Consider the following 109853-nt stretch of genomic DNA (forward strand, 5'->3'; position numbering starts at 1 on the left):
GACGGGCCGTGAGCCCGACAGCCCGGACGGAGTGCCGACGATCGCCTTCGGCCCCCCGCCGGACGTGCCCGGGACGTCGCCGTTGCGTTCGTCGCACGAGAACCCGGCCATCGTGCCCCGCTCGTTCGAGCAGGATCCGGTGCTGGCCGCGGTGCTGACCCGCGACCACGGTGCGGCCGCCGAGGTGCGTGCCGGGCTGGTGCTGCAACGAGTCCTGCTGACCGCGACCGCGGAAGGCCTCGCCTCGTCGTTCGTGTCGCAGCCCTTCGAGGCGCCGGGCACCCGCGCACCGTTGCTCGACCTCTTCCGCGGCACCGGCCGGCCGCACACGCTGCTGCGGCTCGGCCACGGCCTGCCTTCGCGGATGACGGCGCGCCGTCCGGTGGCGGACGTGACGACCGTGCGCGCCCCCGACGTGCCCGCTCGCTGACCACCTGCCGCGATGTCCTATGAGGACGGTTCTCCGGCGGGCAGGACGCGCAGCAGGTCCTGGAACGTCACCATGCCCACCAGCAACCCGCTGTCGTCGACCACGGGCAGCGCGCGCACCCCGGCTTCGGTCATGCGGTGCGCCAGCGCGGTGGCGTCGAGGTCGGGGGTCGCGGTCGTGACACACGGGCGCATGACCGCGGACACGGTGCGATGGCCGGCGAGCAGGACACCCGTGTCGGGGTCCCCGGTGGCCGAGTCGCCGGGGAAGCCGGCCTGGACGAGGTCCGTTTCGCTGATCAGACCCACGAGCTTGGCCGAACGGGTGACTACAGGCAGGGTCGTGAAGCCCCATCGGGTCATCACGCGAGCGGCTTCGGAGAGCGAAGCGTCGAAAGTCACGCTGATCACCGGGGTCGTCATGACGTCACGCGTTCGCATCGCGGTTCTCCGTTCGGGCGCGTGGGTGTCTCGTCCGACCTTGACGCCCGCGGCCAGGACGGGCCAAGGGTCTTTGGTCCTCGGCCGGACACCGGCAGGGGTGCACGCCGGGGACCGGCGACCCGGCGATGCGGGCAGAAGGCCTCTTCGGGCCGGCCGGTGCGCGGCCCATGCTGAGCGGAAACCGGCCCGTCGAACGGAAAGGCGCGAGACATGATCCCCTCGGCGAACCGCTTGCCGCGGTGGTGGCACGTGCTCGTTCCCGCACGCGGTTCCGTCGCGCGGACTTCGGACCGGCTGCAGGCCGGACTGGTGCTCATGGTGCTTCTCGCGGCCCTGGCCGCGGTCCCGTTCTCGGCCGCCGCCGGCTCGTCGGTCTACGCTTCGCAGCAGGCGGTCTCGGCGCGGGAACTCGCCGACTACGCGCCGGTGACGGCGACTCTGCTCGCGGACGGTCCGCCGGTTTCCGTGAGTGGCCGCAGCGGCGCCGCCGGCAGCCCGGTGCCGACCGACGCGACCTGGCACTCCGCCGACGGCGTCCGGCACGTCGGGAAGGTGGATGCGATCGAAGGCTCCCACCGCGGCGATACCGTGCCGATCTGGGTGGATCGCGCCGGCGTCGTGGTCGACCCGCCGCTGAGCGCCGCCGCCGCCGTCGTGAACGCGGTCGCGGCCGCGGCCGGGCTGTTGTTCGCGGGGTGGCTCGGGCTGGCGCTGCTCTACGGGATCGCCGTCTTCGCACTGAACCGCCACCGCATGGGGAAGTGGCAGCAGGAGTGGTTCGCCATCGCGAGCAGGAAAACGCGCTCGTGAACCGTCGGCGGAACAGGAGGAAGTCATGCACACCAGGCAATGGCACGTCGAAGTGCTGCTCAGCGAAGACGAAGGGCGGACGAACGCCACGGCCCGGCTGCACACTGGGTCGGGTACGCCGCTCGACGCCGCGGGCACCGCGCGGCTCAACCCGGTCGACCGCGACGTCCCGGAGATCGGCGACGAGCTCGCCGCCGCCCGGGCGCTGAGCGCGCTCGCGCACCGGCTGCTGGACGTCGCCGCGGAGGACATCGAAGGCAGCACGCACGAGCCGGCTCGGCTCGACAGGTGAGGAGGTGGACGGGATGCACGCGATCATCGTGTACGAGTCCATGTTCGGTGACACCGAAGAGGTGGCCCGCGCGGTGGCGGACGGGCTGGGTTCCGCCGAGGTCGTCCCCGTCGACCTCGCGCCGCGCGATCTGATGGGGCGCGACCTGCTCGTGGTGGGCGCGCCGACGCACGTCCACGGGATGAGCCGGCCGTCGACGCGCAAGGCGGCGGCGGAGCAGGCCCCGGAAGGGACTCTCACGCACGAGTCGGGGATGCGCGAGTGGCTGGGCGGGTTTCACGTCCTGCCACCGGGAACGACCACGGCCGCGTTCGATACCAGGCTCCACAAACCTCGGTGGCTGACCGGCTCCGCCGCGAGGGTGGCCGACAAGATCCTGCGCCGCCTCGGTCATCCGCCGATCGTCCCGGCGACGAGCTTCTTCGTCGAGGTGGTGGACGGCGAAACGCGGCTGGTGGAGGGAGAACGAGCCCGCGCCCGGGAGTGGGGCGAGTCCCTCGCCCGGGCCCAGCGGACCGGGTCCGGCCGCGGCTGAGGATCCGGTGCGGCGGTGACGACTCGGTGGGGGCGGCTCGGCGGGAAGGTCGGTCGCGCCACCGGATGATGCCGTGACCCGCCGGTCGGGGGACGGCGCGCGATCGGGAAAGCCGTGGTGTCCGATACGCCTGCGGGGAACCCGAGCCGGTTCCCGAAGCCGCGGCCGCCGGGTCGAGCAGCGTGTTCAATCCGGCCGGCCGGGGGCGGCGAGAGCCCGGGCCCGTGCCTCCTCGGAGATCGTCCGCACCAGCGTGGCGTGCGCCGCCTGGGCGAAGGGCCGGGCGATTCGCCAGTACCGGCGGAACTTGAGCCAGCTCTGCGGGTCCGTCATCTGCACTCGGCTGTCGACGGTCAGCAGGCTGTGGTGGACTCCGTAGGACCGCACGCCGAACGTGATCACCAGTTTCCCGTACCCGGGTTCGGAAAACGCCGCGAAGTCGTCCGGGTCGACCCGGCGCCAGGTGACGACCGGGCGCCAGAACTTCCCGGCGACGCCGACCGCGAACTCGGTGCCCGGGTGCTCGCCGAGGAGCGCCCAGTCGGAACCGCTGTCGAGGTCGTCGACGGTCAGGCGGGTGGGCTGCCGGGGCGGGCCGTGGCGCCGGTCGCGCCAGCGCGCGGGCAGCTCGCGGACCCGCTCCGTGACGGTCAGAAGTCCACTGTGGACGTCCGTCAGGTCGAGGTCGCGTGCCGCCGCGTACGTCTCCTTGGCCGGCGCGTCGACGATCTCATGGCGCACCAGGGAGAACTGGGGGTGCGGGACGAACCGGTCGCCGAGCAGATCGGGTGCCTGCGGGTGGGAATCCGTCATGGTTCCTCCTCTTCGGGCGGGGGTGGAGTGTCCAGGCTCGGCGCGCCCCCGTGCGCGCGCCAGGATCGGACGGTGTGTGCGTGGCCGATTTCGTCATCGCCGGAAGTGACTTCCTGCTCTGCCGCGGGCCGCGGCGGGACGCCACGGTGAGGGGGTCGATCGGAAGGCGGCTGGCCATGAGGATTCTCGTCGTGGTGGCGACCAGGCACGGCGCCACGAGGGAAATCGCCGAGCAGATCGCCGCGACGGCCAGGGCTTCGCTCGAGGAAACCGGTGTCGTGGTGGAGGCCGAGGTGCGCGATGCCGAGCACGTCACGTCGTTCGCGGGGTACGACGCGGCGGTGCTCGGCAGCGCGGTCTACTTCGGGCATTGGCTCGACAGCGCCCGTCGTGTCGTGCACGAGCACCAGGAGGAGCTGCGCCGCGTCCCCGTGTGGCTGTTCTCCAGCGGGCCGGCGGGGGAGCAGGCGCACCCGGGGGAGGATCCGGTGGACGTCTCGGACGTGCTGGTCGCTTCGGGCGCCCGCGAGCACCGGCTTTTCGGCGGCCGCATCGAGCGCGCGAAGCTGCGCTTCCCCGAACGGGCCGTGGTCGCCGCGCTGCGAGTACCGGACGGCGACAACCGCGACTGGCCGATGATCCGGGCCTGGGCGCGGACCATCGCCGGCGAGCTGGCCGCGGAGCCCGCGCAGCGGCAGGGCCGGCGATGAGCGGGAGAGCCGCGGTCGTGCCCGTCCTGGCTCGTGCGCCGGGGGCGCCGCGCGGACGACGGCACGGGACCCGGCTGCCTTCGCCGGTGATACGGGCCCCGTCGATCGGGTGCCAACCTCGGCGAATCCCGGTCTCACCGAGCTACTGGTGCGGACCGGCATCACGTCGATCTCGGTGGACCCCGACGTGATCGGTCGCGCCCGGCACGCGATCGCCGCGGCCGAGCGCGGCGCCCTGCCGGGCCCCGTCCCCGTCGGGAGAGGAGAAGGCCGTGACCACGGCAGACGAGAACGACATCGTCGTCGGTGTCGACGGTTCGGCGGGCAGCGCCGCGGCGCTGCGCTGGGCCCTGGCCGAGGCGAAGGCGAGCGGCCGGCGGGTCGTGGCGGTCCGGGCGTGGACCTACGACCCCACCGCCGATCTGGAGTCGGCGGCGGCGCGGTCGCCGCGGGACCTGGAAAACCGCTACCGGCAGCGGCTGGCGCAGTCCGTCGCCGAGGCGCTCGCCGGCGCCGACCCGGTGCCGGTCCGGGCGGAGCCCGTCGACGGCGCGCCCGGTCCGGTCCTCGTGCGGGTCTCGCAGAACGCGGCGATGCTCGTCGTCGGGAGCCACGGCCACGGCCGCCTGCTGCGGCTGCTCGTCGGGTCCGTGTCCGCCCACTGCCTCAAGGAGTCCCGCTGCCCGGTTGTCGTCGTGCCGGTTCGCACGGCGGAGGAACGGGGGCCGGTCCCGGACCCGGCCGTGACCTACGAGCCCGGCCCGCTGTTGTGAGCACGCCGCAGTCGCTCTTCTCGCTCGGCGGCCCGGCCGAGGCGGCCGGGCCGGGGAACGCCGCGGTGGCTGTTCCTCGCCACCGTCCGTGACTCGCGGCTATCCTCCGGCAGATGCAGACCGAGGCGGGTGTGGTGCTTGCCGGTGGGCGATCGTCGCGGATGGGCCGGCCCAAGGCGGGCTTGGAGTGGCACGGCTCGACGCTGCTGTACCGGACGTGTGCCGTGCTGGGACGGGTGATCGACGGCCCGGTGGTGGTCGTCGCGGCGGCCGGGCAGGAGCTGCCCGAGCTGCCGGCGGCCGTCGAGGTCGTCGAGGATCCGGTCGAGGGCCTCGGGCCGATGCAGGGGGTCGCGGCGGGACTGGCGGCGGTGGCGGAGCGGGCCGAGGCGGCGTTCGTGTGCTCGACGGACATGCCGTTGCTGCATCCCGCGTGGGTGCGGCGAGTGCTGCGCGGGCTGGCGGAGACGGGTGCGGACATGGTGATGCCGGTGGCCCGGGGGTTCCGGCAGCCGCTGGCGGCCGCGTACCGGACGTCGCTGGCCGGGCTGATCACCGGGCTGATCGGGGAGGGCGACCTGCGGCCGGGGATGTTGTTCAAGCACTGCACCGTCGCCCAGCTCGAGGACGCCCAGCTGCTCTCCGACCGGGCGCTGGCGAAGCTCGACCCGGAGCTGGAGTCGGTGATCAACGTGAACACGCCGGAGGACTACGCCGAGGTGCGGCACCGCCCGGCGCCGGAGGTGACGGTCGAACGGTTCGGGGCACTGGCGGGCAAGGACGGGCACCGGCCGCGGACCGGCCGTGCGGCCACGTTGGGTGCGGCCGCCGAGCTGGCCGGGCTGGCGCTGGACCGGCACGTGGTCGCCGCGGTGAACGGTGAGCAGGTGACGCGGGATCCGTTGCTGCCGCTCGTGACGGGGGATTCGGTGGCGTTCCTGTCGGCAGATGCCGGCGGCTGAGCGCGCCACAACCGCTCGAACGGGCCTACAGTCGGAGGCATGGCGCCGGGAGGCTTTTTCGGGCGGGCACTGGTCGTCGACGTCGGGGACGACACGGCGACCGGTGAAACGTGCGAGCTGGACGAGCGCGTGCTGCGCGCGTACCTCGGCGGCGTCGGGCTGGGCACGTGGCTGCTGCACCGGTTCGCGCCGCCGCGGGTGGATCCGCTCGCGCCGGAAGCACCGTTGGCGTTCGTGTTCTCGTCGCTCGTGGGCACGCCGCTGACCACGAGCGCGAAGTTCGCCGTCGTCGCCAAGTCCCCGTTGACCGGCCTGCTGACCGACGCGTTGGCGTCGAGCCAGTTCGCCATCGCCGGGAAGCTGACCGGGCACGACGCCCTCGTCATCCGCGGTCGCGCCGCCCGCTTGTCGGTGCTGCTCGTCGACGGCGACGGAGTGCGCCTCGAACCGGCGCCGGAGCTGGCCGGGTTGCCCGCGGCCGACGCCGAAGCACGGGCCCGGCAGCGGTTCGGGCGGGGCTGGCGCACGGCGGCGATCGGGCCGGCCGGGGAACGTCAGGTCCGCTACGCCACGATCAGCCACGACGGCCGCCACGCCGGGCGCGGCGGGCTCGGCGCGGTGCTGGGCGCGAAGAACATCAAGGCGGTCCTCGTGCGGTCGGCGACCAAGGTGGCCGTCGCGGACCAGGCCGGGGTGCTGGCCGCGGCGAAAGACCTGCGGCGACGCAGTTTCGGCCCGGCCACCGCGAAGTACCGGGAGCTGGGCACGCTGGCGAACCTGCTGGCGTTCAACGCGGTCAGCACGTTGCCGACCCGCAACTTCACCGCCGCCACCTTCGACGGCGCGCCGAAGCTCGCCGCCGAGGAGCTGCACGAGCTGCGCGGGGTGGCCCGCAACAGCTGCGCGTCCTGCTCGATCGGCTGCGAGCACATCTACTCCCGCAAGGGCGGCGGCAGTCAGCGGATGGAGTACGAGAACGTGTTCGCGCTCGGCCCGCTGTGCGGGGTCTCCGATCCCGACGACGTGTTCGCCGCCAGCGCGAAGTGCGACGAGCTGGGTCTGGACACGATCTCGGCCGGCGGCACGATCGCGTGGGCCATGGAATGCGTCGAGCGGGGCCTGATCGACGAGCCGTGGCTGAAGTTCGGCGACGGCGCCGCGTTGCTGCGGGCGCTCGAGTCGATCGGCGCCCGCGAGGCCGGGCTGGGCGAGCTGCTGGCCCAGGGGTCCCGGCGCGCGGCCGCGATCGTCGGGCACGGCTCGATCGGCTTCGCCCCGCAGGTCAAGGGCCTGGAGCTGCCGGGTTACGAGCCGCGCAGCCTGCAGTCGATGGCGCTGGGCCTGGCGGTGAACGCGCGCGGCGCCGACCACAACCGGTCCGGCGCCTACGAAGCCGACCTCTCGGGCGAGGTGAACCGGTTCCGCGGCGGCGCGGCCCACGTCGGCGCGGCGATCGGCACCGAGGACCGGGCCGCGGTGATGGACTCGATGATCCTGTGCAAGTTCCTGCGCGGGGTGTTCGAGGACCCGTTCACCGAGTGGGCCACGCTGCTGTCCCTGGTCACCGGCTGGCCGGTCGACGCGGACGAGCTGCGGGCCACGGCCGAGCGGATCGTGCGGGCCAAGCGGGCCTTCAACCAGCGCGAAGGTGCCACCGCGAAGGACGACACCCTGCCGCCCCGCATGCTGGAAACGCCGCTGGAGCTGGCGTCCGGTCGTGCCGCGACGTTGACCGCGCAGCAATTGCAGGCCATGGTCGACAGTTATTACGTTGCCCGTGGGCTCGATGAGGAAGGACGGGTGCGCGCCAGCGACCTTCCCGGACTCCTCCTCGAAGCCTGACTGTACGAGGTATGTTGTATACGACATACGCTCGCTTGTGACGGAGGTCAGTGATGACGACAGTCGATGAGCCGGCCACAGCGGTGCGTACGGTGACCACGACGATCGACGGCCACTCCGTGACGGTGCCCGAGGGAACGAGCATCTACAACGCGGCTCAGCAGGCCGGCATCGACATTCCCGTGCTGTGCCACAACGAGCGCTACGACCCCGTCGGCGTCTGCCGGATGTGCGTGGTCGACACCGGCGGCCGCGTGTTCGCCGCCGCGTGCGTGCGCCCGTGCGAGGACGGCATGGAAGTCAAGACCAGCACGCCCGAGCTGGAACGCAACCGCGCGACGCTCACCGAGCTGCTGCTGTCGGACCAGCCGGACCGCGCCGAGGACCCCAAGCAGACCACGACCGGCGACAACCTGCTGCTGGAGCTGGCCGACCGCTTCGACGTCGCCAAGGAGACCACCGACCTGCCCTGCGGCTCCGGGCGCGGCACGGACCTGTCCAACCCGGTCATCGCGGTCAACCACGACGCCTGCATCCTCTGCGACCGCTGCGTGCGGGCCTGCGACGACATCCAGGGCAACGACGTGATCGGCCGCTCCGGCAAGGGCTACTCGACGAAGATCGCGTTCGACCTCGACGACCCCATGGGCTCCAGCTCCTGCGTCACCTGCGGCGAGTGCGTGCAGGCCTGCCCGACGGGCGCGCTGACCAACAAGGCGATCAACCTCATCCCGATCCAGCCCCGCGAGCAGCTCGACGCCGTCGACAGCGTCTGCCCCTACTGCGGGGTCGGCTGCGCGCTGACGTACTACGTCGACCGCGACCGCGGCGCGATCTCCTTCGCCGAAGGCCGCGACCAGCCCGGGTCGAAGAGCCGGCTGTGCGTCAAGGGCCGCTACGGCTGGGACTACGCCGCTTCACCGCAACGGCTCACCACGCCGCTCATCCGCATCGACTCGTCGTACCCGAAGGGCCCGCTGTCCGCGGACGTCCGCGGCGACGCCGAGAACGACCGTGGACGCGGCGGTGGCGGCGGGAACCGCAGCGGGGGCGGCCGGAGCCAGAAGCGCGGCCGCGACGGCCGGCGCAAGCCGGGTGGGCTCGTCGACTACGACGAGGTCATGCCGCACTTCCGCGAGGCGACCTGGGACGAGGCGCTCGACCTCGTCGCGCGGCGGCTCAAGGAGATCCACGCGACCGGTGGGCCGGGCGCCATCGCCGGGTTCGGCTCGGCGAAGTGCTCCAACGAGGAGGCCTACCTCTTCCAGAAGCTCATCCGGGCCGGGTTCGGCACCAACAACGTCGACCACTGCACCCGGCTGTGCCACGCGTCCTCGGTCGCGGCGCTGTTCGAGGGCGTCGGCTCGGGCGCGGTGTCCACGACCTACGGCGACGTGACCAACGCGGACATCGTGATCATCACCGGGTCCAACCCGACGGCGAACCACCCGGTCGCCAGCTCGTTCTTCAAGCAGGCCCGCCGGCGCGGCACCAAGATCGTCTACGTGGACCCGCGCGCCAGCACGGTGTCCGAGCACGCCGACTACTACTGCCAGGTCAAGCCCGGCACCGATGTCGCGTTCTACAACTCGATCATGCACGAGGTGATCCGGCTCGGGATGATCGATCGCGAGTTCATCGCCGAGCGCGTGTCGGGCTACGAGGAGCTCGCGCGCACGGTCGCGGAGTACCCGCCGGAGCGGGCCGCGCAGATCACCGGCGTGGACGCGGACCTGATCCGCGAGGTCGCCCGAGAGTGGGGCGAGGCCGGCGCGGGCGTCATCTACTGGGGCATGGGCATTTCCCAGCACACCACCGGCACCGACAACGCCCGCTGCCTGATCGCGCTGTGCTCGATCACCGGCAACGTCGGCCGGCCCGGTACCGGGCTGCACCCGTTGCGCGGCCAGAACAACGTGCAGGGCGCCTCCGACGCGGGCCTGATCCCGATGTTCTACCCGGACTACCAGGGCGTCGACCGCGACCGCACCCGGCAGCGGTTCGAGCAGGCCTGGGGCACGACCCTGGACCCGAAGCGCGGGCTGACCGTCACCGAGATCATCGGCTCGGTGCTCAAACCCGGTGGCGTGCGCGGGATGTACATGCTCGGGGAGAACCCGTTCCTGTCCGACCCGAACATCAACAAGGTCCGCAAGGCCCTCGGCGCGCTGGACTTCCTCGTGGTGCAGGACATCTTCCTCACCGAGACGGCCGAGTTCGCCGACGTGATCCTGCCCGCGTCGTCCTACCTGGAGAAGGACGGCAGCTACACCAACACCGACCGGCGGGTGCAACTGGGCCGCAAGGTCATGGACCCGCCCGGGCAGGCGCGGGTCGACTGGGAGATCGTGCAGGACATCGCCCGGCGGATCGGCCTGGACTGGAACTACTCGGGCCCCAGCGAGATCTTCGACGAGATGGTCGCGCTGATGCCCTCGTACAAGAACCTGCGCCACGACAACCTCGGCCTGTCCGGGAAGCTCTACCCCAACGCCGACCCGGAGCACTCCGACGGCACCGTGGTGCTGTTCGACGAGCGATTCAACACCGACGACGGCCTGGCCCACCTCGTCGCCGCGCAGTGGCTGCCGGCCAAGGAACTCCCGGACGCGGAGTACCCACTGGTGCTCAACACCGGCCGGCTGCTGGAGCACTGGCACACCGGGTCGATGACGCGGCGCTCGTTCGCGCTGGACTCGATCGCCCCGATCCCGGAGGTGTACATGCACCCGAAGGACGCCGCCGACCGCGGCCTGGCCCACGGTGAACGGGCGCGCGTGCGGTCCCGGCGCGGGGTGATCGAGCTGCAGGTGAAGATCTCGCACCGCGAACAGCTCGGGAACTGCTTCATCCCGTTCCACTTCCGGGAAGCGGCGGCGAACCTGCTGACCATCGACGAGATCGACCCGTACGGCAAGATCCCCGAGTTCAAGTTCTGCGCGATCCAGGTCGAGGCCCTGGGCGCGGCGCACACCGAATCCGTCACGGCGGCAGGAGTCGCGGAATGACCTTGAGTCCCGAGCGGGTGCCCGGCGTCGAGGCGCGGGCGGGCAAGTTCCCCGGCCCGTCGCTGATCCCGGCGCTGAACGCGATCCAGGCCCGGCTCGGCTGGCTGCCGCGCGAGGAGCTGGAGGAGCTGGCGCGCGACGTGAGCCGGCCGCGGTACGAGATCGAGGGCCTGATCTCGTTCTACCCGCACTTCCGCACCACCCCGCCGAAAAAGGTGCAGATCAGCGTCTGCCACGACCTGTCGTGCTGGCTGCGCTCGGGCGAGGACCGCATCGCGGAGATCAAGCAGCAGTACGGCGAAGACACCGACGTCGAGCTGGTCGAGGTCTCGTGCCTGGGCCGCTGCGACGCCGCACCCGCGGCCGCGGTGAACGAGCACCCGGCGCCGGTGTCCGAAGTGGACACGTTGGTCACCGCCGCGCGCGGCGGGGGAGTCGGGCCCGCGTCGGCGGTGCGGCGCGAGGAGCCGTGGCCGAACGATCCGTACCCCGGCGGTTCCGGGGTGGGCGAGCGCTATCGCTCGTTGCGCGCGTTGCTGGCCGGCGAGATCAGTGCCGAGTCCGTGGTGGCGACGCTGAAGGACTCCGGGCTGCGCGGCATGGGCGGTGCCGGGTTCCCGACCGGGCAGAAGTGGAACCTGGTCGCCGGCACCCAGCCGGGCACGGTGAAGTACGCCATCTGCAACGCCGACGAGTCCGAGCCGGGCACGTTCAAGGACCGGCAGATCCTCGCCGAGCAGCCGCACCTGGTGCTGGAAGGGCTGCTGCTGGGCATGGCCGTGGTCGGTGCCGAGCAGGGCTGGGTGTTCATCCGGCACGAGTACGGCCCCGAGGAACACGTGCTGAGCGAGGAGATCGCCGCGTTGCGCGAGGCCGGGGTGATCGGGCCGGACGCGTGCGGCAGCGGGCGGCGGCTGGAGCTGGACCTCTTCGTCTCCCCGGGCGGCTACATCCTCGGCGAGGAGACGGCGCTGCTCGAGTGCATGGAGGGCCACCGCGGCGAGCCCCGCAACAAACCGCCGTTCCCGGGCAACTACGGCCTGCACGGGCGGCCCACCCTGATCAACTCGGTGGAGACCTTCGCCGACGTGCCGGTGATCCTGCAGCGCGGCGCGGACTGGTGGCATTCGCAGGGCATCGGCGACTCGACCGGCTGGAAGTTCTTCGCCGTCTCCGGGCATGTGGCCGACCCCGGCGTGTACTGCGTGCCGATGGGTACCACCGTGCGGGAGCTGATCGACACTGCCGGTGGGGTGCTCGACGGTGCGCCCGTGGGCGCGGTTCAGCCGGGCGGGGCGTCGTCCAATTTCATCGGACCCGACCAGCTCGACCTGCGGCTGGACTTCGCGTCGCTGGCCGAGGCCGGGACGATGCTGGGCTCCGGCGCCCTGGTGGTGCTGGCCGAAGGCACCGACCTGCTGGCCGCGTCGACGAACGTGCTGCGGTTCTTCCGCAACGAGTCGTGCGGCAAATGCGTGCCCTGCCGGGTCGGGTCCACGAAGGCGCACACGCTGCTGCGCGGTGTGCTCGACACGGAGTCCGAATTGGACGACGCCGGGCGCGGGAAGATCCTGCAGCTGGAAGAGGCGATGCGCAAGACGTCGATCTGCGGGCTCGGCCAGGTCGCGCTCGGGCCGGTGGTGTCGGTGCTGGGCTTGGCCAAGGGCGGCGCCGCGGCGCGTCCCCACCCGAAGCCCGAGGGAGCGAAGGACCAGCCGGGTCGGTGAGCGGACGCGAGTTCTTCACCACCCGCACCGTCGCCGAGGCCCTCGCCGGGTTCCGTCCGGCGCACCGCACCGCCGTCGAGACCGTCGCGTTGCCGGCGGCCCTGCACCGGGTACCGGCGGGCGACATCCCGTCGCCACACGCGTTGCCGGGCTTCGTCAAGTCCACAGTGGACGGGTTCGCGGTCCGGGCGGCGGACACCTACGGCGCCTCCGACGGCCTGCCGTCCTATTTGGACCTGCTCGGCGCGGTCCGGATGGGCACCGCGCCCACGGTGTCCGTGCGGCCGGGCGGCTGCGTGGCGATGCCGACCGGCGGGGTGCTGCCCGACGGGGCGGACGCGGTGGTGATGGTCGAGTTCACCGCCGAGACCATGCCGGGCACGATCGAGGTCACCCGGCCGGTCGCGCCGGGCGGCGGGCTGGTGCGCGCCGACGACGACGTGGCCGCCGGCGCGCCGCTCGTCCCGGGTGGACGGCCGTTGCGGGCGCCGGAGCTGGGTCTGCTGGCCGCCGCGGGCGTGGTGTCCGTGCCGGTGCACGCGCGGCCGCGGGTCGTGATCATCTCGACCGGCGACGAGGTCGTCCCGCCCGGGACCGCCACGCTCGCCGCGGGCCAGGTGCGCGACGCCACGGCGTCCGCGTTGGCCGGCTTGGTGCTCGAAGCCGGCGGCGACCCGGTGCTCGCCGGCATCGTCTCGGACGAACCCGGGGCGCTGAAGGACAAGCTGACGGCGGTGCTGCCCGGGGCGGACCTGGTGGTCGTGTCGGCCGGGTCGTCGGTCGGCGCTCGGGACGAGACCGCGGGCGCCGTCGCCGCGGTCGGCGAGGTCTGGTGCCACGGGCTGGCGATCAAACCGGGGAAGCCGACGCTGCTGGCCGAGTGCGGCGGGATCCCGGTGATCGGCCTGCCGGGCAACCCCTTGTCCGCGCTGGTGGTGTTCGGGCAGATCGGGATTCCCGTGCTGTGGCGGCTCAGCGGGTGTGAGATCCCGCCCGCGCGGCCTTCGACGCGTGCCCGGCTGTCGCGCGATCTGGCCTCGGCCGCCGGCCGGCTCGACGTGGTCCAGGTCCGCGTGCGCGACGGTGTCGCCGAGCCGCTGTTCGGGCCGTCCGCGCTGCTGTCGGTGCTCACCCGCGCGGACGGGTACGTGGTCGTCCCGGAACCGGCGACCGGGCTCGACGGCGGCCTGGACGTGGATGTCACGCTGTACGCATGAACAGCCCGTTCATCTCCGATGTCCCCGCCGCCCAGGCCCACGCCGCCTGGCGGGAAGCGCGGGCGGCCGCCGGGTGCCCGGCGCGGGTCGGGGCGATCCGGGTCCCCGTCGGCGAGGCGGTGGGGCGGGTCACCGCGGAACCGGTGTGGGCGTTGCGGTCCTCACCGGCGTTCGACTCGTCCGGAATGGACGGCATCGCCGTGCGCGCGGCCGACACGGTGGGGGCCTCGGAGACGGCGCCCGTGGTGGTGACGGATTTCGAAGTCGTCGACACCGGCGACCCGCTGCCGCCCGGGTACGACGCGGTGGTCATGCGTGAACACGTCCACCACACGCCCGGCGGTGCCGAGCTGCACACGGCGGTGCCGCCGTACCAGCACGTGCGCTCCATCGGGGAAGACATCAGCGCGGCCGAGCTGCTGCTGCCCGAGGGCCATCGGCTGCGTCCGGTCGACGTCGCCGCGAGTGCCGCCGCCGGCGTGACCGAGCTGGCCGTGCGGCGGGCACCGGTCGTGGTGATCATCCCGACCGGCGACGAGATCCGGCCACTCGGGACCGAGCTGCGGCCGGGCGAGATCGCCGACACCAACTCGGTGATGCTCGCCGCGCAGGCCCGCGAGGTCGGCTGCGACGCCCGGGTCACCGCCATCGTCGCCGACGACCCGGCCGCCATCACCGCCGCCGCGCGCACGGCCGCCCGCGAAGCCGACCTGGTCATGCTCATCGCGGGGTCCAGCGCGGGCCGCGACGACTACACCGCCCGCGTCGTCGCCGAAGCCGGAACCGTTGCCGTGCACGGGGTCGCGGTGCGGCCCGGGCATCCCGTGGTGCTGGGGACCGTCACCGGCGATCCGGCGACGCCGATCCTCGGGGTGCCCGGTTATCCCGTGTCGGCGGCGCTGACGTTCGACATCTTCGCCGCGCCCCTGCTGGCCGAGCTCGAAGGCGCCGCGCCCCGCGAACGGCCCTCGACCACGGCCCGCCTCGCCCGGAAACTGCCGTCGGTGGTCGGCATGGACGACTGGGTGCGCGTGCGGCTGGGCCGCGTGCAGGACCACGTCGTCGCGACCCCGCTCCCGCGCGGCGCCGGGGTGCTCACCTCCCTCGTGCGGGCCGACGGCCTGCTCGTGGTCCCGGCCGGCGTCGAAGGGCACCACGCCGGGACCGAGGTCCGCGTGGAGCTGCTGCGCGGACTCGCCGAGATCGACCGGACCATCGTCGCGATCGGTTCGCACGACCTCGTGCTCGACCTCGCCGCTTCGGCCCTGCGCGCCGCCGACCCGCTCGTGACACTGGCCTCCTCCAACGTCGGCTCGCTCGGCGGCCTGGTCGCCCTGCGCGACGGGTTGTGCCACCTCGCCGGCTCGCACCTGCTCGACCCCGCCACCGGCGAGTACACCCTGCCGTACGTGGAACGCCTGCTCGGCGACGAGGCCGCCGTGATCCGGCTCGTGCACCGGGACCAGGGGCTCCTCGTCGCGCCGGGAAACCCGTTGGGCCTCAAGGACATCGACGACCTCGTCCGGCCGGGGGTGCGCTACGTCAACCGCCAGCGCGGCGCCGGCACCCGCGCCCTGCTCGACCACGAACTGGGCCGCCGCGGCCTCGATCCCGCCGCCATCCCCGGTTACGCCCGCGAGGAACACACCCACCTCGCCGTCGCCGCCGCGGTCGCCGCCGGCCGCGCCGACACCGGCCTGGGCATCCTCGCCGCGGCCCGCGCCTTCGGCCTCGACTTCGTTCCGGTGGCGCAGGAACCCTACGATCTCGTGCTGCGGGCCGCGGACGTGTCGCACGAGCTCCTGGCTCCACTGTGGACACTGATCGCGGACCCCGGCTTCCGCACGCGCGTCGAGGAGCTCGGCGGCTACTCCTGCGCCGAGACGGGCAACCGGATCCGCTGAGTCGATCTCGGCAGAAGCCGATCTTCGGCTCGTTCTGACACGATCGGAAACGGTCACGGAGAAGGCCGAGTCGCACCAGGATCCGATCGAGGAGACAGACGTGCTGATCAGCTTGCCGCTCGATGCCGCCCGGCCCCTCGCGCCCGCGGGAACCGCCGGCTGCTCGCCGAGGGCCAGGAGGAGTGACCACCCCATCCGGTGCGTGCCGGAGGGCCTATGCCGCGCCCGGCTCGAAGCACTCGAACAGGTTGCCGTCCCGGTCCTTCAGGTGCACGCGGCGGCCGCCGGCGGCTGGGGCGACCGGGGACACCAGCTCGCCGCCACGGCTGGTGAAGGCGGCGATGGCGGCGTCGAGGTCGTGGACCCGGAGTGTCGCATTGCGACGGTGCGCCGCCAGGACTTCCGGGTCGCCCTCGAACAGCATGAAGGGGCCGACGACCGCGAGCCGGAATTCGGGGAACGACAATTCCCGCACGGGGCTGTCACCGGCGAGGCACTGGTAGGTCGGCAGGGCTTCGCCGATGTTCTTCACTTCGATCCGGGTGCTCACGGAATCGATGATCTCGCTCATGGAATCGAGCGTAGGCGGATCCGTGCACCGATGGTGGTTTCATCACCACCAGCCTCACCGCTGGTGAAATCGCCGCGGCCCTGCTTAGGGTCGGGAATCAAGCGGGGGAGAGAGGTCGCGAAGATGACAAAACACGCCGGTGGCGAGAATCGTCAGGCACTCGAAACGGTCGCGGACGCGTTCGCCCGCGCGTGGACGGACGGCGAGTGGGACGGCTACCTCGCGCTCTACGCGGACGATTTCGTGTTCGAGTACCCGGCTGAGCCGTCCGCGGGGCGGTGGACGGGTGCGGACGCGGTGGCCCACCGGGACCGGTGGCACCAGCGCTTCAAGGACGTCCGGGTGGTCACGACGGGGGAGGACCTGCGGATGTTCGCCGGGCCGTGGGTCGCGGTGTGCAACCACAGCGAAAGCGTGATCGCGGGGACCCGCCGGAAGAACGTGCTGACAACCGTCCTGCACCGCATCGACGGCAGCGGCCGGATCGTGGAGTACCGCGAGTTCCTCGGTGCCCGGCCGGAATGAGCGCAGCGGCCGCGGAACCGAAGGTCCACCGGGTGGCCGCACCCGCGCCGTCGTGACCCCGGGCCGCGGGCGTGGCCGGTATGGCTGACCACGATGGTCTTCACTGACGCGTCGCTCACCCCCCTTCGGGTGTTGCGGGAGGTGGCCGAGCGAGGCACGTTCACCGCTGCCGCCCACGCGCTGGGCTACACCCCGTCCGCGGTGTCCCGGCAGATCGCGTCGCTGGAGCGCGCGGCGGGACTGCCGTTGCTCGAACGACGCCACGACGGGGTTCGCCTCACGCCCGCCGGCCGGTTCGTGGTGCGTCGTGCGGCCGCGGCGATCGACCAGGTCGACGCCGCCGCGCGGGAACTGGCGGGCCTGCCCGAGGAGCACGGCACGGTGCGGCTGGGCTGGTTCGCGAGCGCCGGCGCGTGGCTCGTTCCGCGCGCGCTGGCCGCGCTGCGCCGGACGGATCCCGCCATCACGGTGATCACCCGCGAGGGTGGCACCCCGGCGTTGGCGCGGGCGTTGCGCGCCGGCACGCTGGACCTGGCCGTGCCGGCCGCGGTGCCGCCGTTTCGCCCGCCGGACAGCGAAACGCCCGCCCTCGACCTTCAGCCGCTCGTCGAACGCAGCCTGAGCGTTGCCGTGCCCAGCACGCATTCCCTGGCCCGCGCCGAGTTCATCGACGTGGCCGACCTGCGCGGCCAGCGCTGGATCGCGAACCCGGGTGACGAGCGGGCGATCGGGGTCTGGCTGGGACTGGACGAACGCCCCGCGATCGCGCACACGGCACGGGACTGGCCGGCCAAGCTCCACCTCGTCGCCGCGGGCCTGGGTATCACCACCATGCCCGCCACCTTCGCGCAGCTGGCGCCACCTGGGGTGCGCGTGCTTCCGGTCCGCGGCGGTCCGGCCGAACGGCGGCGCATCCTGCTGGCCCGGCTGCCCCAGCGTCCCCCTGAGCCCGTCGCCCGGCTCGCCGCGGCCTTGCGCGCCGCCGCGATCGACGAAGGCTTTCCCGCCTGACGCCGGCCCGTTCCCGGTTCCTCCGCGAGCCATGACGAGACCGCATACCGGGTGTGCCGAACTCTCGTTGGCCTCATGGCTCAACGGCTCCTACGCTCGACCCGTGGAGTGCTGCGGGCCCCTCCGCAGCCCACACGGTGATGTCCTCGCGAGCGCAGGAAGGGAGGTTTCGCATGCCCGAACTGGTCCAGCGCACCGAACTCGGCGCCTTCCTGCGCGCCCGCCGCGAAGCCACCGATCCGGCGTCGGCCGGCTTCGCACCGGGCCCGCGCCGGCGCACACCCGGTCTGCGCCGGGAAGCACTCGCGCAGCTGGCGAGCCTGAGCGTCACTTGGTACACCTGGATCGAGCAGGGCCGGGACATCAGCATCAGTCACCAGGTGGTCGAGAGCCTGGCCCGCGCCCTCCGGCTGTCCCCGTCGGAGCGGGCGCATCTGTTCACCCTGGCCGGGCTGGCCCTTCCGCCCGCTCCGCCGAAACCGCGGTGCGTCGACCCGCTCCTGAGCCGGCTGGTGCGCGAGCTGCACCCGAAGCCCGCCTACGTGGTGAACCCGCTGCGGGTGGCGCTGGCGCGGCATCCGGACGATCCGCGGGGCCGCGAACTGCTCCGCGGCCTGGAAGAAGCGTCCGAAATGTTTCGTGAGCTGTGGGCCGAGCAGAGCGTGAGCGGGTTCTCCCCGGCCCGAAAGGAACTGCGTCACCCGCGTCACGGCCGCGTCGACCTGGACTGCCTCAAACTGATGGACGCGCAGAACGAGCAGCAGTCACTGATCGTTTTCCTGCCTGCCGAAGAAACGGCAGAGATCGCGCCCACAGGGCATTTGGCCGCGTTACCCAGGTAGCGGCGGCACTAGCACAACAGACACCCAAACAACGGGGTGCGGCACGCATTTCTCCCCGGCATTCTGGTGTTCACGGCAAGAGATGACCGGAGGAAGAACATGACGGACCGACCGCGCGTTGCACTCGTCACCGGGGCGACCCAGGGCTTGGGCCTGGCTCTGGTGAAGGGCCTTGCCCAGCGCCTCGGCCCCGACGACGTGGTCTACGCGACCGGACGTGACCGCGGGCGGCTCGACAAGGTCGCCGCCGAGCTCGGCGGTCTCGGCGCGCAGGTGAGGACCGAACTGTTCGACGTGGCGGACCCGCACCGCGCCGAGGAGCTGGCGGCTGCCCTGACCGAGCGGCACGGCGGGGTCGACATCGTCTTCAACAACGCGGTCATGGCCGTCACGCCCGACGACGACGCGCGCGCGATCGTCGGCGACTACACGCAGGTCAACAACTTCGGCACCACGCGCGTGCTGCGGGCGTTCACGCCGCGGTTGCCCGACGGCGGGCGGATGATCGTCGTCGCCAGCTCACTCGGCACCCTGCGGTACCTCGCTCCCGTCCTGCACCGGCAGTTCGACGACCTCGCGACGCTCGACGACGTGGACGCGGCGGTGGCCGCGTGGCGTGACGCGGTGCGGGACGGCAGCGCGTTCGGAGGAGCGTGGCCGGCGTTCGTCAACATCCCCTCCAAGATCGGCCAGGTCGCCGCGGTCCGCACCCTCGCCGCACAGCGCCGGGACGGCGACCTGGCGCGCGGGGTGCTCGTCTGCGCCGTGTGCCCGGGGATGATCAACACCCGGATCTCGTCGGTGTGGTGGGACGTCAGCGGCGCGCCGACCCCGGACGAGGCGGCCGTCGCTCTGCTGGAGCTGGCGCAGGGCCCGGTGAATCCCGACCACTACGGCGCTCTGGTGCGCGAGCACCAGGTGCTCCCCTGGCGGTAGGCGAGCTCCCCGCCCCTGCCGCCCGCACGAACTCACGAAGGATCCACCATGGCGAACACCCTCCGGCACGCGATCGCGGCGGCGAAACCGCTTGCGGTGCCGAGTGTCCACGACGGAATTTCCGCGCTGCTCGTCCGCGAACTCGGCTTCCAAGCCGCGTACGTGGGCAGCTACGCGACCGGAGCCACCAAGTACGGAGTGCCCGACATCGGCTACCTCGGCCTGGAGGACATGGCCGACCAGGTGCGCCGGCTGGCTCCGCTCGTGGAAGTGCCGATCATCGTCGACGGCGAGGGCGGCTGGGGCAATCCGCTGCACGTGGCCCATGCCGTGCGAGTGCTGGAACGCGCTGGCGCGGCCGCGACCCGGCGGACCGGAGCCGCCGGCTGGCCGAAGCCGCCTACCTCCGTGCCGACGCGCTCGGCGAACTGACCACCGCCGGCCGGTTGCTCGACGACGCCCGGCGGCACAGTTCCCCGGTGACCCGCTCCCTGACCGGGGCGGCTGCGGCGGCGCACCTGCTGATCAACACCGAAGGCGACCTCACGACCGCGCACCGGCTCCTGGCCGGGGCGATCGAGGCGGGTGACCACGGGTTCGACGCCGACGACCCGGCGCTGCTCGAGGCGCTGCTGAACCTCATGGTGATCAGCTGGTACGTCGGAACGGAAGAGGCATGGCAGACGTTCCACGCCTTCGTCCGCCAGGTGAAGCCCGAGCCGCCGCCGCTGCTGCGCGTGAACGCATCGGTCTTCGCCGACCCCGCCCGCGCGTCGGACGCGGACCTCACCGCGCTCGACACGCTGCTCGGCGCCCCGGACGCCGACCAGGACCCGGGCCGGCTCATCCGGATCGGCACGGCCGCGGTGTTCACGGACCGGCTGTCGCACCTGCGGTCGTCGTCCGAACGATCCACGCGATCCCGCGGGACCGGCCGCGCACCGGTCCGGCGCCGGTTGAGCGAGCTCGTGCTCTCGGGGGTCGACGGGTACCTCACGGGCCGTTGGGACGAGGCGTGTTCAGCGGCGGACGAGGGCATCGCGCTCTGCGCTCGGCATGGGCTCAGGGTGCACACCTGGACCTTCCACTGGGTGCGCGCGCTTATGGCCGCGGGGCGGGGTGAGGTGGCGGCGGCCCGGCAGCTGACCGACGACATGTCGCGGTGGGCCGTGGCGCACCAGGCCGGCGGGATCACGCACCTCGCGGCGCAGGCGCGGGCCTTGGCCGACCTCGCGGCGGGCGACCACGACGCCGCCTACCGGCACGCGGCGCGCGTCAGCCCTGCGGGCGAGCTGGCGCCGTATCGGGGCATCGCCTTGTGGTCGGCGTTCGACCTCGTGGAGGCGAGCCTGGCCCTGGGGCTGACCGCCGAGGCGTCCGCGCACGCCGAGGCCCTGCGCGGGGCCCGGCCGGACCGGCTGTCGCCGCGGCTGGGCCTGGTGGCCGATGGGGTACTGGCCATGACCGCGGCGAACGACGTCGTGCGCCAACGGTTCGAGACCGCGTTGTCCGGCGAGGAGCTCGACCGGTGGCCGTTCGATCTGGCCCGCGTGCGCCTCGCCTACGGGGAACGGCTGAGACGGATGTTCGTCACGAACGCGGCTCGCGAGCAGCTGGCGTTGGCGCGCAACGCGTTCTCCCAGCTGGGCGCGGTCCCGTGGCGTGCGCGGGCGGACGTCGAGCTCCGGGCCACGGACCTGCTGCGGCATTCCTCGCCGGACGTCTCGGCGACGCTGACCCCGCGGGACCGCGAGATCGCCGAGCTGGCGGGTGCCGGGTTGACCAACCGGCAGATCGGCCAGAGGTTGTTCATTTCGCACCGAACGGTGGCCGATCACCTGTACAAGATCTTCCCCAAGCTGGGCATCAATTCTCGGGCCGCGTTGCGGGACGCCCTGACCGCATACGATGCGCGGCAGGGGCGGGACAAGCCAGTCCTGTGACAGTTGTCGCGCGAATCCGGCCGGCCGGCCGTCGGCGGCCGGTTCGTCGTCGTCGGGGCGGCGCGCAGGTCGACGGGTTCATCGGGGAGTTCATCGCGCCGCACCGGTGAAGGCGGGTCGGCGTGAGCGAGGGGCTGAGCTTCTACCAGGCGTGGGTGCTGCAGGCCGAAAAGGTACTGCCGGCCGTGCTCGGCCGGTCCCGGCGCCGTTGACCGCCGCGGTGTCCATTAAGGCCGGATATCGGCGGTTCGAGACCGTCGACGGACCAGTCATTTGACGGTCCCTCGCCCGCCGGGGCGCCGCAAGAGTTGTCGAGAGTCGACGGGCCTGCCCGTCTCGCGTCGAAGGATAGGGAGCACACCATGCCGACGATCACCACCGCCGACGGTGTCGAGATCTTCTACAAGGACTGGGGGACCGGGCAGCCCATCGTGTTCAGCCACGGCTGGCCGCTGTCGTCGGACGACTGGGACACCCAGATGCTGTTCTTCCTGCAGCACGGCTATCGCGTCATCGCCCACGACCGGCGCGGTCACGGCCACTCGTCGCAGGTCGGCGACGGGCACGACCTGGACCACTACGCGGACGACCTGGCGGCGTTGACCGCCCACCTCGACCTGCGCAACGCGATCCACGTCGGACACTCGACCGGCGGTGGCGAGGTCGTGCGCTACCTCGGCCGGCACGGTGAGTCCCGGGTCGAGAAGGCCGCGATTCTCAACGCCATTCCGCCGCTGATGCTGAAGACGGAAGCCAACCCGGGTGGTCTGCCGAAGAGCGTGTTCGACGATTTGCAGGCGCAGCTGTTCGCGAATCGCTCGGAATTCTACCGCGCGGTCGCTTCGGGCCCGTTCTACGGCTACAACCGGCCCGGTGCCGAACCGTCCGAAGCGATCATCCAGAACTGGTGGCGCCAGGGCATGAACGGTGCCGCGAACGCCCATTACGACGGCATCGTCGCGTTCTCCCAGACCGACCAGACCGAGGACCTGAAGAAGATCACCGTGCCCATCTTCATCGGGCACGGAGACGACGACCAGGTCGTCCCCTACGAGGACGCGGCCCTGCTTTCGGTGAAGCTGGTCAAGAACGGGACGCTGAAGATCTACCCGGGTTACCCGCACGGCATGCCGACCGTCCACGCCGACGTCATCAACGCCGACCTGCTGGAGTTCTTCCAGGCCTGACCGAGGTTCCGGCTCCATCGGTGATTTCCCGGCTCCCGTGGCCGAGGTGAGGGTGTTCCGCCTCGGCCACGGGAGTGGTTCACGACCGTGCGGGCCGTCACTCGTGGTGAACCGCGTTCTTCCGGTACTGGGCGGGCGACAGGCCCACGGTGGCGCGAAACGCTTGCGAGAACGCGGATTCCGAACTGTATCCGACGTCGCCGGCGATGCGGGACATCGAGCGGTCGGAGTTCGTCAGCAGGTCGGCGGCGACCATCATGCGGATCGTGGTGAGCAGGGTGGCGGCGGTGGTGCCGGTGCGAGCGGTGAACCGGCGCAGGAAAGTGGAGCGTGACATGGACGCCGTCTCCGCCATCCGATCGTCCAGGAGTCCCCGGGCCGCTCGACGATTCCCGAGACCACCTTCCCCAGCGCCTCGTCGCCGAGGGCGGTCCACAACGCGGGCGTGTCCAGGCGCTGTTCGGGGCGGCTGCGCAGACCCATGGCCAGCATCGCATCGCACAGCGCGGACACCACGGCGGCGCTCCCCGGGCCCGCGAAACGGGCTTCGTCGCGCAGAAGATCGGCAAGTGTCGTCGCTGCGGTGTCCGGCGTGACGTGCACCAGCGCCGGGAGCAGACGGAACAGCAACTCGGCCGCCGCGGTGTCGAAATGGTAATGCCCGCAGAACAGGTCCAGATCCGGCTTCACGCCGACCGTCCGCCGGGTCGTGAACATCGGCCCCGACTCGTCGCTGAACCGGAACTTGCGTCCCGACGGTGCCGTGACCTGGTGGGCCTCGCCGCGCGAGACCAGGAGCAGGTCGCCGGTCGACAGGGTGACGGTGGCCGAATCCGTGGTCACCGCGCAGCGTCCGTCCAGCACGAGGTAGAACGGCACTTGCCCCGGCTCGGCGGCCTCGTGGTCCACCATGAACTGCCCCGCCATCAGGCAGCGGAGGTCGACGCTGCCGTGCAGGTGCGCGAGCCGGATGAGCCGGCTCAGGGCGTCCGTCATCCGGCTGTGGTGGAACGTGAGCCCGTCATCCATTGTCCGCTCCGGTGCTTCGGGTGGCCGCGAAGCCAACCTACAACGCGATCCACGGCCCGCAACGGTGCCGCGCGCCGAGATCGTGTAGCAGTGACGATCGCAAATCGACGGTATGGTCAGCGCGCCCACCACGGCGACGGTGCTCCGCAGATCGTGAGGTGCGCGGCTTGAACCGCGCTGGAATCGGACTGCGCCGGGCCGGACGGGTTGACCCGCAGCGGCACGCGATGGAAGCCGCCCACGAAGCGTCCCCTTTGGACGAACGCCGCTGGAGCTACGAGCATGCCTTCGGCCTGTTGCGACGCGACCACCTCGACAGCTTCAAGCGGCTCGGCGTGATCATCGCGGCCAACTCGCTGCTGTCCTGGTCCGCGGTCCTCTTGCGAGGCTCGCTCCCCGCTCCCCGCTCCCCGCTCCCCGCTCCCCGCCGACGGGCGCGGGCGCACTCGAGCGCATCCGCGGCAGCGAGCACTAACCTGGGCCGAAGCCGACGAAAGGGCCAGGCTCGGTGAGCAACGAAGCGCACTTCGCAACAGACCTCTACCAGGGCACCGCCGAGTACTACGACCGCTACCGGCTGCCGTATCCGGCTTCCCTGCTCGCCCATCTGGTGGCCGGCACCCACCTCTCCGGGCACGGACGCCTGCTGGATCTGGCCTGCGGGACCGGCCAGCTCGCCTTCCCGCTCAGCCCGCACTTCGCGGAAGTATGGGCCGTGGACCAGGAACGGGACATGATCGAGACCGTTCGCGTCAAGGCGGCTGACCGGGGCGTGCGGGATCTTCGGCCCATCGTCGCCGGCGCCGAGACGCTCACCGCACAGCCGGACTCCTTCGAGCTGGCCGTCGTCGGCAACGCCTTCCACCGGCTGGAGCGCGAAATCGTCGCCCGCCGGATACTCCACTGGCTCGTTCCCGGCGGGTACCTCGCGTTGTGCTGGTCTTCCGCGCCCTGGGCGGGCGGGGAAGACTGGCAGCGATCACTCGCGGCCACCCTGGCACGATGGCAGCGGGAGCTCGGTGCCGAGCACCGGATTCCCGAAGGCGCGGACCGAGCGCACCGACCCGATCCGGAAGTGCTGTCCGCAGCCGGGTTCGAGGTCTGCGGCCGCGCGGAATTCACGGCCGAGCACCACTGGAGCCTGGCCGAACTCTCCGGCCACATCCGCTCCACCTCGTTCCTCCCGCCCGCGGTCATCGGCGACCGGGCCGCCGCGTTCGATGCCGACCTCGCGGCCAGCCTCAGCCCACACGACGACGGCGGTGTGTTCACCGAGACCGTGAGCTTCGCCTGCGACCTCGCCCGCAAGCCCGGCTGAGTCCGGCATCGTTCACAGCCAGCCGGGCAGTGCGGGCCACTCGGGATGGGGCGCGCGCCCACTGAGCCAGCCGACGAGGTCGGCCGCCGGTGCGTCGACTCGGCGCGCCCGGGGTGGTGCGCCGAGGGACCACGTCGTGGGCCGATCGGTGGGGGCGAGCGTGACGGAAGGGCAACCGTCCTTTCGGGACAGTGCGGCGGTGACGTCGTCGAGCAGGAGGTCGACGACGCCGGCGGGCAGGTCGGTGACGGCCGCTCCGGTCCCGAGGTCGACGGGGTGCAGCCAGACTTCCCGGATGCGGATCCACGGGATCTCGGCGGCAGGGATGTCACGGCCGAGGGCGCTGCGCACCCGCGCTTGCCACCCTTCGGGGGTGAGCGCCCCGAGTGCCGAAGCAAGAGTGTCCGAAGTGGACTCCAGCTCCGCGCGCAGGGTGGCGGGTGCCCGGCGAGCCGATTCCTCGATTTCGGCGGCTCGCCGGGCGGGGTCGGGGTACATCGGGGTTTCGACGCCGGTGCGGGCCCAGGTCGCCAGGCGGGTGAGGGCTTCGGCGTTGCGGGCGACGTGGCCGAGGACGTGGGCGCGGGTCCAGCCGGGGAGCCGGCTGGCGCCGCGGAGGGCGTCGTCGTCGAGGCCTGCGGCGGTGCGCAGCAGGTGGGCGGTGCCTTCGTGCAGCCAGGGCAGTGTCGCCGCCAGGTCGTGCCGGCCGGTCACGCCGGGGTTCCCTGGCTGAGGCGCTGGGCGATGTCCGCGCGCAGCGCTTTCTTGTCGATCTTGCCGACCTTGGTGGCGGTGAGCTCGTCGACGAGGACGAGGTGCTCGGGCAGCTTGAACCGGGCGACGCCGATGTCCTCCATCGCCGCGCGGATCTGCTCGAGGGTCACGCTCGTGCCGGGTTTGGCCACGACGTAGAGGCACACGCGTTCGCCGAGCACCTCGTCGGGCATGGCGACGGCGGCGACCTGGCGCACGGCGGGCAGCTGGTAGACGAGGTTCTCGACTTCCTCGGCGGAGATCTTCTCCCCGCCGCGGTTGATCATGTCCTTGTCCCGGCCCTCGACGATCAGGGAACCGTCGGCGGTCATGCGGCAGATGTCGCCGGAGCGGTACCAGCCGTCGGCGGTGAACGCGCGGGCGTTCTGCTCGGCGGCCCGGTAGTAGCCGCGCGGGGTGTAGGGGCCGCGGGTGAGCAGCGAGCCGGGTTCGCCGGGTGCCACGTCGGCGTCGAGCTCGTCGACCAGGCGGACGTCATCGGCGGGGGACAGGGGCCGGCCCTGGGTGGTGCAGATGACCTCGGCGCTGTCGTCGACGCGGGTGTAGTTGAGCAGGCCCTCGGCCATGCCGAACACCTGCTGCAGGGTCGCGCCGAGGGCGGGCGTGATCCGGCGGGCCAGGTTGTCGGCCAGCCGCGCCCCGCCGACCTGCAGCACGCGCAGGCTCGCCAGCTCGCGGGCGCCGTGCTCCGTGGCGTGTTCGAGCCAGCGGGCGGCCACGGCGGGCACGACCGCGGTGTGCGTGACGCCTTCGGCGGCGATGGTGGCGAAGGCCCGCACCGGTTCGGGCGAGGGCAGCATGACCACGCGCCCGCCGGCGAGGAGCGCGCCGAGGATCCCGGGACAGGCCAACGGGAAGTTGTGCCCCGCGGGCAGGCTGACGAGGTAGCCGGTGTCCGGGCCGAACCCGGTGAGCTCGGCCGAGGCGCGCGCGTTGTAGGCGTAGTCGTCGTGCGTCCGGGCGATCAGCTTCGGCAGCCCCGTGGTTCCGCCGGAGAGCAGGAACACGGCGACGTCCCGGCTGTCCGGGCGCAGCGGGTCGAGCCGCGCCCGGTCGGCGGCGGGATCGACGGCAGGGCCGCAAAGCGCGCGCAAGTCGACGCTCCCGGGCGTGATCTCGTCGCCCGCGACCAGGACGTGCCAGGCTTCGCCGGTCACGTCCTGCACGGCCGGGGCGAGTTCGTGCGCGAGCGCCTGGTGGTCGAACTCGCGCAGCCGGTCGGGCACGGCGATGGCGGTGGCTTCGGCGTGGCGGGCGAGGTAGGCGAGCTCGGTGCGCCGGTGCGCGGTCAGCGCCATCACCGGCACGATCCCGGCGCGCAGGCAGGCGAGCGTGAGCACCACGAACTCCCAGCCGTTGCCCAGCTGCACGATCATCCGGTGGCCGGGCGCCAGGCCGAGGTCGAGCAGCCGGACGGCGGCCGCGGCGGCGCGCTCGTCGAGCTGCGCGTGGGTGAGCCGGGTGCCGTCGGCCGCGTCGATCAGCGCGGGAGCGTCCGGGGCTCGCCCGGCGGCCTCGCGCAGGAGCTCGCCGAGCGGGACCCCGGCCCAGTACCCGGCCGCGACGTACCGGTCGGCGTCGGCGGCGGGCCAGGGCACGGTGTGGTCACTGATCGGGCTGGGCATCGCCGGCCTCCTTGCCGATGAGCACGGCGTCCAGCGCGACGAGGCCGTCGCGGGTCAGCCGCAAGGGGTTGATCTCGAGTTCGTCGATCCCGGGGTTGGCGACGAGGACCGCGCCCACGGCCGCGACCACCTGTCCCAGATCGGCCGGGTCGACGGCGGGACCACCGCGCCAGCTGTGCAGCAGAGCGCGCCCGGCCAGCTCGTCGGCCATGCCGGCGGCCTCGTCGGGGGACAGCGGCGCGAGCCGCACGGCGACGTCGGCCAGAGCCTCGGCGGTCGTCCCGCCGAGCCCGAGCACGGCGACCGGGCCGAACACCGGATCGCGCCGCACTCCGAGCACGAGGTCCACCCCGGACGGTGCCATCGCTTCGACGAGGTAGCGACGGGCGCCGGCGGCGTCGAGCGCGTCGAGCGCGACCTCCAGCTCCTCGGGCGTTTTCACGCCGAGGTGGACCCCGCCGATCTCGGTCTTGTGCAGGACCGCGGCGTCGAGGATCTTCACCGCGACCGCGCCGCCGAGCTCGTCGAGCGCCGCGCGCGCTTCCGTCCGGCTCGCGCAGGCGCGCCGGGGCATCGTGGTGATGCCCAGCGCGTCGAGCAGGTTCTTGGCCTGGTGCTCGTCGTGGGCACCGGCGACACCGGTGGGCACCTCGCGGTCGAGGACGCCGGTGGCCGGCCGCGCCTGGGCGCGGGCGTCGGCCAGCAGCGCGCTGGTGGCGGCCGCGACGCCGCGGGCGTCGGTCGCCACCGCGACCCCGGCGTCGAGCAGGGCCCGCCGGTCCGCGGTCACCTGGTCTCCTGCACCTCCGACCCCGAGGACCATCGGTACACCAGGAGTACGGCCCCCCTTGACCGCGGCGACGAGGTCGACCGCGTCGGGTTCGTGCAGCGCGTAGCCCGCGATCACGTCGACGCCGGGGTCGCCGCTCACGGTCGCGAGGATGTCGCCCAGCTCCGGGCCGGGGCGGCCGGTGTCGACGGGATTGCGCTGGAACGTCAACGGGGGCAGCAGTTCGCTCAGCCGCTGCTGGGTCGCGGGCGCCAGTTCGGGGATGCGGGCGCCGCGTCCGCGCAGGTCGTCGAGCAGCAGCAGGCCCGGGCCGGCCTGGGCGGTGACCACGCCGACGCTGGGGTCCGCGGCGGGGCGGGCCCGAACGACCGACAGCGCGCCGACGGCGTCGACGAGCTCCCGTTCGTCGTCGACGAGCACGGCACCGGCCTGCGCGAGCGCGGCGCGGGTGGTCCGCCAGGACGTGGCGAGCGCGCCGGTGTGCGAGGCGGCGAAGGCGCCGATGTCGTTGCGCCCCACCACCAGCGCCACCACCGGACGCCGCGGCGTCACCCGCCGGACGGCGTCGACCAGCCGGGGCCCGTCGGCGACCGACTCGACGTGCAGGGCGATCGCGCCGGTGTGCTCGTCGTCGGCGAGGTGCTCCAGCACGTCGGGGGCGCTCACGTCCACGCCATTGCCGAGGCCGACGGCGAGGCTGACGCCGTGGCCGGCCTCGGTCAGCAGGAACGACACGGCGTGGTTGACCCCGCCGCTGGCGGCGACCACGGCCACCCGGCCGGGCCGCACGCCCGCGACGCCCGGCACGAAGCTCGCCGTCACGCCCGCGTGCGGCGCGAGGAAACCACTGGTGTTGGGACCCAGCACCCGGATGCCGGTTTCGGCCACGATCTTCGCGATCCGCTGCTGGTACTCGATTCCCGGCCCGCCGGCCTCGGCGAACCCGCCACCGCACACGACCGCCGCGCGGACACCCGCCTCCGCGGCGTCGGCGACCACGCCGGCGCAGGCCGCCGCGGGAACGCAGATCATCACGAGGTCGACCGGGCCGGCGTCGGCCGCGGCGCGGACCGTCGGGTGCATCGTCTCGTCGCGGCTGTTGACCAGCGCGAGGTGCCCGCCGCGGGCCGCGAACGGAGCCAGCGACCGCGCCAGCGTCGCGCCGAGCTTGCCGGGCGACCGCGACGCCCCCACGACGGCGATGCCGCGCGGCGCGAACAGCGGGCTCAGCCCGGGTCCGGGGCCGCTCACGCGACACCACCGACCAGGTCGGCGCGGCCGGACAGCACTGTGGTGAGCGCCTGATCGCGGTCGAGCCCGGGATCGACCAGCAGCGCCGGGATCCCTTCGACCATGCGGGCCCGCTCGCACACCAGCAGCCGCGTCAGCGCCGTCCCGCCGTGGACCGCGACCAGCGCCGCACCCGCCAGGCGGGTCAGGGAGTCGTACGCCGCAGGCAGGCCGGTTTCGCGGTCGGGCGCGGCGAGGACCGCGCCCCACGGGCCGGACCGCGGCGTGGCCGACAGCGGCAGGCCGGCGGCGCGAACCGGTGTGCCGTCCGCCGCGAGCTCGACCTCGACCAGCCGGCCCGGCACCGACCAGTCGCCGGCCGAGAACGGTGTGTCGAGGGGTTCGGCGCCGTGCTCGCGTTCCCAGCCGCGGTGCGTGGCGGCGACGAAGTCCGGGGCGCGCCGCGCGAGGCGCGCGTCGGTGATGCTGCGGGAGAGGAAGTGGTACGCGAACTGCCACGGCTCGAACACGTCGTAGTACTGGCCGAAGTGCTCCCACCAGGACAGGCTCGGGCGCGCGGAGTCCTGGATCCGGCGCACCGACGGCTGCGCGGCTTCCTCGTAGCCGGCGAGCGCGGCGGCCAGGTCGTCCGGGTGCTCGGCCAGCGCGCCCGCGAGCGCCATCGCGTCCTCCATGGCCATCTTCGTGCCGGAGCCCACGGAGAAGTGCGCGGTGTGCACGGCGTCGCCCAGCAGGACCGCGGGGCGCGGGGTGAGCGTGTGCCACCGGCGGGTGCGGCGGGTGCGGAAGCTGCCCCAGCGGGAGTTGTTGGTGAGCAGCCGGTGCCCGTCGATCTGGTCGGCGAACAGCTTTTCGAGGTAGTTCTTCGACACCAGGTCGCTCACGCCCGGCGGCTGTGCCGGGTCGAACTCGTCGAGGCCGGCGCGCCGCCAGGACGGTTCGTCGGTTTCGACGATGAACGTCGACACCTCGTCGGAGATCGGGTAGCCGTGCACCGCGAAAACGCCGTCTTCGCTGCGTTCGTGGACGAAGGTCAGCCCGTCGAACAGGTAGTCGGTGCCGAACCAGATGAACTTCGCCGTCGCGGTCTCCACGGCGGTGTCCAGGTCGCCGTAGCCCTGGCGGTCGAGCTGCTCGCGGATGCGCGAGCCGGTGCCGTCGGCCGCGACGACCAGGTCGTAGCCGGTGAGATCCTCCAGCGCGACCTCGGTGGAGAAGCGCAGGTCCGCACCCGCGTCCCGGGCTCGGGCCTGCATCAGCGCCAGCAGCGTCTTGCGGACGATCGAGGCCATTCCGTTGCCGCCGCAGCGGATCCGTTCGCCCTTGAGCCGCACTTCGATCTCGTCCCAGTGCCGGCCGTGTTCGGCCAGCGCCTCACGCAGCACCGGGTCGGCCTCGTGGATCCCGGCCAGCGTCCGGTCGGAGAACACCACGCCGAACCCGAACGTGTCGTCGGCCCGGTTGCGCTCGAACACGGTGACCTCGACCGACGGGTCGGCCCGCCGGACCAGCGTGGCGAAGAACAGCCCACCGGGGCCGCCTCCCGCGACGGCGACGCGCATCAGGACTCCTTGACCGTGGTGTTGCGCAGCTCGCCGACGCCCTCGACGCGCGTCACCAGCTCGGCGCCTTCGCCGAGGTAGCGCGGTGGTTTGCGGGCGTGGCCGACACCGCCGGGCGTGCCGGTGGCGATGAGGTCGCCGGGCACGAGGGTGATGAGCTGCGAGAGGTAGGCGACGAGGTCGGCGGGGCTGAACACCAGATCGCCGGTGTCGGCTTTCTGCATGACGTCTCCGTCGACGACGCAGGTGATCTCACCGGGCTGGGCGTCGGTCACCAGCCACGGCCCGACGGGCGTGCTGCGTTCGAAGGTCTTGCCCTGCAACCATTCCACCGACCGGTACTGGAAGTCGCGGGCGGTCACGTCGTTGACGACGGTGTAGCCGGCGATCGCGGCCGCCGCCTGCTCGGGCGTGGCGTGGCGGACCTCGGCGCCGATGACGACGCCGAGCTCGGCTTCCCAGTCGACCTCGGTGGAGCCGGCGGGCAGGACCACCGGGTCGTGGGCGCCCACGAGCGCGCGGGAGAACTTCGCGAACAGCGTCGGGTACTCGGGCAGCTCGCGGCCCATCTCGAGGATGTGGGTGCGGTAGTTCAGCCCGACGCAGAAGATCTTCTCCGGCCGCGGGATCAGCGGTGCGTAGTCGAGCGTCGCCAGGTCGTGCCGCGGCCCGTTCGCCTGCTCGGCGGCCGTTTTCCACTCGGGCAGGGAGAGGAACTCACCGAGGTCGGGGGCGCCGAGTTCGACCGCGGCGTCGTCGTCGACCCGGACGGCCGTGGTGCCGCTCGGGGTGCGGATGGTCGCGAGCTTCACGCGGAAGCCTCCTCACGGGCGGTGCGGGAGAGGCCGAGGGCCTCGAACACGGGGTCGTCGGAGAACCGGAACGCGTCGAGTCCCGATTCGGTGCGGAAGGACAGCGGCACCCACGACGGGACGGCGAACAGGTCACCCTTGCCGACGGGGTAGGTCTCGGCGCCGACGCGGACCTCACCCGACCCGTCGAACACCTGCCACACGGCCGATCCCGCCGTGCGGACCGCCGCGGTCGAAGCGCCCGGGCGCAGGCGGTGCATTTCGCAGCGCATGGTCGACAGGCAGTCGCCGGCGGTGGCGGGGTTGGTGAAGCGGACCACCGCGTGACCGGGCTCGACGACACCGGGGTGGCCCTCGTCCTCGAGTTCCAGCTGGGCGCGCAGGGCCGCGTCGGTGTGCTCCCAGCGGTAGGCCATCAGGGGAGACGCCTTGGGGGTGGGTGCGCCGACGGGCGTGAGGCCGGGGTGGGCCCAGAGGCGCTCGTTGCGGGAGACGGCCGGGGTTTCCTTGGTGGACAGCACATCGGGGCCGAACTCGAAGAAGCCGGCGTCGAGGTAGCGGACCAGCGGGATGTCGAGCCCGTCGATCCACGCCATGGGCTCGCCGGTGGTGTTGTGGTGCTCGTGGAAGTGCATGCCTGGGGTCAGCAGCAGATCGCCGCGGCGCATCGCGACCGCGTCACCCTCCACATTGGTCCACACGCCCTCGCCCTCGACCACGAACCGGAACGCGGTCTGGGTGTGCCGGTGGGCGGGCGCCTCTTCGCGCGGGCCGAGGTACTGGATCGCGGCCCACAACGTCGGTGTCGCGTACGGCGTGCCGGGCAGGCCCGGGTTGCGCAGCGCGATAGCCCGGCGCTCACCGCCGCGGCCGACGGGGACCAGTTCGCCCGCGCGCTCGGCCAGGGGCAGCAGCGTCGACCACTGCCACAGCGCCGGCACGGCGTCCGGGCGCGGGCTGGTCGGCATCAAGCCGCCGATCTGTGTCCACAGTGGAGTCATGTGCGCCGCGTCGAAGGCCGCGTACAGCTCGTCGAGCTGGGCCTTCTCCTCCGCGGTGAGCTCGGGCGTCGAGGTCATGCCGGCGTCTCCTCCTTCGTGACGGGGTCGTCGCGGTGGCGTCGCCGTGGTCGCCGAGGGACCGGCCGATGCCGCGACGAGTGCTCCACGTCGATCACGCACGCCTCCGCGTCGGCGCGCTGTGCCTCAAACGTACAACACTCTGAAGACGTCCGTCTACAAAGTGGCATAGGTTGCCGAGTCAGCCCGCCTTCTCCGACGCCGGCGCGTCCTGCTCGATGAGCTCGTCGACGTATGCCTCGGCCGCCCGCCGCAGCAGGCCGTGGGCCTCGAGGAAGGCGTCGTGGGCCTGGCGTCCGTGCCAGCCCGCCGGCAGCAGCTCCGGCGGCAGGTCCGGGTCGCGGAACGGGAAGTGGCGGTACTCGTAGACCAGGCGCATGCGCTCGGCCAGCGCTTCGGCGCCCGGCAGCGTTCCGGAGCGGTACCGCGGCAGGCGCGGACGCAGGTCGGCCAGCCACGCGGCGTAGTCGCGGTCGAGGTCGGCGAGGTCCCAGGCCCGCGCGGCGATGTCGCGGTCCTCCTCGGGGCCGCCGGACTGCGACCGGAACACGTCCAGGCGCGCCGACGGCTCGCCGGCGAACGCCTCGCGCACCTGGTCCGCGCGGTCGTGCGGGCTCAGCCACACCGACGAGGACAGGGGGCCGAAGCCGAACCACGCCAGCTTCTTGCGCAGCTGCTCGCGCAGGGCGCGCTCGGACTCGGGCACGGAGTAGATGACCATGTGCCACTGCCCGTCCCACGGGCCGCGCACGCGGTCGAAGATGCGGTCGCGCCCTTCGTCGAGCATGTGCCAGGCCGTCTCGCTCAGCGCGTAGACCGTCTCCCGGCCTTCGCGGCGGCTGGTGAGCCAGCCTTCCTTGCGCAGGCGGGTGGCGACCACCCGCACCGTGGGTTCGGGGATGTCGAAACACGCCATCAGGGCCACCAGGTGGCGCAGCCGGGCCTCCCCGCCCCGGTAGCGCAGGTAGTCGCCGAACAGGTCGAACATCAAAGAGCGGGCTTTCACCGACCACCTCCGTCAACGAGCTCGTCTTCAGTATGGCATGTGCCACGTTTTGAAGACGATCGTCGAATAAGTGTCCTATTTGGGGAGCAGTCGGCTGTCAGTGGTCCTGGCTGGCGCCGAGCACCCCGAGCAGCGCGAGAACTCCGGGCTGTTCTGCAGCAGCGTGTCGACCAGTGCGCGGGCTCGCGCGTCGCCTCGCCGCACCAGGGCCGCGCGCAGGTCGGCAGCCAGCATCCGGGATTCCTGGGCCTGGTCCTCGGGCGGGTAGGCCGCCCGGAGCTCCGGCGAGGTGAACCACCGGTAGACGGCGCTGCGGTCGGGTCCGTCGAGCCGGGTGTGGTCGCCGAAGACGGCGGTGGCGAGGGTGTTTTGTGCGAGGACTTCGCCGAGGTCGGTCATGATTTGGGCGGGCATGTCGTGGAGGCGGTCGAGGAGGCTGAGGAGGACGGGGGAGACGTGGTCGTCGGCGAGGAGGTGGTCGGGTGGGGTGTGTCCGGCGAGGCGGAAGAGGTGGTCGCGTTCGTCGAGTGTCAGGCGTAGTGCGCGGGTCAGGCCGCGTAGGACCGACGGGGTTGGTTGTGGGGCGCGGGCTTGTTCGAGGCGGGTGTAGTAGTCGGTGGAGATGCCGGCGCGGGTGGCGACCTCTTCGCGGCGTAGGCCGGGGGTGCGGCGCCGCGTCGCGGACACGATCCCCACCGCGGCTGGGGTGAGTGCCTCGCGGCTCACCCGCAGGAAGTGGGAGAGCGGTCCGGAATCCATGGGCCCAGTGTCCCCCGGGGCACCGTCGGTCAGCCAGGGATCGACGGTCCCCGGGAACAGCTCGCTCTGCTTGGGTGTCCGTCCGCATCGGACAGTGGTGAGTGAGGGGCCGGAAGCGCCCACCCACCACGACGGAGGAGTACGTCATGACCGAACACGACACGAGGACCTGGTTCCTGACCGGGGCGTCGCGCGGACTGGGCGCTGCGTGGGCGCAGGCCGTTCTGGAGCGCGGCGACCGCCTCGCGGCGACGGCCCGGGATGCCGCGTCGTTGAAGCCGCTCGTCGACAAGTACGGCGACCAGGTGCTGCCGCTGGGCTTCGACGTGAAGGACGCGACGGCCGTCCGGGAAGCCGTGGCCACGGCCGAGGCGCACTTCGGTGGCGTCGACGTGCTGGTGAACAACGCCGGCCACATGCTCATCGGCGCCGTGGAAGAAGTCACCGACGAGCAGGCCCGCGCCCAGATGGACACGAACTACTTCGGTCCACTGTGGACCACCCGGGCCGTCCTGCCGGGCATGCGTGCCCGAGGGGGTGGACGCATTCTCCAGGTTTCCTCGCTCGGCGGGGTTGTCGCGTACCCGGCGCTCGGGCTGTACCACGCGTCGAAGTGGGCGCTGGAGGCGATCAGCCAGTCGCTCGCCGCCGAGGTCGCGCCCTACAACATCAAGGTGACGCTCATCGAGCCGATCGTCTTCCCCTCGGGACTGATGAGCTCCTCACCCCAAGCCCGCGAGGACGCCGCCTATGCGCATGCCCGCCAGGCCCTCTTCTCCGGCGCCGCGCACATCGTCCCCGGCGACGTCACGGCCACCGGCCGGGCCGTGCTGGAACTCGTCGACGCCGAAGAGCCGCCCCTGCGGGTCCTGTTCGGCGTCGGAGGCTTGGACGAGGTGCGCGCTGAGTACGCGCACCGCCTCGAAGGCTGGGAGAAGTGGGACGACGTTTCGCGAATGGCCCACGGTTCCTGACCGGCACTGCCACGGGTACGCCGGATCGTTCACGCGGGCAGGGCGTCTCCAGGGAATCCGTGGCACGGGTGGACCTCGCAGTGCATCATCCCGGCTCGCACGCAGGGGTCTTCGGCCATGATCTGCGCGGCTTCTTCGGCCGGCACGGTCATGATCGCGACGCCGGCCACGGTGTCGGAGGCGACCGGGCACAGGATCGCGATCACTCCGTCGGCGCGCAGCGACACCATCCGGCGCTGGTGTTCGAGTTCGATGGTGTCCGCGCCGGCGGTGGTCCGCTCCGGTCCCCACCGGAGGAGCGCCACGCTGTAGGGCTTCGCGGTCGCTGCCAGGGCCTGGATTTGTTCGTCGGTCACGGTCGTGCTCATGAGGTCTCCCTATTCTCGATGTGCTCGGCCAGCGAGACGATGATTCCTTCGGGCCCGCGGACGTAGGCCATCCGCCACACGCCTTCGTATTCGGCGATGCCGCCCACGAGGCCGTAGCCGGCGGCCGCGGCATGGTCAACTGCGGCGTTGAGGTCCTGCACTTCGAAGGCGACGTTGCGCAGGCCGAGCTCGTTGGCCGGCGCGGCGGGCGAACCCGGCAGGTGGTCCGGCCGCGTGAAGCTCGAGAGCTCCAAGGTCGTCCCTCCGCCCGGCGCTCGCAGCATGACGATCTCGGTGCGGGCTCCCGTCATGCCGATCACCGTGTCCAGGAACTCGCCTTCGACGGCCATCTTCGGGTCGGCCTCCAGCCCGAGGCCGACGAAGAACGCGGTCACTGCGTCGAGGTCGGCGACGGTGATGCCGACGTGGTCGAAGCGCCTTACGAAGGTGGCCGGAGCCGGTCGTGACGTCATGACGGCCACCCTAACGAGGGTCGACGACCGGTGAAGGCGCTTTCCGTCAGGGGCGCGGGCGCAGTCCCTCGACGACGATGTCGAGCAGGCGGCGCCAATCACCCGCTTCGCTGCGGATGGTCGCCGAGATCGACCCGACGATCATGTACACGTCCGCGACGGTGCAGTCGTCGCGGAGCGCGCCGGCTCCGCGGTCGCGCTCGATGAGCTCTCCGACGACGGCCTCGAGCCGGGCCCGGCTCTCGCCCCGCGGGTCGCTGCCCGCCGACCGCCGCGCGGCTTCGAGCGACGCCGACAGCCCGCGGTCGGCGGCCAGCACCTCGCCGACGTGCTGGAGGTAGCCGGCCAGCGCGTGCCCGGGCTCGGCGCGGAGCAGGCGGGTGCGGGCGAAGTCCTCGATCTCGGCGAAGCGCAGTTCGGCCGCGGCCTCGATGAGGTCGCCCTGGGTGGGGAAGTGCCGGTACACGGTGCCGACGCCCACCCCGGCCACGCGGGCGATCTCGGGCAGCTGCACCTCGTCACCGCGCTCGGCGAGCAGCGTACGGGCCGCCGCCAGGATGCGGGCTCGATTGCGGCTGGCGTCGACCCTCGGCTTGCGCGCCGGCGAGCTTGACATCGGCGATCCTCCCGTGCGTACACTCGATGAAGAAACGGATTAGGACTCCGGTTCCGATTATGACACGATGGGGGCTGACCAGCCATGCCCGGTGATCGTTTCCTGCTGCTCGAACCCGGCGAGGCCCGGCCCGGGCGCGTGCCGCTGCCGCCCGCGTTCGCGGCCAAGGCGCTGACCGGGGACACCGAAGGCCGCTTCTCGCTGCTGGAGGTCGTCCTCGCCCGCGACATCCCCCGGCACACCCACCACGTCGCCGACGAGTGCATCTACGTGCTCGACGGCGAACTCGGCGTCGACTTCGACGACCGCCACCTCACCGCGACCAAGGGCACGTTCGTCCTGCTGCCGCACGGAATCCCGCACGCCCTGCGCGCCGTCTCGGCACCACCACCGCGCGTCCTGCAGATCTCCTCCCCGGGCGGCTGGGAGTGCTACCTGGAGGACCTGTTCGAAGCCGGCCCCTCGGTACTGACCGACGGGGCGCTGGATCCACGGAAGGTCAACCCGATCGCGGCGAGGTACGAGATCCGGTATGAGGAACCGGCGTAGTGGGGCGGATTTGTTGACGGCCGGCAAAGGCGGGAAGCAGTACGAGGCGCCGCTCTTCGCCGCCCGCCGACAGCGGGCCACCGAGATCGCTCTCAGACACGCCGAGCTCGGCTTGCGGCAGCAGGACCGTGACCAGGAGCAGCAGAAGCGGGTCACCGACGCGACCGAGGCCGACGCGGACGCGCGCCGGATCACCGAGCTGTACACCACGGCGGCTGCGCAACTCGGCTCGGACAAAGCTCCGGTGCGTCTTGCCGGTCTTTCTGCGTTGGAACGCCTCAACCAGAACAACCCGAGCCAACGGCAAACGATCGTCAACGTGCTGAGTGCCTACCTGCGCATGCCCTTCAGCATCCCCGGTGCGCCGGGTGATCGGCGACCTCATGCACCGGCTCGGCGCGCGGCAGATTTGCGGCGGGGCTCAAGGCAGCACACCGTGGCCGGATTCTCCAGCAGACGCCGCTCGGCGTACCCGCCGGCCGCGATGTGTGACGAGTCGACTGTCAGGGCGGTGAAAGTGCCCTCGCGGGCGCGCGCTGCGTGCTTACCGTGGGAGCGTGAACTTCTTCGCGCGGGCCCTGCTCGGATCCGGCCGGCTGCCCGGGGCGGTGCGGGCCGAGGTGCAGGGCGAGGGAGTCGTGTACCTGGCCGAAGGGCTCACCGGATCCGTGCGCTACCACGGTTATCGGGCGCCGGGGGTGTGGCGGTTCGGGGCGGTCGACGCGACGGCGGGCGCGCTCGTGGTGACGCGGCGGCGGTTGCTGGTGTGGCTCACCGGCGGTGAGCAGAAGGGCAGGCACCTCGACGTGCCGCTGCGCGAGGGGCGGCCCTTCGGCGTGACCGTCCGGGTGGGGGAGCGGCGGCTGGTGCTGGGGTACGAGCCGGCCACTTTCCACGCCGATCGCGGCGGCCGCGTGGAGGTGCGGTTCAAGACCGCCGAGGCGCCGAGGATCGCGGCGCTGCTCGGGGTGCGCTGAACCGCGGATGCGTCCGCGCGCCGGGCCTGTGCGAACGCATCCGGCAAGGGCGTCAGCCCAGTTCCTCGACCAGCCCGATGATCACACCCGCCGGACCGCGGACGTAGCAGTAGCGGCAGTAGTCCTCGTACCGCGCGATCTCGCCGACGAGCTCGGCGCCGTGGGCGCGCAGGCGGTCGAGGGTGTCGTCGACGGAGTCGATGACGAAGGTGAGGCGGGGGATGCCCGGGACGTTGACCGGAGCGCGCGGCGCGGGCGCGGTGGGCAGCGGCGAGCGGAACGCCGACAGCTCGATGCGGCCGCCGCCGTCCGGGACGCGCAGGAAGGCGAGGTCGGCCCGGACGTCGTCGAGGCCGACGAGCTGGTTCACCCATTCGCCCTCGACCTTGGTCTCGCCCTCCAGCTCCATCCCCAGTTCGACGAAGAACGCGACGGCGGCCGCGAGGTCCTCGACCACGAAGCCGGTGTGGTCGAATCGGCGGATCGTCATGGTTGCCTCCCGTGTCGCGCGGCCCTCGTGGCCGCTCGTGCCCCTGGGACGGAGCCCGCGGCGCGGCTCCGACATCGGCCGGCTGTGACCGCCGTCACGATCCTCTCATCTGACGCGAAGGCCCGGCTGCGCAGGCAGCCGGGCCTGGCGAGCGTCAGCGGACGAAGACCCCGATTCCGTTCGCGACCGAACGCTCGCCCGCGGCGTCGGTCGGGTGGTTGCGGACCGTGACGGTGTTCGCGCCGGGGTCGCGGGCCACGAGTGAGGTCGAGCCGCCGCCGTCGAGGTTGACGGCGTTGGCGGCGCCGGCCTGCTGCAGGAGCTGGGCGACCTCGGGGGTGGTCATGCCGCCGCTGGTGCCGGGTTTCGCCTGCACCGCGACGAGGTACAACGTGTGGCCGTCGGCGCTGAAGCCGGCGCCGGTGCGGACCGCGGCGGTCTTGGCGTCCTGGCCGGCGACCACGGTGCCGTCGCGCAGGATCGGGAAGCCGCCGATCGCGAAGCGGAACGGGACGCCGTGCCCGGTCGAGAGGGCGTACTGCGTCGTGACGTGCTGGCCGACCTGGAGCGTCCGCAGCGCTTCCGCGCCGCCTTCACGCCCGACCAGCACGGTCTCGTCGCGCGCGATCGCGCCGGCGCCGACGGTACCGCCGACCGCGACGACCCGGTCGTGCTTGAGCGTCACCTCGGTCGTGTCCGTGCTGCACGCGGCGCCGCGGCTGGTGTCGGTGCCGCAGACCGAGCGGGCGCGGGACGTCGCGCCCCACGCGCTGGTGTAGGCGCCGATGCCGCCGACCGGGATCGCGTACTGGTTCAGGCCGCCGAGCGAGTACGTGGCCGACTTGATGCGGACGCTGCCCTCCAGGTGCGCCGTGCCCAGCCGCGCCACCCGGTCGACGCCGACGCCGAGCACGGCCTCCGTCGTGACCCCGGGCGGCATCCCGGGCCCGAACCGCTGCCCGTTCGGGACGGCGGCCTTGAGCACGCGCCGGTCGGCGATCTCGGGGCCGTCGGAGGAGTCGGTGAAGGCGACGCCGGGGTGCTGGGCCTCGGTGTTGTTGAAGAAGTCGCCGTTCACGCCGGCCACCGCACCCTGCGCGTTCGCCATCTGCGACACCGTCTGGGCCTGCGCCACCGCCGGCGGGTGCAGCAGGTCCACGGAGACGCGCGGGTTGCGCAGGTCGACGGTCAGCAGCTCACCCTGGATGGTCGCGGCACTCGCCGAAGCGGTCGTGAAAGACGAAAGCCGGACACCGGGCGCGACCTGCTGGCTGCCGGTCACGTCGAGCGCCGGGTCCGCGATCGCCGGCGCGGTCAGCGTCGTCGCGGCCGCGGCGGTCAGCGTCAGCGCCACCAACGTTCTGCGCAGTCTCATGGGCGGGTCCTTTCTTGCCGGAACGGGAGCCCGCCCACTCTTGCCGCCGGTGGTGACTCCGTCCGTCCGTGGCCGTGAACCCGGCATGAACACCAGGGGGGCTCCTGGTTCGAGTCCGGCGGGCAAGCGAGAAGCCCAGGCCGAGGGGCCCGGGCTTCTTCACTGGCACTGACCGCGGAACTCAGCCGGCCGCCGCCGTGGCGTGATGGCCGAGCGCCGCCGGCGTGTGCGGGCGGTCCGCCGGGACGACGCGACGCCCGGATACAGCGCCGTCCAGCACGACGGGCAGCAGTACTGGCGGAACACCACACGGGCGTCGACGTAGTCGGCGTAGCTGCCGCCGTGCCACGTCATCGCGAACACCGCGCCCGGCGCGAGACAGGTCGACGCGTACTTCTGCCCGGGCTCCGGCACGGGCCCGAGTTCGTCCATTGTGGAAAGCGCCCTGGATCTCCTCGACGTCGGTGGTTCACTTTCCGGAAGTCTCCAACCCGGCGAGGCGCTCTCAGGTGAAGTACAGCCTCGACGGCGCCGGATCCTGGTACACCCGCGGACTCCCGCCCGGCGCCGGATCGGCGCCGAAGGTGACGCCCTGGCCGGTGCGGACGCTGGTGAGGGTGAAGAAGCCGCTGAAGCTGGTCGGGTTGCCGACGGGGTCGAGGGCGGTGAGGGTGAACTCGTCGGCGTGGTCGGAGTTGTCGGTGGCGCACGTGCAGAGCAGCTGGTGGCCCAGCGGTGTGGTCGTGGCGCTCGCGTGGAGGGGGCGGCCGGTGGCCTTGGCGGTCAGGGAGGTGCCGGCGCCGAGGAGGCCGAAGGACCACAGGTCGGCGTCCTCGACGCCGGCCGGGCGCGGGCGGTGGACGACCTCGAAGTTCGAGGGCGCGCCGGGGACGGGTTCGGTGCTCGCGTGGAGGCAGTCGTTGGTGGCGTCTTCGCGGACGTAGGCGCCGTCGGGGCCGGGCAGGCCCGCGCAGAGGTAGCCGGCGGAGGTGGCGAGGCGCAGTTGCTTGCGGACGGCGATGAGCTGGGCCGCCACGTCGGGCACGCCGAGGTTCGTCAGGACGGCGCCCATGCGTTCCAGCAGCGGGGTCAGCACTTCCTGCTGGGTTTTGCGGCCGAAGACCGTGTCGCGGTAGGTGCGGATCTGGTCCAGCAGCTGGGCGCGGCGGCCGGCGTCGTCGTGGACGAGGCGGGCCAGCAGGCCGCTGGTGCGGACCGTGAAGTGGCGTGAGGGCTGGAAAGTCTGGTCGACGCCCCACGGGATGAGCTTGAACTTCACGTTGCCCACGCCGGGCGCGGCGACGGCCTCGACGTCGTTGTAGGCATAGGTGTTGTTCGTGTTGCCGGTGTAGCCGTCCCAGTGCTTGAGGAAGAACTCCATCGCGAACAGCTTCACGAACTGGTCGAGGTCGAACACTTCGGCGGCCCCGCTCAGGCCGTGGGCGGCGACGCGGTCGATGGCCAGGCGCAGGTCGGCCTTGTTCTCGAACTCCGAAAGGTCCTCCACGCCGATGAAGTCGAACCGGGCGTCGGTGAAGTCGTCCTTGTGCTCCAGCTCGTACAGATTTCCTTTCATGTTCCCGAAATTGCGCTCGATGTAGCGCGGCATGATCGGTTCGGCGCTCACGAAGACGCCGGGCGCGACCTGGCCGACGAGGGTGCCGTTCACGCGGACGCGCGCGAAATTGCAGCGGGAATGCGGCAGTCCGGCGAGCTCGAACAGCTTGTAGCCGAGCGGCTGGCGCAGGAAAGAGGAATCCTGCACGGAGTTGTTGAGCGTCAGGTACCGGGAGCCGATGAGGTTCGCGATCAGCGGTTTGTTGGCTTCGCGGAACTTCCCGAAATCGATGTGCAGGCACGGTTTGTCATTGTCGAACGAACCGCAGAACGACTTCTTCTTGATCCCCACCTCGGCGAACGACGTCCGCGCCGGAAACCGCGTCCCGGAGATCTCGACGGAAGTCGCCTCCCGCCAGGTGAAGCGGCTGCCGCCGGTCCAGTCGAAGTTGCACCGCCCGCCGGCCGGCTCCTCGGTGCGCACCGCGTCCCAGTCGGACTGGGGCATGGTGATGTCGACCGTGAGCACGTTGTCGATTTCGTACAGGGAATCGAGTGCCTGCTGCTCCTGAACGCTCATCGTCCCACCTCCGCGACCCCTGGAGTGTACGGCTGGAAAAGCGCCTCTGTACTGGTCTGTCCACCGCTCCTACGATTGGGGTATGGCAGCGGTCGACGATCTCGTGGAGCTGGTCCAGCGCGCGGCGGCGGCCGAGAAGAACGCGATGGCGGCGAAGTGGAAGGACGAGGACGACGTGCGCCGCATGATCGGCAAAGCACGCGCGGCCTCGGAGGAACAGCGGCAGGAGATGCGCCGCGACGTCGATCCCGCGCGGCTGTCGCCGGAATGGGCGCGGCTGAGGCAGTACCACGTCGACGCCGACCCGCAGGAAGACCAAGCGGGGGTCCCGACACCCGGAACGGTGACACACCAGGACGCCGCGCAGGCCGAACGCGACGGGGTGGCCGCCGTCGCGATCGCGCGGATGGCGTTGACCGACGCCGCGCGGGCCGTGCTGGAGGCGCGGCTGGCGCGCATCCGGGCGGGGGAGGACGAGCCGGACGCGGTGGCCGTCGACGGGCACGTGCCGCTACACGGCAGCAACCCCGTGAGCCGCCACGGACCGGCGCTCGCGCACGGGCTCGTCGGCGAGATCCGGTACGTGCTCACGCGCAAGCCGCGCAAATCCGTCCGGGCGCTGGGGGTCGCGTTCGGCCTGGGCCTGCTGTACCTGGGGTACCTGCGGCTGTTCCGGTGGGACCAGGACCAGAAATGGCTGCCGTACCTGGGGTTGTGGACGATCTCGTACGTGATGGGCGGCGCCGTCTGCGTCAACGCGATGAGCTTCGACGCCATGCGCGTGCGGGCGGCGCTGGACACCGGGGCGCGCCTGTGGCACGTGCTGGTGATCAAGAACCTGGCGCTGGTGTGCATCGTCGCGCCGATCGGGTTCGCGCTCAGCGCCCTGCTGGCCTGGCGCGCCGGGGAGTTCGGGGCGTTCGCGCGCGCGTGCACGCTGGTGGTGTGTTTCATCCTGCTGTGGCTCGGTGTGGGCAACGTGCTCTCGATCGCGCTGCCGAACCGCGACGAACCCCTGTTGAAGCGCCGCAAAACGGGCACGCTCAAGCAGTTCCTGATCGCGCTCGGCGTGGCGTCCGCCGTCGGCTACCTGGTCAACTTCATGCTCGTCTGGCGCGTGCTCGCCGCGCGGGCGCTGACGGAACGGCTGGACGCGGTCGTGCTGCCGGCGATCGCGATCGTGCTGAGCTGCGTCGTGATGTGGGTGCTGCTGACGGTGTTCGCGATCGCGCTGGCGCAGCAGCCCGCGGTGCGCCGGCGGCTGCAGCGCGAGACCGCCGACTACCGCGCGAACGCCGAAGCCGAGGCCTACGCCGCCGAAGAACGCGCGGCGGCGAAACCGGTTTCGCCGGCGCCTTCGTGATCCCACCCGGTGCGGGTGAGGTGCCGGGCGGCCGGATGACGGCATGCTCGCGGCCGAGCAACTCGGGAGGAGACCGGCCATGGCCTCGCACAACGACGCGCCTGTCGACCTGTACATCGCCGCCTACTCGGACCCGGACGCGGCCCGCGGTGACTGGGCCGCGCTCAAGCAGCTGGCCCACGAGGACGTGATCAAGGTCAAGGGCCTGATCCTCGTCAGCCGCCACGGCGACGGCAAGATCCACGTCGACGACGACTTCCACACCACCCGCAAGGGCGCCACTTGGGGCGCCGTCGGCGGCGCGGTCGTCGGCTTGATCTTCCCGCCGTCGCTGCTCGCCGGCGCGCTGGTGGGTGCCGGCCTCGGCGGCGGGCTCGGCGGGCTGCTGTCGCACGCGGAGAAGAAGGCGATCAAAGCCGAGGTGGAGGACACGCTGCCACCGGACAGCTCGGGGATCGTCGCGCTCTTCGAGGAACGCTGGGTCGTCGAGGTCGACAAGGCCCTCCTGCACGCGGCGAAAGTCACGAAGGAGAAGGTCGACGGCGACAGCGCCGAGCAGGTGACGGCAGCGGCCTCCGCGGTCAAGGGCAAGGAGTAACGACCGTCCACACGGGCCGGCCGCCCGGACGGGATCCGGGTCGCCGGCCGGTTGCCGCTGCCGTGGGAGCTTCCGCCTCGCTGGTGGGTGTTTTTGTCTTCTGGCCGGGCCCGCGGGCGCGGCGTAGTCCTGGTCGTAGACAACCGGTCTACTACCTGAGGACGGAAATGATGGGCAGCAACAGCGGGCAGAAGGTGGCCGTGGTCACCGGCGCGTCGCAGGGGTTCGGTGCGGGGATCGTGGAGGGGTACCGCAAGCTGGGCTACGCGGTGGTCGCCACGGCGCGCTCGGTCGAGGAGTCCGGTGACGCCGGCGTGGTGGCGGTGGCGGGTGACCTCACCGACCCGGCGACGTCGGAGCGGGTCGTGGCCGCGGCGATCGAGCGGTTCGGCCGGATCGACACGCTGATCAACAACGCCGGGGTGTTCGCGGCGAAGCCGTTCACCGAGTTCACGGCCGAGGACTTCCAGTGGCTGGTGTCGGTGAACCTGGGCGGCTGGTTCGCCGTCACCAGCAAGGTGCTGCCGCACATGCTCGAACAGGGCGGCGGGCACATCGTGCAGATCACGACCAGCTTCGTGGACCACCCGGTGGCGGTGGTGCCGGCGTCGGTGTCCATGCTGACCAAGGGCGGCCTGCAGGCGGTGACGAAGTCCCTGGCCGTGGAATACGCGGGGCGCGGGATCCGCGTCAACGCCGTCGCCCCGGGGATCCACAAGACGGCGCTGAACCCGCCCGAGACCTACGCCGAGCGCGCCGGCCTGCACCCGCTGGGCCGCATGGGCGAGGTCAGCGACATCGTCGAAGGCGTGCTGTACCTGGAAAACGCGTCGTTCGTCACCGGTGAGATCCTCAACGTCAACGGCGGCCAGAGCGCGGGTCACTGACCGACGCCGCAACCGGGGCCGCGGACATTCGTTCGTCCGCGGCCCCGGGGCGTTCTCTTCGAATCCACAAGGGACAGATGTCCCCGACCGTCATTCCACGATCCTGGACACGTGGTAGTGGCTGATCAACCAGTCGCCCCCGGCCTGCTGGAGCAGGATCACGGTCAGGTGAAACCGGAGCTCGGTGCCGTCGGGGCGGGTGAACACCGGATCGACGTAGGCGGAAAGCACGCCCTGGGCGAGGGGGCGGATTTCCCGGATCTCGTAAACGACCGTCAATCCGACGGGCTGTTCTTCGTAGTATTCCTCGACGCCTTTCCGCCCGACGGAATAGCCGGGGTGCGCGCCCTGGAAGAGGGCGTCTTCGGTGAAGTAGTTCGCGACCTCGTCAGGTCGGTGCGCGTCGACGCCGTCCTTCCAGCCGTCGAGAACCCGGGTGATGACCGTTCGGTAGTCCATCTTGACCTCGGCAGATTCGCTCAAGTAGCAGACCGGTTGTCCCTCTCCACGAATACCGGGCCGGCGGCCCTTTCTCCAGGAGGGAGAGCCACTCACCATCGAGGCGCAGACTCCCAGCGGCCGAGGGGCCGCTGAACACCGTGGGCGGCCACGCATCAGGTGCCCGTTCACTTGGCGGAAAGGACCGTCAAGGAAGCGTCAACGACGAGCACCGGCCGGACGGGTGAATCCCAATCTGTGCGGTGTGACTACGACGCTTCCCGCCAGCGACAGCAGCGAGACCGGCGACGCCGCCGAAAGTGGTGGTGAGCGGCACCGGCTTTCCGTCGTCGGCGGGCTGGCCGCCCTGTCCCTGGACGCGATGGCGTCGGTGGCGTACGGCCCCGAAGCGATCGTGATCGTGCTGGCCGTCGCGGGCGGGAGCGGGCTGGGGTTCACGCTGCCGGTCACGCTCGCGATCGCGCTGCTGCTCGGGGTCCTGACGCTGTCGTACCGGCAGGTGATCGCCGCGTTCCCGGACGGCGGCGGCGCGTACGGCGTGAGCCGGGTCCACCTCGGCCGCCGCGCGTCGCTGGTCGCGGCCGCGTCGCTGATCGTCGACTACGTGCTCAACGTCGCGGTGTCCGTGGCCGCCGGCGTGGCGGCCCTGACGTCCGCCGTGCCCGCGCTGCTGCCCTACACGCTGTGGCTGTGCCTCGGGGTGCTGGCGCTGGTGACGGGCGTGAACCTGCGCGGAATCGCGGAGAGCGCGCGAGCGTTCATCGTGCCCACGGCGGTGTTCGTCGGGTCGATCCTCACGGTCGTCGTGGTCGGCCTGGTCCGCACGGGGCCCGCCGCGGCCGTCGCCGCGCCGGCGCCCGGGGTCAGCCTGCAGACCGTCGGGATCCTGTTGCTGCTCAAGGCGTTCGCCAACGGCTGCGCCGCGCTCACCGGCGTGGAGGCGATCGCCAACGCCGTGCCGTCGTTCCGCCGGCCGCGGGTGCGCCGGGCCCAGCGGGCCGAGATCGCGCTCGGCGTGCTGCTGGCCGTCATGCTCATCGGGATCGCGGTGCTGATCGGGAAGTTCGCCATCCACCCCGTCGACGGCGTCACCGTGCTCTCGCAGGTCACCACCGCGTCGCTCGGCAACGGGTTCGGGTTCTACCTGGTGCAGTTCTCCACCGTGGTGTTGCTCGCGTTGGCCGCCAACACGTCGTTCGGCGGGCTGCCGGTGCTGGCCCAGCTGCTCGCGAAGCACAACAACCTGCCCCACGTCTTCGCGCTGCGCGCCGAACGCCAGGTCTACCGCTACGGCGTCGGCTTCCTGGCGATCACCTCGGCGCTGCTGCTCGTCGTCGCGAACGGCGACACGAACACCCTCGTCCCGCTGTTCGCGATCGGCGTCTTCGTCGGCTTCACCCTCTCGCAGATCGGCATGGTGCGGCACTGGTTGCGCATTCGCCCGCCACGCTGGCGCGGCAAAGCCGTCCTCAACGGGTTCGGCGCGCTGCTCACCGGCATCGCCGCGATCGTGGTCACCGCGACGAAGTTCGGCGAAGGCGGCTGGCTCATCGTCGTCGCGCTGCCGCTGCTCGTCGCGGGCATGGAGTGGGTGCACCGCAGTTACCGTCGCATCGGCGACCGGCTCGGGCTCGGGCGCACCCCGCCCCCGCCGCGGCCGAACCGGTCACTGGTCGTCGTGCCCGTGCACACGTTGTCCCGCCTGACGCGCGACGCGCTCGCCGCCGCCCTTTCGCTGGGCGAGCGCGTCGAAGCCGTCCACGTGACCCACCCGGGCGAGGAGGCCGCGGCGCGGGAGTTCGTGGCGTCCTGGGACCTCTGGCACCCCGGCGTGCCGCTCGTGCAGCTGTACGACGAACGCCGGCGGCTGGGCGAGCCCCTCGTCGAGCACCTGCGCGGCCACTCCGGCTGCCACGTCTTCGTCCTCATCGCGGAAGTCGAGCCGGACCACCCGTGGCAGCGCATCCTGCAGAACCGCCGCGGCGCCGTGCTCGCCCGCGCCCTGCGCCGCCGCTCCGACGCGGTGGTCTGCCGGATGCGTTTCCGTCTCGGGCAGCGGCCCGAACCGGGCAACGAGGGACGAACCGAAGTCCGCCGCGGTGCCAGGTGATTGACGGGCCCGCCGACGCCGCCGTACCGTTCTGGCCGCGCCACGGCTTCGAGAAGCCGGTGAGAGTCCGGCACGGTCGCGCCACTGTGAGCCCATCGTGTACCCGGTGGGCGAGTCAGGTCGAGGAGCCGTCACCTGTTCCACCGGCAAGGGACGCGTCATCCCGAAGGAGAACCGGACATGGCCAGGCTGAACACCTCCTGCCCGTCGGCCTCCATCTGCCTGCCGGTCGCCGTCGCGGTGTGAACCCGTTCTTCGCTTTCGACACGCACGCCGCGGGCGACGAGCCCGCCGCGCCGTGGCGTCCGCTCTCCGAAGTCCTCGACGACGGACCCGTGCTGCGCGAGCGCGTGACGCAGGTCCGCGCCGTGCTCGCCGCCGGGGGTGGCGACGTGGAGCTCCGGGTCGCCGCTTCCGTGACCCACCTGGGCCTCGCGGCGCGCCTCCTGTCGCCCGCCCTCGCACTCGCCGTGGGCGCCGGCGTCGTCCCCGACTTCTCCACCGCTTGGTGGCAGCCGACGACCGGCGGCGCGGTTCCGCTTTCGCTGCCCGAAACCGATGCTGTGGACGACGACCTGGTCGCGCTCTTCGACGACCGGGTCCTGAGTGGACCGTTGCGCCGGCTGGACCAGGCTCTCGCCGGGTTTTCGCTCTCGGCGACCATCCGCCGCGGCAACGTCGCCTCCGCCCTCAACGGCGCCGTCACGATGCTCCGCCGAGAGCGTCCCGAGTGGACGGACGACATCCACCGCTTCCGCGACCGCCTGGAAGCCCTGCCGGTCCTCGCCGACACCGCCACCCACGAGGACGGCCGCTTCCGCCGCCGCAGCTGCTGCCTCATCTACCGCGCCGCGCCGAACCACGACGGCCCGAAATGCGGCGACTGTGTCCTGGCCTGACCCGTGCGGGTGATCGCGCTGTGGTGCGGCCTCGCGGCGGTCGCCACTGTCGTCGGTGTCGTCGATTCGCTGACGCCCGGAGCGCCGCACCTGCCGCAGCAGGTGTTGTTCGCGGCCGTTGCCGGGATCTTCGTGGTGGTCGGGATCGCCGCCGCGAAACTCGCGCTCAACCGTCCGGAGGTGCCCGCCTCGACGATGGCCCGCCACCTCTGGCGGAAGCTCCCCGCCCTGCTGCGGTGGGGAGCTCTGGCCGCGATCGCCGGTGGTGCCGTCGTCGCCGTGCTCGCCGCGCCGCGAGTGCCCCACGGCGTACCCGAGGTCACTCCTCACGGCTACCTCATGGTCACCCGTCACGGCGATTTCTTGGTCAGCACCGCCGATTACCTCTACCTGCGCGCCGAGAACGAGCGGCTGTTCGCCGCCATCGCACTCGTGGTCAACAGCGCGGCGGGACCCACCGCGTTCGCGTTGTCAGTGTGGTTCGCCGATCCGCACCCGTGACCAGTCGAGCTCGGCCAGGTTGACCACGATGGCCTCCTGTGTCGTGCGGGCGATCACCACGACGGCTTCGTTCTCCGGGTCCGGGTTCTCCTCCCGGTGCGGCACGAACGGGGTGCTCGACGCACAGCCGGCGGTCCAGCGCGGCGCCTTGGCCACTCCGGTGCCCGACGCGCTGCTTCGCGCGGCTTACCGGGCGGCCCCTCCGTTGCCCCAGCTTGTCCTCATCGGCGACGAAGACCCGCTCGCCGACCGCGAAACGCTGGCCCGCACGGTGAAGTCCGCGCCGCGCGCCCGCCTGTCCGTGGTCCGCGGCGCCCACCACGACGTGCTCAACGACCGGCAGCACCGCTCCGTCGCCGCCGAGGTCGTCAGCTTCCTCGAAACCCTCGGCAACGAACTGGTGCCGGTGATCTCGGTCGAGTCCAGTGCCTGGTGAGCCCGGGCTCGACCCCACCCTGCTGCGCGCCGCGTTCGGCGCCTTCCCGACCGGCGTGGTGGCGATCGCCGCGTCGGTCGGCGGCCGCGCTGTCGGTCTCGCGGCGAGCTCGTTCACGTCGGTCTCGCTCGCGCCGCCGCTGGTCTCCTTCTCGGTCGCGACCGCGTCGCGCACGTGGCCCGCGCTGCGCCGCGCGCCCCGCCTGGGCGTCACCGTCCTCGCCGGCCACCACGGCGCCGTCGCCCGGCAGCTCGCCGGCCCCGCCGAAGGCCGCTTCACCGGCCTCCCCCTCACCACCACGGCCGACGGCGCCATCACCCTCGACGACGGCGTCGCGTGGTTCGACACCACCATCGAACGCGCGGTGGCCGCCGGCGACCACACGCTCGTCCTGCTCCGCCTGCACTCGGCGGCCCACGCCGCTGATGCCGCGCCGCTGGTGTTCCACCGCAGCGGTTTCCGGCCGGCGGTGTGATCGGTGCGTCAGCGATCCAGCGTCACGTGCGTGCCGAACGAACGACGGTGGTACGTGAGAGGCTCCCCGGCCCACCCCGACACCGCGAGGACGGACCCCAACACGACGATGTGGTCGCCGCCCTCCACCTCCTGCTCCACGGAACACGCGAGCCAGCCGAGCGCACCCGCAAACCGCGGCACGCCGTGGTCGACTCCCCACTCGACGCCTGCGAACTTCTCCTCGGGCGTGCGGCTGGTCGCGAACGTCCGGGCCAGCGCGGAATGCGACGAACCGAGGACGTTCAGCCCGAACCGGCCCGTCTCCCGGATCACCGCCAGCAGCCGCGACGCCTTGATCAGCGACACCAGCACCATCGGCGGCCGCAGCGACAGCGACGAGAACGCGCTGACGGTGCTGCCGTAGGGACTTCCGCCGTCACTCAACCCGGTCACGACGGACACCGGCGTGGCCACGTGCGCCATGACCTCGCGAAACCGCTCCTGCACGTCTTCGGGCATCGGAGTTCTCCTTTCGTTGGTCGCGGATCGACCCATGCGTGCTTCCTGGCCGCAGCCGCGGAAGCACAAGCCGGGCTCGCGCGTTCATCCACAGCCGGTGCGCCCGGTTCCCGCCGGCTACGCGCCGATGCCGAGCGAGGCCGCGGTGTCGTTCAGGACGGCGCGCAGCTGGTGGTCGTCGAGGCCGGGGACGGCCTTGATGCGGTCGGCCCAGTCGCCGGCTCGGACGCGGGGTGCGTCGGTGCCGAGGACGAGCCGGTCGGCGCCGAAGGAGTCGGCGAAGAGCTTGATCGCGGCGGGGTCGTCGGTCAGGGTCGTGTCGTAGTAGAGCTTCTTGAGCTCCTGACGGGGATTCGTCGCCAGCCATTCGTCCTGGTGGAGGGTTTCGGTGATTTCCTCGAACCGCCGCCAGAGGTAGCCGATCGAGCCGCCCATGGTCGCGATGATCCACCGGATGTTCGGGTACCGGCGGGTCACGCCCGACACGACCAGCCGGGTCGTCGCGAGCGTGGCCTCCATGGGGCCGCCGTACTTCGGTCCCATCATGAACGCGTCGAGCCCGGTGGAGAACGTGTCCGGGGTGCCGACGGGGTGCACGAAAACGACCGCGCGGCGGCGGTCCAGTTCGGCCCACAGCTCCGCGAAGGCCGGGTCGTCCAGCGAACGGCCGAGCGCGGTGGTGCCGATGCCGATGCCGGCGAAGCGGTGCTCGTCCAGGCAGCGCACGGCTTCCGCGACCGCGTGCTCCGGGTGCGGCAACGGGACCGCGCCGAACGCGGAGAACCGGCCCGGGAAATCGGCCGCCATGGTCGCGTAGAGGTCGTTGGCGAAGCGTGCGCAGTGCACGGAGACAGCGGAGTCGGTGTGGTACGGCTGGTTGTGGCCGAGCCCCACCACTTGCAGGCGCACCCCGTCGGCCGCGAGCTCCTCGGCGCGGCCGGCCAGCTCGGGCCGGTGTTCGGGCCAGACCTTCAGGTTGCCGACGCGGGTGAACTCCTTCGTGAGCGCCGGGGGAAACCAGTGCGCGTGGATGTCGATCACAGTCGGGTGTCCTTTCAGACGAGGAAGCTGATCGCGGACGGGTTCTTCTCGAGCAGGGCTTTGCCGTGCAGCTCCTGGGTGACCCGGCGGAAGAAGGCGGCGTGCCGGGAGGCGATGCCGGCGTCGCGCCAGATCCGCTGCAGCGGGTTCACCTCGGCGAACGCCGAGGATCCGTGCGCAGACATGAGCAGGTCGACGGCCAGGAACGCCTGCCGGGCCGCCCAGGCCAGGTTCACGCGCAGCTGCGTCCGGACCGTCTCCGGGGGAAGCTCGGCCTTGGCCGCGTAGTCGTCGAGGATGTCCGCGGCCTGCCGGGTGATCTCGCGCGCGGCGATGATCATGCTCGAAGCCTCGGCGACGTCGATCTGGAAACCGACGGATTCGGACTGGGAGCCGTAGACCGTGGTCGTGATCGAGCGTTTGGGTGCCTTCTCCAGGACATAGTCGAGTGCGGCTTCGGCCTGTCCGAGCTGAGCCCCGGCGAGCGAAAGCGACAACAGGCCGGCCAGGCTCGCGCGCCCGCTCAGGCCGGCACCACCGGTCGCGTTGGCGCCGGTGAACAACGGCGTCAACGGGCGCAACCGGTGCGCGGGAACGAAGACCTCGTGGGCGACGACCGTGTTGCTGCCCGTCGCGCGCATCCCCGAGACGAACCAGGTGTCCTCCAGCGTGACGTCCTGGACGGGCACGAGCGCGAGCTGCATACCCGGGTCGTCGGGAGAGGTGCCGGGGTAGCAGACGCTGACCCAGTCGCAGTGGTTCGACCCGGAGGCGTACCCCCATTTGCCGGTGAGCACGATCCCGCCGTCGACGACCTTCGCTTCGGCGGTCGGCGCCAGCACGCCGGCCGTCGTCGCGGCGGAGTTCTCGCCCCACACGTCGGCCTGCGCCTGGTCGGAGTAGCTCGCGGCCAGCCAGTTGCCCGTGTTGAGCACCCCGGTGACCCACGCCGAAGAGCCACAGCCGCGGCCCAGCGCGATCGTCACCTCGAGGAAGGTGCGCATGCCCGAGTCGTACCCGTCGAACCGGCGGGGCACGAGCAAGCGCGTGAGCCCGGCGTCGCGGATGGCCTGGAACGTCTTGTCCGCCACCCTCCGGGTGCGGTCGGCCTCGGGTGCGGCTTCCCACAGCAGCGACCGGAGGTCGTCCGCGCGGGTGATCAATTCTTCCCGGCTCGGTGTGTCCTGCTTCGCCGAGACGGTGGGGCCTGACGTCGTCATTGATGTCTCCCTGCTCGAACTGTTCGATGGCGCCGCTGGTCCAGTGGAGGGGTGCCGACCGCCCCGGAGGGCGGGTTGGTTCAGTGCGTGCCGCCGGCCGCCGGCAGCTCGACGCCGGTCCAGTAACGGGTGCCCGCGACGTAGAGCTGGTCGGCGGGGAAGCGGGTCAGCAGCCGGCAGCCGTCGGCCGTGACCACGAGCTCCTCTTCGATCCGCGCGGCCGCGGAGCCGTCCAGGGTCGGCCAGTACGTCTCGATCGCGAAGGTCATGCCCTCCACGAGCTCGATCGGGTGCTCGAAGGAGTGGTAGCGGCTCATCAGCGGCCGTTCCCACAGCCCGAGCCCGATCCCGTGGCAGTACTGCAGGCCGAACGCTTCTTCCTCCGTGGCGAAGCCGAATTCCTGGGCGGCGGGGAAGTGCCGGACGATGTCGGTGGAGCTGGCGCCCGGCCGCACCTCGGCGATCGCGTTGTCCATGTACTCGCGGGCACGGGCGTAGGCGGCTCGCTGCGCCGCGGTCGCGCTGCCCACGTTCATCGTGCGGTAGTAGCAGGTGCGGTAGCCGTTGAAGCTGTGGATGATGTCGAAGTACGCGGTGTCGCCGGGCCGGATCAGGCGGTCGGAGAACACGTGCGGGTGCGGGCTGCAGCGCTCACCGGAGATCGAGTTGACGGCCTCGACCTCCTCGGAGCCGTTCTCGTAGAGGTACCGGCTGACCAGCGCGACGCAGTCGTTCTCGCGGATCCCGGCCCGCAGGGTGCGGTAGAGCTCCTCGTAGGCGCCGTCGACCAGAGCGGCCGCGTGGTCGAGCAGGGCGATCTCGTCGGCCGACTTGATCGCGCGGGCGTCGAGCAACAATGCCTGGCCGTCCTCGACGTGCAGGCCTTCGCGTTCCAGCGCGCGCAGCACCGGCAGCTCGACGACGTCGACGCCGACCGGCTCGTCCGCGAGACCGTGCTCGCGCAGGAGGTCGGCCAGCCGCTTGGCGTTGCCGGCTTCGATGCCCACGTCGGTCGGCACCGCGCCGCGCCACGTCGAGACGCCCGCCCGCCAGTTCCCCGTGGGCAGCCAGGGCGCGAACATCTGGTGGGTTTTCGCGGCCGAGCCGATGTCCCACAGGATCGGGTCCTGCCCGCGCATCAGCAGCACGCAGCGGAAGTACTTGTCCCGCGCCCAGTTGCCGATGTGGGTCCCGGTGACGTAGCGGATGTTGTTCATGTCGAACAGGATCAGCGCGCCGAGCGACGATTTCTCCAGCTCGGCAAGGGCGCGCGCCAGGCGGGCGTGGCGCAGGCGGTCGGGATCCACGCGGCGTTCCCAGTCGACGGTGCCGGTCGCACCGGGCGAGCCGATCGGCGTCGGGCCTTCGCTCGCGTGGTAGAACGCGGGCGATCCCGTGGCCGGCGACGGCGAAGAATCGTTGGTGGGCATGGGAAAGGTACCTCCGTGCGGTGTGCTGCGGTGGTTCGGGCCGGGCGGTGGGTCAGACGGGCGAGTACTCGCCGGTCTCGGCCTCGGTGACGGGCGCCCGCGGAGCCGGGCCGGGCCGGGCGAGCGCCGACCAGGCGGCGTCGATGACGTGCTGGGTCGACAGGCCGTACTTGTCGAACAGGTAGGGGGCCGTGAGCGATCCCTCCGCGAAGGTGTCGAGGATGCCGACCCGGCGCAGCGGCCGGCCGAGGCCGGCTTCGGCGATCGCCTCGGCGACGGCGGAGCCGAGCCCGCCGATGACCGAATGGTTCTCGGCGGTGACGACCCCCTTCGCGCCGGCGACGGCACCCAGGATCGTGGCGGTGTCGAGCGGCTTGATCACCGGGACGTTCACCACCGAGACGGAGACGCCGGCGTCGCCGAGGGCTTGTGCGGCACCGAGAACGGCCGCGAGCATCATGCCGCCGGCGATCAGGGCGAGGTCGCTGCCTTCGGCGAGGACGGCGGCCCGCGTGGTGTCGAGGACGTGGTCGTCGTCGAAGACGACCGGGACCTCACCGCGTTTGAGCCGGACGTAGACCGGGCCGGGAAGGTCCACAATGGCCTCGGCGACCTGAGCGACCTCGACGGCGTCGGCCACGTCGAGGACGGTCATGTTCGGCAGCGCCCGCATGAGGGCGACGTCGTCGATGGCCTGGTGGCTCGGGCCACCGGGAGTGGACACCCCGGGCATGAACCCGATGATCCGCACCGGGAGGTTCGGGTAGGCGATCGCGTTGGCGATCTGGTCGTAGGGCCGGCGCGTGGCGAACACGCCGAAGGTGTGCACGAACGGGAGGTGTCCTTCGCGGGCGAGGGCGCCGGCGAGTCCCATCATGTTCGCCTCCGCCATGCCGGCGTGGATGAACCGCCCGGGCAGCTCGGCCCGGAACAGGTCGATCTCGGTCTGCCGCGTGAGATCTCCGCTGAGGCAAAGGATTTCCTCGCGGCGGCGGGCGAGGGCCAGCAGCGCGCGGCCGTAGGGCTTGAGCTCGATCGGGTAGGGCGGCTTACGCACTGTGGGCCTCCAGCTTCGCGGTGAGCTCCGCCTCGGCGGCCTCGGCCAGCTCGGGCGGGAGCTTGATGAAATGGCCGTCCGCGTCGTCGGGAAGGCAGTCGAGGCCGTGCCCGGTGGAGGTGCGGCAGACCAGCACGCTCGGGCGGTCGTCGGCCTCGGCCGCGCGCAGGGCGGCCAGCACGGCCTCGACGTCGTGGCCGTCGAGATCCACGGCGTGCCAGCCGAAAGCCGTCCACTTGCCGGCGATCGGCTCGAGCGTCGTGATGGTGTCGACGGGGCCGTCGACTTGCGAGTTGTTCGCGTCGAGCAGGACGGTGAGCGACGCGAGCCGGTGGTGTGCGGCGAAGATCGCGGCTTCCCAGAGCTGTCCCTCTTCCAGCTCGCCGTCGCTGACCAGTGCGTAGGTCCGCCGGTCGGCGCCGCGGAGCCGGTCGGACAACGCGAACCCGGCCGCCGCCGACAGGCCCTGTCCCAGTGAGCCGCAGGTGTAGTCCACCACCGGTGAGCGCTCGGTGCCGATGGCCTCGATCGCCGAGCCGTTGCGCCCGTACGTCGCCGCCGCCTCTTCGGTCAGCAGCCCCAGCGCGGTCGCCGCCGCGAAGGGCGCGATGACGTAGTGGCCCGGGGAACAGACGAGCCGGTCGCGGCCGGGGCGGGCGGCGGCGAACACCGCGGCGACCTGTTCCGCGGCGGACAAGGCCTGCCCCAGATAGCCGAACCCCTGCGGAGCCACCATCCGGACGGCCTGGAGGCGGATCCGCAGCGCGAGTTCGGCCGGGTCGCGCACCGACCACGCCGCCCCGGGGCTTGAGAAGTGCAGCGGTGCTGGCATCACGGCTCCCGTGCGAAGTGGAAAAGTGGCCAATTGGCTATGCCACATACTGAGGGTCATTGAGCGGTACTGTCAACAGCCGCAGGACTCGTGGGTCCCGGCCCGCAGGGAGGAGAAAAGTGAGCGAGCCTTCGCCGAAGCGCCCGTACCGGCGGCGCGCGTCGCCGGTGCCGCTGGAGGGCATCACGCCGCTGCCGACCACCCGCCTCGCCGACGAAGTCGCCGCTCGGATTCGCGCGTTGATCATCAGCGAGGACGTGGAGGAGGGGGCCCGGCTGCCCTCGGAACGCGAGCTCGCCGAGCGCTTCGCCGCGAGCCGGCCGACGGTGAGCCAGGCCCTGCGGAGCCTGTCGCTGATGGGGCTGGTCGAGATCCGGCGAGGCTCCGGGGCCTACGTCGTGCGCCGTCCGGAGTCGATGGTGACCGCCTCGGTCAACCTGATGCTCGACCTGGACCGCCGCTCGGTCGGCGACCTGATGCAGCTGCGCCTCTGGCTGGAGACGCTCGGTGTCGAGGAGGCGGCGCGGCGGACGACCGCGCCCGATCCCGAGGAACGCGCCGAGGTGCTCTCGGCCCTGACACGGCTGACGTCGTCTGCGGGCACCATGTCGGAGTGGATCGCGGCCGACACGGTCTTCCACGCGACGGTGGTCCGCAGCTCCGGCAACCCCTACCTCGCGGCGATGTACGAGAGCGTGCACACGGCCGTTCTTTCCTTCGAGTTCCAGCAGTGGGTGGACACCGAGTCCGCGCCGTCGTGGCTCGAGACCACCGGCGCCGAGGAGCAGCGGGCGCTGCACGAGCCGATCGCGCGCGCGGTGCTCGACCGTGATCCGGAAGCGGCGCGAAAGGCAGTTGCCGCCCACCACCAGCGGATGGCCGAGCACCTCAACGAGGCGATCGAGTCGAGCCTGAAGCGCTGATCCCGGTCACGTGCGGCGACGGGCGAGACTGGCGGCTTCGCGCTGACCTTGCGTGCAGGCGGCGCGCACTTTGGCTTCACCGCTGACTTTCGGCCGGCCCCGGATCGCCGATCGGCGCGCGCTCGCCGGGAGCGGCCGGGGTGTCCGGGTGGGGCGGACAGGCTCCTTGACTGGGTTGTGGGCGCACTCTTAAAGTCAATGTGGCTATGCCACTTAGCCACATCTGTCGAGCGGTTCCCCGCCTGTTTTCCCGAGAGGGCATCGACCCATGAGCGAGTCCCGGCTTTCCCCTGAGATCGACACCGTTGTCCGCAACATCGAGGCGCTGCAACCGATCCTTCGGGAGGACGGCGCCAAGGCGGAAGCGGGCAGGCAGCTCACGCAGCGCGTCGTCGACGGCCTGCGCGAAGCCGGGGCGTTTCGCGTTTCCGTGCCGACCCGCTTCGGCGGATACGCCGCCAACTCGGTCGAGTCGACCGCGGTGTCGCGGCAGATCGGGTACGGCGACGGCGCCGCCGCGTGGATCTACGGGGTCGTGAACTCGGGATCCTGGGTGGTCGGCCTGCTGCCGCTGCAGGCGCAGCAAGACGTGTGGGCGGACAACCCGGACGCCGTCATCTCACTGGTGCTGCCGCCCACCTCGACCGCGGAAAAGGTCGACGGGGGATACCGGGTGACCGGGCGCTGGAGCTACGGAACCGGTTCGCACCACGCGGACTGGTCGCTGCTGGGCATGCCGCTCGTCGACGACCGGGGTGAGACGGTCGGCGCGGCCATGGGCCTCATCCCGGCCGCCGATCTGCGGATCGAAGACACGTGGTTCGTCGCCGGGATGAAGGGGACGGGCAGCGACACCCAGGTCGCGACCGACGTCTTCGTCCCCGACCACCGGGTGTTCCCGCTCGCCGAGGCGGTCGAAGGAAAGTACCCGGGATCCGGGGTGAACCCCGAGGCGTCCTACAAACCCGCGTTCGTGCCGGCCCTGGCGTTGCAGCTGGTCGGCCCGCACCTGGGAATGGGGCGAGCTGTCCTGGACACGGTGGTCGGGAAAGCGTCGACGCGGGGAATCGCTTATTCCGGGTACACGCGTCAGGCGGACTCGGTGGGTTTCCAGCTGACGACGGCTCGCGCGGCTCTGCTGCTGGACACCGCCGAGCTCTTGGCGAGGGAAATCGGGCAGCAGCTCTATTCCTGGGCCGAGGCCGGCGAATATCCGGGATTCCCCGAGCGCGTCGGGGTCCGGGGAAAGATCGGCTACGCGGTGGAATGCGTCACCGAGGCGGTCGGGGCACTCGTTCTCGCGCACGGATCGAGCGGGTTCGCCGAGTCGAGCCTGGTGCAGCGATTCTGGCGCGACCAGACCACGGCGGCGAGCCACGCGCACACTTTGCCGGCGACCGGGCTCGACGCTTACGGAAAAATCCTGCTCGGCCTCGAAAAGGAAGCCAGGGTCGTGCTTCCGGTCATTTGAGACCGGCACGGGAAGACGCAAAGATCGATCACGGAAAGGCGGACCGATGTCCGAAGAACGCATCACCAGGGTCAAAGCGCCGAAGATCCCGGGAATCTCCGACAGCGTCCGGGTGGCGGCCGGTGATCTGGTCTTCATCTCGGGGGCGGTCGGGTTCCCCGAAGGCGGCGGGGCTCCCGAGAGCTTCGAGGAAGGCGTCGAGCTGGTCCTGAAGGAGCTGGACCGCGCTTTGACGGCCGCCGGTGTCACGTTCGACGATCTCGTGCGGATCAACGTGTACGTGACCGATCTCGACGCGGACAAGCTGCGCACGTTCCGGGAAGTCCGGGACCGGTGGGTCGATCCCGGCCACGTCCCCGCGAGCACGTTCATCGGTGTCGCCCGGCTTTTCGACGACCGGATCAGCATCGAGATCGACGCCATCGCCGCCGGCTGAGCAGCGTTCGGGCGGATGGCGAATCCGCCCGCGTCGCCGGTCCACGACACCGTGGTCCGAGATTCGTGATGGGAAAGGGGAAAACGTGCGCTCGGTGCGCGTCGCGCTGCTCGTGCTGGCACTGGGGGCGTTTTCCCTCGGTACGGGCGAGTTCAGCATTCTGGGTCTGCTTCCGCAGGTCGCCGACGATCTGCGGGTGTCGATCCCCGAAGCCGGCCACCTCGTCTCGGCGTACGCGATCGGCGTCGTCGTCGGGGCGCCGCTGCTCATCGCCGCCGCGACCCGGCTGCCCCGGCGGCGGGCCCTCATCGTCATGATCGCGCTCTACGGCGCCGCGTACCTGTTCACCGCGATCGTGCCGGGTTACCCGCTCGTGCTGCTGGGGAGATTCCTGTCCGGGCTGCCGCACGGGGCCTACTTCGGCATCGCGGCCATCGTCGCCGGCTCGCTCGCGCAGCCGGACCGGAGGGCCCGGGCGATGGCCACGATGTTCGCCGGCCTGACGGTGGCCAACATCTTCGGCGTCCCGCTCTCCACCCTGCTCGGGCAGCTGCTCGGCTGGCGGTGGACGCTCGCGGTGGTCGGCGTGATCAGCCTGGCCTCGGCGTTCGCGATCCGGTTCGTGGTCCCGGATCTTCGTCCCGAGGGCGGCCGGCCCCGGCTGGCCGACGAATTCCGTGCTCTCGCACGGCGCCCGGTCTGGCTGACCCTGCTCATCGTCGTCCTCGGCGGGGCGACGCTCTTCGCCAGCTACAGCTACATCGCCCCGATGCTCACCGACGTCGCGGGTTATCCCGCCGCCGCGGTCACGCTTTTGCTCGCGATGTTCGGCGTCGGGATGACGGCCGGCAACGCGATCGGCGCGCGCCTGGCCGACCTCAACCCGATGCGGACGATCCGGGGCGCCTTGGTCGCCGACATCGTGATCGCGCTGGCTCTGGTGCCGGCGATGCATCACCCGGTCAGCGCCGCGATCGTGCTCTTTCTCTTCGCCGTCACCACGTTCTCCCTGGTTCCCTCGGCCCAGTTGCGCATCATCGACGGCGCGGCCGGCGCTCCGCACCTGGCCGCCGGCTCCATGCACGCCGGGTTCAACCTGGCCAACGCCCTGGGCGCCTGGCTCGGCGGCCTGGCGATCAGCCTGGGCTTCGGACTGACCGCTCCCAACGTCGTCGCCGCCGGCCTCGCGCTCCTCGGGCTCGGCGTCGCCACGATCTCGGTGCTGGTCGAGAAACGCAGCCCGGTTCCCGCCTAGGCCCACCCGGTCCCGATGCCGGGACCGGCACCCGCAACGGGCGTCAAGGCCGACGCCCGCCCCCGAAGAGAGGAAATGCGATGACTGACGTCGTCACGCCCACCGCCGCCGACTCCGGTTCGTCGGCGACGGAACAGTTCCAGCAGCGAGACCGCGCCCGCGGTTCGGCCACGCCCGCCGACACGGCCCGGGTGGACGCCATGGCGACCGAAGCGCTGGAGGCCCTGCGCGCGGTGATCCGGAAGTACCAGCTCACCTACGCCGAGTACCACGCGGTCAAGGCGTGGCTGATCAAGCTCGGCGAGGACGGCGAATGGCCGCTGTTCCTCGACGTGTTCATCGAACACGAGGTGGAGAAGATCGCGACCGAGGACCGGGAGGGCTCCGTCGGCAGCATCGAGGGCCCGTACTACGTCGAAAACGCGCCCGAACTCGGTTCGGCCGGCACCCCGCCGATGCGCGAGGGCGAGCCCGGCACGCCGCTGCACTTCTTCGGTCAGGTCCGCACCGTGGCCGGGGAACCGGTCCAGGGCGCCGTGGTGGACTTCTGGCAGGCCGACGCCGACGGCCTGTACTCGCACTTCGCGCCCGGTATCCCCGAATGGAACCTGCGGGCCCGCTTCACCACCGACGCCGAGGGCAACTTCGCCATCGACACGGTTCACCCGTCGCCCTACGAGATCCCGATCGACGGCGCCACGGGCATCCTGCTCGCCGCGGCGGGATGGCACGCCTGGCGTCCCGAGCACCTGCACATCCGGGTGTCGGCCGAGGGCTACCACACGATCACCACCCAGCTGTACTTCGAGGGCAGTGACCACGTCGAAGACGACATCGCCATGGCGGTCAAGGACGAGCTGATCCTCGCACCGACCGCGACCGACGACGGCCGCGGCGAGCAGGTCCGGTACGACTTCGTGCTCGACCCGGCCTGAGCCCCCTCACCTTGCTCGGCCGAAGGCGGCTGCGCGCTCGGCTCACTGGTCCAGATACGTCCTGATCACAGAGAACCGCAGGTAATCGTCATTCACGTGCACCACCGTCACGGCCACCGGGAGCTCGTCGGCACGGATGTGGGTGTGGCGCAGGCGCAGCACGGGACGCGTGCGGGGGAGGCCCAGCGCCGTGGCGATCGCGGCGGGTGGCAGGACGGGGCGGATCTCGGCGACGGAGTAGCAGACCGGTGTGCCGGTGTCGGTTTCGACGAACTCGAAGGTGGAGCGGCGCGGGTCGCTGTCCTCCGGGTGTTCGCCGAGCAAGGTGGCGGGGACGTGGTCGACGCTGTGGACCGCGGGCTTCCCGTCGGCGTCGAAGACGCGTTCGATCCGGAGCGCGCGCTCGCCGGCGGGGAGCTCGAGGGACGTGGCGAGCTCCTCGTCGAGGGCGATGAGGTGCTGGTCGAGCGTGCGGACGGCGGGGCGGTAGCCGGCCTGGGTGAGCAGGTCGACGAACGGGCTGGCCTCGGCGAGGTTGGCGGCGAGGCCGATCGTGTGGCGGTTGATGAAGGTGCCGCTGCCGTGCAGGCGCCGGATGCGGCCTTCCTTCTGCAGCGACTGCAGCACCGAGCGCAGCGTCGCGCGGCTGACGCCGAGCGCGGTGCTCAGCTCCTCCTCCGACGGCAGGCGGTAGCGGCCCTCGGCGGCGTAGCGCGTGATCGCCTCGCGCATCCGCTCCTTGGCCTGCCGGTAGGAGTCCGCGGCGACCGTCTGGATGGAGACGGGTGTCAGCTCCGGCTCACGCATGACCATCGGTTGTCCTCCCCGGGGCGGCCTCACGGCCCGTCGTACGGCAACGCTGCCGACACGCACAGTCGATCGGCACCCTCCGAGCGTAATGACCTCACGCCGCGTCCTGAACCCACCCTGGGCCAGGCAGACGGGTGATCACGAGCTGTCACGACGCGCGCCACCGAGGTTCCCACTCCTCCAGCTGCTCCAGCGTCTCCTGCTCGCTCCAGTCGGTCAGCCCGGCGAAGCGCGCCCAGTTCCCGCCCACCATGTTCGCCACGTCCAGGCGCGAGATCGGCGCGCCGGGGTCGGCGACGTCGTTGACGAGCGTGAGCTTCGGCAGCAGGACGGCCGGTTTGCCGCCGCCGGGGTAGTCGGTGCCCCAGCAGATCCGCGACAGCGGGCAGCCCAGCTGCTGCGCGCGCAGGAGGAATTCGTAGAGCTGGCGCTGCGTGGACTTCGTGGCGAACATGCTGATGTCGAGGTAGGTGTTGTCGTGGCGGGCCACCATGGCCAGGCACTCGTCGACCCACGGGAACCCGGCGTGGCACACCAGCAGCGGCAGGTCGGGGTAGTGGCGGGCGACCTCGTCGAGCGCGCCGGGCCGGCCGTAGTCCAGCACGGTGTCCTTGGCCGAAGACGTTCCCATGTGGACCATCACGCCGATGCCGAGCTCGACCGCGCGCTCGTAGATCGGGAAGGCGAGGTCGCGGTCGGCGGGCGCGTAGTGGTCGTACATGGGGTAGAGCTTCAGCCCTTGCAGGCCCAGCTCGCCGACGGCGCGGGTCAGCTCGTCGCGGGCCCACTCGACCCCGCGGAACTTCGGGTTCACGGCGCTCATGCCGATCAGCTCGGGGTGGCGCCGGGTGAGCGAGGCGATGTAGTCGTTGCTCTTGGCCACTTCCAGCGGACCGTCCACATCGGTCACGCGGCCGAGGTCGATGGTGCCGCGTTCCCCGTAGGCGGTGTAGGTCGAGGGCGCGACGGCCAGCACGGTCGCGCGGTCCACGCCCGCGCTCACGTGGTCGTCGACGAGCGTGCCCGGGTCGATGGGGTCCAGGTCGCCCTCCAGCCCGACCCAGTCCTCGTCCGTGGCCGGCCGGTACGCGGGCAGCCGGCCCGCCCGCCGGTGCCCGGGCGCGCGCATCTCGCGCACGAACCGGTCGTGGCCGGGCGGCAGGGCGGTGGCCAGTACGTGGTTGTGGCAGTCGATGATCACTCGTCGAACTCCTCGGCCAGGCTTCGCCAGATCGCCCGCTGCAGGCGCTGGAACTCGGGTTCGAACCGGACTTCCTGGAAGTGCCGCGGCCGGTCGAGGGAGATGCGGAACTCCTCCTTGATCGTGCCGGGACCGCGGCTCATCACGAGCACGCGGTCGGCCATCGCCACGGCCTCCTCGACGTCGTGGGTCACGAAGACCACGCTCTTGCCGAGGTTCTCCCAGATGGAGAGGAACTCGCCGCCGAGGCGGATCCGCATCTGCGCGTCCAGCGGCCCGAACGGTTCGTCCATCAGGTAGACGTCCGGGTCGTACGCCAGCGCGCGGGCGATGCCGACGCGCTTGCGCATGCCGCCGGAGAGCTGGTTGGGGTAGCTCTGCTCGAACGACGTGAGCCCGACCAGCTCGACCAGCCGGCGCACCTCGGCGCGTTGCTCTTCGGCCGGGACTCCCTTGATCGCCAAGGGAAAGCGGATGTTGTCCGCGACCGTGCGCCACGGGAACAGCGCGTCGGACTGGAAAACCAGCCCCACGCCTTCCGGCACGCCTTCGGGCACCGGCGCGCCGTCGAGCCGGATCTCGCCGGTGGTCGTGGGCAGCAGGCCCGCGATCAGCTTGAGCAGCGTGGACTTCCCGCAGCCGCTGGGCCCGACGAGCGCCACGAACTCGCCGGGCGCGAGGTCGAGGGTCACGTCCTCGAGCGCGACGAACCGGCCCTTGGGGGTGCGGTAGCCGAGCCCGACCCCGCGCAGGCTGAGCTTCGGCGTGGCCGCGGTGGACTCGACTGAGGACGTCAGCGTTTCGGTCATCGTGGTCCTCCCGGCTACTTCGCGGGCAACAGGCTGTAGTCGAAGATGTCCTGAGTGGACGGAACCGGGTCGGTGAGGAAGCCGGTGCGCACCAACAAGTCCGTCGAGGACTTCACGACCGCGTCCTGGGCCTTGAGGCCGTCGGGCACGCTCTTGATGGCCTCGGTGACGATGGTCTTGAGGTCGGCGTCGCTGATCTTGTAGCCCTGCTTCTTCATCCACGTCGTGGCCTGGTCCGGGTTGGCCTTGGCCTGGGTGGACGCCTCGTCCATCGCGGCGAGGAAGGTCTTCATGAGGTCCTGGTGCCCGGAAACCCAGTCCTGGTCGGCCATCGCGACGATGTCGACGTAGTGGTAGTCCGGTTCCTGCCACAGAACCTTGAACTTCCCGGTCCGCAGCAGCTGCAGCGTGTCGGGCTGGCTCGTCATCCCGGCCACGACCTGGCCGCCGTTGAGCTCGGCCTGCATCGTCGCGCCCGCCCCGCCGCTGACGACGGTCAGGTCCTTCTTCGGGTTCAGCCCCGCGTCCAGTGCCGCCTTCTGCATCTCGGTGTCCGACAACGTGCCCGGCGCGGTCACGGCCACCTTCTTGCCGGCGAGGTCCTTGACCGAGGCGATGTCGTTGCGGGCGACCATGAGGTAGGAGAAGCGGTCGTTGGCCACGCCGTAGGCGCGCATCTTCACGCCCTTCTTCTGCGCCAGCACCACGTGGCCGATGTCGCCCATGAACACGTCGGCGCTGCCGCCGATGAGGGCGTTGGTGGCGGTGGAACCGCTGGTGACGCACATGGGCTTGATCGTGATGCCCTTCTGCGCCGCGATCCCGCTGTTCTGCGCGAGCTCGGCGGCGATGGGCGCCAGGCCGCTGCAGAACAGCTCGACCCGGATCGTCTTGGTGTCGCCGCCACTGCCGGCCGACGAGCTGCCGCACGCGGTGGCGGTCGCGGCCAGGGCGAGCGCGGCCACGGTGGCCGTGATGCGGGAGAGCTTGGTCATCGGTGGTGTCCTCATCTGTGACGTTTTCGGAGGGGACCTCAGCGGGTGGCGCGGTGACGCAGGACCCGTCGCTCGACGAGCGCGACGAGCTGTTCGGCGAGCATGGCGATCACCGTGATGATCACCAGGCCCGCGAAGACTCCGGTGGTGTCGAGCACGTTGGCGGCGTAACCCATGTAGTAGCCCAGGCCCTGGCTCGCGCCGACGAGCTCGGCGATCACCGCGCCGATCAGCGCCAGCGCGATCGACAGCCGCAGGCTGGTCAGGATCCAGGGCGCGATCGAGGGCAGGATGGCCCAGCGCAGCCGGGCCGTCCACGGCGCGCGGAAGCTGCGCGTCATCTCGATCAGGTCGGGCTCGATGCCGCGCATGCCCTGGTAGGTGTTGTAGAAGGCGACGAACACGACCATGGTCACGACCATGAAGATCTTGGATTCCAGGCCGATCCCGAACCACACGATGAACAGTGGCGCGAGCGCCACACGCGGCAGGCTGTAGAGCGCCATGATGTACGGGTAGAACCAGCGTCCGACGGTTTTCGACGGCGCGATCAGCACGCCCAGCGCCACGCCGATCACCATGCCGATCGCCAGCCCGGCGAACGTCTCCGCCAGCGTGGTCCCCAGGTCCGGCCAGAGCGTGCCCCCGGTGACCAGCTCGACGATGCGCTGGACGATCAGCCACGGACTGCTCACCGTGAACGCCCCGAACACCTGCCCGGCCAGCTGCCACAGCACGACGATCAGCACGCCGACGCCCCACTGCCCGCCGCGGACCACCCACCGGTGGCGCCGGTCGGCCCGCCGGTCGCGGTCGTCCTGGGAGTCCGCTGGTCCGTCACGCTCGGTTCGGCCGGCCGAGCCGCCGACACGGTTCGCCACCATCCGCTGCCTCCTCAGACGTCAGACGTCTGACGGACCATAGGAGCCGGTCCGGGCGGGCACAAGGGTTCTCAGGGGGTGGGACCAGGGCTTGCTTTTGTTCGGTCGTGTGCCGGCGGAGACGATTATCCACTGTAGACATTCGGTGGCCTGACGGGGCCTCCCTTGCCGAACCCGGACTTGCCCTCTTCGAATTTCTCTGACTATGGTCAGAGAATGGAGGAGCAGATCGGGGCCGTCCGGCGGTTCAACCGCGTCGTCACGCAGCGGGTGGGTGCGCTGGAGGACGCGTACTTGTCGCGGGAGCGCTCGCTCGGGCTGTCGCGGCTGTTGTCGGAGATCGGGCCGGACGGGTCGGAAATCCGGGTGCTGCGCGCCCGGCTGGGGCTGGACTCCGGGTATGTCAGCCGTCAGCTGCGGCTGCTGGAGTCGCAGGGTCTGGTGACCACGGATCCCGGCGACCGCGACGGGCGGGTGCGCACCGCCAAGCTCACCGCCGCCGGTCTGGCCGAGCGCGAGCTGCTCGACCACGCGTCGGACGAGCTGGCCGAGTCGATGCTGGCTCCGCTGACCGTCGCGCAGCGCGAACGTCTGGTGCGCGCCATGGCCGACGTCGAGCACCTCGTCACGGCCTCGCTCGTCCGCATCGAGATCACCGACCCGCGTAGCCCCGACGCCCGCTACTGCCTGCGGTCCTACTTCACCGAGCTCGGCGACCGCTTCGACGCGGGCTTCGACCCGGCGCGGAGCATCTCGGCCAGTGACGACGAGATGACCCTGCCCTCGGGCCTGCTGCTCGTCGCGGCCCTGCAGGGCTCCCCGGTGGGCTGCGGCGCCCTCAAGCTCCACGCCGGCACCGGGATCGCCGAGATCAAACGCATGTGGGTCTCCCCGACGGTCCGGGGCCTCGGCCTGGGCCGCCGGCTGCTCGACTCCCTGGCGCAGGAGGCCTCCTCCCGGGGCACGCACACGCTGCGGCTGGAGACGAACAAGGCCCTCGTCGAAGCACGGCGCCTCTACGAAACCGCGGGCTTCGCCGAAGTCGCCGCGTTCAACGACGAGTCCTACGCCCACCACTGGTTCGAACGAGACCTCCGGCAGGACTGAGGGCGCCCCAACACTTCCGGCGGTTACGGCGAACGCGGTGCTGGCCCGGGGGCGGGTTTCGGCGGCCGGCGAACGTCGACAAAGCGGCAAAGCCGGGTGCGGCTGGTTGAGACCTGCTTGCCGGGGGTTGAATCCGGGCTTCCCGAGCGGGGCCGGGCAGGTGGTGCGGAGTGGAAGACGTGGGGGTCGAACCCACCGCGGCGATCTTGCAAGGATCGTCTGCGCTCCGGCGCGTCTCCCGGGGAGCTCCCCTGCCAGGACTCGAACCTGGTACCTCCCGAGTAACAGTCGGGTGCGCAGCCTGGTGCGCCTCAGGGGAAAGGGTGGGCCGCCAGGGAGTCGAACCCTGAACCCGCCGAGTAAAAGTCGGCTGCTCTGCGCGGTTGAGCTAGCGGCCCTCGTACCGCGGGTCGCTCGGACCCGCGGCGCGAAGTGGATCGCCGGGGAGTCGAACCCCGAACCCGCCGAGTAAGAGTCGGCTGCTCTGCCGTTGAGCCAGCGATCCGGAAGCGGGGAGTAAGCCCTTACGAGGCTGATCCCCTTGCGCGGCACCGGGTGCCGTGCGAGTCGTCACGAGCCTCTTCCGGGACTCGAACCCGGTCCTTCCGTTTACGAGACGGGTGCTCTGCCTGGTGAGCTGAAGAGGCGAACTGCTGCTGCGAGCGGCCGGAGGGCATCGAACCCTCTGCTTCGGTTTGGAAGACCGACGTGTCCGCCGAGTTCACCACGACCGCGCGACGCCGCGGGCAAGCGGCGTGAAAGGTGTCTCTCCGTTGTGAAAGTTTCAAAGAACACGCCACCGAAAAAATGGGGGCGCGAAGCACCGGTGGAAGGAGTCGAACCTTCGGCGAACGGTTTTGGAGACCGCCGCGCTCTCTCCGGAAGCTCACCGGTAAATCGATCGCGCGAAACAGAGAAAGCCGCCCGGATCGGTTTCCCGACGGGCGGCTCCCTCGACCTGACGAAGTGTCACATCAGGGTGGGGAGCCGACGGCGATGCCGTTGGCAGTCCAGGGTTTCCGGCCGGACGAGCACACGGCGACGATCGCGGCGGCCGGCTTCCGGCGCTGCGTCCCTCGCTCTCGCGTGTTCGTCATGACTGCCCCTTTGTTCGCTGGTGTGGACTCATCCTCTCCGGCGCGCCCGCGGACGTCAACCGGGTTTTCCGCCGACGGCGCCGCGGCCATAAACCCCTGGGATTATCCGAAATCGAGCCGGGCGATTTCCGCGGAGATCCGCTGCGCCTCGGCGACGAGGTGGCCGATGAGGAGCTGGGCGCTCTTCGACGGCGTGCGGCCGGCGAGCGTGGTGATGCCGATGGCGCGGGGCACGGTCTCCAGCCGGATCGGCAGGTAGCCGAGGGCGTCGTCGTCGGCGCCGATGAGCAGGGGCAGCGGCGTGATCGCGTCGGTGTGCAGCAGGATCGAGCGCATGGTCAGGATCGTCGAGCACTCGATGACGTTGCGGGGCAAGGGAACCTCGTGGCGGGCGAACAGCTCGTCGAGCTCGTCGCGCAGCGCGGTGGGCCGGCCCGGCAGGATCCAGGGGAACTCCTGCAACTGCGCCAGGGAACACAGTCCGGAGGCGATGGCCGGGTGGTCGCGGCGCGCGACGAGGCCCACGGGTTCCTCGTACAGCGGCGCGTGGTGAAACCGGCTCGCGGTGCCGGCGGGCGGGCGGCCGACGAGGAGGTCGACCTCGCCGTGGGCGAGCCGGACGTCGAGATCGGCTCCCAGGCCTTCGACCACGGTCGCCGTGAGGGTCGGGTGCTCGGCCTTGAGCCGGACGAGCGCCGAGGGGAGCAGCACGTACGCGCCGGCGAGGTTGGTGCCGACGCGCACGGGCTCCGCGCCGTCGCGCAGCAGCCCGTCGATGCGGTCCTGCGCGGAGGCCATGGTGCTCACCACCGCCCGTGCGTGGTCGAGCAGGATCTCGCCGAACGCGGTGGGCCGCACCCCGCGCGGCCCGCGCACGAACAGCTCCACCCCGACGATCGACTCCGTCTCGCGCAGCGCCCGGGTCACCGCCGGCTGCGTCACGTGCAGATCCTTGGCGGCGCCGAGCAGGGAGCCGTTCTCGGCGATCGCGATCACCAGCACCAGGTGCCGGATCTTGAGGCGGCCGTCGAGGAAACGCTGCTGGTCCACTGCCCTCACCCTTTCTTCCGGCGAGGTATAGCAGATCGGCCCCGGTATAACCAGACAGGCATAACCAGGCCGGGATAGGCATTGGTGCGCCGGTGCCCGCGCGCACACGATGAATTCATGTCTTCTTCGCCTGAGACCACCGGATCCGTTTCCGCGCTGGTCGGCGCCCTCGCTCGCGGTGACGCGTCGATCGTCGAGCTCACCGCGCCACTCTCGTCCGCCACCCCCGTGCTCGACCTGCCCCCGGACATGGCGCCGATTCCCCGATTCCGACTGGAGGAGCTGGCGAAGTACGACGAGCGCGGCCGCACGTCGTTCCAGAACGGCATCCACACCGGCGAGCACGTCGGCACCCACTTCGACGCGCCGCGCCACTGGGTCACCGGGGCCGATCTGGAGGACGTCGCGTCCGTGCCGCCGGCCCGCCTGGTCGCGCCGGCCGTCGTGATCGACAAGTCGTGCGAGGCCGCCGCCGACCCGGACTACCTGCTGCGCCGCGACGACGTCGAGCAATGGCAGCGCGAACACGGCTCCCTGCCGCAGGGCTGGCTGCTGTTGCGCACCGGCTGGGCCGCGCGCTCCCACGACCAGGAGCTGTTCCTCAACGCCGGCGACGACGGGCTGCACACCCCCGGCGTCGATCCCGAGTGCGCACGCTGGCTGGCGCGGGAGACCCCGATCCTCGGGTTCGGCGTCGAGACCGTCGGCACCGACGCCGGGCAGGCATTCGGCTTCGATCCCGAGTTCCCCGTGCACTCGTACCTGCTCGGCGCCGGCAAGTACGGCATCACCCAGCTGCAGAACCTGCACCTGCTGCCACCGACGGGCACGTTGCTGATCGTGGCGCCGCTGCGGATCGTCGGCGGTTCCGGGAGCCCGGCCCGCGTGCTGGCGATCGTCGAGAACGGAGCGAACTGACCATGCTGGTGCACGAGGCCATCGGCCGGTACCTGACCGAGCACGGCGTGCGCGCCGCGTTCGGCGTGGTCGGCAGCGGCAACTTCCACTTCACCCAGGCACTCGTGGCCGGGGGAGCGCGGTTCGTGGCGGCGCGCCACGAAGGCGGCGCGGCGACGATGGCCGACGCCTACGCCCGCATGTCGGGCGAGGTCGCGGTGCTGTCGCTGCACCAGGGCTGCGGCTACACCAACGCGCTACCCGGGATCACCGAGGCGGCCAAGAGCCGGACCCCGCTGCTGGTGCTGACGGCCGAAGCCGGCGACCCCGCGTCCAACTTCTTCATCGACCAGCCCGGGCTCGCCGCCGGGGTCGGCGCCGTGCCGCTGCGGGTGGGCTCGGCGCGCACGGCCCTGCGGGACGTGGCCCGCGCGTTGGCGATCTGCGCGCAGCAGCGGCGGACCGTGGTGCTCAACGTCCCGATCGACGTCCAGGAGCTGGAGCTGCCGGAGCAGCAGCACGGGACGGTCCCGGCCGAGGTCGCGGCGCCGCAGCCCGCGCCCGAGCCGTTGGCGGAGTTCGTCCGGCTGCTGAGCGAGGCGTCGCGGCCGGTGTTCATCGTCGGCCGCGGCGGCCGTTCGCCCGGGGCGGGCGAGGCGATCCGGGAGCTGGGGAACCGTGCGGGCGCGCTGCTGGCCACGTCGGCGGTGAGCCGCGGGTTGTTCCACGACGACCCGTGGAGCATCGACGTCTCGGGCGGCTTCGCCTCCCCGCTGACGGTCGAACTGGTGTCGCGGGCCGACCTGGTCGTGGCGTTCGGGTGCGCGCTGAACATGTGGACGACGCGGCACGGCGCGCTGATCGGGGCCGACGCCCGCGTGGTTCAGGTCGACCTGGACCCGGCGGCGATCGGCCGGCACCGCGCCGTCGACCTCGGGTTGTGGGGCGGCGTCGCGGAAACCGCCCGCGCGGCCACGGCCCTGCTCCGCTCCGGCGGTGCGGAGCCGAAGACGGGCTACCGGCGCACGGAGCTCGGCGAGCGCCTCCGCACGGGGCTGCGCTGGAACCAGCTCCCGTTCGACGACGCGTCCACCGAGGACCGCATCGACCCGCGGACGCTGTCGGCGCGGCTCAACGAGCTGCTGCCGGCCGAGCGGACGGTGTCGGTCGACTCCGGCAACTTCCTCGGCTACCCGAGCATGTACCTCGACGTGCCGGACGAGTACGGGTTCTGCTTCACCCAGGCGTTCCAGTCCGTCGGGCTGGGGCTGGCGAGTGCGATCGGCACCGCGCTGGCGCAGCCCGACCGCGTGCCCGTCGCGGCGCTGGGCGACGGCGGGTTCCTGATGGGGATCTCCGAGCTGGAAACGGCCGTGCGCCTGGGACTTCCGCTGCTGGTCGTCGTCTACAACGACGCGATGTACGGCGCGGAAGTGCACCACTTCGGCGCCGGCACCGCGGGACTGGACAACGTCACCTTCCCCGACGGCGACCTCGCCGCGCTGGCCCGGGGCCACGGCTGCGCGGGCCTGACCGTGCGCTCGGCCGACGACCTCGCCGCGGTCAAGGACTGGGTTTCGTCTTCGCCGCGGCGGCCGTTGGTTCTCGACGCCAAGATCACGTCCGACGGCGGGGCCTGGTGGCTGCACGAAGCCTTCGGTCACTGAGCGCAGCGGCGGCCCTTTTTCGCTGACACCATCGTGTTCGCACCAGGGCCGCCGCTTGCACCGAGTACGTACCATCTCGAACCGGGACGGCACCGAGGCCGGCCTGCGAGAGGAGCACGCGATGACCGGTCTCGACTGGCAGGAGGTGGCGCGGTTCGGCGAGCTCGCCTGCGGCTCGCTGCGCGCGGCCACCGTGCAGCAGCGGACCCTGCCGGAGCTGGTCCGCGTCCTGCGCTGCGACTCGGGCGCTATCCACCAGCTCGACCGCCGCTGCCGGGGCCGGGTGGCGTCCTTGACGGGCGCGCCGGTGAAGATGCTCCTCGAGTTCGCGCCCATCTCCGGGCCGGCGAACCCGTACTTCAAGCGCTCGACCACATCACGGTTCCCGGTCCACGACGCGGTCCTGTACGGCCGCCGCACCGACCACCTGCGCTCGCCGGTGGGCCGGCTCCTCGCCGACTACGGGTTCGAGCACTGCCTCTACGCGTTGCTCGTCGCCGAGGGCCGGCCCGTCGGCACCGCGACCTTCGCCCGCCGGACCGGCCGTCCGGCGTTCACCACCCGGGAGCAGGAGATGGCCCACCGGCTGTCGAAGTTCCTGGCGATCGGCCTGGCCAACGCCGCGGCCTACGAGCGGCGCGCACCCGCGGCGCCGCTCGAGGGACCCGTCGCGACGAACCTGGACATCGACACGATCGACCTGTCCGAGCCCTCCGGGGCACCCCAGGCCGGCACCGCGCCGTCCGCGGGCGCCGACGGGGGACTGACCGAGCGGGAGCGCCAGGTGCTCGCGCTGGCCACGAGCGGGCTGAGCAACGCGGAGATCGCCGCCGAGCTCGGGATCGCGCTCAACACCGTCAAGCAGCACATGAAGCACAGCTTCCACAAACTCGGCGTGCGCTCGCGGCTCGAAGCCCTGCGGTACCTGCAGGAGCACAACCTCGTGACGCCCTGATCCGAAGCCGCCGGGATCGCCTGTGCGGCAAGCGATCCCGGCGTCACGACGTAGTGGACGTAGGCCTCGGCTTCGGCGGTGGTGTCCTTTGCACGACCTACGTGGAAAGCCAGATCTGGATCTCTTTGCTGAATTTGTTGCGCGCCTCTTCGCGGTATTCCGCGGCCCGCGCTTTCACGGCCTGGGATCGGCGTCGTCGGGAATGGTGAACGCCACCTCGGCGTGCTCCGCGGCGAACTGGCGCCCGCGCGGCGAGCCACCGGAGATGACCTGATCGACAGTTTCTGCGGGGCGAACACCGGCCGGGCCATGACCCCTGGGTGTTATTGTGACGGATTCTCGCTCCGCGCTAAGGTGATCGTCACTCCGCGCCAAGACGCGGCCCGTGACAAGAGCTGTCGCGGGGCTGTACGGGCCACAAGATCTCGTACCAGCTGCAGGAAGTTCGTCAGCGTCGGCGTTGCCGTGACGAAGCCCGAGGCCTTCGGGGCCGAACGGAGCAGCTATGAAAACCACCATTGTCGTTGGAAATCCGAAGCCCGCTTCGCGCACGAGGCAGGTCGCCGAAGCCTTGCTCGACCGGCTGGTGAAGGACGACGCGGACCGCCAGGTCATCGACCTGGCCGACTGTTCCGCCGAGATCTTCACGTGGCCCTCGGACGTGATGTCGGCGTTGAACGAGCGCGTCGCCGGCAGCGATCTCGTGGTGATCGCGAGCCCGACCTACAAGGCCACCTACACCGGCTTGGTCAAGGCGTTCCTGGACCGCTACGCGGCGGGCGCGCTGACCGGGGTGACGGCGATCCCCGTGATGACCGGGGGCAGCCCCGCCCACGCGATGGGCGTCGACAGCCACCTCGCGCCGCTGCTGACCGAGCTCGGCGCCGTGGTCCCGGGCGCCGGGTGGTACTTCGAGACGTCCTCGATGGACTCGCTGGACACCCTCGCCGAAGAGGCGGCCGCGCGCTACGCCCGCACGATCGGGCAGCTCGCCCGCCTGGCCGAGGGGGTGCGGATCCCGTGACGCGGCAGTTGACGAGCTTCGACGACTCCCGTGCGTACCGCGACGCCGTGGGGCGCTACGCCTCCGGCGTCGTGGTGGTCGGCGCTACCGCGGACGACGGGCAGCGCGTCGGGTTCACCTGCCAGTCGTTCCACAGCATTTCGCTGGACCCGCCGCTGATCCTGATCGGCGTCGCCCGGACTTCGAGCACCTATCCGCTCATCCGGGACCTCGGCCGGTTCGCCGTGTCCGTGCTGGGCCACGGCCACCGGGAGGTCGCTTCCGCGTTCGCGCGCAAGGGCGTCGACCGGTGGAGCGGGGTCGCGCACACCGAAACCGCGGCCGGGAACCCTGTCCTCTCCGAAAGTCTCGTGTGGCTCGACTGCGAGATCGACGCCGAGCACGACGCGGGCGACCACCACCTCGTCGTCGGCCGGGTCCTGGAGATGAGCTCGCCGGACGCGCAGGACGGCGCCGAGCCGCTGCTGTTCTACCGCGGTGGTTTCCACCGCATCGCCCCGGCGCCCGCCGCCGGCTGAGCGACCCGGGTCCCGCCGGACCCCACGAAGGAAGAACGACGATGGCACAGCAGCTTTCAGCAGACCGCCGGTCCGGCGCGGTGAGCGTCGAGCAGGCCGCCGCCGCGATCGCGGCCGGGCAGCCGGTGGTGGTGACCGGCACGCACGGCGACCTCGTGTTCGCCGCGCAGGACGCGACACCGCACCTGGTGTCCTTGTCCGTCCGGTACACCGACGGGTTCGTCTGCGTCGCCCTGCCGGACGAGGACTGCGACCGCCTCGGGCTCCCGTTGATGTACCCCGGGGCGCCGGCGTGCGGAGGGGAAGCCTTCGCCGTCACGGTCGACGCCCGCACCGGCGGGACGACCGGCATCTCCGCGGCCGACCGGGCCCGCACCATCCGGCTGCTGGCCGATCCCGCCGCCACTCCGGCCGACTTCACCCGGCCCGGCCACGTCGTGCCCATCCGCACGGCCCGCGAAAACACCCCCCACCGCGCCGGCCGCGGCGAGGCTGCCCTCGACCTGGTGCGGCTCGCGGGCAAGCACGAAGCCGCGGTGCTCAGCGGCATCGTGTCGCAACGCGAGGCGGGCGACCTGGCGGGCCCGGAGGAACTGGCTTCGTTCGCCGCCGACCACGGCCTGCTCGTCGTGGCGGCGGCCGACGTCCTGGCCCCCAGATCGGCTGCTCACCCCGCGTGCCCCGAGTGCGGGCACGCGGGGTGAGCAGCCGTGGCACCGTCAAGTGGTTGCGGCGCCGACCATCTCGGTGCGGCGCGGCTCGGCAGCGAGCCGCCGCAGCGACACGACGTGCAGCGCCACGGCGAGGGGCACGGCCGCCGTCGGGATCAGCGCCAGCGGCAGCGCCCCTGACGCCCCGGCCGGCTCACCGAGGACGAACCCGCTCACCAGGCGCAAAGCCAACGCGAAGGTGAGGTCGGCGATGCCCAGCACGTTGAACCAGAACGCCCACCGGTGGCCGGTGCCGCGCGCCAGTGCACGCGCCACCCACGGCGCGGCCAGGCCGATCGCCAGATCACCGAGGCCGGGTGGCAGCGCGGCCAGTGGCGACAGGTTGCCGGTGAACATCAGGATCAGGAACAGGACCCCGATCACGCGGACGGTCTGCGGCCACGCCAGCCGGGCGGCCGTGCCGGGCGCCGCCAGCACCTTCGCCACGATCGGAATCCGGGTGCCCGCCAGCACCGCCACCAGCAGCGCGACGACGAGGACCGGTGCCAGCGGGCCGGACGCGAACGCGCCGTAGTACGCGAGCAGCACGCACGCGGCCAGCCAGCCGAGCAGCACCACCGTCGTCCAGCCGGCCACCTTCCCCGACGTCGGGCGGTCCAGCCCGGCCGCCCGCCCCGCCCGGTACAGGCTGACGCCGGTCAAGGCCCGGATGCCGATCGTGCCGATGAGCACGAGTGTCCACAGGAGAATCGCGAGGGTGGACATTCACGTTTTTCCTTCCACATCAGCGGTTTCCAGTCGCAGATCGGCGACGTCGAGGAGGATGACGGTGGAGTGGTGGTCGGCCACGCCGTCGGTGTCGCGGCGCAGGACGCGGCGGCGGGTCGGGACGGGCAGCCCGCCGAAGTCGCGGTGTTCGCTCGTGTAGTGGGCGGTGAGGGGCTTGCCCGTGACCTCGGGCGAGTAGTCCACGCGGCGCTGGAGCCCGGTGCCGGCGTCGAAGTAGTAGGTCTGGACCGGAGAGTGGGTCGCCAGCCGGGAGGGGAAAGCCGCCTCCAGCCGGCGCCAGGTCTCGCCGTCTTCGTGCCACGGCTCGATTTCGCGGGTCGTGACACCGGGCAGGGTGAGCAGGAACGGTTCGAGCAGGTAGGTCCAGCTCGCGTAGGCGATGAAGTAGCCGGCCTCGGCCACCGACCACGGGTGTTCCCGGGGGAGGTCCGCCATGGCCCGGCGCGGCGAGTCGAGCCGCGTTTCCTCCTCGCCGCGCGTGACGAGGACCCGGTCCGCGTCGGCGTCGAAGTCCACGGCCGTGCCCGGGCCGAAGGGCGCGAGCGTGACGCGCTGGCGGTGGACGTTCGCGGTGACGTGCGTGGTGCCCACGACGTCGGGCCGTTGCTTGAACGGCCAGAACGGGCCGGAAAGGCGGACGGTGGCCGACAGGGTCGTGGCGGCGTGCCAGCGGTCGAGGCCGCCGTGTCCGTCCACGACGAACTCGAGCAGGTCGTTCACGGTTTTTCCTTCGTGACGAGGGGTCAGGCCCGGGCGACCTGCGGGTAGAGGGCCTCGATGCCCTGGGCGAGGCCGGCCTTGATCTGGCGGGTGAACTCGTCGGCGACCACTTCCAGCTGCCCCTGGGCGACGCCGTCGAGCGCGATCCGGGCGACCTCGGCGGGGTCGGCCTTCTCGACGTCGGTGAGGTCGGCGATCAGGTCCGTGTCCAGGTAACCGACGTGCAGGCTGCTCACCTGGGTGCCCTGCCCGGCCAGCTCCACGCGCAGGGAGTTGGTGACCGACCACTCGGCGGCCTTGGCGGCGCAGTAAGCCGCCCAGTGGGGGAGCGACGCCCACGACAGCACGGACAGCACGTTGAGGATCGCCCCTCCGCCGTTGCGGGCCAGGGCCGGCGCGAAGGCGCGGGTCACGTCGAGGGTTCCGAGCACGTGGGTCTCGTACTCGAGGCGGTAGGCGTCGAGGTCGCCGTCCAGGACGCCGGTCGACGTCAGGATCCCGGCGTTGTTGATCAGCAACGTCACGTCCTGCGCTTGCTCGGCGGCGGCGACCACCGAGGCGTGGTCGGTGATGTCGAGCGCGACCGGGACGGCACCGGTGTTCGTGACGGTGCGCGGGTCGCGGGCCGCCGCGTACACCTTGCTCGCGCCGGCGTCGAGGAGTGCGCGGACGAACTGGGCGCCGAGGCCGCGGTTGCCGCCGGTCACGAAGGCGACGGATCCGTTGACAGTCATGGTGGGGCTTCTTCCTGGTCGGAGGCGCGAAGATCAGAAACCGATTGGTTTCTGCAGGCGACGTCAACGTAAACCGCTCGGTTTCTCGTGTCAACCCCGGCGAGGTAGCCTGGACGCCATGAGCACCGAAACCGCCGCACCCGACGCGAAGGCCGGAGCGCCGGACAACGCCGTCCGCGAGTCCCAGCGCGAGCGGCTCCTGCGTGCCGCGATCGAGCTCTTCTACCGCGACGGGGTCGCCGTCGGCGCCAACGCGCTGTGCCGGCGCGCGGGGATCTCCAAGAAGTCGATGTACGAGCTGTTCGACAGCAAGGACGCCCTCCTCGAAGCCGCACTGCAGCGCCGCATCGGCGACGACGCCGCCTTCCTGTTGCCCCCGCCCGGTTTCAGCTCCAGCCCGCGCGCGCGGCTGCTGCACGTCTTCGAGCAGCTGGAAGCCTTCGCGACGTCACCCGACTACCGCGGCTGCGCCTACCTCGCCACGCAGCTCGAGCTGAAAGACCCCGACCACCCCGCGAGCATCACGGCCGCCCGCCTCAAAACCGAGCACCTGGAAGGCTTCTTCCGCGCCGAAGCCGAACGCGGCAACGCCACCGACCCCGGCTTCCTCACCCGCCAGCTCGCCGTCCTCTACGACGGGGCCAGCAGCCGCGCCGGCGTCGGCGCCGACGACCTGCGCGGCCTCGCCGTCGCCACCGCCCGCACCCTCCTCGACGCGGCGGGCGTCACGGACTGACCGTCCGCAAAGGACGGTCTCCGGTTCGCGCAGCCGGGCAGCGGCCGTCCCGTGGCGTCAATGCAGGTGGACCAGGATCAGGTTCTTCAACAGGATCATGACGACGCCGAGCAGCCCTGCCGCGCAGGTCGTCCCGATCAGTGCCGCGCCGCGCAGCCGGGCCACGCGCGCCGCGGACCACGCGTGATAGGTCAGGACCACCACGGCCACCGCGAGGCCGGTGTTGGCCGCGGCGGCGGGCGAGGCGCCGGCGAGCCGGGCCAGCAGCAGTGCGGCGATCGGGCCGAACGACGCCGTCACCATCGGCCACGTGGCGCGCAGCTCGGTGGCGATCCGCGCCCGGCTCGGCAGTTTGCCGTCCTCGACTTCCTCGCCCAGTAGTTCCGCGTATTCCTCGGCCGTCCAGTAGACCAGCAGCGTGACCACGACCGTGACCGCCAGTGGCAGAGTCGAAAGCTGTCCGCCCACGGCGGTGAGGATGGCGGCGGTGACGATCACGCCGTAGATGCCGGCCGCGCGGCGCCGTCCGGCGGTTCGGTCACGCACTTGCTCGGCCACGCCTGCCTCCGTCCGTCGCGAACCGGTGCTGCCCGGTCGCCGCGTGGGGGAGGGGCGGCCCCGCCGGTCTCGGCCTGCCGGCGGGGCCTGGCCGGCCCGCGCTCACCGAGCGAGGGCCTTGGCCTTCAGGGACTCGTACTCCTCCGCGTTGATGGCGCCGGTGTCGAGGAGCTTCTTCGCCTCGGCGATCTGGCCGGCGGCGCCCTTGTCGCCCTTGTCTCCCTTGTCGCCGTTGGCGGCGACCGAGCGGACGTAGTCGTCGAACTGCTTCTGGTTGTCCGCCGCCTCGGAACGCCGGCGCTCGCCCATGTGCTTGCCCTGCGCGATGAGGTAGATCAGCACGCCGACGAACGGCAGCACCAGGACGAGGACGGTCCAGCCGGCCTTGCCCCAGCCGGAGACGTCCGAGCGGTGGAAGAGGTCGCCGAAGATCACGATGAGCAGCCAGAACCAGACCACCCAGCCGAAGAACACCAGCATGGTCCAGATCACGTCCAGGAACGGGTAGTCCGATTGAGCCAGTGCCATCACGCCTCCGATGCTCGACACCCGCACGACCGGGAGGTCCGTCCACAACGGACCGGTAGCCAGGGTCGAGCGGCTCCCGGCCGTGTCCCCCTGTGGCAGCGTTCCCAGCGACCGCCCCGCACGGCATCACCCGGCGGAGGTGAATTCCGGCGCCGCGGAGCTCACCGCACCGGCCGGCCCGCGCGAACCGCCGCGCCGGCGACGCCGGACAGCGTGCTCGTGATCACGAGACCGATCAGCAGGTTCCCCGCGGCCGTCGCGAACCGCGCGCCGCGCTCCGCGTCGAGGCCGAGGGGGATGACGACGGCGATCGCGGTGACGAGCAGCATGATCGAGACGAAGAACGACTTCGCGCGGGGCGTGCTGATCAGGAGCAGGTGGAGCAGTCCTGTCGCCGCGAGGGCGACGAGCGCGGCGCCCACCGCGTAGGCGACCGTGCCGACCCCGCCCCGCGCGCCCTCGCCTTCCGGGGCCAGCACGGGCACGTCGAACAGGCCGCGCGCGACGAGCACCACCACGATGGCCGCCAGGGCCGCGACCAGTGCCGTCGCCCCGCCGCCGGCCCACAGCCTGCCCGCGGCGACCCGGGGCCGCGTGTCTCCGGTCATGGGCCCCTCCGCGGTCTCGCGCCCCGCCCCCGGGCGACTGGGGCCACCGAAACACATCCGGAGGCCGCCGTGCTCCTCCGATTCGGGTGAGGTGATGCCGGGTGCCGGCAGGGCGACGCACGGCCCCGAAGAACATCCACAGTGGACGGAACGCAGTCAGCGCGCCGGATCCACCAGCTGCCGGACGGTGTCGGTGACGACGCGGCGGCGCTCGGCCTCCGGGACGAGGCCGCGGACGTCCTCGCCCTGGTTCTGCCACATGTTCGCGATGGTCAGCACCAGGGCGAGCAGCTCGCCGGCCGGCCGCCGGCCGGTCACGGTGCCGCGGCCCTGCGCGTCCTCGATCGCCGCGGTCTTGTCGGCCATGGACTTCGCGACGACAGGCCGGACGCCGCCGCGCTCGAGCTGGTACCAGGTGACGAAGCGCATCACGTCCGGGTGCCGCAGGCCCGCGTCGTAGAGCTGTCCCGCGTATCCGGGCAGGTCGTCCGCGTCGATGGAGATCCCGGAGACGACCTGCTCGACGATGGCGTCGTAGACCGCTTCGTACAGCCCTTCTTTGCCGTCGTAGAAGGAATACACGAGCCCGGCGCTGACCTCGGCGCGGGCGGCGATGCGCTCGACGCGGGCGCCGCCGATGCCGTGCTCGGCGAATTCGGCGAGCGCGCCGTCCAGCAGCTGCCGCCGCTTGCTCTCGGGGTCTCGGGTCCGGGCCATGCCGTCATCCTAATGAGTGTTCATTCGGCTCGAGCTGCCGCAGCAGGCCGAGCATGTCCTCCCCGAACCACGCCTCGGCGATCTTGCCCGCCCGCACGGTGTAGATGCCGATGCCGGACCACGCGGCGGGCCGGCCGGTGGCCGCGACACCGAGGCACGGCCCGGTGTGGGTGCCGCTGTTGGTGAACCGGAGCACGACCGTGTCGCCGTCGACGAGGGTGTCGTGCACGGTCAGGTGCATGCCGGTGAAGGCACCGCCGACCGCGGCGCGCAGGGCGGCCCGGTAGGCCTCGAGGCCGTGGAGGTCGCCGGCGCTGCCGGCGTGCCACGCGAGGTCGTCGTGCCAGAGCTCGCCGACGACGTCGAGGTCGCCGCCGTTGATGACCTCGGTGACGAACCGGTGCACGACCGCCGCAGGGTTGGGCGCGGTGCGCGGCGGGTCGAGGAGATCGTTGAGCCATGCGATGGCGCTGTCGAGGGCGACGTCGCCGAGCGGGGTGGCCATGTTGGTGAACGCGTGCGGGGCTTCGGGCCAGATCTCCAGCCGCGCGTCGCGGCCGGCGAGGCGCAGGCGGGCGGCGAGCAGGATGGCGTCGTCGCGCAGCGGGTCGAGGTCGCCGACCGTCAGCAGGGTGGACGGGAAGCGGGTGAGGTCGGCCAGGGCCGGGGACAGCCGCGGGGCGCGCCGTTGCTCCGGCGTGTGGCCGGGCAGGGCGAGGTCGGGCAGGCCGTCGATCCAGGACCGGGTGAGCACGAGGCTGTTTTCGGTGGCGCCGCGGCGCTGGGGGACAGGCCCAGGTCGTAGATGCCGCAGTCAAGGTAGGCGCCGGCGAACGCGCCGAACGCGGGATCACCGGCGTCGCGCAACGCCAGCAGCGTCGCGGCGGCGAGGTGCGCACCGGCGGAGATGCCGCCGATCAGCAGCCGGCCGGTGCCGAACTCCGCGGCCGCGTGCCGGGCGAGCCGGCGGGCGACGGCGACCGTCTCCTCGATCTGCTCGGGCACGGTGGCCTCGGGCGCCAGCCGGTACTCCGGGCTGACGACGATCGAACCGGTCGCGCGGGCGAGGCGGTCGTTGACGACGTCGTCGTCCTCCGGTGCTCCGGCGGCCCAGCCGCCGCCGTGAATGCGGTAGAGGATCGCGCGTGGCTCGGGCGGCGTGAACACGCGCAGCCGGATCGGGCCGGTGGGTCCGTCGACGTGGCGTTCGGTGGGGCGCAGGTTCGTCGCGCCGGGGTTGTGGGCAGTGCCGGCGCGCAGGGCGGCGAGCCCTTCGGGGGTCCGGACGTCCGGGTGCGGCATCTTCGCGAGCACGGCGTTCACCTCGCGCTGGGCTTCGAGGAGCGCGGGGTCGACGTCCTGCCGGCGGAGGTCGAAGGTCGAGCCGGTCATGGGATGAGGTCCTTTCGGGAGGTCAGAAGGAGAAGGTGACGCCGGTGAGGCGTTCGCTTTCGGCCCACAGGCGGGCGCCTTCGGCCGGGTCGTCGGCGCCGCGGGGGAGCTTGACCGGCTTCGGGGTGCCGGAGGTCTGGTCGCGGCCGGCGGGGCCGTAGAAGGCGCCGCCGATCACTTCGGGGCTGGTCGCGGCGTACAGCGACGGCCACGCCGCGCCTTCCGGGGAACCCATGACCACGCTGCGCAGCACCGCGATCATCGCCCGCGAGACCGCGCTTTCCGAGTGGCGCTGCAGGTTGGTCACGGCCGAGCCGGGGTGCACCGACACCGCGCGCAGGGCGGTACCGGCCAGCCGCCGGGACAGCTCCTGGGTGAAAACCACGTTGGCGCGCTTGGACTTCGCGTACGCGCGCATCGCGCCGTAGCGCTGCTCGCTCATCAGGTCGTCGAGCCGGCCGGAGCGCCAGGTCGCGGCGATCGCGCTGACGGTGACCACCCGCGCGGCTTCGGCGCGGCGCAGCGCGGGCAGCAGTCCGGCGGTGAGGGCGAAGTGCCCGAGGTGGTTGGTGCCGACGGTCAGCTCGAACCCGTCCGCGGTCGTGCGCCGGTCCGGCACGTTCATGACGCCGGCGTTGTTGAAGAGCAGATCGATCGTCTCGGTGGCCGCGAGCCGCGCGGACGTCTCGGCGACGGAGGCCAGGGAGCCCAGGTCCAGCACGACGGTTTCCAGCCGCGCGGTGGGCTGGTCGGCGCGCAGCGTGGCGACGGCGTCGTCGAGCTTCGCCCGGCTGCGGCCGGCCAGGAGGACGCGGGCGCCGTGACGGGTCAGCACGCGGGCGGTTTCGAGGCCGATGCCGCTGTTGCCGCCGGTCACGAGCGCGACGCGGTCTCGCAGGTCGCCGATCCGGTCGGGCGTCCAGTGGGCCGGGGCGAGGGTGGTGGTCACGGTTCCTTCACTAATGAATGTTCATTTAATAAGACGATGACACGGGTGCGTCAGGACGTCAATGAAAATTCATTCAGTAGTGGCGGTCTTCACCACGGGGCCGGTGGTCAGGCTTGCGAAGCCTGGCCCGCCTTCTCGGGAGGCACGACCGGAGTGTCCCGGTACTTCAGGATTCCTTCGACGCCGAGGCGGAAGGTTTCGCAGACCGGCGCCGGATCGCTGAGGCAGCCGGCGGCCATGGCGCCGTCCCGCAGCATGACGAAGTGCCTCGCGGCCGGCTCGGGCGCGGTCTCGCCGGCCTGGGCGAGCAGTTCGGTGACGACCTCCAGGAACCACTGCCGGTGGGTGAGCACGGCCTGGTGCACGGGGTGCGCGGGATCGGGGTACTCCGCGACGGCGTTGAGGAAGGCGCAGCCGCGGAACCCGGGCGTGCGGATGCCGTCGGCGATCGACTCGGCGACCGCGCGGACGGCGTCGGCCCCCGAGGCCTTGCCGGTGCGGGCGGTCTCGATGCCGGCGCGGATCGCCTGGTCGGCCGCCGTCAGGTACGCGACCAGCAGGTCGTCCTTGCTCGGGAAGTGCCGGTAGAGCGTGGCGCGCGTGACACCGGCGTCGGCGATGACCCGGTCGATGCCGACCGAGTGGAGGCCCTCCGAATAGAACAGCCGGCTCGCCGAAGCCAGCAGTCGGGCTCGCGCTTCGGACACTTCGCCGTCCACCTCTCCTCGTTGCTTCCACACTAGCAGATAGAACGGTCGGTCTTGACGGCTTGGCTCGGCGGCTGCCATAGTCACTCACCGAGAGATAGAACGATCTGTCTACCCGGCCGATCGCGACCCCAGTCCGAAGGAGCACTCCATGAGCACCACCACCGTTGCGGCCCCGGGGGTATCGCGAAACCCTTGCGGCGCCTGTACTTCATCCGGTTCGCGTTCGCCGTGGTCTGGGCCGTGCTGCTGTTCGTGACCGGGTCGAGCCTCGGTCCGGTCAGCACGACGCTGCTCGTGCTCTACCCGCTGTTCGACGTGGCCGCGGCCGTCGTCGACGCCCGCTCGGTGAAGAAGGGCAAGCCGGTCGCGGGCCTGTATGTGAACGTGGTGATCAGCTTGCTCGCCGCCGTGGGCCTGGCCGTCGCGGCCTCGTCGGGCATCCCCGCGGTCCTCGGCGTGTGGGGCGCGTGGGCGATCGTGGCCGGGCTGGTGCAGCTGGTCGTCGGCCTCCTGCGCCGCACCCTCGGCGGCCAGTGGCCGGTCATCCTCAGCGGCGGGATCTCCGTCTTGGCCGGCGCTTCGTTCGTCCTCCAGGCCACAAAGGACAGTGCGTCCTTCACGACTCTGGCCGGTTACGCGACGTTGGGCGGCATCTTCTTCCTCGTGTCCGCTCTGCGGCTGGGCCGTGCCGCGCACGGACCCGAAGCCGGCTGAGAGCGCGAGCCCGGTTGTCCTGAACCGGACGGGTTTCCCCGCCGGCGTTGCCCCGTCGCCGTGCGGGGAAGCAGAATCGGCGCCGACGCGATGACAAGGTTGTCAACAAGGGGGGCGGACATGGCGCTCAGGCGGCGCGCGGTGCTTCAGGGACTCGGCGCGGGCGGGCTCGCGCTGGTGAGCGCGGGCCTGGTGACCCCGGCGGCGCGGGCCGCCACCCCCGCGCCGGCCCGCGGCGGGGGAGCGCCGGACGACGTCGCCGCGACCTACCTGCGGGTGCTGCTTCGCCACACCCGCTGGGCCGAGCAGCAGTTCGACGCGGCGGCCGGCATCTACCCGGCGAAGGACTTCACGTTCGCCGTGGTGCTGGGCAACGCCGTCCTGCTCACGCGCGACGGGTACGACGCCGCGGTCACCGGCGTCGAACGTGAGGTGCTGCACCGGCACACCGTCGACACGATCCGGCACTTCGCGGCGAGCAACCTCCTCACCGGCGGCACCGAGTGGGGCCGCCGGCTGTTCTTCGACACCACGTTCCAGTCCTACTTCCAGCTGGCCGGCCGCCTGCTGTGGGCCGACCTCGACGCCGCCACCCGCGCGAACCTCGACGAGATCGCGACCGGGCAGGCCGCCTACACCGCGGCGCTCGGCACGGGCGACGACCCGCTGTCCGGCGACTGGACGCCCCACGGCCTCTCGGGCGGGCACGTCGGCGACACCAAGCTGGAGGAGATGGGCGTGTACGCCCAGGCCCTCGCCCCGGGGATGGCTTGGGCCGCGAAGGATCCCCGCGCCGCGCAGTGGCGCGAGTGGTTCGGGCGGTGGAGCCGCAACGAGACCGCGCTGCCCGCCGCGGACCTGGCCAACCCCCGGGTCGTCGACGGCGTGCCGATCTCGGCCAACACGGCGGAGAACCTCTACGACACCTTCCTCGTGGAGAACCACGGCTCCTTCGGCCCGCATTACCAGGAAGAGCTGTGGCGCACCTCCGGCCGCAACTCGATGCACTTCCTGCTGGCCGGGCAGCCGCTGCCGGAGGTGCTCACCGCGCAGCCCAACGGCGAGCTGCTGTGGCACACGATGCTGCTGATGGCCAGCGACGCGGGCGAACCCCTCATGCCGATGGTCGCCGACCGCGAGCACCTCTACGGCCGCGACGTCATCCCGCTCGCGTTCCGCGCGCAGGTGCTCGGCGACCGCTACGCCGCGCGCGCCGAGGCGCAGCTGGCCGCACGGCTGGAGCCGTACCAGGCCTACGCGCCCGCCGATCGCGTCACGAAGTTCTCGGGCGAGCCCAAGTACGAGCCGGAGGCGCGGGCGGAGATCGCGATCAGCTACCTGTTGCACGAATGGCGCGCCGACCACGGTGGCCCGGTGCGTCCGGTAAGCCAGGCGGAGTTCGACGCCCACGCCGTCGGCGTCGCGGACTTCGGCGACGGGCCCGGCCTGCTCGCGCACCGCAGTCGGGCCGCGTGGGCCGCGGCGGTGAGCAAGCCCGGGTTCACGAAGTTCGCGTGGCAGCCGCACCACGACGACTGGCTGTTCGCCGTCAGCGGCGCCACGCCGATGTTGCTTCCGTCCACCGCGCTGGCCGTGCGGGAACGGCACGCCACGACGTGGACGAAGGTCCGCGACGGCTTCGACGCGAGCGCCGCGGTGTGGAAGTTCGACACCGGGTACGCCGGTTTCGCGACGTTGCCGACGGGCGCGGCGGTGTACTCCAGCACCGGCCTGGGCGCGGGCGAGGGCGCGGTGTCGGTGTACAACCTCGCCATGCCCGGCGTGCCGGGGCTGACCGGCGAGCGGACCTACCGCACCGCCGAAGGCGCGGTGACCGTCCCCGTCGCGCCGGCGCCGCCGTCCGGCGGTGGGCGCACCGACGACGTGACCTTCCCCGCGGTGACGGCCCGGTACGTGCGGATCCTCGGCGTGCAGCCGGATCCGACGTACGGGTATTCGGTGTGGGCCTTCGAAGTCCGCGACGGTGCGGCGGGCCCGGACCTCGCCCGCGCGGCCACGGCTTCGGCTTCCTCGGCGACGCCGGGCAAGGAGGCGAAGTTCGCGAACGACGGTGACGCGGCCACGCGGTGGGCCGTCTCCGTCGCCGACCGCCCGCGCGCCGACAGCTGGCTCGCGCTCGATTTCGGGGCGCCCCAACGGTTCGACCGCGTTCGCGTGGCGTGGGAGGCCGCCGCCGGGCGCCGCTACCGCGTGGAGACCTCGGCCGACGCCACCACGTGGACCGCGGCCGGCACCTACCCGCTGCCCGCCGTCACCACGACCGGCGGCTGGCTCGACGTCGACGGCCGCGCCGGGTTCGTCGTGTCCGGCTCACCGCACCCGGCCACCGTCACCGGCGACCGGATCGTGCTGTCCGACGGTGATTCCGCGCCCGTGCACGTCGAATGCCATCCGGACCCGCGCAATTTGGCCGCCGCCGCGCGCGAACCACGGCCGACGGCCAGTTCCGCGGCACTGCGCGTATCCGTGCTCGACGGGCACCTCGTGCTGTTCAACCTCTCCGCCGCGACGACGTCGGGCACCCTCACTCTGCCCGCCACGGACGGAACCGCCGCGCTCTACCAGGGCTCGCAGGTCGTCACCGCGACCGGCACTTCGTGGTCGGTCTCCGCGTCGCCCGGCGAAGCCCGCATCGAACCGGCGCGCTTCACCGTGCGTGGCGTGGGCCGCACCCTGCCCGCCGGCGTGCGCGCCACCGTCGTCGACGCCGCCACCCTGCGGCTGACCGCCGACCGCACCGTGGCCGTCTCGGTGCAGCCGGCGGGCGAACCCTGGCGGCCGGTGGTCCTCCCCGCCCGGCACGCGGTGACGGTCACCGCCCGCCGGACCCGCCCGTACCCCTTGCCGGACCTGGCTTTGGGCGCGACCACCTTCCCGGCCGAACCCCTTCCCCCGGGCATGAGCACCCCCACCGCCGCCGTCGACGACGACCCGCGCACCTCCTGGCGCCCGGGCCCGAACGGCCGCCTCGTCCTCGACCTCGGCGCGCCCTGCCCCCTCACCACCGCGGAGCTCACCTGGACCGGCGGCCGCCTCCCCACGTTCACCGTCGAGACGAGCACCGACGGCCGCACCTACACCGCCGCCCCGACCCCGTCCGCGCGCCGTACGACGACGGTCGCGCTCAGCGGCGCGGCGCGTTACGTCGCGGTTCAGGTCACCGGAAACCCGACGGCGAGCCTGACGAGGATCACCGTGCGCTGACCCCGCGCGGTCAGGACCGGAAGAACTCCAGGAGATCCGCGTTGATCGTCTCGGCGTGGACGGTCGGCATGCCGTGCGGGTAACCCGGATAGATCTTCAGCGTGGAGTTCTGCAGGATCTTCGACGACAGCAAGGCGGCGTCGGCGTAGGGGACGATCTGGTCGTCGTCGCCGTGGCCGACGTAGACGGGGACGGTGATCTTCTTCAGGTCGTCGGTCTGGTCGGTCTGGGAGAACGCGACGATGCCGTCGTAGTGGGCCAGCGCGCTGCCCATCATGCCCTGGCGCCACCAGTTCTGGATGATTGCCTCGTCGGGTTCGACGCCGGGGCGGTTGAAGCCGTAGAAGGGGCCCGAGGCCACCGCGCGGTAGAACACCGAACGGTTCGCGAACAGCTGCGCCTGCAGGTCGTCGAAGACGCTCTTGGGCAGGCCGCCCGGGTTCGACTCGGTCTTCAGCATCAGCGGCGGGATGGCGGACAGGATCGCGGCCTTGGCGACGCGGGACTCGCCGTGGCGGCCCAGGTAGCGCACGACCTCGCCGCCGCCCGTGGAGTGCCCGACGTGGATGGCGTCGTGGAGATCGAGGTGCGCGGTGACAGCCGCGAGATCGTCGGCGTAGTGGTCGAGGTCGTGTCCCTCGGCGACCTGCGCCGAACGACCGTGACCGCGCCGGTCGTGCGCGATGACGCGATAACCCTGCTGCAGGAAGAACAACATCTGGGTGTCCCAGTCGTCCGCCGACAGGGGCCAGCCGTGGCTGAACACGATGGGCTGGCCGGTGCCCCAGTCCTTGTAGAAGATCTCGACACCGTCGTCGGTGGTGATCATCGGCATGGTGTTGTCTCCGTTTCTCGCGACGTTCCCGGATACCTCGTGAATCTGTTGCGTGTGGACACTGAGCGCAGCGCGTCGGATCTGCGCCTCGCAGACTACGCTTGCGCGCCGACGGGTCCAGCTTCCTGAATCACGCGGGTGAGGTGCCCGCCGCGGCCGTCGGCCGGAGATGGCGCTGCGCATGTGCTTTTCAAGGAGGGGGCCGAATCCGCACTGATCTGCGACCCGGTGCGACACGTGGCCGCGGAGCGCCTCAGGACTGGCTGACGAGCCGGTACCCGGCGGCGGAGAACTCGGCCGTCAGCGCGTAGCGGTCGCCGCGGACGAGGGTGTGGCGCCACTCCATCGGGCGCCCCTGCGAGTGGCTCAGGCGGTTGATCGCGAAGGCCGCGACGTCGTGGGCGCAGGCGAGCTGGGCGCGTTCGGCGGCGGTGGGGATCACGGCGTGCACCTCTTCGCGACCGTGGTCGAGGCGGATCCCGGTGCGCCGGGCGAGCTCGCCGTAGAGGCTGGTGTGCGTGAAGTCGGCCTGCAGCAACGGTTTCGCGACGTCGGCGGGGAGCCACACGCGGTCCATCGCCAGCGGCTCGTCGCCAGCCAGGCGGAGGCGCTCCAGGTAGACCAGCGGCGTCGAGGCTTCGAGGTCGAGGCGCTCGGCGACCAGCGCGTCGGCGCGGACGTCGAACGTGCGGACGATGCTGTGCTGCGCCAGGCCTGCGGCCTCGACGGACGTGAACAGGCTGTAGAGCGCGCCCAGCGGCTGGGCGATCTCGGCCGGCGGGGCGACCCGCGGCTGACGGCCGCGCTCGGCGACGACCACGCCGTCGGCACGCAGCTGGCGCAGGGCCTGGCGCACGGTGTGGCGGCTGACACCGTACTCCTCGGCCAGCGCGAGCTCGCCCGGGAACTGTTCGGTGAACTCGCCGGCGTCGAGCCTGGTCAGCAGCTCGCGCTGGAGCTGGCGCCAGAGCGGTTCGGAGCCGGCGCGGCTCAGCGTGCGTGGGGCCATGGCCTCCTCCGGACTGTCTCGCCCGACACTACCGGTAGCCAAATGTGCGGACATAATCTAGTTTGAATGTACGTACATTTGGACGCGGGCAGACTCGGGAGGGGAGTGTCGATGCGGACACACGAACGAGCGGGTGCCCGGTGACCGCCACCCAGGACCGCCCCGTCGAGCGGCACCCGGCGCGTGACCGCGTCGCCGAGGCGGCTCCGGGGCTGCTGGTGGCGCTGGTCGTCGCCGGGGTTGCGACGGGGCTGGGTTCGCTGGTCCCGATCGTCGGCGGGCCGGTGTTCGGCATCCTGCTCGGCGCCTTGGCCGCGGCCCTCGTGCCGGGCCTGCGGGCGCAACGGTGGGCGCCGGGCTACGGCGTGGCCTCGAAGCCGGTGCTCCAGCTGTCGATCGTCGTGCTCGGCACCGGGCTGTCGCTGCAGGAAGTGGTCCGCGTCGGCGTGCAGTCGCTGCCGGTCATGCTCGGCACGCTCACCGTCGCCCTCGGCGGGGCCTGGCTGCTGGGCCGTCGGCTCGGCATCGAGCGCGACACGCGCACCCTCATCGGCGTGGGCACGGGCATCTGCGGCGCGTCCGCGATCGCGGCCACCACCGCCGTCATCAAGCCGAAGCAGACGGACGTCGCCTACGCCATCGGCACGATCTTCACCTTCAACATCGCCGCCGTGCTGCTGTTCCCGCCGCTGGGCCACCTGCTCGGCATGAGCTCGCACAGCTTCGGCCTGTGGGCCGGCACGGCCATCAACGACACCTCCTCGGTCGTCGCGGCCTCCTTCGCCTACGGCGGCGACGCCGGCTCGTACGGCATCGTCGTGAAGCTGACCCGGACGCTCACGCTCATCCCCATCGTGATCGTGCTCGCGTTCCTCACCGCCCGCCGCGAAGCGCGCCAGAACCCCGGCGACGCCGGCTTCAGCATCCGCGCCATGCCGTGGCGGCGCATCGTCCCGCTGTTCCTGGTGGGCTTCGTCGCCGCCGCCGCGCTCGACAGCCTCGGTGTCGTGCCCGCGTCCTGGCACCCCGCACTGTCCACACTGGGCACGTTCCTCATCACCACCGCGCTGGCGGGCATCGGCCTTTCCCTGCGCCTGGCGGACATGCGCCGCGCCGGCCCCCGCCCGCTCCTGCTCGGCGGCGTGCTGTGGATCGCCGTCGCCGCCACGAGCCTGGGCCTGCAAGCGGTGACCGGCTCGCTCTGACAGTCATTCTTCCTGAAAGGTCCCCGCGGCCGGCCGGCTTCGTGCCGTTGCCGGCCGCCGTGGATTAGCGGCAGGCAAACCAGGGGTTAGACCGTTGCCAGACAACGACTTTTCTCCACAGTGATTACTCCGTGTTCCCTGACCGGCAACCTTCGTCACCCTGGCGTGGCAACCTTCGTCACTAGCGTGATGTAACGGTTGTTAGCTACCGCCTCCACGTAAGGGGACTGGCATGGGAACACGCATCCGGCGCCGAGCCGTCGTCGCAGCGGCGGTGGCCGCGGTGGCGGCGGTGTCATCGGCCTGCGGGAGCTCGCCGAGCGGTTCGGCGGGCGGGGCGGCGTCGGCGCCGCCGCTGGTCGTCTACTCCGCCCAGGGGTACACGCAGGGCGTGCTCGACGCCTTCAGCAAGGCGACGGGCGTGCAGGTCAAGCTGGTGTCCGACAGCACGGGGCCGTTGCTGGCCAAGGTCGCCGCCGAGAGGTCCAACCCGCAGTGGGGGGTGCTGTGGGCCGACGGTGACGCGCATTTCGCCGGTCTCGACACCCAGGGGATGCTGCTCAAGGGCGTCACGGTGACCGCGCCGTGGACCGCGTCCGCGCGGTCGGTGATCCCGAAGGACGCCAGTTACGTGCCCACGGGCCTGACGTTGGCCGGTGCGCTGGTGTACGACCCTTCGCGCACGCCGGCGCCGCCGAAGACGTGGCAGGAGCTGACGTCCGCGCAGTGGCGCGGCAAGGTCGGCATGCCGAACCCGGCCATCTCGGGCCCGACCTATCCGTTCGTCGCGGGCACCATGAGCCAGCTGGGCGGTGAGGACCAGGGCAAGGCGTTCTTCTCTCAGCTCAAGACCAACGGCCTGCAGGTGTTCGACGACAACCCCGCGGCGTCGCACGCGCTGGCGACCGGGTCGATCCAGCTCGACCTCGCGCAGAGCTCGTCGGCGTACTCGTCGGTGAAAAAGAACCCGGCGCTGAAGATCGCGTACCTGAACAAAGTGAGCCTGCTGCCGAGCAACCTGGCGATCGCGGCGAAGGCGCCGGCCGCGGTGCAGGACGAGGCGAAGAAGTTCCTCCAGTTCGTCGTCAGCCCGGCCGGGCAGCGGGCCATGCTCGCCGGCGACGCCACCGGCGACTCGTTGTACTGGCCGCCGATCACCGGGGTCGACCCGCTGCCGGCGCTGCCCGCGTTGGACACGATCTCCTACCAGACGGTGGATCCCTACGCGTGGGGCCCGAAGGAGAGCGAGATCGACAGCTGGTTCACGCAGAACATCGTGCACTGACGGAATCCGTGATGAACCTCGACACGACCGTGGCCCCGCGCCGCCGCGAAACGGCCGCGCCGCCGGACGTCCGGCCGCACCTCGGCAGCCCCGGGGTCTGCGCACTGCACCGAGCTCGGCGAGCGCTGCCGCGGCTGGCCGGGCTCGGCGGATCCGTCGCCGTCTTCGCCGTCCTGCTCGTGCCCGTGCTCGGGTTCCTGCTCGTCGCGCTCACGCCCCGCCTGTTCGGCCAGGGCGACGCCCGGTTCACCCTGGCCCCGTTCGCGACGGCGTTGCGCGGCAACAACCTGCAGGCCCTGCTGAACACCGCCGTCACCGGCGTCGCGTCGGCTCTGGTCGCGACGGCGTTCGGGACGGTGCTGGCGCTGCTGTTCGGCCGCGCCAAGGTCTTCGCCGCGCCGGTGTGCGGCTGGGTATCTGGGCGCTGCTGCTGGCTCCGTCCTATTTGGAGGCACTCGGCTGGACGCGACTGGTCGAAAAGGATGGTGTGCTGGCAGGGCTGTTCGGCAGCGACGTTCCGTGGCTTCGCGACCTCGTGATGGGACCGGCCGGTGTCATCTGGGTGCTGGGCAGCCGGGGCGTGCCGTTCGCGTTCCTCGCCGTGTCGGGTGTCGTGCGGGGCCTCGGCCGCGATTTCGAAGACGCCGCCCGCGTGCACGGCGCCGGTCCGTGGTCGCGGGCGAAGATCATGATCGGGCTGCTCGCGCCCGGGCTGTGGTCGGCGCTGGCGATCGTGTTCGCCGAGGCGATCAGCGACTACGGCGTGGCCTCGACGCTGGCCGCCGGCGCGCATTTCCCGATCGCGACGTTCGCGCTCGCGGACGCGGTCACCACGTTCCCGTCGGACTACCCGACGGCCGCGGCGATCGGCTGGCTGCTGATGGTGCTGGTCGCGCTGGCCATGCTCGCGCAGCGTGCGGCAACGCGCGGCAAGTCCTACGCCGTGCTGTCGGGCCGGACCCGTCCGGTGCGAGTCGTCGCGCTGCACGGCTGGCGCAAGCCCGCCGCGTTCGCGGGACTGGCCGCGTTCTTCCTGCTGGCGCTGGGCGTTCCGCTGCTGGGCACGGTCTTCGCCTCGCTGCTGGGCAACTTCGGCACCCTGACCGCGCACAGCCTCACCTTCGACGCGTACCGGCAGGTGTTCGAACGCGCGGATCTGCTGGCGCCGGTACTGCTGTCGGTGCGGCTCGCCGTGATCACCGCGACGCTCGCGCTGGCCGGTGGGGTGCTGATCGCCCGGCTGCTCTCCCGCCGCGGCTACGCGGCGCGGGGGAGGACGGCCGCGTCGCTGGACCTGCTGCTGCTCGCGGCGCTCGGGCTGCCCGCGATCGTGCTCGGCGCGGGTTACATCTTCACCTACAACCTGCCGCTGGTGACCTCGCTGGGCATCCAGCTCTACGGCACCCTCACGCTGCTGGTGATCGGGCTGCTCGCCGGCGCGCTGCCCGCCACCTCGCGCCTGCTGACGGGATCGTTCGCGCAGCTGCAGGACTCACTGCTGGTCGCCGCCCGGGTGCACGGCGCCGGTCCGGCGCGGGCGTGGCAGTCCACGGTGCTGCCGCTGTTGTCCGGCAGCCTGCTGTGGGCGTGGCTATTGGCCTTCGCCGACCGGCTGCTGGAGCTGCCGCTCGCGGCGATGCTCTACCCGCCGGGGCAGTAACGGCTGTCGGTGGCGGTGACCACCTTGGTCAACGGCTACGACTTCGCCGGCGGCACGGCGACGCTCGTGGTGGCCTGTCTGGGAATCCTCCTGGTGATCGGGGTGGCGCTGGGCCTGTTCCGGCTGCTGACGTCGGCCGGGTGGCGACGTTGGGAGCACCGGTGAACACCACGACGGCCACCAGGCTCGAGCTCCGGGACCTGGTCAAGCGCTACGGCACCCAGACCGCGCTCGACGAGGTGTCCCTCGTCGCCGAAGCCGGGCAGTTCGTGGTCCTGCTCGGCCCGTCGGGCTCCGGCAAATCCACGTTGCTGCGTTCGGTGGCGGGCATCGAGCGCGTCCACGGCGGCCGGATCCTGCTCGGCGACCGCCTGGTCGCTGGCGACACGCTGCACGTGCCGCCGGAACGGCGCGAGCTGGCGATGGTGTTCCAGGACTACGCGCTGTGGCCGCACCTGACCGTCGCGGACAACGTCGCGTACCCGTTGCGGCGCAAGAAGATCGCTCGGCCCGAGGCGGAGAAGCGGGCCACGGCCATGCTGGAGCGCGTCGGCCTGGGCGACTACGCGACGCGGTTTCCCAGCGAGCTGTCCGGCGGCGAGCAGCAGCGTGTCGCGCTGCTGTTCGACGAGCCACTGTCCAATCTGGACGCCGACCTGCGGGAGCGGATGCGGGTCGAGATCGCCACCCTGGCCAGGGAAAGCGGCGCGACCGTCGTGTACATCACGCACGACCAGTCCGAGGCGTTCGCGCTCGCCGACCAGATCGGTGTCCTCGACCACGGCCGGCTCGTGCAGTACGCCCGCCCGGAGACGGTGTACCTGCGCCCGGCGAACCGCTTCGTCGCCCGGTTCACCGGGCTCGCCGCCGATCTGGCGGCCACGGTCGCCCGGGTGGACGGCGAGTACGTCGTGCTCGACACGGGTGAGCGCCGCCTGCGCGCCCGCGCCGTCGGCGACCTGCGCCCCGGCGACGGCACGCGACTGCTGATCCGGCCGGCGGCGACGCGCATCGTCGCCCACCGGGAGGCGGGGGAGGACGGCTCCCTCGACGGCTCGGTCGTCGACGTGGCCTACCGGGGCCGCGGTTACGACCACGTCGTCGCGACCGCGGGCGGCGAGCTCACCGCCGTGTTCGACGAACGTCCGTGGCCGCGCGGCTCCGAAGTCCGCGTCGTCCTCACTCCGGACGGGTGCATCGCACATGTTATGGAACAGTTCTAACGGCTGTTAGAATCAGCAGCTGGAGCAGCGGGCGTGAGCCCGGGTAAGGAGGTGGCGATGAGCGGCGGTGCGCTGTTCGTTGCGGTTTTTCTCGCCTGTTCGGTGGAGGCGGTCGAAGCCCTGACCATCGTGCTGGCGGCCGGCACGGCCCGCGACTGGCGTTCGGCCGGGCAGGGGGTGGTGGCGGCGCTGGTCGTGCTCGCGGTGATCGTCGCGGCGCTCGGGCCGGCGCTGACCTACGTGCCGCTCACCGGCCTGCGGCTGGTCGTCGGCGGCCTGCTCCTCGTATTCGGCCTGCAGTGGCTGCGCAAGGCCGTGTTGCGCGCCGGCGGGCTGAAAGCCCTGCACGACGAGGACGAGATCTACGGCCGGGAGCTGGCCGCGGCGAAGGCCGTCGGCGGTGAACGCCGGCCCGGGGTCCGCGACTGGTACGCGTTCACGCTGTCGTTCAAGGGCACGTTCCTGGAAGGGCTCGAGGTCGCGTTCATCGCGATCACCTTCGGCAGCAACCAGGGCAACGTGCTGCTCGCGGCGATCGCCGCCGCGGCCGCCGTGGTGGTCGTGGTGGTCACGGGGTTCGCGGTCCGCGCGCCGCTGGCGAAGGTGCCGGAGAACTCGATGAAGTTCGTGGTCGGCGTGATGCTCACGGCGTTCGGCGTCTACTGGGGCAGCGAGGGCGCGGGCGCGTCCTGGCCGGGTTCCGACGCGGCGCTGCTCGTGCTGGTGCCGGCGATCGCGGTGTTCGCACTCGGCCTCGTGGCCGTCCTGCGGCGCCGGACCGCCGTCGCGGCGGGACTGGAGGGGGCTCGATGAAGTGGCTCAAGAGGTTCGGCGCGTTCTGGTACGACTTCATCGTCGGTGACGACTGGCGGGCGGCGCTCGCCGTGGTCGTGGCGCTGGTCGTGACCTACTTCGCGGCCGCGGCGGGGATCCCGGCGTGGTGGATCCTGCCGGTGGCGGTGGTGCTCGTCCTGCCGGTCAGCGTCTGGCGGGTCGTCCGCGCGAAGCGGCGAGCGAGCTGAAGGACGGGAGCCGCCGGCCCGGTCAGCGGCTCTCGGCTTCTTCGTCGTAGACGCGGCTGGCGTACTTCTCCAGCGCGTCCACGCACGTTTGCAGCGCTTCTTCGGCCGCGGCCCGGCCGGGGGCGCCGAACACGTCGCGCACGGCGATCTTGGCGAACCAGTTGCGCAGCTTGGTGAGGTCTTCCTCGTTCTCCTCCAGCTCCGCGTAGGTGAAGTGGTTCGCCGTGTACTCCTTGTCCAGCTGCTGGTGGAAGTCCTGGCACTTGTCGACGATCTCTTCGTACTCGTCGTCGCGCGCGGCCTGGAACGCGGCGAGCACCTCCTGCTCGCCGGCCAGCACGTCACACGAGAGCAGCACCGCGGTGCCGGTCATGTCGAGGATCTCGTGGCGCAGCTTGCGCAGGGCCCGGCCGTTTTCGGGGCTGTCGGGCAACGCCGCGGCCGAGTTCTGCAGGTAGATCGCGCCGAGTCCCTTGAGCCGGCGCCACACGGCCGCCCGCAGCCGGGTCGGCTCCGAGGGCACCCGGTAGATCAGGACGAGCCAGCCCGGCTTCTCGTGAGCGGCGGTGGGGTCGAGGTTGTCCGACACCACCTCAGCCTAGTCGGGCGCGGACGTCGGCTCCGCGCCGGAACGGCCGCCGGGCAGCAGGGTCCGGCGGGCGACGAGAGCGCCGCAGAGCCACGCGGTTCCGAAGGCGATGCTGCCGATCACGTCGGTGGGCCAGTGGACGCCGAGGTACACCCGCGTCCACGCGATCGCCACCACGTAGGTGCCCGCGATGACCCACAACGCGGCGCGCAGGACCGGCCGGTCGCGCAGCCGTTGCGCCGCGAGCCACGCGAGCACGCCCGCGGCCAGGATCGCGTCCGAGGTGTGGCCCGAGGGGAACGACTGGCCCGACGCGGCGACCGCCCAGTCGGTCTCGGGCGGGCGCGGCCGCGCGATGACCGCGGAGAGCCCGAACCGGCACAACACGCCCAACCCGACGACCCCGGTGACCAGGGCGGCGCGCGTCAGCCGCGGACCGAGTGAGCCTCGCGTCAGCGCGAGCGCGGCGACGAACACCGCCGGCACGGCGAACGCCGAGGACGCGGTGCTCGTCAGGGCCGCGGCGAACGAGACCACCGCGGCGGAGCGGTGCGCGACGACCCACGAGTGCACGCCGAGGTCGAATCCCTTCGTCCACGGCAGGATTCCCAGCGCCGAGACCGTCAGCAGCAGGAAAACCAGCGTCGCGACCTCGGCGACGGCCGGGGCCAGCACCCGGCCGCCGGCCTCCGGTTCCGCGGTCGGCTGCACGGCTCGACTCTAGGTCCCCGAAGACCAACGGGAGGTTCGCGCGAGGTCAACGGCTTCGCAAGCCGATTTAACCGGCCGCTAACCGGACGCTGACGGTCCGCTCAGCCACGCGCCGGTAGCTTGCGGTGGAAGAGACCGGAGGCGCGAGTGCACGTCGTGATCGTCGATGACGAAGCCGCGCTGCGTGACTCGCTGTCGCGCACCCTGCGGTTCGAGGGGTACACGGTGTCGGTCGCTTCGGACGGGGCGCGCGGGCTGGAGCTGGTCAGGTCGCAGCGGCCCGACGGCGTGATCCTCGACGTGACCATGCCGGTCCTCGGCGGCATAGACAGTTGCCGGCTGCTGCGGGCGGAAGGAAACCACGTCCCGATCCTGATGCTCACGGCCCGCACCGGCATCGACGACCGTGTGGCCGGCCTCGACGCCGGTGCCGACGACTACCTGGTCAAGCCGTTCGCGTTGCAGGAGCTGCTCGCCCGGGTTCGCGCCCTGCTGCGCCGCACGGATTACGCCTCCGCCACGACCGAGCTGCCGCCACCGCTGTCGTTCGCCGACCTGCTGCTCGACTCTTCGACACGGGAGGTCACCCGCGGATCGCGCCCGCTTCGCCTCACCCGCACCGAGTTCTCGTTGCTGGAGACCTTCCTGCGCAACCCGCGCCACGTGCTGACCCGCGCGGTGATGTTCGAACAGGTCTGGGGCTACGACTTCGGCGCGGCGTCCAACGGCCTCGACGTGTACGTCGGCTCCCTGCGCCGCAAGCTCGAAGCCGGGGGAGAGCCACGGCTGCTGCACACCGTGCGCGGCGTCGGTTACGTGCTGCGCGAGGACCCGTTGTGAAACGGCGGCTCCCGGAGCTGACGCTGCGGGCCCGGCTGACCGTGCTCGTGGTGGCGGCGGTCGCCGTGGCCGTGGTCGCCGTGTCGCTCACCTCGTGGCTGGTGACGCAGGCGAGCCTCTACCGGCAGTTCGACGCGCAGCTGCAGGCCTACGCCCAGGTGGCCGCTAAATCCGCGTCGCCGGCCGACGCGCTGGCCACCTTGCGCACGGCCGACCGCGACGGCCGGAGCACGGACCCGGGACACGGCGTCGGCCTCACCGTCCAGTTCGTCGACGCCGCCGGCGCGCCCACCGGGGACGCCGGCGAAGTGAGCGCCTTTCCGGTCGGCGCTCAGGCACGGCAAGTCGCGGCCGGGGCGATCTCGGTCGGCTCCGAGGTCGACCGGATCGGGTCGGACCGCTACCGCGTCTGGATCGCCGCGCGTCCGGCCGGCGGCGCGGTGCAGGTCGCCCGAGATTCGGAGGGGGTCGAGCACACCCTGGCCGACCTCGGGCTGTGGGAACTGCTGGTCGGTCTCGCCGGGGTCCTGGTCGCCGCGCTCATCGGCCGCGCGGTCGCGAAAACGGCGTTGCGCCCGGTCGACACGCTGACCGCGGCAGCCGGCGAGGTCGCGCGCACCCAGGCGCTGGCGGCCGAGATCACCGTGAAGGGCCGGGGCGAGCTGGCGAAGCTGGCCGAGTCGTTCAACGAGATGCTCGCCGCGCTGGCCACCTCGCGCGACGAACAGCGCCGCCTGGTCGAGGACGCCGGCCACGAGTTGCGCACGCCGCTGGCCAGCCTGCGCAACAACATCGAGCTGCTCATCCACGCGCAGACCCGGTCCGGGCTGCCCTCGGACGACCACGCCCGCCTGCTGACCGACCTCGACACGCAGTCCGCCGAGCTCACCGACCTGGTCGGTGAGCTGGTCGAGCTGGCGACGGGGGACCACTCACCCGAAGACGTGGAAGACGTGGAGCTCGCCGACGTCGTGCGCACCGCGGTGGACCGGGCGCGGCCGCGGGCGCCCGGGATCCGGTTCGACCTGTCCACCGAAGCCGCCGAGTCCGTCGTGGTCCGGGGCCGGCCGGCCGCGCTCGAACGCGCGGTGCTGAACATCCTGGGCAACGCCGCCAAGTGGAGCCCGCCCGGCGGCACCGTGACCGTCACCCTCGCCGCCGGGCCGGGCGAGGCGCACCTCGTGGTGACCGACGAGGGCCCGGGCATCCCCGACACCGACCTGCCGCACGTGTTCGAACGCTTCTACCGGGCCGCGTCCGCTCGGGCACAACCGGGATCGGGGCTCGGGCTGGCGATCGTGCACCAGGTCGTCGCGCAGCACCACGGCCGGGTGCGCGCGTCGAACGGTGAGCGCGGCGGGGCTCGCTTCGAGCTGGCCCTGCCCGTGCGGGGTTCTTAACCAAACCGGGCTCGATCTTCATCGTTTCCTCATCCGGGCTCACGATCGTGGGCGGGGTGACGACCACTTCGCCCCGGCCCGCTCGGGTCAGCCCGATCGCGTGGACCGCGATCGGGCTGTGGACGGCGGCGCTGGCCCTGGTGGGCGGGCTGACCATCGGGTTCGCCCACCGCGTCGACCCGTTCCGCGACCCGGTGAGCGACTACGCGCTGCACCGCTCGGGCCGGGCCCTGTTCACGATCGCCGTGCTGCTCGTGCTCGCCGGCGGGCTCGCCCTCGTCGTGGCGGCCCAGCTGGCGGGACTGCCCCGGAACAGCGCCGTGTCCGTCCTGTTCGGACTGTGGGTGGCCGGGCTGTTCCTCGTGGTGCTGTTCCGGGAAAACCCCAGCACCACCGTCGTCACGCTGCACGGCGAAATCCACCGCTTCGGCGGCGCCGTGCTGTTCGCGTGCCTCCCCCTGGCCTGCCGCGCACTCGCGCGGCTCCTGCGCGCCGACCCCCGATGGGCCCGCCACGCGCGGCGAGTCCGCTCGTGCGGCCGGCTCGCCTTCACCACGGCGGCGGCGTTCGGGCTTGCGCAGTTCGTGTCCGAGCTGCCTGAGGGGCTGCTGGAACGCGCGGCGCTCGTCGCGGAGCTTGGCACCTTGGTAACCATCGCGCTCGTGGTGCGGGCGGTGGCCCGATGACCCTCCTCGCCGTCGGCTTCGCCACCGCGGTGGCGTTCGGGCTTGCGCAGTTCGTCGCCGAGTTGCCCCAGGGGTTGCTCGAACGAGGCGCGGTCGCCGCGAAAGTCGGCGCGTTGGTGACCATCGCGCTGGTGGTGCGGAGGGCGGCACGATGACCCTCCTCGCCGTCGGCTTCGCTCTGCTCGGCGCGTGCTTCTTCGCGGGATCCGTTGCCCTGCAACACAAGGCCGTCCAGACCCGGAGCAGCGTCACGGGCCGGGTCGAGCTCACGCGGCTGGCGCGGTCGCGCACGTGGCGGGCGGGGGTCCTCCTCGGTGTCACCGGCACCGCCCTGCACTTGACCGCGTTGTCGCTCGCGCCGCTGGCCGTCGTGCAGCCGCTCGGCGTGCTGAGCCTCGTGCTGACCGTGCTCGCCGGGCGAGGCGCGGTGACCGCGCGCCGGATCCGCGTCGCCGCGGCGGTCGTGTGCGTCGCGGTCGCCGGGTTCGTGCTCACCTCGGCGTCCGCACCGGTCCCGCACGCGGACATCACCACGAGTGCCGTGGTGCTCGCCGTGCTGGCCGGGCCGGCGGTGGCCGTGGCGGGGCTCGCCTGCCGGGGCCGCGCGCGGTGCCTCGGGCGCGCCGCCGCCGCGGCCGTGTTGTTCGGCCTCGGTGCCGCGGTGCTGCGGGCGGCCGCGCTCAGCCTGCCCCACCTGCCGGCGGCGGCCGGGTTCGCGCTCGCAGGCGGGGCGCTGATCGCCGGTGGCGGCTGGCTGCTCCAGCAGGCCCACGCCGCCGGGCCCACCGCTGTCGTGGTCGCCGCCACGACGGTGCTCGACCCCCTCACCGCCGTCGTCGCCGACCAGCTGCTCTACGGCGAAGCACCCCACCTCGTGCCGGCACTCGCCGCCGCCCGCCTGGTCCTGGCGCTGGTCGCCGTGCTCGGCGTGCTCGTGCTGGCCGGCTCCCTCAGCAGTCCCACCGAACACGACAAGGAAACCCCGATGCCCACCTCCGGACTCCGGATCCTGCTCGGCGCCGACACGTTCCCGCCCGACATCAACGGCGCCGCCCACTTCACCGCCCGGCTCGCCCACGGCCTGGCCGGCCTGGGACACGACGTGCACGTGCTGCGACCCCGGCCCCGTCGTGACGACGCGGACCACGGCCGCCTCACCGTCCACGACGCGCGCGCCTTCGGGACGCCGTTCCACCCGACGTTCCGGATCAGCACCCCCGGCGGCGCGCGCCGGGCCGCGGAAGACGTGCTGGACCGGGTGCGGCCCGACGTCGTCCACGTCCAGTCCCACTTCTCCGTCGGACGCGCCCTGCTGGCCGCCGCGCACCGCCGGGGCATCCCGACGGTGGCGACGAACCACTTCATGCCCGAGAACCTCCTCGGCTACGTCCGGCTGCCGCAGCCGGTCCGGCGCGCGCTGATCCGCGTCGGCTGGCGCGACCTGGTGCGCGTGTACCGCGCCGTCGGGACCGTCACGACACCGACGCCCCGGGCCGCCGAACTGCTGGCCCGCAACGGGCTCGAACGTCCCGTCGGGGTCATCTCGTGCGGGATCGACCTCGCCCACTACGCCGAGCGCGCCACACCGGCCACGGGTGACGTCGCGGTCCTGTTCGTCGGCCGCCTCGACGCGGAGAAAAACGTCGACGAGCTCATCCGCGCCGTCGCCCGCCTGCCGCGGCTTCGCGCCGAGATCGTCGGCGACGGCTCGTGCCGGGCCGCGCTCACGAGCCTCGCTGCCGAGCTCGGTGTGGCCGACCGCGTCTGCTTCCACGGCTTCGTCCCGGACGCCGACCTCGTCCGCATCTACGCCTGCTGCCAGATTTTCTGCATGCCCGGCACTGCCGAACTGCAGAGCATCGCCACGATGGAAGCGATGGCGGCCGGCTTGCCAGTGGTCGCGGCCGACGCGATGGCGCTGCCGCACCTCGTGCGCCCCGGCATCAACGGCCACCTCTACCCACCGGGCGACGTCGACGCCCTCGCCATCCGCCTCGACGAGCTGGCCGGCGATCCCGGCGCCCGCGCGTCGATGGGCGCGGCGAGCCGAGCACTGGTGGCGCGCCACGATCTCGCCGGCACGCTCGAGAGCTTCGTCTCCGTGTACCGCCAGGCCTGCGGTGCGGCGCAGCCGACGGAAACCGAGCGGCGCGAGCCGTCCGTGGCGTGAGCGCGCCGGGGCGACGGGCCCGGCCGGGACTTCGCCGCGACCCACCGCCGGATTCGGCCAGGGCACAGCAAAATCGCGGCCAATTCGGCGGACACCGGGTGCGGGCGCGGGCACTCTCGGATCATGGGAGTTCCCGATTCGGCCCGTTCGGCCCTCGTCCCGGTGGCCCGCTTCCTCCGCCTGGTGCGCCCGGCTGTGCGGCGGCGGCCCTCGGTGCGGATCTGGGACCGGATCGAGGCCGTGCTGATCCTGGTGCTGAGCGCGGCGCTCTTCGGGTCGGTCCCGATCTGCTTCGGGCTCGCTTCGTCGGTCTTCGCCGCGGATCAGGCGGCGGATGCGCGCGCCGGCGTGCGTTACCAGGTCACGGCGAGGGTGTTCCCAGGCCCACCCGTCCTGCAGACGGCCGGCAGCGAGGCTTCGCCCGGCACGCGCCGTGTCCGTGGCATGTGGACCGCACCGGACGGGGCGGCCCGCAGTGGAGATCTGACGGTCGAGCTCGGCCCCACCGGACCTCAGACGGTGAAGATCTGGGTCGGCCAGGGCCTGCAGCGAGCGGCGCCGCGGACCACCGCCGACTTGCTGTTCGTCGCGCTGATGTACGGCGTCGCGGTCGAGTTCTGCGCGGTCGTGGCGGTCGCGTTGGTGTACGTGACGACGCGGTGGTGGCTCGACCGGCTCCGCGCCCGGGGCTGGGACCGCGAATGGCGCCGGCTCACCGGCGTCGGGACGGACGCCTGATCTCTTCGTAAAACGACAATGGTGTAGAAATACTACATGCCTGTCGAAGATCTGGACTACCGCGAAAGGCGGTCTCCCGCATGAACCCGTTGAGCGCGACGTCGTGGCTCTCGAGCCTCGGCACGGCGGGGGTGTTCCTCGTCCTGTTCGCCGAAACCGGCCTGCTGATCGGGTTTTTCCTGCCCGGTGACTCGCTGCTGTTCACCGCCGGGCTGTTCTGCACCACCAGCGCCACGGCCGCCGTCCACCTGTCCCTGCCGCTCGTGCTGGTGGCCGCGGTCGCCGGTGCACTGCTCGGCGCGCAGACCGGGTTCGTGCTGGGCCGCCGCGGGGGCCGGGCGCTCCTGGCGCGCACGAACAACGCGCACCTGCACCGCGGGATGACCAGAGCCGAAGAGCTCTTCACCCGCTACGGCCACGCGAAGGCGATCGTCCTCGCCCGCTTCATCCCGGTCGTGCGCACCGTGCTGAACCCGCTCGCGGGCATCCTCGACGTGCCCGCGCGGACGTTCACCCTGTGGCAGGTCCTCGGCGGGCTGCTGTGGTCGGTCGGCGTCACGGTCGCCGGGTATCTTCTTGGGGCGAGCATTCCGGGGATCGACCAGTACCTGCTCCCCATCATCGCGCTCGTGGTCGTCGTCTCGCTGATCCCGCTCGCACTCGAACTGCTCCGCAGCCGCAAGCAGCGCCGGGGAGCCGGCTCCTGATGTTCCCGCCCCTCAAGTCCCTCAGCAGCGCCGTCAGCACCGTCAGCACTGTCAGCAAAGGAAAAACTCGGTGAGCGCGATCGACCTCGGCCAGTCCGTGATCCTCGGGATCGTCGAAGGCCTGACCGAATTCCTGCCGGTGTCCTCCACCGGGCACCTGAAGATCGCCGAGGGGCTGCTCGGCATCCCGGTCGACGACCAGTCCGTGGTCGGGTTCACCGCGGTGATCCAGGTCGGCGCCATCGCCGCGGTGCTGGTGTACTTCTTCCGCGACATCGTGCGGTTCGCCGCGGCGTGGGGGCGCGGGCTCGTCAACGCGCGGGCGCGCCAGGAACACGACTACAAGTTCGCCTGGTGGGTCATCCTCGCCACGATCCCGATCGTCATCGCCGGCCTGCTGTTCCAGTCGCTGGTGAAGGGTCCGCTCGCGTCGTTGTGGGTCGTCGCGATCTCGCTCATCGCCGGCAGCGCGATCATGTGGGCCGCGGACCGGTTCGGGACGGGCAAACGGGCCGAGGCCGACACCACGTTCACCGACGCGATGCTGGTCGGCTCGTCGCAGATCCTCGCCCTGCTGTTCCCCGGGTTCTCCCGCTCCGGCGCGACGATCTCGACCGGCCTCCTGCGGGGCCTCGACCGGGTCGCCGCCACGCGGTTGTCGTTCTTCCTGTCGATCCCGGCCCTGACCGGTGCCGGCCTCTACGAGCTGAAGGACGCGCTCGGCGGTGGTGTCGACGTGCTGCCGCTCGTGGTCGGGACGGTCGTGTCGTTCGTCGTGGCCTACGCCGCGATCGCGTGGCTGCTGAAGTTCGTCGCGGCGCACACGTTCACGGCGTTCGTGATCTACCGGGTCGTCGTGGGCGTGGCGTTGCTGGTCGCGCTGGGGTCGGGCCTGCTGTCCGCCTGACCGGCACCGGGTCGCGCGAAGCCTTCCGCGGCCAGGGCTTCCGTCGCGGCCGCGACGATGCCCTGGCCCCGGGCGAGCAGATCGTGCAGGCTCCGCTCACGCAGGATCGGCGCGTCGCGAAGATCCCCGTCGGGCAGCAGCCCGGCCACGCGCTGCAGGGCGTTCATCGCGTGCCACGCGGCCAGCGTCAACGGGTCGGGCTCGGGCGCGTCCTCCGCCAGCATCGAAGCTCCGAGCTGCGCGGCGAGCCGGTCGGCCAGATCCGCGAGCCGGGCGGCGTGCAGCAGGTGAGGTTCGGGCATGGGCAGCTCTCCGGTGTCGCCGACGGAACCGCGGCAGTGTGCCACGGAGCCGGCAAACGTCCGGCAAAACGCTTTGCCGTTCGCTTACCTGCGCAGGCCGCGTTTCGCGGCGCGCAGCCGTTCCTGGCGCAGGGCCCCGATCTCCGGCAGCGGCAGCGCCGCGGGCGGCGCGCCGAGCGACCAGCCCAGCAGCAGGTCCGCGAGGGCGGGGTTGCGGGCCAGGGCCGGGCCGTGCAGGTAGGTCCCCAGCACCCGGCCCGTGAGGGCGCCCTCGGTGCCGTCGCCGTTGCCGGTGCCCGCGCGCACGGATCCCAGGGTGCGGCTGCCGGGGCCGATTCGCGTGCGGCCGAGGTGGTTCTCGAAGCCGGTGAGCGGTTCGGTGCCGAGCTCGGCCGCGACGTCGACGACGACCTCACCCACCGCGCGCCGCTTGCCCGGGGCCGTGCCCGCGTCGAGGAGCCCCAACCCGGTGTGCGTCACGCCGTCGGAGGTGGTGAACTCCGTGCCGAGGATCTGGAACCCGGCGCAGACGCCGAACACCACCGCGCCGCGCGCGACCGCGTGCTGCAGGCCGGGGTGGGCGCGGAGGTGGTTGACCGCGAGGGCCTGGGCGTCGTCTTCGCCGCCGCCCAGCAGGTAAAGGTCGAGCGACGACGGCACGGGTTCGCCGTGGCGGATCTCCGTGACGGTGGCCGCGATACCGCGCCACTGGGTCCGGCGCCGCAGGACCTGCGCGTTGCCGGCGTCGCTGTAGGTGCCGAGGATGTCGGGCAGCACCAGGCCGATGCGCAGCGCCGAGTCGCGCGGCGTCCGCGCCGGGTCAGGCATGGCCGAGGTGTTGTTGTGCGTCGCGGAAGGCGGTGTAGTTCGCGACGAGCTCGACGGGACCCGGCGGCAGCGACGTGATGGCCGCCTGCGGCTCCCGGCACAGCGTGTGCCGCACTTCGGCGTAGGTGAGGCGGACGGCCACGTCGGTCGCGCGCTCACCGGAGGCGACCACGTGGCGCCCGCGCAGCTGCTCGAACGGCACGTCCCACAGCCACGACGTGTCGCGTCCGTCGGCCTCTCCGCTGTTGACCGCGACCACCACCGGCGAGCGCGGAGGGAGCAGCGGCAGTGTTTCCCGCCAGCCGGCGGGGTTCTTCGCCAGCAGGACCCGCACCGAGCGCCCGGAGACGACGGCGCGCCGGTAGCGTCCCGAGACCTCGCCGATCGCGCGCAACTGGGCGACGGCGACGTGAGGCGACACCCCGAGGCGCTCGGCCGCGGCGACCGCGACGGCGGCGTTGGCGGCGTTCGCACGGCCCGGCAGCCGCAGGTCGAGCGTGACCGTGGTGCCGCCCGCGGTTTCCACCGTGTCGTCCCGCAGGGTCCACAGTGGATCCGGGCGGGTCAGGCCGCACACGCAGTGCCAGCCGGCCTCGTCGCGGTGGATGGCCTGCCCGCACCGGGCGCACGCCACGGCGTCGGCGTGCCAGCCCTGTCCCGCGCTGATCCACAGCGGCCGCGCCGAGGCGAGGGCGGCGGAGGTGACGAGCGGGTCGTCGCAGTTGGCGACCACCGTCGTGTCCGGCAGCGCGGCGGAGATCGCCCGGAACTCCCGCTCGATCGTCCGCACCTCGCCCACCCGGTCCAGCTGGTCGCGGCTGAGGTTGAGCAGCACCAGGCACGAAGGCCGCACCTGCGCCGCGACGCCGGACAGGTAGGTCTCGTCGACCTCCAGCACCGCCACGGGCGCGTCCGGTTTCGCGACCAGGGCCGCGACGACTCCGTCGGGCATGTTCGCGCCGTCGCCGTTGCCCGCGACTTCGCCGAGCGTCTCCAGGACCCGGCTGAGCATCAGCGCCGTCGTGGTCTTGCCGTTGGTGCCCGTCACGAGCACCACGGTGCGATCGCGGCTCAGCTGCCGCAGCACACCGGGGTCCAGCCGGAGCGCGATCCGCCCGCCGATCACGCCACCGGCGCCCAGCCCCAGCCGGCGGGAAACCGCCGCGGCGAACCGGGCCGCCGCGACGGCCAGCCGGGTCCGCGCCGGCAGGTGCCGCGGACCCGGCGCGATCGGGGCTCGCGCGTCGAGGACTGTCGGCGGACTGGGGCTCACCACTGGATCTCCTTCGCGTGCCTACCGGGGTTCGCGGTCACCCTCGTCGGGACCTCCTGTGAGGACGCTGAGGACGTGGCGAAGCCCGCAGTCACCGACGTTAGGCCAGTGCGGTTCAGGAGCCGGTTCGAGCAGGGTAAACCGAACGCTGTCTCGTCGCTCCACAGTGGACAAAGTCAGCGGCGGGCAAGATCTCGTTGGCGCACGGTTTGCTTCAGGACCGGCGGCCGGCCGGGAAACCGTGGGCTGCGCCGTCAGCCGGCCCGGTGCGCGCGGCGAGCGGCGCCGGCCCGGCAGCGGGCGGCCGAGCCGAGGGTCTCGGCGTACAGCGCCAGGAGTCGTTCCGTGGCGCTGTCCCACCCGGACGCGGCGGCGTGGCGGCGTGCCTCGGCGCGGTGGTCGCCGCTCAGCAGGGCGCGGGCGTGGGCGGGCAGGTCGGCGGGCCGGTCGACGGGGAAGAACTCGGCGGCCGTGGTGCCGGCGAGCGTCGAGCGCGCCGCCGGGCTTTCCGCGGCGAGGACGGGCAGGCCGCTGGCGAGCGCTTCCAGCAGCACGAGCCCGAGGGTGTCCGTTGTGGACGGGAAGGCGAACAGGTCGGCCGTGCGGTAGGCCTCGGCGAGGGCTTCGCCGTGGAGCATGCCGGTGAAGACCGTGCCCGGCGGCAGGGTGCGTTCGAGGTGGGCGCGGGCCGGGCCGTCGCCGACCAGCACGAGGCGGAAGCCACCGGCCGGCGAGGCCAGGGGAGCGAGCCGGTGCAGGCCCTTCTCCGAGGCGAGCCGGCCGACGTACAGCGCGACCGGACGCCCGTCGGTGCGCCGGCGCGGTGCGGGGCGGAAGCGCTCGAGGTCCACGCCGCGCGGCCACAGGCGGACGCGGTGGATGCCGTGGCGCGCCAGTTCGTCGACCGACGCGCTCGACGTCGCGAGGTTGAGGTGCGCGCGCCGGTGCAGGGCGCGCAAGATCGTCCAGATCAGCGGCACGGCGGCGCCGAGGCGGTAGTGACGTGCGTAGCGGGCGATGTCGGTGTGGTACGACGCCACGGTGCGGCGGTTCTGCCTCCGCGCGGCGAGCAGCCCCGCGATGCCCAGGAACGCCGGGTTGACCAGGTGCACCACGTCGGGGTCGAATTCGCGCAGGTACCGGCCGACCCGGGGGAGCGGCAGCCCCCAGCGTTTGCCGCCGTAGAGGAACTTCGCGCCGGCCGCCCGGACCGTGCGCACGCGCGCGCCCGCCAGCGTGCTCGGGCCGCCGGCTTCCGGGGCGATCACCAGGACTTCGTGGCCGCGCGCGTGCAGTTCGCGCACGGTGGCGACGAGCCGGGTGACGATCCCGTCGGTCGAGGGCAGCCACGTCTCGGTGACGAACGCGATGCGCATGGCCTTACCGGGCCCGCCGGCCGGACGCCTGCGTCACGCCCAGGAACGCGACCAGTGCTGCGATCACCAGCAGCAAGGTGACACTCACCGGGCCGGTGCCCAGCCCCACGCCGCCGCGGTCGTGTCCGACGCCGAGCCAGTCGGCGAACGAGGCCCCCAGCGGCCGGGTCACCACGTACGCGGCCCAGAACGTCGCGACGGAGCCGAGACCGGCGAAGCGCCGGGCCAGCGGCGGGACGGCGATGACGACCGCGAACACCACCCCGGAGCCGAGGTAGCCCAGGTGCAGCGTCGTGGCGGTGAGGTCGCCGAGCGCGGTGCCGAGCGCGAAGGTCGTGCCGACGGCGAGCCAGTAGAACACCTCGCGCCGCGGAGTGGTGATGTCGTGAATGGACAAGGTGCGCTCGAGCCGGTGCCACAGCAGGAAAACCGCGGCGAGCACGATCGCGAACACCGCCGTCGACACCGCGTACGGCACCCCGAAGCCGACGTGGGCGGCGTCGGCGGCCATGGTGCCGAACACGCTGACCAGCACCACGGTCGTCCAGTACAGCCAAGGGCGGTAGGTGCGGGAAAGGAACTGCGCGACGAGGGAACCGGCGAGCACCAGCCCCGCCACGCCCACCGCGATCACGGGATCCACGTTGTGCGCGAAGAAATCGCTCGTCGTCTCGCCGACGCCCGTCGTGAGCACCTTGATCACCCAGAACAGCGCGGTGACCTCCGGGACCTTGCTCGCGGTGCGGCGGCCGGTGCGCGGGCCGCCGCCGCTCAGTTCCGCTGTCGTCATGGGGAAATCCTCCCAGGTGCCGGCGTGCTCCGGGACGTCGGAATGATTGTTCCGCCGGTGTTCTCGATGCTCATTTTGCCGGTTTTGCGCTTGCGGAAAAATTGCCGCGGGTAAACCTTCGGCTAACCTTCGAGGCGGTATCTTGTCGCCGGTTTTCCTTGCTGTGACGGGAAAGTCAGTTCACGCGTTGTTCTTTCACGTGTTCCCCGGAGTCCTCTTCGGGGGCCTGGAATACCCCGGGCGCCGCAGCCGGCGGATGCCGGACAACAGGAGGAAATCCGTGTCGAGAACCCGCACACCCTTGTTCGCCCTTCTCGCCGCCGCGGGATTGTTCGCGACCGTCGCCCCGGCCGCGACGGCGCAGCCCGAGCAGCGGCACGTGCTGCTCGTCTCGGTCGACGGCATGCACCAGTCGGACCTCGCCTGGTACACCGCGACCCACCCGCACTCGGCGCTCGCGAGCCTGGTGGCGCACGGCACGCAGTACACGCACGCGAACACGCCCGTGCCCTCGGATTCTTTCCCCGGCCTTGTCGCCCAGGTCACCGGCGGCAACCCCGCGACGACGGGCGTGTACTACGACGCCACGTACAACCACGCGCTGCTGCCCGCGGGCACCACGAACTGCGCCGGCGTGAAGCCGGGCACCGGCGTGGACTACACCGAGGATCTGGACCTCGACAAGAACTCCGTCGACGCCGGGCAGGGGCTCGCCGGGCTGCCCGCCAGTGTGCTGAAGATGACCGGGAACCCGCGCACGCTCATCGACCCGGCGAAGCTGCCGGTCGACCCCCGCACGTGCAAACCCGTTTACCCGCACCAGTACCTGCAGGTGAACACGGTCTTCGAGGTGGCTCGCCAGGCCGGGTTGCGCACCGCGTGGTCGGACAAGCACCCCGCCTACGAGATGCTGAACGGCCCGTCCGGCACCGGCGTGCAGGACCTGTTCACCCCGGAGATCA

117 protein-coding genes, 6 tRNA genes, 2 pseudogenes and 1 riboswitch (2 of these 126 cut by a window edge) are annotated in these 109853 nt (G+C 71.9%); of the genes and pseudogenes, 64 read left to right on the top strand and 61 right to left on the bottom strand.

What is annotated here, in order from left to right; genetic code table 11:
* A protein-coding gene (locus AB0878_RS24980) for a hypothetical protein (RefSeq protein ID WP_366582654.1) crosses the window boundary here: on the top strand, positions 1 to 430 show its 3' portion. 554 nt of this gene lie to the left of the window's left edge; only the last 430 of its 984 coding nucleotides appear in the window; its start codon lies beyond the left edge, outside the window; its stop codon occupies positions 428 to 430.
* A gap of 17 nt (positions 431 to 447) precedes the next feature.
* On the opposite strand, the gene AB0878_RS24985 is transcribed toward AB0878_RS24980, so the two are convergent.
* Positions 448 to 870, bottom strand: coding sequence for a CBS domain-containing protein (locus AB0878_RS24985; protein WP_366582655.1), 423 nt, complete (start codon positions 868 to 870; stop codon positions 448 to 450).
* Positions 871 to 1083: 213 nt separating this feature from the next.
* Between AB0878_RS24985 and AB0878_RS24990 the strand changes: the two genes are divergently transcribed.
* The 3 genes from AB0878_RS24990 to AB0878_RS25000 are packed head-to-tail and all read left to right on the top strand — an operon-like array spanning position 1084 to position 2510.
* Complete coding sequence (locus tag AB0878_RS24990; RefSeq protein ID WP_366582656.1) at positions 1084 to 1683, top strand: hypothetical protein; 600 nt, start codon at positions 1084 to 1086, stop codon at positions 1681 to 1683.
* 25 nt (positions 1684 to 1708) lie between these two features.
* Complete coding sequence (locus AB0878_RS24995; protein ID WP_366582657.1) at positions 1709 to 1975, top strand: dsRBD fold-containing protein; 267 nt, start codon at positions 1709 to 1711, stop codon at positions 1973 to 1975.
* Positions 1976 to 1988: 13 nt separating this feature from the next.
* Positions 1989 to 2510 (top strand): flavodoxin domain-containing protein, encoded by a 522-nt coding sequence (locus AB0878_RS25000; protein ID WP_366582658.1) that lies wholly within the window; start codon positions 1989 to 1991, stop codon positions 2508 to 2510.
* Between the two features lie 186 nt (positions 2511 to 2696).
* Here AB0878_RS25000 and AB0878_RS25005 read toward each other — a convergent pair whose 3' ends face one another.
* The gene (locus AB0878_RS25005) at positions 2697 to 3323 is read right to left on the bottom strand and encodes a hypothetical protein (protein WP_366582659.1); all 627 of its coding nucleotides are present in this window, start codon (positions 3321 to 3323) and stop codon (positions 2697 to 2699) included.
* A gap of 176 nt (positions 3324 to 3499) precedes the next feature.
* Here AB0878_RS25005 and AB0878_RS25010 point away from each other — a divergent pair, with 176 nt between their 5' ends.
* The 8 genes from AB0878_RS25010 (at position 3500) to AB0878_RS25045 (ending at position 15466) form a co-directional block, all read left to right on the top strand.
* Entirely contained in the window at positions 3500 to 4033 is a 534-nt protein-coding gene (locus AB0878_RS25010; protein WP_366582660.1) for a flavodoxin domain-containing protein, read from the top strand.
* Positions 4034 to 4305: 272 nt separating this feature from the next.
* Entirely contained in the window at positions 4306 to 4806 is a 501-nt protein-coding gene (locus tag AB0878_RS25015; RefSeq protein ID WP_366582661.1) for a universal stress protein, read from the top strand.
* Positions 4807 to 4919: 113 nt separating this feature from the next.
* Complete coding sequence (locus tag AB0878_RS25020; RefSeq protein WP_366582662.1) at positions 4920 to 5768, top strand: molybdenum cofactor guanylyltransferase; 849 nt, start codon at positions 4920 to 4922, stop codon at positions 5766 to 5768.
* 39 nt (positions 5769 to 5807) lie between these two features.
* On the top strand, positions 5808 to 7610 hold the full coding sequence (locus AB0878_RS25025; protein WP_366582663.1) for an aldehyde ferredoxin oxidoreductase C-terminal domain-containing protein: 1803 nt from the start codon (positions 5808 to 5810) through the stop codon (positions 7608 to 7610).
* Positions 7611 to 7663: 53 nt separating this feature from the next.
* Positions 7664 to 10618: a formate dehydrogenase subunit alpha gene (gene fdhF / locus AB0878_RS25030; RefSeq protein ID WP_366582664.1), complete on the top strand. Its 2955-nt coding sequence runs from the start codon at positions 7664 to 7666 to the stop codon at positions 10616 to 10618.
* Positions 10615 to 12345 (top strand): NAD(P)H-dependent oxidoreductase subunit E, encoded by a 1731-nt coding sequence (locus tag AB0878_RS25035; protein ID WP_366582665.1) that lies wholly within the window; start codon positions 10615 to 10617, stop codon positions 12343 to 12345. Before fdhF ends, AB0878_RS25035 begins: the two co-directional genes overlap by 4 nt.
* Positions 12342 to 13562: a gephyrin-like molybdotransferase Glp gene (gene glp, locus AB0878_RS25040; RefSeq protein ID WP_366582666.1), complete on the top strand. Its 1221-nt coding sequence runs from the start codon at positions 12342 to 12344 to the stop codon at positions 13560 to 13562. The genes AB0878_RS25035 and glp overlap by 4 nt, the downstream gene beginning before the upstream one ends.
* Positions 13559 to 15466: a molybdopterin biosynthesis protein gene (locus tag AB0878_RS25045; protein ID WP_366582667.1), complete on the top strand. Its 1908-nt coding sequence runs from the start codon at positions 13559 to 13561 to the stop codon at positions 15464 to 15466. The genes glp and AB0878_RS25045 overlap by 4 nt, the downstream gene beginning before the upstream one ends.
* 214 nt (positions 15467 to 15680) lie before the next feature.
* On the opposite strand, the gene AB0878_RS25050 is transcribed toward AB0878_RS25045, so the two are convergent.
* Positions 15681 to 16037 carry a VOC family protein gene (locus tag AB0878_RS25050; protein ID WP_366582668.1) on the bottom strand — a complete coding sequence of 119 codons (357 nt, stop codon included), beginning with the start codon at positions 16035 to 16037 and terminating at the stop codon, positions 15681 to 15683.
* A 123-nt stretch (positions 16038 to 16160) separates the two neighbouring features.
* Here AB0878_RS25050 and AB0878_RS25055 point away from each other — a divergent pair, with 123 nt between their 5' ends.
* The 7 genes from AB0878_RS25055 (at position 16161) to AB0878_RS25085 (ending at position 22481) form a co-directional block, all read left to right on the top strand.
* Positions 16161 to 16562 carry a nuclear transport factor 2 family protein gene (locus tag AB0878_RS25055; RefSeq protein WP_366582669.1) on the top strand — a complete coding sequence of 134 codons (402 nt, stop codon included), beginning with the start codon at positions 16161 to 16163 and terminating at the stop codon, positions 16560 to 16562.
* A gap of 93 nt (positions 16563 to 16655) precedes the next feature.
* A complete protein-coding gene (locus AB0878_RS25060) occupies positions 16656 to 17573 on the top strand; it encodes a LysR family transcriptional regulator (RefSeq protein ID WP_366582670.1) in 918 nt (305 codons plus the stop codon).
* 173 nt (positions 17574 to 17746) lie between these two features.
* On the top strand, positions 17747 to 18415 hold the full coding sequence (locus tag AB0878_RS25065; RefSeq protein ID WP_366582671.1) for a helix-turn-helix domain-containing protein: 669 nt from the start codon (positions 17747 to 17749) through the stop codon (positions 18413 to 18415).
* Positions 18416 to 18514: 99 nt separating this feature from the next.
* A complete protein-coding gene (locus AB0878_RS25070; protein WP_366582672.1) occupies positions 18515 to 19351 on the top strand; it encodes an SDR family NAD(P)-dependent oxidoreductase in 837 nt (278 codons plus the stop codon).
* A gap of 48 nt (positions 19352 to 19399) precedes the next feature.
* Complete coding sequence (locus tag AB0878_RS25075; RefSeq protein WP_366582673.1) at positions 19400 to 19783, top strand: isocitrate lyase/phosphoenolpyruvate mutase family protein; 384 nt, start codon at positions 19400 to 19402, stop codon at positions 19781 to 19783.
* A gap of 47 nt (positions 19784 to 19830) precedes the next feature.
* Positions 19831 to 21294: a helix-turn-helix transcriptional regulator gene (locus tag AB0878_RS25080; protein WP_366582674.1), complete on the top strand. Its 1464-nt coding sequence runs from the start codon at positions 19831 to 19833 to the stop codon at positions 21292 to 21294.
* Positions 21295 to 21656: 362 nt separating this feature from the next.
* Positions 21657 to 22481 carry an alpha/beta hydrolase gene (locus AB0878_RS25085; RefSeq protein WP_366582675.1) on the top strand — a complete coding sequence of 275 codons (825 nt, stop codon included), beginning with the start codon at positions 21657 to 21659 and terminating at the stop codon, positions 22479 to 22481.
* A gap of 97 nt (positions 22482 to 22578) precedes the next feature.
* Here the strand turns inward: AB0878_RS25085 and AB0878_RS25090 are convergent, their stop codons facing one another.
* Positions 22579 to 22836, bottom strand: a complete 258-nt coding sequence (locus AB0878_RS25090; protein WP_366582676.1) for a helix-turn-helix domain-containing protein — start codon at positions 22834 to 22836, stop codon at positions 22579 to 22581.
* Positions 22737 to 23639: a cupin domain-containing protein gene (locus AB0878_RS25095; RefSeq protein WP_366582677.1), complete on the bottom strand. Its 903-nt coding sequence runs from the start codon at positions 23637 to 23639 to the stop codon at positions 22737 to 22739. Before AB0878_RS25095 ends, AB0878_RS25090 begins: the two co-directional genes overlap by 100 nt.
* Positions 23640 to 24018: 379 nt before the next feature.
* On the opposite strand from AB0878_RS25095, the gene AB0878_RS25100 reads away from it, so the two are divergent.
* A complete protein-coding gene (locus tag AB0878_RS25100) occupies positions 24019 to 24828 on the top strand; it encodes a class I SAM-dependent methyltransferase (protein ID WP_366582678.1) in 810 nt (269 codons plus the stop codon).
* Between the two features lie 12 nt (positions 24829 to 24840).
* Here the strand turns inward: AB0878_RS25100 and AB0878_RS25105 are convergent, their stop codons facing one another.
* The 8 genes from AB0878_RS25105 to AB0878_RS25140 form a co-directional block, all read right to left on the bottom strand.
* Complete coding sequence (locus tag AB0878_RS25105) at positions 24841 to 25542, bottom strand: maleylpyruvate isomerase family mycothiol-dependent enzyme (RefSeq protein ID WP_366582679.1); 702 nt, start codon at positions 25540 to 25542, stop codon at positions 24841 to 24843.
* Positions 25539 to 27227: an AMP-binding protein gene (locus tag AB0878_RS25110; RefSeq protein WP_366582680.1), complete on the bottom strand. Its 1689-nt coding sequence runs from the start codon at positions 27225 to 27227 to the stop codon at positions 25539 to 25541. Before AB0878_RS25110 ends, AB0878_RS25105 begins: the two co-directional genes overlap by 4 nt.
* A complete protein-coding gene (locus AB0878_RS25115) occupies positions 27208 to 29268 on the bottom strand; it encodes an acetate--CoA ligase family protein (RefSeq protein ID WP_366582681.1) in 2061 nt (686 codons plus the stop codon). Before AB0878_RS25115 ends, AB0878_RS25110 begins: the two co-directional genes overlap by 20 nt.
* Positions 29265 to 30830: an FAD-dependent monooxygenase gene (locus AB0878_RS25120; protein ID WP_366582682.1), complete on the bottom strand. Its 1566-nt coding sequence runs from the start codon at positions 30828 to 30830 to the stop codon at positions 29265 to 29267. Before AB0878_RS25120 ends, AB0878_RS25115 begins: the two co-directional genes overlap by 4 nt.
* Positions 30830 to 31642 carry a fumarylacetoacetate hydrolase family protein gene (locus AB0878_RS25125; protein WP_366582683.1) on the bottom strand — a complete coding sequence of 271 codons (813 nt, stop codon included), beginning with the start codon at positions 31640 to 31642 and terminating at the stop codon, positions 30830 to 30832. The genes AB0878_RS25120 and AB0878_RS25125 overlap by 1 nt, the downstream gene beginning before the upstream one ends.
* The gene (locus AB0878_RS25130; protein ID WP_366582684.1) at positions 31639 to 32721 is read right to left on the bottom strand and encodes a cupin domain-containing protein; all 1083 of its coding nucleotides are present in this window, start codon (positions 32719 to 32721) and stop codon (positions 31639 to 31641) included. Before AB0878_RS25130 ends, AB0878_RS25125 begins: the two co-directional genes overlap by 4 nt.
* Positions 32722 to 32902: 181 nt before the next feature.
* Positions 32903 to 33727 carry a PaaX family transcriptional regulator C-terminal domain-containing protein gene (locus tag AB0878_RS25135; RefSeq protein WP_366582685.1) on the bottom strand — a complete coding sequence of 275 codons (825 nt, stop codon included), beginning with the start codon at positions 33725 to 33727 and terminating at the stop codon, positions 32903 to 32905.
* A 75-nt stretch (positions 33728 to 33802) separates the two neighbouring features.
* Positions 33803 to 34486 carry a helix-turn-helix transcriptional regulator gene (locus AB0878_RS25140; RefSeq protein WP_366582686.1) on the bottom strand — a complete coding sequence of 228 codons (684 nt, stop codon included), beginning with the start codon at positions 34484 to 34486 and terminating at the stop codon, positions 33803 to 33805.
* Between the two features lie 146 nt (positions 34487 to 34632).
* Between AB0878_RS25140 and AB0878_RS25145 the strand changes: the two genes are divergently transcribed.
* Positions 34633 to 35460: an SDR family NAD(P)-dependent oxidoreductase gene (locus AB0878_RS25145; RefSeq protein ID WP_366582687.1), complete on the top strand. Its 828-nt coding sequence runs from the start codon at positions 34633 to 34635 to the stop codon at positions 35458 to 35460.
* A 29-nt stretch (positions 35461 to 35489) separates the two neighbouring features.
* Here AB0878_RS25145 and AB0878_RS25150 read toward each other — a convergent pair whose 3' ends face one another.
* Genes AB0878_RS25150 through AB0878_RS25160 form a run of 3 tightly spaced genes read right to left on the bottom strand, consistent with a single transcriptional unit; the run spans position 35490 to position 36917 of the window.
* Complete coding sequence (locus AB0878_RS25150) at positions 35490 to 35828, bottom strand: hypothetical protein (protein ID WP_366582688.1); 339 nt, start codon at positions 35826 to 35828, stop codon at positions 35490 to 35492.
* Positions 35825 to 36301, bottom strand: coding sequence for a VOC family protein (locus tag AB0878_RS25155; protein WP_366582689.1), 477 nt, complete (start codon positions 36299 to 36301; stop codon positions 35825 to 35827). The genes AB0878_RS25150 and AB0878_RS25155 overlap by 4 nt, the downstream gene beginning before the upstream one ends.
* A 46-nt stretch (positions 36302 to 36347) precedes the next feature.
* Positions 36348 to 36917: a helix-turn-helix domain-containing protein gene (locus AB0878_RS25160; RefSeq protein ID WP_366582690.1), complete on the bottom strand. Its 570-nt coding sequence runs from the start codon at positions 36915 to 36917 to the stop codon at positions 36348 to 36350.
* A gap of 84 nt (positions 36918 to 37001) precedes the next feature.
* Between AB0878_RS25160 and AB0878_RS25165 the strand changes: the two genes are divergently transcribed.
* The 3 genes and pseudogenes from AB0878_RS25165 to AB0878_RS25175 all read left to right on the top strand — a co-directional run bounded on the left by AB0878_RS25165 (position 37002) and on the right by AB0878_RS25175 (position 38443).
* Positions 37002 to 37466: a cupin domain-containing protein gene (locus AB0878_RS25165; protein WP_366582691.1), complete on the top strand. Its 465-nt coding sequence runs from the start codon at positions 37002 to 37004 to the stop codon at positions 37464 to 37466.
* Positions 37467 to 37638: 172 nt separating this feature from the next.
* Positions 37639 to 37815, top strand: a pseudogene (locus AB0878_RS25170) (pentapeptide repeat-containing protein); the annotation flags it as partial.
* A gap of 208 nt (positions 37816 to 38023) precedes the next feature.
* Positions 38024 to 38443 carry a hypothetical protein gene (locus AB0878_RS25175; RefSeq protein ID WP_366582797.1) on the top strand — a complete coding sequence of 140 codons (420 nt, stop codon included), beginning with the start codon at positions 38024 to 38026 and terminating at the stop codon, positions 38441 to 38443.
* Positions 38444 to 38495: 52 nt separating this feature from the next.
* On the opposite strand, the gene AB0878_RS25180 is transcribed toward AB0878_RS25175, so the two are convergent.
* From AB0878_RS25180 to AB0878_RS25195, 4 genes are all read right to left on the bottom strand, one after another.
* Entirely contained in the window at positions 38496 to 38933 is a 438-nt protein-coding gene (locus AB0878_RS25180; RefSeq protein WP_366582692.1) for a VOC family protein, read from the bottom strand.
* Positions 38934 to 39087: 154 nt separating this feature from the next.
* The gene (locus tag AB0878_RS25185; protein WP_366582693.1) at positions 39088 to 40308 is read right to left on the bottom strand and encodes a phosphodiester glycosidase family protein; all 1221 of its coding nucleotides are present in this window, start codon (positions 40306 to 40308) and stop codon (positions 39088 to 39090) included.
* 159 nt (positions 40309 to 40467) lie between these two features.
* On the bottom strand, positions 40468 to 40740 hold the full coding sequence (locus tag AB0878_RS25190) for a hypothetical protein (RefSeq protein ID WP_366582694.1): 273 nt from the start codon (positions 40738 to 40740) through the stop codon (positions 40468 to 40470).
* Between the two features lie 73 nt (positions 40741 to 40813).
* Positions 40814 to 42445 carry a CotH kinase family protein gene (locus AB0878_RS25195; RefSeq protein ID WP_366582695.1) on the bottom strand — a complete coding sequence of 544 codons (1632 nt, stop codon included), beginning with the start codon at positions 42443 to 42445 and terminating at the stop codon, positions 40814 to 40816.
* An 82-nt stretch (positions 42446 to 42527) separates the two neighbouring features.
* Between AB0878_RS25195 and AB0878_RS25200 the strand changes: the two genes are divergently transcribed.
* The 3 genes from AB0878_RS25200 to AB0878_RS25210 all read left to right on the top strand — a co-directional run bounded on the left by AB0878_RS25200 (position 42528) and on the right by AB0878_RS25210 (position 45293).
* Positions 42528 to 43808, top strand: coding sequence for a hypothetical protein (locus tag AB0878_RS25200; RefSeq protein ID WP_366582696.1), 1281 nt, complete (start codon positions 42528 to 42530; stop codon positions 43806 to 43808).
* A gap of 79 nt (positions 43809 to 43887) precedes the next feature.
* Positions 43888 to 44406 carry a DUF1269 domain-containing protein gene (locus AB0878_RS25205; RefSeq protein ID WP_366582697.1) on the top strand — a complete coding sequence of 173 codons (519 nt, stop codon included), beginning with the start codon at positions 43888 to 43890 and terminating at the stop codon, positions 44404 to 44406.
* Between the two features lie 170 nt (positions 44407 to 44576).
* Positions 44577 to 45293: an SDR family oxidoreductase gene (locus tag AB0878_RS25210; protein ID WP_366582698.1), complete on the top strand. Its 717-nt coding sequence runs from the start codon at positions 44577 to 44579 to the stop codon at positions 45291 to 45293.
* Between the two features lie 90 nt (positions 45294 to 45383).
* Here AB0878_RS25210 and AB0878_RS25215 read toward each other — a convergent pair whose 3' ends face one another.
* Positions 45384 to 45752, bottom strand: coding sequence for an SgcJ/EcaC family oxidoreductase (locus AB0878_RS25215; protein ID WP_366582699.1), 369 nt, complete (start codon positions 45750 to 45752; stop codon positions 45384 to 45386).
* 244 nt (positions 45753 to 45996) lie between these two features.
* Here AB0878_RS25215 and AB0878_RS25220 point away from each other — a divergent pair, with 244 nt between their 5' ends.
* From AB0878_RS25220 to AB0878_RS25230, 3 genes are all read left to right on the top strand, one after another.
* The gene (locus AB0878_RS25220) at positions 45997 to 47862 is read left to right on the top strand and encodes an APC family permease (RefSeq protein ID WP_366582700.1); all 1866 of its coding nucleotides are present in this window, start codon (positions 45997 to 45999) and stop codon (positions 47860 to 47862) included.
* Between the two features lie 49 nt (positions 47863 to 47911).
* Positions 47912 to 47985: riboswitch (cobalamin riboswitch) on the top strand.
* 119 nt (positions 47986 to 48104) lie between these two features.
* A complete protein-coding gene (locus tag AB0878_RS25225; protein WP_366582701.1) occupies positions 48105 to 48761 on the top strand; it encodes a (2Fe-2S)-binding protein in 657 nt (218 codons plus the stop codon).
* Between the two features lie 3 nt (positions 48762 to 48764).
* The gene (locus AB0878_RS25230) at positions 48765 to 49262 is read left to right on the top strand and encodes a hypothetical protein (RefSeq protein WP_366582702.1); all 498 of its coding nucleotides are present in this window, start codon (positions 48765 to 48767) and stop codon (positions 49260 to 49262) included.
* Here the strand turns inward: AB0878_RS25230 and AB0878_RS25235 are convergent.
* A pseudogene (locus AB0878_RS25235) lies at positions 49233 to 49373 on the bottom strand (cupin); the annotation flags it as partial. The gene AB0878_RS25230 and the pseudogene AB0878_RS25235 overlap by 30 nt on opposite strands.
* 37 nt (positions 49374 to 49410) lie before the next feature.
* Between AB0878_RS25235 and AB0878_RS25240 the strand changes: the two are divergent.
* Positions 49411 to 49698 (top strand): hypothetical protein, encoded by a 288-nt coding sequence (locus tag AB0878_RS25240; RefSeq protein WP_366582703.1) that lies wholly within the window; start codon positions 49411 to 49413, stop codon positions 49696 to 49698.
* On the top strand, positions 49688 to 50173 hold the full coding sequence (locus tag AB0878_RS25245; RefSeq protein WP_366582704.1) for a flavin reductase family protein: 486 nt from the start codon (positions 49688 to 49690) through the stop codon (positions 50171 to 50173). Before AB0878_RS25240 ends, AB0878_RS25245 begins: the two co-directional genes overlap by 11 nt.
* Positions 50174 to 50181: 8 nt before the next feature.
* Here the strand turns inward: AB0878_RS25245 and AB0878_RS25250 are convergent, their stop codons facing one another.
* From AB0878_RS25250 to AB0878_RS25275, 6 genes are all read right to left on the bottom strand, one after another.
* The gene (locus AB0878_RS25250; RefSeq protein ID WP_366582705.1) at positions 50182 to 50673 is read right to left on the bottom strand and encodes a flavin reductase family protein; all 492 of its coding nucleotides are present in this window, start codon (positions 50671 to 50673) and stop codon (positions 50182 to 50184) included.
* 117 nt (positions 50674 to 50790) lie between these two features.
* A complete protein-coding gene (locus tag AB0878_RS25255) occupies positions 50791 to 51714 on the bottom strand; it encodes an amidohydrolase family protein (RefSeq protein ID WP_366582706.1) in 924 nt (307 codons plus the stop codon).
* 14 nt (positions 51715 to 51728) lie between these two features.
* On the bottom strand, positions 51729 to 52934 hold the full coding sequence (locus AB0878_RS25260) for an acyl-CoA dehydrogenase family protein (RefSeq protein ID WP_366582707.1): 1206 nt from the start codon (positions 52932 to 52934) through the stop codon (positions 51729 to 51731).
* Between the two features lie 80 nt (positions 52935 to 53014).
* Entirely contained in the window at positions 53015 to 54364 is a 1350-nt protein-coding gene (locus AB0878_RS25265; protein WP_366582708.1) for a M24 family metallopeptidase, read from the bottom strand.
* Between the two features lie 52 nt (positions 54365 to 54416).
* Positions 54417 to 55421 (bottom strand): transketolase C-terminal domain-containing protein, encoded by a 1005-nt coding sequence (locus AB0878_RS25270; protein ID WP_366582709.1) that lies wholly within the window; start codon positions 55419 to 55421, stop codon positions 54417 to 54419.
* A complete protein-coding gene (locus tag AB0878_RS25275; protein WP_366582710.1) occupies positions 55414 to 56253 on the bottom strand; it encodes a 1-deoxy-D-xylulose-5-phosphate synthase N-terminal domain-containing protein in 840 nt (279 codons plus the stop codon). Before AB0878_RS25275 ends, AB0878_RS25270 begins: the two co-directional genes overlap by 8 nt.
* A gap of 119 nt (positions 56254 to 56372) precedes the next feature.
* Here AB0878_RS25275 and AB0878_RS25280 point away from each other — a divergent pair, with 119 nt between their 5' ends.
* The 5 genes from AB0878_RS25280 (at position 56373) to catA (ending at position 61273) form a co-directional block, all read left to right on the top strand.
* Positions 56373 to 57176 (top strand): FadR/GntR family transcriptional regulator, encoded by an 804-nt coding sequence (locus tag AB0878_RS25280; protein ID WP_366582711.1) that lies wholly within the window; start codon positions 56373 to 56375, stop codon positions 57174 to 57176.
* 268 nt (positions 57177 to 57444) lie between these two features.
* Entirely contained in the window at positions 57445 to 58647 is a 1203-nt protein-coding gene (locus AB0878_RS25285) for an acyl-CoA dehydrogenase family protein (RefSeq protein ID WP_366582712.1), read from the top strand.
* A 46-nt stretch (positions 58648 to 58693) separates the two neighbouring features.
* The gene (locus tag AB0878_RS25290) at positions 58694 to 59083 is read left to right on the top strand and encodes a RidA family protein (RefSeq protein WP_366582713.1); all 390 of its coding nucleotides are present in this window, start codon (positions 58694 to 58696) and stop codon (positions 59081 to 59083) included.
* Between the two features lie 85 nt (positions 59084 to 59168).
* The gene (locus AB0878_RS25295; protein ID WP_366582714.1) at positions 59169 to 60338 is read left to right on the top strand and encodes an MFS transporter; all 1170 of its coding nucleotides are present in this window, start codon (positions 59169 to 59171) and stop codon (positions 60336 to 60338) included.
* An 80-nt stretch (positions 60339 to 60418) separates the two neighbouring features.
* Complete coding sequence (gene catA, locus AB0878_RS25300) at positions 60419 to 61273, top strand: catechol 1,2-dioxygenase (protein ID WP_366582715.1); 855 nt, start codon at positions 60419 to 60421, stop codon at positions 61271 to 61273.
* A gap of 42 nt (positions 61274 to 61315) precedes the next feature.
* Here the strand turns inward: catA and AB0878_RS25305 are convergent, their stop codons facing one another.
* The 5 genes from AB0878_RS25305 to AB0878_RS25325 all read right to left on the bottom strand — a co-directional run bounded on the left by AB0878_RS25305 (position 61316) and on the right by AB0878_RS25325 (position 65972).
* Positions 61316 to 62086 carry a GntR family transcriptional regulator gene (locus AB0878_RS25305; protein ID WP_366582716.1) on the bottom strand — a complete coding sequence of 257 codons (771 nt, stop codon included), beginning with the start codon at positions 62084 to 62086 and terminating at the stop codon, positions 61316 to 61318.
* A 145-nt stretch (positions 62087 to 62231) separates the two neighbouring features.
* Positions 62232 to 63284, bottom strand: coding sequence for an amidohydrolase family protein (locus AB0878_RS25310; RefSeq protein ID WP_366582717.1), 1053 nt, complete (start codon positions 63282 to 63284; stop codon positions 62232 to 62234).
* Positions 63281 to 64093, bottom strand: a complete 813-nt coding sequence (locus AB0878_RS25315; protein WP_366582718.1) for an ABC transporter ATP-binding protein — start codon at positions 64091 to 64093, stop codon at positions 63281 to 63283. The genes AB0878_RS25310 and AB0878_RS25315 overlap by 4 nt, the downstream gene beginning before the upstream one ends.
* Before the next feature lie 14 nt (positions 64094 to 64107).
* The gene (locus AB0878_RS25320; RefSeq protein ID WP_366582719.1) at positions 64108 to 65088 is read right to left on the bottom strand and encodes a PhnD/SsuA/transferrin family substrate-binding protein; all 981 of its coding nucleotides are present in this window, start codon (positions 65086 to 65088) and stop codon (positions 64108 to 64110) included.
* Between the two features lie 38 nt (positions 65089 to 65126).
* Entirely contained in the window at positions 65127 to 65972 is an 846-nt protein-coding gene (locus AB0878_RS25325; RefSeq protein WP_366582720.1) for an ABC transporter permease, read from the bottom strand.
* Positions 65973 to 66185: 213 nt separating this feature from the next.
* Here AB0878_RS25325 and AB0878_RS25330 point away from each other — a divergent pair, with 213 nt between their 5' ends.
* Entirely contained in the window at positions 66186 to 67076 is an 891-nt protein-coding gene (locus AB0878_RS25330) for a MarR family winged helix-turn-helix transcriptional regulator (RefSeq protein ID WP_366582721.1), read from the top strand.
* Positions 67077 to 67322: 246 nt separating this feature from the next.
* On the opposite strand, the gene AB0878_RS25335 is transcribed toward AB0878_RS25330, so the two are convergent.
* From AB0878_RS25335 to AB0878_RS25370, 8 genes are all read right to left on the bottom strand, one after another.
* Positions 67323 to 67395, bottom strand: a tRNA-Asn gene (locus AB0878_RS25335).
* A gap of 5 nt (positions 67396 to 67400) precedes the next feature.
* Positions 67401 to 67474: transfer RNA gene (locus AB0878_RS25340), tRNA-Lys, on the bottom strand.
* Between the two features lie 35 nt (positions 67475 to 67509).
* Positions 67510 to 67581: transfer RNA gene (locus AB0878_RS25345), tRNA-Lys, on the bottom strand.
* Positions 67582 to 67651: 70 nt separating this feature from the next.
* Positions 67652 to 67723, bottom strand: a tRNA-Thr gene (locus AB0878_RS25350).
* A gap of 14 nt (positions 67724 to 67737) precedes the next feature.
* A tRNA-Gly gene (locus tag AB0878_RS25355) sits at positions 67738 to 67810 on the bottom strand.
* A gap of 87 nt (positions 67811 to 67897) precedes the next feature.
* Positions 67898 to 67970 (bottom strand) — tRNA-Trp (locus AB0878_RS25360).
* Positions 67971 to 68050: 80 nt separating this feature from the next.
* Positions 68051 to 68173 (bottom strand): hypothetical protein, encoded by a 123-nt coding sequence (locus AB0878_RS25365; protein ID WP_366582722.1) that lies wholly within the window; start codon positions 68171 to 68173, stop codon positions 68051 to 68053.
* 102 nt (positions 68174 to 68275) lie between these two features.
* Positions 68276 to 69223 carry a LysR substrate-binding domain-containing protein gene (locus AB0878_RS25370; protein WP_366582723.1) on the bottom strand — a complete coding sequence of 316 codons (948 nt, stop codon included), beginning with the start codon at positions 69221 to 69223 and terminating at the stop codon, positions 68276 to 68278.
* 117 nt (positions 69224 to 69340) lie between these two features.
* Between AB0878_RS25370 and AB0878_RS25375 the strand changes: the two genes are divergently transcribed.
* The 6 genes from AB0878_RS25375 to AB0878_RS25400 all read left to right on the top strand — a co-directional run bounded on the left by AB0878_RS25375 (position 69341) and on the right by AB0878_RS25400 (position 74988).
* On the top strand, positions 69341 to 70141 hold the full coding sequence (locus AB0878_RS25375) for a cyclase family protein (protein ID WP_366582724.1): 801 nt from the start codon (positions 69341 to 69343) through the stop codon (positions 70139 to 70141).
* A gap of 2 nt (positions 70142 to 70143) precedes the next feature.
* Positions 70144 to 71787: a thiamine pyrophosphate-binding protein gene (locus tag AB0878_RS25380; RefSeq protein WP_366582725.1), complete on the top strand. Its 1644-nt coding sequence runs from the start codon at positions 70144 to 70146 to the stop codon at positions 71785 to 71787.
* 121 nt (positions 71788 to 71908) lie between these two features.
* Positions 71909 to 72742 (top strand): LuxR C-terminal-related transcriptional regulator, encoded by an 834-nt coding sequence (locus AB0878_RS25385; RefSeq protein WP_366582726.1) that lies wholly within the window; start codon positions 71909 to 71911, stop codon positions 72740 to 72742.
* A 505-nt stretch (positions 72743 to 73247) separates the two neighbouring features.
* Positions 73248 to 73766 carry an NAD(P)H-dependent oxidoreductase gene (locus tag AB0878_RS25390; protein ID WP_366582727.1) on the top strand — a complete coding sequence of 173 codons (519 nt, stop codon included), beginning with the start codon at positions 73248 to 73250 and terminating at the stop codon, positions 73764 to 73766.
* Positions 73763 to 74284, top strand: a complete 522-nt coding sequence (locus tag AB0878_RS25395; protein ID WP_366582728.1) for a flavin reductase family protein — start codon at positions 73763 to 73765, stop codon at positions 74282 to 74284. Before AB0878_RS25390 ends, AB0878_RS25395 begins: the two co-directional genes overlap by 4 nt.
* Positions 74285 to 74325: 41 nt before the next feature.
* On the top strand, positions 74326 to 74988 hold the full coding sequence (locus AB0878_RS25400) for a 3,4-dihydroxy-2-butanone-4-phosphate synthase (protein ID WP_366582729.1): 663 nt from the start codon (positions 74326 to 74328) through the stop codon (positions 74986 to 74988).
* Positions 74989 to 75003: 15 nt separating this feature from the next.
* Here the strand turns inward: AB0878_RS25400 and AB0878_RS25405 are convergent, their stop codons facing one another.
* From AB0878_RS25405 to AB0878_RS25415, 3 genes are read right to left on the bottom strand one after another with little or no spacing between them, the layout of a single operon-like run.
* Complete coding sequence (locus AB0878_RS25405; protein WP_366582730.1) at positions 75004 to 75720, bottom strand: hypothetical protein; 717 nt, start codon at positions 75718 to 75720, stop codon at positions 75004 to 75006.
* The gene (locus AB0878_RS25410; protein WP_366582731.1) at positions 75721 to 76464 is read right to left on the bottom strand and encodes a hypothetical protein; all 744 of its coding nucleotides are present in this window, start codon (positions 76462 to 76464) and stop codon (positions 75721 to 75723) included.
* 23 nt (positions 76465 to 76487) lie between these two features.
* Positions 76488 to 77198 (bottom strand): SDR family oxidoreductase, encoded by a 711-nt coding sequence (locus tag AB0878_RS25415; protein WP_366582732.1) that lies wholly within the window; start codon positions 77196 to 77198, stop codon positions 76488 to 76490.
* Between the two features lie 118 nt (positions 77199 to 77316).
* Between AB0878_RS25415 and AB0878_RS25420 the strand changes: the two genes are divergently transcribed.
* A complete protein-coding gene (locus tag AB0878_RS25420; protein WP_366582733.1) occupies positions 77317 to 77934 on the top strand; it encodes a TetR/AcrR family transcriptional regulator in 618 nt (205 codons plus the stop codon).
* 57 nt (positions 77935 to 77991) lie between these two features.
* On the opposite strand, the gene AB0878_RS25425 is transcribed toward AB0878_RS25420, so the two are convergent.
* From AB0878_RS25425 to AB0878_RS25460, 8 genes are all read right to left on the bottom strand, one after another.
* A complete protein-coding gene (locus tag AB0878_RS25425; protein ID WP_366582734.1) occupies positions 77992 to 78492 on the bottom strand; it encodes a hypothetical protein in 501 nt (166 codons plus the stop codon).
* Positions 78493 to 78594: 102 nt separating this feature from the next.
* Positions 78595 to 79020 carry an SHOCT domain-containing protein gene (locus tag AB0878_RS25430; RefSeq protein ID WP_366582735.1) on the bottom strand — a complete coding sequence of 142 codons (426 nt, stop codon included), beginning with the start codon at positions 79018 to 79020 and terminating at the stop codon, positions 78595 to 78597.
* A 161-nt stretch (positions 79021 to 79181) separates the two neighbouring features.
* Positions 79182 to 79628 carry a DUF6069 family protein gene (locus tag AB0878_RS25435; RefSeq protein ID WP_366582736.1) on the bottom strand — a complete coding sequence of 149 codons (447 nt, stop codon included), beginning with the start codon at positions 79626 to 79628 and terminating at the stop codon, positions 79182 to 79184.
* 156 nt (positions 79629 to 79784) lie between these two features.
* A complete protein-coding gene (locus AB0878_RS25440; protein ID WP_366582737.1) occupies positions 79785 to 80345 on the bottom strand; it encodes a TetR family transcriptional regulator in 561 nt (186 codons plus the stop codon).
* A gap of 4 nt (positions 80346 to 80349) precedes the next feature.
* Positions 80350 to 81081: an ester cyclase gene (locus AB0878_RS25445; protein WP_366582796.1), complete on the bottom strand. Its 732-nt coding sequence runs from the start codon at positions 81079 to 81081 to the stop codon at positions 80350 to 80352.
* Positions 80970 to 81737, bottom strand: a complete 768-nt coding sequence (locus AB0878_RS25450; protein WP_366582738.1) for an alpha/beta hydrolase fold domain-containing protein — start codon at positions 81735 to 81737, stop codon at positions 80970 to 80972. The genes AB0878_RS25445 and AB0878_RS25450 overlap by 112 nt, the downstream gene beginning before the upstream one ends.
* A 22-nt stretch (positions 81738 to 81759) precedes the next feature.
* Positions 81760 to 82686, bottom strand: coding sequence for an oxidoreductase (locus tag AB0878_RS25455; RefSeq protein ID WP_366582739.1), 927 nt, complete (start codon positions 82684 to 82686; stop codon positions 81760 to 81762).
* A 107-nt stretch (positions 82687 to 82793) separates the two neighbouring features.
* On the bottom strand, positions 82794 to 83393 hold the full coding sequence (locus tag AB0878_RS25460; RefSeq protein ID WP_366582740.1) for a TetR/AcrR family transcriptional regulator: 600 nt from the start codon (positions 83391 to 83393) through the stop codon (positions 82794 to 82796).
* Positions 83394 to 83588: 195 nt separating this feature from the next.
* Here AB0878_RS25460 and AB0878_RS25465 point away from each other — a divergent pair, with 195 nt between their 5' ends.
* On the top strand, positions 83589 to 84110 hold the full coding sequence (locus AB0878_RS25465) for a hypothetical protein (protein WP_366582741.1): 522 nt from the start codon (positions 83589 to 83591) through the stop codon (positions 84108 to 84110).
* Between the two features lie 120 nt (positions 84111 to 84230).
* Positions 84231 to 87335 (top strand): discoidin domain-containing protein, encoded by a 3105-nt coding sequence (locus AB0878_RS25470; protein WP_366582742.1) that lies wholly within the window; start codon positions 84231 to 84233, stop codon positions 87333 to 87335.
* 10 nt (positions 87336 to 87345) lie between these two features.
* Here the strand turns inward: AB0878_RS25470 and AB0878_RS25475 are convergent, their stop codons facing one another.
* Together AB0878_RS25475 and AB0878_RS25480 are read right to left on the bottom strand one after the other, a co-directional pair.
* Positions 87346 to 88170 (bottom strand): alpha/beta hydrolase, encoded by an 825-nt coding sequence (locus AB0878_RS25475; RefSeq protein WP_366582743.1) that lies wholly within the window; start codon positions 88168 to 88170, stop codon positions 87346 to 87348.
* A gap of 253 nt (positions 88171 to 88423) precedes the next feature.
* On the bottom strand, positions 88424 to 89179 hold the full coding sequence (locus AB0878_RS25480) for a GntR family transcriptional regulator (protein WP_366582744.1): 756 nt from the start codon (positions 89177 to 89179) through the stop codon (positions 88424 to 88426).
* 140 nt (positions 89180 to 89319) lie between these two features.
* Here AB0878_RS25480 and AB0878_RS25485 point away from each other — a divergent pair, with 140 nt between their 5' ends.
* The 8 genes from AB0878_RS25485 (at position 89320) to AB0878_RS25520 (ending at position 95574) form a co-directional block, all read left to right on the top strand.
* On the top strand, positions 89320 to 90384 hold the full coding sequence (locus tag AB0878_RS25485; protein ID WP_366582745.1) for a putative sulfate exporter family transporter: 1065 nt from the start codon (positions 89320 to 89322) through the stop codon (positions 90382 to 90384).
* Positions 90385 to 90616: 232 nt separating this feature from the next.
* Positions 90617 to 91669, top strand: coding sequence for an extracellular solute-binding protein (locus tag AB0878_RS25490; protein ID WP_366582746.1), 1053 nt, complete (start codon positions 90617 to 90619; stop codon positions 91667 to 91669).
* Positions 91670 to 91680: 11 nt separating this feature from the next.
* Entirely contained in the window at positions 91681 to 92208 is a 528-nt protein-coding gene (locus AB0878_RS25495; RefSeq protein ID WP_366582747.1) for a hypothetical protein, read from the top strand.
* Complete coding sequence (locus AB0878_RS25500; RefSeq protein WP_366582748.1) at positions 92157 to 93329, top strand: ABC transporter permease subunit; 1173 nt, start codon at positions 92157 to 92159, stop codon at positions 93327 to 93329. The genes AB0878_RS25495 and AB0878_RS25500 overlap by 52 nt, the downstream gene beginning before the upstream one ends.
* Before the next feature lie 9 nt (positions 93330 to 93338).
* On the top strand, positions 93339 to 93494 hold the full coding sequence (locus AB0878_RS25505) for a hypothetical protein (RefSeq protein ID WP_366582749.1): 156 nt from the start codon (positions 93339 to 93341) through the stop codon (positions 93492 to 93494).
* Positions 93491 to 94552, top strand: a complete 1062-nt coding sequence (locus AB0878_RS25510) for an ABC transporter ATP-binding protein (RefSeq protein WP_366582750.1) — start codon at positions 93491 to 93493, stop codon at positions 94550 to 94552. Before AB0878_RS25505 ends, AB0878_RS25510 begins: the two co-directional genes overlap by 4 nt.
* 57 nt (positions 94553 to 94609) lie before the next feature.
* A complete protein-coding gene (locus AB0878_RS25515) occupies positions 94610 to 95365 on the top strand; it encodes a hypothetical protein (protein WP_366582751.1) in 756 nt (251 codons plus the stop codon).
* A complete protein-coding gene (locus tag AB0878_RS25520; protein ID WP_366582752.1) occupies positions 95362 to 95574 on the top strand; it encodes a hypothetical protein in 213 nt (70 codons plus the stop codon). Before AB0878_RS25515 ends, AB0878_RS25520 begins: the two co-directional genes overlap by 4 nt.
* A gap of 22 nt (positions 95575 to 95596) precedes the next feature.
* Here AB0878_RS25520 and AB0878_RS25525 read toward each other — a convergent pair whose 3' ends face one another.
* Together AB0878_RS25525 and AB0878_RS25530 are read right to left on the bottom strand one after the other, a co-directional pair.
* Positions 95597 to 96163: a Chromate resistance protein ChrB gene (locus tag AB0878_RS25525; RefSeq protein WP_366582753.1), complete on the bottom strand. Its 567-nt coding sequence runs from the start codon at positions 96161 to 96163 to the stop codon at positions 95597 to 95599.
* A gap of 9 nt (positions 96164 to 96172) precedes the next feature.
* Positions 96173 to 96874 (bottom strand): phosphatase PAP2 family protein, encoded by a 702-nt coding sequence (locus AB0878_RS25530; RefSeq protein ID WP_366582754.1) that lies wholly within the window; start codon positions 96872 to 96874, stop codon positions 96173 to 96175.
* Positions 96875 to 97021: 147 nt separating this feature from the next.
* Here AB0878_RS25530 and AB0878_RS25535 point away from each other — a divergent pair, with 147 nt between their 5' ends.
* The 8 genes from AB0878_RS25535 to AB0878_RS25570 all read left to right on the top strand — a co-directional run bounded on the left by AB0878_RS25535 (position 97022) and on the right by AB0878_RS25570 (position 104322).
* Positions 97022 to 97714 carry a response regulator transcription factor gene (locus tag AB0878_RS25535; protein WP_366582755.1) on the top strand — a complete coding sequence of 231 codons (693 nt, stop codon included), beginning with the start codon at positions 97022 to 97024 and terminating at the stop codon, positions 97712 to 97714.
* Positions 97711 to 99114, top strand: coding sequence for a HAMP domain-containing sensor histidine kinase (locus tag AB0878_RS25540; protein WP_366582756.1), 1404 nt, complete (start codon positions 97711 to 97713; stop codon positions 99112 to 99114). Before AB0878_RS25535 ends, AB0878_RS25540 begins: the two co-directional genes overlap by 4 nt.
* Before the next feature lie 56 nt (positions 99115 to 99170).
* Positions 99171 to 99800, top strand: a complete 630-nt coding sequence (locus tag AB0878_RS25545; protein ID WP_366582757.1) for a DUF998 domain-containing protein — start codon at positions 99171 to 99173, stop codon at positions 99798 to 99800.
* Positions 99797 to 99955: a hypothetical protein gene (locus AB0878_RS25550; protein WP_366582758.1), complete on the top strand. Its 159-nt coding sequence runs from the start codon at positions 99797 to 99799 to the stop codon at positions 99953 to 99955. Before AB0878_RS25545 ends, AB0878_RS25550 begins: the two co-directional genes overlap by 4 nt.
* The gene (locus AB0878_RS25555) at positions 99952 to 101970 is read left to right on the top strand and encodes a glycosyltransferase (protein ID WP_366582759.1); all 2019 of its coding nucleotides are present in this window, start codon (positions 99952 to 99954) and stop codon (positions 101968 to 101970) included. The genes AB0878_RS25550 and AB0878_RS25555 overlap by 4 nt, the downstream gene beginning before the upstream one ends.
* A gap of 123 nt (positions 101971 to 102093) precedes the next feature.
* Positions 102094 to 102708: a hypothetical protein gene (locus AB0878_RS25560; protein WP_366582760.1), complete on the top strand. Its 615-nt coding sequence runs from the start codon at positions 102094 to 102096 to the stop codon at positions 102706 to 102708.
* Between the two features lie 80 nt (positions 102709 to 102788).
* Positions 102789 to 103415, top strand: coding sequence for a DedA family protein (locus AB0878_RS25565; protein ID WP_366582761.1), 627 nt, complete (start codon positions 102789 to 102791; stop codon positions 103413 to 103415).
* A 70-nt stretch (positions 103416 to 103485) separates the two neighbouring features.
* The gene (locus tag AB0878_RS25570) at positions 103486 to 104322 is read left to right on the top strand and encodes an undecaprenyl-diphosphate phosphatase (protein WP_366582762.1); all 837 of its coding nucleotides are present in this window, start codon (positions 103486 to 103488) and stop codon (positions 104320 to 104322) included.
* On the opposite strand, the gene AB0878_RS25575 is transcribed toward AB0878_RS25570, so the two are convergent.
* The 5 genes from AB0878_RS25575 to AB0878_RS25595 all read right to left on the bottom strand — a co-directional run bounded on the left by AB0878_RS25575 (position 104259) and on the right by AB0878_RS25595 (position 108891).
* Positions 104259 to 104624, bottom strand: a complete 366-nt coding sequence (locus tag AB0878_RS25575; protein WP_366582763.1) for a hypothetical protein — start codon at positions 104622 to 104624, stop codon at positions 104259 to 104261. The genes AB0878_RS25570 and AB0878_RS25575 overlap by 64 nt on opposite strands.
* Before the next feature lie 84 nt (positions 104625 to 104708).
* The gene (locus tag AB0878_RS25580; RefSeq protein WP_366582764.1) at positions 104709 to 105452 is read right to left on the bottom strand and encodes a glutamine amidotransferase; all 744 of its coding nucleotides are present in this window, start codon (positions 105450 to 105452) and stop codon (positions 104709 to 104711) included.
* On the bottom strand, positions 105445 to 106725 hold the full coding sequence (locus tag AB0878_RS25585; RefSeq protein WP_366582765.1) for a MurT ligase domain-containing protein: 1281 nt from the start codon (positions 106723 to 106725) through the stop codon (positions 105445 to 105447). The genes AB0878_RS25580 and AB0878_RS25585 overlap by 8 nt, the downstream gene beginning before the upstream one ends.
* A 254-nt stretch (positions 106726 to 106979) precedes the next feature.
* Positions 106980 to 108101, bottom strand: a complete 1122-nt coding sequence (locus AB0878_RS25590; RefSeq protein WP_366582766.1) for a glycosyltransferase family 1 protein — start codon at positions 108099 to 108101, stop codon at positions 106980 to 106982.
* 4 nt (positions 108102 to 108105) lie between these two features.
* On the bottom strand, positions 108106 to 108891 hold the full coding sequence (locus AB0878_RS25595) for a hypothetical protein (protein WP_366582767.1): 786 nt from the start codon (positions 108889 to 108891) through the stop codon (positions 108106 to 108108).
* Between the two features lie 256 nt (positions 108892 to 109147).
* Here AB0878_RS25595 and AB0878_RS25600 point away from each other — a divergent pair, with 256 nt between their 5' ends.
* Positions 109148 to 109853: the 5' portion of an alkaline phosphatase family protein gene (locus tag AB0878_RS25600; protein ID WP_366582768.1), read on the top strand. The gene runs 947 nt beyond the window's last position; the window shows 706 of its 1653 coding nt (coding positions 1-706); it begins with the start codon at positions 109148 to 109150; its stop codon lies beyond the right edge, outside the window.

It is taken from the genome of Amycolatopsis sp. NPDC047767 (genome assembly GCF_040704195.1).
Lineage (GTDB): Bacteria > Actinomycetota > Actinomycetes > Mycobacteriales > Pseudonocardiaceae > Amycolatopsis.

Coding starts and splice junctions, on each gene's coding strand:
- AB0878_RS25565 (WP_366582761.1), top strand. CDS start 102,789: ATGAACCCGTTGAGCGCGACGTCGTGGCTCTCGAGCCTCGGCACGGCG.
- AB0878_RS25380 (WP_366582725.1), top strand. CDS start 70,144: ATGCTGGTGCACGAGGCCATCGGCCGGTACCTGACCGAGCACGGCGTG.
- AB0878_RS25275 (WP_366582710.1), bottom strand. CDS start 56,253: ATGCCAGCACCGCTGCACTTCTCAAGCCCCGGGGCGGCGTGGTCGGTG.
- AB0878_RS25555 (WP_366582759.1), top strand. CDS start 99,952: ATGACCCTCCTCGCCGTCGGCTTCGCTCTGCTCGGCGCGTGCTTCTTC.
- AB0878_RS25070 (WP_366582672.1), top strand. CDS start 18,515: ATGACGGACCGACCGCGCGTTGCACTCGTCACCGGGGCGACCCAGGGC.
- AB0878_RS25060 (WP_366582670.1), top strand. CDS start 16,656: ATGGTCTTCACTGACGCGTCGCTCACCCCCCTTCGGGTGTTGCGGGAG.
- AB0878_RS25470 (WP_366582742.1), top strand. CDS start 84,231: ATGGCGCTCAGGCGGCGCGCGGTGCTTCAGGGACTCGGCGCGGGCGGG.
- AB0878_RS25320 (WP_366582719.1), bottom strand. CDS start 65,088: ATGACCAAGCTCTCCCGCATCACGGCCACCGTGGCCGCGCTCGCCCTG.
- AB0878_RS25010 (WP_366582660.1), top strand. CDS start 3,500: ATGAGGATTCTCGTCGTGGTGGCGACCAGGCACGGCGCCACGAGGGAA.
- AB0878_RS25400 (WP_366582729.1), top strand. CDS start 74,326: ATGGCACAGCAGCTTTCAGCAGACCGCCGGTCCGGCGCGGTGAGCGTC.
- AB0878_RS25330 (WP_366582721.1), top strand. CDS start 66,186: ATGGAGGAGCAGATCGGGGCCGTCCGGCGGTTCAACCGCGTCGTCACG.
- AB0878_RS25305 (WP_366582716.1), bottom strand. CDS start 62,086: ATGGTCATGCGTGAGCCGGAGCTGACACCCGTCTCCATCCAGACGGTC.
- AB0878_RS25215 (WP_366582699.1), bottom strand. CDS start 45,752: ATGGACTACCGAACGGTCATCACCCGGGTTCTCGACGGCTGGAAGGAC.
- AB0878_RS25515 (WP_366582751.1), top strand. CDS start 94,610: ATGAGCGGCGGTGCGCTGTTCGTTGCGGTTTTTCTCGCCTGTTCGGTG.
- AB0878_RS25575 (WP_366582763.1), bottom strand. CDS start 104,624: ATGCCCGAACCTCACCTGCTGCACGCCGCCCGGCTCGCGGATCTGGCC.
- AB0878_RS25390 (WP_366582727.1), top strand. CDS start 73,248: ATGAAAACCACCATTGTCGTTGGAAATCCGAAGCCCGCTTCGCGCACG.
- AB0878_RS25145 (WP_366582687.1), top strand. CDS start 34,633: ATGACCGAACACGACACGAGGACCTGGTTCCTGACCGGGGCGTCGCGC.
- AB0878_RS25200 (WP_366582696.1), top strand. CDS start 42,528: ATGGCAGCGGTCGACGATCTCGTGGAGCTGGTCCAGCGCGCGGCGGCG.
- AB0878_RS25325 (WP_366582720.1), bottom strand. CDS start 65,972: ATGGTGGCGAACCGTGTCGGCGGCTCGGCCGGCCGAACCGAGCGTGAC.
- AB0878_RS25250 (WP_366582705.1), bottom strand. CDS start 50,673: ATGCCCGAAGACGTGCAGGAGCGGTTTCGCGAGGTCATGGCGCACGTG.
- AB0878_RS25475 (WP_366582743.1), bottom strand. CDS start 88,170: ATGCCGATGATCACCACCGACGACGGTGTCGAGATCTTCTACAAGGAC.
- AB0878_RS25260 (WP_366582707.1), bottom strand. CDS start 52,934: ATGACGACGTCAGGCCCCACCGTCTCGGCGAAGCAGGACACACCGAGC.
- AB0878_RS25435 (WP_366582736.1), bottom strand. CDS start 79,628: ATGACCGGAGACACGCGGCCCCGGGTCGCCGCGGGCAGGCTGTGGGCC.
- AB0878_RS24990 (WP_366582656.1), top strand. CDS start 1,084: ATGATCCCCTCGGCGAACCGCTTGCCGCGGTGGTGGCACGTGCTCGTT.
- AB0878_RS25205 (WP_366582697.1), top strand. CDS start 43,888: ATGGCCTCGCACAACGACGCGCCTGTCGACCTGTACATCGCCGCCTAC.
- AB0878_RS25155 (WP_366582689.1), bottom strand. CDS start 36,301: ATGACGTCACGACCGGCTCCGGCCACCTTCGTAAGGCGCTTCGACCAC.
- AB0878_RS25590 (WP_366582766.1), bottom strand. CDS start 108,101: ATGCGCATCGCGTTCGTCACCGAGACGTGGCTGCCCTCGACCGACGGG.
- AB0878_RS25265 (WP_366582708.1), bottom strand. CDS start 54,364: ATGCCCACCAACGATTCTTCGCCGTCGCCGGCCACGGGATCGCCCGCG.
- AB0878_RS25020 (WP_366582662.1), top strand. CDS start 4,920: ATGCAGACCGAGGCGGGTGTGGTGCTTGCCGGTGGGCGATCGTCGCGG.
- AB0878_RS25210 (WP_366582698.1), top strand. CDS start 44,577: ATGGGCAGCAACAGCGGGCAGAAGGTGGCCGTGGTCACCGGCGCGTCG.
- AB0878_RS25150 (WP_366582688.1), bottom strand. CDS start 35,828: ATGAGCACGACCGTGACCGACGAACAAATCCAGGCCCTGGCAGCGACC.
- AB0878_RS25065 (WP_366582671.1), top strand. CDS start 17,747: ATGCCCGAACTGGTCCAGCGCACCGAACTCGGCGCCTTCCTGCGCGCC.
- AB0878_RS25415 (WP_366582732.1), bottom strand. CDS start 77,198: ATGACTGTCAACGGATCCGTCGCCTTCGTGACCGGCGGCAACCGCGGC.
- AB0878_RS25185 (WP_366582693.1), bottom strand. CDS start 40,308: ATGAGACTGCGCAGAACGTTGGTGGCGCTGACGCTGACCGCCGCGGCC.
- AB0878_RS25290 (WP_366582713.1), top strand. CDS start 58,694: ATGTCCGAAGAACGCATCACCAGGGTCAAAGCGCCGAAGATCCCGGGA.
- AB0878_RS25180 (WP_366582692.1), bottom strand. CDS start 38,933: ATGACGATCCGCCGATTCGACCACACCGGCTTCGTGGTCGAGGACCTC.
- AB0878_RS25140 (WP_366582686.1), bottom strand. CDS start 34,486: ATGGATTCCGGACCGCTCTCCCACTTCCTGCGGGTGAGCCGCGAGGCA.
- AB0878_RS25285 (WP_366582712.1), top strand. CDS start 57,445: ATGAGCGAGTCCCGGCTTTCCCCTGAGATCGACACCGTTGTCCGCAAC.
- AB0878_RS25005 (WP_366582659.1), bottom strand. CDS start 3,323: ATGACGGATTCCCACCCGCAGGCACCCGATCTGCTCGGCGACCGGTTC.
- AB0878_RS25165 (WP_366582691.1), top strand. CDS start 37,002: ATGCCCGGTGATCGTTTCCTGCTGCTCGAACCCGGCGAGGCCCGGCCC.
- AB0878_RS25120 (WP_366582682.1), bottom strand. CDS start 30,830: ATGCGCGTCGCCGTCGCGGGAGGCGGCCCCGGTGGGCTGTTCTTCGCC.
- AB0878_RS24995 (WP_366582657.1), top strand. CDS start 1,709: ATGCACACCAGGCAATGGCACGTCGAAGTGCTGCTCAGCGAAGACGAA.
- catA (WP_366582715.1), top strand. CDS start 60,419: ATGACTGACGTCGTCACGCCCACCGCCGCCGACTCCGGTTCGTCGGCG.
- AB0878_RS25480 (WP_366582744.1), bottom strand. CDS start 89,179: ATGGCCCCACGCACGCTGAGCCGCGCCGGCTCCGAACCGCTCTGGCGC.
- fdhF (WP_366582664.1), top strand. CDS start 7,664: ATGACGACAGTCGATGAGCCGGCCACAGCGGTGCGTACGGTGACCACG.
- AB0878_RS25130 (WP_366582684.1), bottom strand. CDS start 32,721: ATGACCTCGACGCCCGAGCTCACCGCGGAGGAGAAGGCCCAGCTCGAC.
- AB0878_RS25050 (WP_366582668.1), bottom strand. CDS start 16,037: ATGAGCGAGATCATCGATTCCGTGAGCACCCGGATCGAAGTGAAGAAC.
- AB0878_RS25315 (WP_366582718.1), bottom strand. CDS start 64,093: ATGACCGAAACGCTGACGTCCTCAGTCGAGTCCACCGCGGCCACGCCG.
- AB0878_RS25045 (WP_366582667.1), top strand. CDS start 13,559: ATGAACAGCCCGTTCATCTCCGATGTCCCCGCCGCCCAGGCCCACGCC.
- AB0878_RS25160 (WP_366582690.1), bottom strand. CDS start 36,917: ATGTCAAGCTCGCCGGCGCGCAAGCCGAGGGTCGACGCCAGCCGCAAT.
- AB0878_RS25450 (WP_366582738.1), bottom strand. CDS start 81,737: ATGACCGGCTCGACCTTCGACCTCCGCCGGCAGGACGTCGACCCCGCG.
- AB0878_RS25375 (WP_366582724.1), top strand. CDS start 69,341: ATGTCTTCTTCGCCTGAGACCACCGGATCCGTTTCCGCGCTGGTCGGC.
- AB0878_RS25000 (WP_366582658.1), top strand. CDS start 1,989: ATGCACGCGATCATCGTGTACGAGTCCATGTTCGGTGACACCGAAGAG.
- AB0878_RS25090 (WP_366582676.1), bottom strand. CDS start 22,836: ATGGCGGAGACGGCGTCCATGTCACGCTCCACTTTCCTGCGCCGGTTC.
- AB0878_RS25420 (WP_366582733.1), top strand. CDS start 77,317: ATGAGCACCGAAACCGCCGCACCCGACGCGAAGGCCGGAGCGCCGGAC.
- AB0878_RS25550 (WP_366582758.1), top strand. CDS start 99,797: ATGACCCTCCTCGCCGTCGGCTTCGCCACCGCGGTGGCGTTCGGGCTT.
- AB0878_RS25055 (WP_366582669.1), top strand. CDS start 16,161: ATGACAAAACACGCCGGTGGCGAGAATCGTCAGGCACTCGAAACGGTC.
- AB0878_RS25560 (WP_366582760.1), top strand. CDS start 102,094: ATGGGAGTTCCCGATTCGGCCCGTTCGGCCCTCGTCCCGGTGGCCCGC.
- AB0878_RS25190 (WP_366582694.1), bottom strand. CDS start 40,740: ATGGACGAACTCGGGCCCGTGCCGGAGCCCGGGCAGAAGTACGCGTCG.
- AB0878_RS25075 (WP_366582673.1), top strand. CDS start 19,400: ATGGCGAACACCCTCCGGCACGCGATCGCGGCGGCGAAACCGCTTGCG.
- AB0878_RS25520 (WP_366582752.1), top strand. CDS start 95,362: ATGAAGTGGCTCAAGAGGTTCGGCGCGTTCTGGTACGACTTCATCGTC.
- AB0878_RS25440 (WP_366582737.1), bottom strand. CDS start 80,345: ATGGCCCGGACCCGAGACCCCGAGAGCAAGCGGCGGCAGCTGCTGGAC.
- AB0878_RS25025 (WP_366582663.1), top strand. CDS start 5,808: ATGGCGCCGGGAGGCTTTTTCGGGCGGGCACTGGTCGTCGACGTCGGG.
- AB0878_RS25490 (WP_366582746.1), top strand. CDS start 90,617: ATGGGAACACGCATCCGGCGCCGAGCCGTCGTCGCAGCGGCGGTGGCC.
- AB0878_RS25195 (WP_366582695.1), bottom strand. CDS start 42,445: ATGAGCGTTCAGGAGCAGCAGGCACTCGATTCCCTGTACGAAATCGAC.
- AB0878_RS25365 (WP_366582722.1), bottom strand. CDS start 68,173: ATGACGAACACGCGAGAGCGAGGGACGCAGCGCCGGAAGCCGGCCGCC.
- AB0878_RS25405 (WP_366582730.1), bottom strand. CDS start 75,720: ATGTCCACCCTCGCGATTCTCCTGTGGACACTCGTGCTCATCGGCACG.
- AB0878_RS25595 (WP_366582767.1), bottom strand. CDS start 108,891: ATGACGACAGCGGAACTGAGCGGCGGCGGCCCGCGCACCGGCCGCCGC.
- AB0878_RS25110 (WP_366582680.1), bottom strand. CDS start 27,227: ATGCCCAGCCCGATCAGTGACCACACCGTGCCCTGGCCCGCCGCCGAC.
- AB0878_RS25085 (WP_366582675.1), top strand. CDS start 21,657: ATGCCGACGATCACCACCGCCGACGGTGTCGAGATCTTCTACAAGGAC.
- AB0878_RS25430 (WP_366582735.1), bottom strand. CDS start 79,020: ATGGCACTGGCTCAATCGGACTACCCGTTCCTGGACGTGATCTGGACC.
- AB0878_RS25580 (WP_366582764.1), bottom strand. CDS start 105,452: ATGCCTGACCCGGCGCGGACGCCGCGCGACTCGGCGCTGCGCATCGGC.
- AB0878_RS25495 (WP_366582747.1), top strand. CDS start 91,681: ATGAACCTCGACACGACCGTGGCCCCGCGCCGCCGCGAAACGGCCGCG.
- AB0878_RS25385 (WP_366582726.1), top strand. CDS start 71,909: ATGACCGGTCTCGACTGGCAGGAGGTGGCGCGGTTCGGCGAGCTCGCC.
- AB0878_RS24985 (WP_366582655.1), bottom strand. CDS start 870: ATGCGAACGCGTGACGTCATGACGACCCCGGTGATCAGCGTGACTTTC.
- AB0878_RS25035 (WP_366582665.1), top strand. CDS start 10,615: ATGACCTTGAGTCCCGAGCGGGTGCCCGGCGTCGAGGCGCGGGCGGGC.